83 protein-coding genes, 1 tRNA gene and 1 pseudogene are annotated in these 101,032 nt (G+C 53.5%); 31 read left to right on the forward strand and 54 right to left on the reverse strand.

Features of this window, described 5'->3' with window-relative positions:
- Positions 1-126: 126 nt before the first annotated feature.
- The 5 genes from QEH53_RS18575 to QEH53_RS18595 are packed head-to-tail and all read right to left on the reverse strand — an operon-like array spanning position 127 to position 4,461.
- Positions 127-1,770 carry a sensor histidine kinase gene (locus QEH53_RS18575; RefSeq protein ID WP_309024716.1) on the reverse strand — a complete coding sequence of 548 codons (1,644 nt, stop codon included), beginning with the start codon at positions 1,768-1,770 and terminating at the stop codon, positions 127-129.
- Complete coding sequence (locus tag QEH53_RS18580) at positions 1,760-2,824, reverse strand: ATP-binding protein (RefSeq protein WP_309024717.1); 1,065 nt, start codon at positions 2,822-2,824, stop codon at positions 1,760-1,762. Before QEH53_RS18580 ends, QEH53_RS18575 begins: the two co-directional genes overlap by 11 nt.
- Positions 2,821-3,231, reverse strand: coding sequence for an ATP-binding protein (locus QEH53_RS18585; RefSeq protein WP_309024718.1), 411 nt, complete (start codon positions 3,229-3,231; stop codon positions 2,821-2,823). Before QEH53_RS18585 ends, QEH53_RS18580 begins: the two co-directional genes overlap by 4 nt.
- Positions 3,224-3,598, reverse strand: a complete 375-nt coding sequence (locus QEH53_RS18590) for an STAS domain-containing protein (protein ID WP_309024719.1) — start codon at positions 3,596-3,598, stop codon at positions 3,224-3,226. Before QEH53_RS18590 ends, QEH53_RS18585 begins: the two co-directional genes overlap by 8 nt.
- Positions 3,599-3,624: 26 nt before the next feature.
- Positions 3,625-4,461 (reverse strand): STAS domain-containing protein, encoded by an 837-nt coding sequence (locus QEH53_RS18595; protein WP_309024720.1) that lies wholly within the window; start codon positions 4,459-4,461, stop codon positions 3,625-3,627.
- A gap of 267 nt (positions 4,462-4,728) precedes the next feature.
- On the opposite strand from QEH53_RS18595, the gene QEH53_RS18600 reads away from it, so the two are divergent.
- Both QEH53_RS18600 and QEH53_RS18605 read left to right on the forward strand, forming a co-directional pair.
- Positions 4,729-4,902, forward strand: a complete 174-nt coding sequence (locus QEH53_RS18600; RefSeq protein WP_309024721.1) for a DUF1328 domain-containing protein — start codon at positions 4,729-4,731, stop codon at positions 4,900-4,902.
- A 112-nt stretch (positions 4,903-5,014) separates the two neighbouring features.
- Positions 5,015-6,382 carry a sigma-54 dependent transcriptional regulator gene (locus QEH53_RS18605; RefSeq protein WP_309024722.1) on the forward strand — a complete coding sequence of 456 codons (1,368 nt, stop codon included), beginning with the start codon at positions 5,015-5,017 and terminating at the stop codon, positions 6,380-6,382.
- Positions 6,383-6,486: 104 nt separating this feature from the next.
- Here QEH53_RS18605 and QEH53_RS18610 read toward each other — a convergent pair whose 3' ends face one another.
- The 6 genes from QEH53_RS18610 to QEH53_RS18635 all read right to left on the reverse strand — a co-directional run bounded on the left by QEH53_RS18610 (position 6,487) and on the right by QEH53_RS18635 (position 10,253).
- Positions 6,487-7,101, reverse strand: coding sequence for a superoxide dismutase family protein (locus QEH53_RS18610; protein ID WP_309024723.1), 615 nt, complete (start codon positions 7,099-7,101; stop codon positions 6,487-6,489).
- Between the two features lie 71 nt (positions 7,102-7,172).
- Complete coding sequence (locus tag QEH53_RS18615; RefSeq protein ID WP_309024724.1) at positions 7,173-7,694, reverse strand: hypothetical protein; 522 nt, start codon at positions 7,692-7,694, stop codon at positions 7,173-7,175.
- Positions 7,695-7,856: 162 nt separating this feature from the next.
- Positions 7,857-8,459, reverse strand: a complete 603-nt coding sequence (locus tag QEH53_RS18620) for an exopolysaccharide biosynthesis protein (protein ID WP_309024725.1) — start codon at positions 8,457-8,459, stop codon at positions 7,857-7,859.
- A 269-nt stretch (positions 8,460-8,728) separates the two neighbouring features.
- On the reverse strand, positions 8,729-9,118 hold the full coding sequence (locus tag QEH53_RS18625; RefSeq protein ID WP_309024726.1) for a hypothetical protein: 390 nt from the start codon (positions 9,116-9,118) through the stop codon (positions 8,729-8,731).
- A 186-nt stretch (positions 9,119-9,304) separates the two neighbouring features.
- Positions 9,305-9,502 carry a hypothetical protein gene (locus tag QEH53_RS18630; protein WP_309024727.1) on the reverse strand — a complete coding sequence of 66 codons (198 nt, stop codon included), beginning with the start codon at positions 9,500-9,502 and terminating at the stop codon, positions 9,305-9,307.
- Between the two features lie 115 nt (positions 9,503-9,617).
- The gene (locus QEH53_RS18635) at positions 9,618-10,253 is read right to left on the reverse strand and encodes a response regulator transcription factor (protein WP_309024728.1); all 636 of its coding nucleotides are present in this window, start codon (positions 10,251-10,253) and stop codon (positions 9,618-9,620) included.
- 60 nt (positions 10,254-10,313) lie between these two features.
- Between QEH53_RS18635 and QEH53_RS18640 the strand changes: the two genes are divergently transcribed.
- The 3 genes from QEH53_RS18640 (at position 10,314) to QEH53_RS18650 (ending at position 12,707) form a co-directional block, all read left to right on the forward strand.
- Positions 10,314-11,657: a sensor histidine kinase gene (locus QEH53_RS18640; protein ID WP_309024729.1), complete on the forward strand. Its 1,344-nt coding sequence runs from the start codon at positions 10,314-10,316 to the stop codon at positions 11,655-11,657.
- 123 nt (positions 11,658-11,780) lie between these two features.
- The gene (locus QEH53_RS18645; protein WP_309024730.1) at positions 11,781-12,179 is read left to right on the forward strand and encodes a response regulator; all 399 of its coding nucleotides are present in this window, start codon (positions 11,781-11,783) and stop codon (positions 12,177-12,179) included.
- Positions 12,180-12,215: 36 nt separating this feature from the next.
- The gene (locus QEH53_RS18650) at positions 12,216-12,707 is read left to right on the forward strand and encodes a hypothetical protein (RefSeq protein ID WP_309024731.1); all 492 of its coding nucleotides are present in this window, start codon (positions 12,216-12,218) and stop codon (positions 12,705-12,707) included.
- A gap of 59 nt (positions 12,708-12,766) precedes the next feature.
- On the opposite strand, the gene QEH53_RS18655 is transcribed toward QEH53_RS18650, so the two are convergent.
- From QEH53_RS18655 to QEH53_RS18665, 3 genes are read right to left on the reverse strand one after another with little or no spacing between them, the layout of a single operon-like run.
- A complete protein-coding gene (locus QEH53_RS18655; RefSeq protein ID WP_309024732.1) occupies positions 12,767-13,864 on the reverse strand; it encodes an ATP-binding protein in 1,098 nt (365 codons plus the stop codon).
- The gene (locus tag QEH53_RS18660) at positions 13,861-14,301 is read right to left on the reverse strand and encodes a response regulator (RefSeq protein WP_309024733.1); all 441 of its coding nucleotides are present in this window, start codon (positions 14,299-14,301) and stop codon (positions 13,861-13,863) included. The genes QEH53_RS18655 and QEH53_RS18660 overlap by 4 nt, the downstream gene beginning before the upstream one ends.
- Positions 14,298-15,896, reverse strand: a complete 1,599-nt coding sequence (locus QEH53_RS18665; protein ID WP_309024734.1) for an ATP-binding protein — start codon at positions 15,894-15,896, stop codon at positions 14,298-14,300. The genes QEH53_RS18660 and QEH53_RS18665 overlap by 4 nt, the downstream gene beginning before the upstream one ends.
- 465 nt (positions 15,897-16,361) lie before the next feature.
- Between QEH53_RS18665 and QEH53_RS18670 the strand changes: the two genes are divergently transcribed.
- The gene (locus QEH53_RS18670; RefSeq protein ID WP_309024735.1) at positions 16,362-17,336 is read left to right on the forward strand and encodes a hypothetical protein; all 975 of its coding nucleotides are present in this window, start codon (positions 16,362-16,364) and stop codon (positions 17,334-17,336) included.
- Between the two features lie 164 nt (positions 17,337-17,500).
- On the forward strand, positions 17,501-17,959 hold the full coding sequence (locus tag QEH53_RS18675; RefSeq protein WP_309024736.1) for a DUF2383 domain-containing protein: 459 nt from the start codon (positions 17,501-17,503) through the stop codon (positions 17,957-17,959).
- 196 nt (positions 17,960-18,155) lie between these two features.
- On the opposite strand, the gene QEH53_RS18680 is transcribed toward QEH53_RS18675, so the two are convergent.
- From QEH53_RS18680 to QEH53_RS18690, 3 genes are all read right to left on the reverse strand, one after another.
- Positions 18,156-18,950, reverse strand: coding sequence for a YihY/virulence factor BrkB family protein (locus QEH53_RS18680; protein WP_309024737.1), 795 nt, complete (start codon positions 18,948-18,950; stop codon positions 18,156-18,158).
- Positions 18,951-19,043: 93 nt separating this feature from the next.
- Positions 19,044-19,724 (reverse strand): hypothetical protein, encoded by a 681-nt coding sequence (locus QEH53_RS18685; RefSeq protein ID WP_309024738.1) that lies wholly within the window; start codon positions 19,722-19,724, stop codon positions 19,044-19,046.
- A 153-nt stretch (positions 19,725-19,877) separates the two neighbouring features.
- Positions 19,878-20,771 carry a PRC-barrel domain-containing protein gene (locus QEH53_RS18690; protein WP_309024739.1) on the reverse strand — a complete coding sequence of 298 codons (894 nt, stop codon included), beginning with the start codon at positions 20,769-20,771 and terminating at the stop codon, positions 19,878-19,880.
- A 452-nt stretch (positions 20,772-21,223) separates the two neighbouring features.
- Between QEH53_RS18690 and QEH53_RS18695 the strand changes: the two genes are divergently transcribed.
- Together QEH53_RS18695 and QEH53_RS18700 are read left to right on the forward strand one after the other, a co-directional pair.
- Complete coding sequence (locus QEH53_RS18695) at positions 21,224-22,876, forward strand: PRC-barrel domain-containing protein (RefSeq protein ID WP_309024740.1); 1,653 nt, start codon at positions 21,224-21,226, stop codon at positions 22,874-22,876.
- Positions 22,877-23,039: 163 nt separating this feature from the next.
- Positions 23,040-23,198 carry a YqaE/Pmp3 family membrane protein gene (locus QEH53_RS18700; RefSeq protein WP_309024741.1) on the forward strand — a complete coding sequence of 53 codons (159 nt, stop codon included), beginning with the start codon at positions 23,040-23,042 and terminating at the stop codon, positions 23,196-23,198.
- A gap of 240 nt (positions 23,199-23,438) precedes the next feature.
- Here QEH53_RS18700 and QEH53_RS18705 read toward each other — a convergent pair whose 3' ends face one another.
- The 4 genes and pseudogenes from QEH53_RS18705 to sbnA all read right to left on the reverse strand — a co-directional run bounded on the left by QEH53_RS18705 (position 23,439) and on the right by sbnA (position 27,679).
- On the reverse strand, positions 23,439-24,803 hold the full coding sequence (locus tag QEH53_RS18705; protein WP_309024742.1) for a hypothetical protein: 1,365 nt from the start codon (positions 24,801-24,803) through the stop codon (positions 23,439-23,441).
- A 92-nt stretch (positions 24,804-24,895) separates the two neighbouring features.
- Positions 24,896-25,747, reverse strand: a complete 852-nt coding sequence (locus QEH53_RS18710) for a hypothetical protein (protein ID WP_309024743.1) — start codon at positions 25,745-25,747, stop codon at positions 24,896-24,898.
- 318 nt (positions 25,748-26,065) lie between these two features.
- Positions 26,066-26,590 (reverse strand): annotated as a pseudogene (locus QEH53_RS24475) (FAD/NAD(P)-binding protein); the annotation flags it as partial.
- Between the two features lie 6 nt (positions 26,591-26,596).
- The gene (gene sbnA, locus QEH53_RS18715; protein ID WP_309024744.1) at positions 26,597-27,679 is read right to left on the reverse strand and encodes a 2,3-diaminopropionate biosynthesis protein SbnA; all 1,083 of its coding nucleotides are present in this window, start codon (positions 27,677-27,679) and stop codon (positions 26,597-26,599) included.
- Positions 27,680-28,237: 558 nt separating this feature from the next.
- Here sbnA and QEH53_RS18720 point away from each other — a divergent pair.
- Positions 28,238-29,281 (forward strand): transporter substrate-binding domain-containing protein, encoded by a 1,044-nt coding sequence (locus tag QEH53_RS18720; protein WP_309024745.1) that lies wholly within the window; start codon positions 28,238-28,240, stop codon positions 29,279-29,281.
- 1,185 nt (positions 29,282-30,466) lie between these two features.
- On the opposite strand, the gene QEH53_RS18725 is transcribed toward QEH53_RS18720, so the two are convergent.
- Both QEH53_RS18725 and QEH53_RS18730 read right to left on the reverse strand, forming a co-directional pair.
- Entirely contained in the window at positions 30,467-30,607 is a 141-nt protein-coding gene (locus QEH53_RS18725) for an entericidin A/B family lipoprotein (protein ID WP_309024746.1), read from the reverse strand.
- A gap of 87 nt (positions 30,608-30,694) precedes the next feature.
- Positions 30,695-32,335, reverse strand: coding sequence for an AarF/UbiB family protein (locus QEH53_RS18730; RefSeq protein WP_309024747.1), 1,641 nt, complete (start codon positions 32,333-32,335; stop codon positions 30,695-30,697).
- 254 nt (positions 32,336-32,589) lie between these two features.
- On the opposite strand from QEH53_RS18730, the gene QEH53_RS18735 reads away from it, so the two are divergent.
- Positions 32,590-33,408 carry an SDR family oxidoreductase gene (locus QEH53_RS18735; protein WP_309024748.1) on the forward strand — a complete coding sequence of 273 codons (819 nt, stop codon included), beginning with the start codon at positions 32,590-32,592 and terminating at the stop codon, positions 33,406-33,408.
- Positions 33,409-33,437: 29 nt separating this feature from the next.
- Here QEH53_RS18735 and QEH53_RS18740 read toward each other — a convergent pair whose 3' ends face one another.
- Complete coding sequence (locus QEH53_RS18740; RefSeq protein ID WP_309024749.1) at positions 33,438-34,760, reverse strand: mechanosensitive ion channel family protein; 1,323 nt, start codon at positions 34,758-34,760, stop codon at positions 33,438-33,440.
- A gap of 120 nt (positions 34,761-34,880) precedes the next feature.
- On the opposite strand from QEH53_RS18740, the gene QEH53_RS18745 reads away from it, so the two are divergent.
- The 3 genes from QEH53_RS18745 (at position 34,881) to QEH53_RS18755 (ending at position 40,582) form a co-directional block, all read left to right on the forward strand.
- Complete coding sequence (locus tag QEH53_RS18745) at positions 34,881-35,063, forward strand: hypothetical protein (protein WP_309024750.1); 183 nt, start codon at positions 34,881-34,883, stop codon at positions 35,061-35,063.
- Positions 35,064-35,493: 430 nt separating this feature from the next.
- Positions 35,494-40,191, forward strand: a complete 4,698-nt coding sequence (locus QEH53_RS18750; RefSeq protein ID WP_309024751.1) for a chemotaxis protein CheB — start codon at positions 35,494-35,496, stop codon at positions 40,189-40,191.
- Positions 40,192-40,201: 10 nt separating this feature from the next.
- Positions 40,202-40,582 carry a response regulator gene (locus QEH53_RS18755; protein WP_309024752.1) on the forward strand — a complete coding sequence of 127 codons (381 nt, stop codon included), beginning with the start codon at positions 40,202-40,204 and terminating at the stop codon, positions 40,580-40,582.
- A 50-nt stretch (positions 40,583-40,632) separates the two neighbouring features.
- Here QEH53_RS18755 and QEH53_RS18760 read toward each other — a convergent pair whose 3' ends face one another.
- From QEH53_RS18760 to QEH53_RS18770, 3 genes are all read right to left on the reverse strand, one after another.
- Complete coding sequence (locus QEH53_RS18760; RefSeq protein ID WP_309024753.1) at positions 40,633-41,733, reverse strand: ATP-binding protein; 1,101 nt, start codon at positions 41,731-41,733, stop codon at positions 40,633-40,635.
- A gap of 525 nt (positions 41,734-42,258) precedes the next feature.
- On the reverse strand, positions 42,259-43,245 hold the full coding sequence (locus tag QEH53_RS18765; RefSeq protein WP_309024754.1) for a diacylglycerol kinase family protein: 987 nt from the start codon (positions 43,243-43,245) through the stop codon (positions 42,259-42,261).
- Positions 43,238-44,008 (reverse strand): phosphatase PAP2 family protein, encoded by a 771-nt coding sequence (locus tag QEH53_RS18770; RefSeq protein WP_309024755.1) that lies wholly within the window; start codon positions 44,006-44,008, stop codon positions 43,238-43,240. The genes QEH53_RS18765 and QEH53_RS18770 overlap by 8 nt, the downstream gene beginning before the upstream one ends.
- A 381-nt stretch (positions 44,009-44,389) precedes the next feature.
- Here QEH53_RS18770 and QEH53_RS18775 point away from each other — a divergent pair, with 381 nt between their 5' ends.
- Genes QEH53_RS18775 through rsfS form a run of 3 tightly spaced genes read left to right on the forward strand, consistent with a single transcriptional unit; the run spans position 44,390 to position 46,470 of the window.
- A complete protein-coding gene (locus QEH53_RS18775) occupies positions 44,390-45,454 on the forward strand; it encodes a sigma-70 family RNA polymerase sigma factor (RefSeq protein ID WP_309024756.1) in 1,065 nt (354 codons plus the stop codon).
- Positions 45,455-45,486: 32 nt separating this feature from the next.
- Positions 45,487-46,074, forward strand: a complete 588-nt coding sequence (gene nadD / locus QEH53_RS18780; protein ID WP_309024757.1) for a nicotinate-nucleotide adenylyltransferase — start codon at positions 45,487-45,489, stop codon at positions 46,072-46,074.
- A 12-nt stretch (positions 46,075-46,086) separates the two neighbouring features.
- Positions 46,087-46,470: a ribosome silencing factor gene (rsfS, locus tag QEH53_RS18785; RefSeq protein ID WP_309024758.1), complete on the forward strand. Its 384-nt coding sequence runs from the start codon at positions 46,087-46,089 to the stop codon at positions 46,468-46,470.
- 62 nt (positions 46,471-46,532) lie between these two features.
- On the opposite strand, the gene QEH53_RS18790 is transcribed toward rsfS, so the two are convergent.
- Positions 46,533-47,600 carry a DUF481 domain-containing protein gene (locus QEH53_RS18790; protein WP_309024759.1) on the reverse strand — a complete coding sequence of 356 codons (1,068 nt, stop codon included), beginning with the start codon at positions 47,598-47,600 and terminating at the stop codon, positions 46,533-46,535.
- Positions 47,601-47,807: 207 nt separating this feature from the next.
- On the opposite strand from QEH53_RS18790, the gene QEH53_RS18795 reads away from it, so the two are divergent.
- Together QEH53_RS18795 and QEH53_RS18800 are read left to right on the forward strand one after the other, a co-directional pair.
- Complete coding sequence (locus tag QEH53_RS18795; RefSeq protein ID WP_309024760.1) at positions 47,808-48,203, forward strand: type II secretion system protein; 396 nt, start codon at positions 47,808-47,810, stop codon at positions 48,201-48,203.
- A 122-nt stretch (positions 48,204-48,325) separates the two neighbouring features.
- Positions 48,326-50,185, forward strand: a complete 1,860-nt coding sequence (locus QEH53_RS18800; protein WP_309024761.1) for a glycosyltransferase family 39 protein — start codon at positions 48,326-48,328, stop codon at positions 50,183-50,185.
- A gap of 22 nt (positions 50,186-50,207) precedes the next feature.
- Here the strand turns inward: QEH53_RS18800 and QEH53_RS18805 are convergent, their stop codons facing one another.
- Together QEH53_RS18805 and QEH53_RS18810 are read right to left on the reverse strand one after the other, a co-directional pair.
- Complete coding sequence (locus QEH53_RS18805; RefSeq protein WP_309024762.1) at positions 50,208-50,975, reverse strand: class I SAM-dependent methyltransferase; 768 nt, start codon at positions 50,973-50,975, stop codon at positions 50,208-50,210.
- 187 nt (positions 50,976-51,162) lie between these two features.
- Positions 51,163-51,930, reverse strand: a complete 768-nt coding sequence (locus QEH53_RS18810) for a class I SAM-dependent methyltransferase (RefSeq protein WP_309024763.1) — start codon at positions 51,928-51,930, stop codon at positions 51,163-51,165.
- Between the two features lie 90 nt (positions 51,931-52,020).
- Here QEH53_RS18810 and QEH53_RS18815 point away from each other — a divergent pair, with 90 nt between their 5' ends.
- Complete coding sequence (locus QEH53_RS18815; RefSeq protein ID WP_309024764.1) at positions 52,021-54,129, forward strand: HDOD domain-containing protein; 2,109 nt, start codon at positions 52,021-52,023, stop codon at positions 54,127-54,129.
- Between the two features lie 99 nt (positions 54,130-54,228).
- Here QEH53_RS18815 and QEH53_RS18820 read toward each other — a convergent pair whose 3' ends face one another.
- A complete protein-coding gene (locus QEH53_RS18820) occupies positions 54,229-54,597 on the reverse strand; it encodes a thioredoxin family protein (protein WP_309024765.1) in 369 nt (122 codons plus the stop codon).
- A gap of 62 nt (positions 54,598-54,659) precedes the next feature.
- The gene (locus QEH53_RS18825; RefSeq protein ID WP_309024766.1) at positions 54,660-55,457 is read right to left on the reverse strand and encodes an RNA methyltransferase; all 798 of its coding nucleotides are present in this window, start codon (positions 55,455-55,457) and stop codon (positions 54,660-54,662) included.
- A gap of 98 nt (positions 55,458-55,555) precedes the next feature.
- On the opposite strand from QEH53_RS18825, the gene dinB reads away from it, so the two are divergent.
- From dinB to coaBC, 4 genes are all read left to right on the forward strand, one after another.
- Entirely contained in the window at positions 55,556-56,602 is a 1,047-nt protein-coding gene (gene dinB, locus QEH53_RS18830) for a DNA polymerase IV (RefSeq protein WP_309024798.1), read from the forward strand.
- Positions 56,603-56,722: 120 nt separating this feature from the next.
- Positions 56,723-58,786, forward strand: a complete 2,064-nt coding sequence (locus tag QEH53_RS18835; protein ID WP_309024767.1) for a hypothetical protein — start codon at positions 56,723-56,725, stop codon at positions 58,784-58,786.
- Complete coding sequence (locus tag QEH53_RS18840) at positions 58,783-60,576, forward strand: hypothetical protein (RefSeq protein ID WP_309024768.1); 1,794 nt, start codon at positions 58,783-58,785, stop codon at positions 60,574-60,576. The genes QEH53_RS18835 and QEH53_RS18840 overlap by 4 nt, the downstream gene beginning before the upstream one ends.
- Positions 60,577-60,622: 46 nt before the next feature.
- Positions 60,623-61,819, forward strand: a complete 1,197-nt coding sequence (gene coaBC / locus QEH53_RS18845; protein ID WP_309024769.1) for a bifunctional phosphopantothenoylcysteine decarboxylase/phosphopantothenate--cysteine ligase CoaBC — start codon at positions 60,623-60,625, stop codon at positions 61,817-61,819.
- A 58-nt stretch (positions 61,820-61,877) separates the two neighbouring features.
- Here the strand turns inward: coaBC and QEH53_RS18850 are convergent, their stop codons facing one another.
- Together QEH53_RS18850 and aroC are read right to left on the reverse strand one after the other, a co-directional pair.
- Positions 61,878-62,612, reverse strand: coding sequence for a hypothetical protein (locus QEH53_RS18850; RefSeq protein ID WP_309024770.1), 735 nt, complete (start codon positions 62,610-62,612; stop codon positions 61,878-61,880).
- A gap of 13 nt (positions 62,613-62,625) precedes the next feature.
- The gene (gene aroC / locus QEH53_RS18855; protein ID WP_309024771.1) at positions 62,626-63,720 is read right to left on the reverse strand and encodes a chorismate synthase; all 1,095 of its coding nucleotides are present in this window, start codon (positions 63,718-63,720) and stop codon (positions 62,626-62,628) included.
- A 407-nt stretch (positions 63,721-64,127) separates the two neighbouring features.
- On the opposite strand from aroC, the gene QEH53_RS18860 reads away from it, so the two are divergent.
- Together QEH53_RS18860 and QEH53_RS18865 are read left to right on the forward strand one after the other, a co-directional pair.
- Positions 64,128-65,036: a mechanosensitive ion channel family protein gene (locus QEH53_RS18860; protein ID WP_309024772.1), complete on the forward strand. Its 909-nt coding sequence runs from the start codon at positions 64,128-64,130 to the stop codon at positions 65,034-65,036.
- Positions 65,037-65,076: 40 nt separating this feature from the next.
- Complete coding sequence (locus QEH53_RS18865) at positions 65,077-65,280, forward strand: hypothetical protein (protein ID WP_309024773.1); 204 nt, start codon at positions 65,077-65,079, stop codon at positions 65,278-65,280.
- 129 nt (positions 65,281-65,409) lie between these two features.
- Here QEH53_RS18865 and cysE read toward each other — a convergent pair whose 3' ends face one another.
- Complete coding sequence (gene cysE / locus QEH53_RS18870; protein WP_309024774.1) at positions 65,410-66,234, reverse strand: serine O-acetyltransferase; 825 nt, start codon at positions 66,232-66,234, stop codon at positions 65,410-65,412.
- Between the two features lie 249 nt (positions 66,235-66,483).
- Between cysE and QEH53_RS18875 the strand changes: the two genes are divergently transcribed.
- Positions 66,484-67,512, forward strand: coding sequence for a DUF481 domain-containing protein (locus tag QEH53_RS18875; protein WP_309024775.1), 1,029 nt, complete (start codon positions 66,484-66,486; stop codon positions 67,510-67,512).
- Between the two features lie 120 nt (positions 67,513-67,632).
- Here QEH53_RS18875 and QEH53_RS18880 read toward each other — a convergent pair whose 3' ends face one another.
- The 3 genes from QEH53_RS18880 to QEH53_RS18890 form a co-directional block, all read right to left on the reverse strand.
- Positions 67,633-68,739, reverse strand: a complete 1,107-nt coding sequence (locus tag QEH53_RS18880) for a crosslink repair DNA glycosylase YcaQ family protein (protein ID WP_309024776.1) — start codon at positions 68,737-68,739, stop codon at positions 67,633-67,635.
- Positions 68,740-68,806: 67 nt separating this feature from the next.
- On the reverse strand, positions 68,807-71,029 hold the full coding sequence (gene feoB, locus QEH53_RS18885; protein ID WP_309024777.1) for a ferrous iron transport protein B: 2,223 nt from the start codon (positions 71,027-71,029) through the stop codon (positions 68,807-68,809).
- Positions 71,030-71,054: 25 nt separating this feature from the next.
- Positions 71,055-71,282, reverse strand: a complete 228-nt coding sequence (locus tag QEH53_RS18890) for a FeoA family protein (protein WP_309024778.1) — start codon at positions 71,280-71,282, stop codon at positions 71,055-71,057.
- 83 nt (positions 71,283-71,365) lie between these two features.
- Here QEH53_RS18890 and QEH53_RS18895 point away from each other — a divergent pair, with 83 nt between their 5' ends.
- Together QEH53_RS18895 and QEH53_RS18900 are read left to right on the forward strand one after the other, a co-directional pair.
- Positions 71,366-71,527: a FeoB-associated Cys-rich membrane protein gene (locus QEH53_RS18895; RefSeq protein WP_309024779.1), complete on the forward strand. Its 162-nt coding sequence runs from the start codon at positions 71,366-71,368 to the stop codon at positions 71,525-71,527.
- A gap of 177 nt (positions 71,528-71,704) precedes the next feature.
- Positions 71,705-71,789, forward strand: a tRNA-Leu gene (locus QEH53_RS18900).
- A 416-nt stretch (positions 71,790-72,205) separates the two neighbouring features.
- On the opposite strand, the gene QEH53_RS18905 is transcribed toward QEH53_RS18900, so the two are convergent.
- The 16 genes from QEH53_RS18905 to QEH53_RS18980 all read right to left on the reverse strand — a co-directional run bounded on the left by QEH53_RS18905 (position 72,206) and on the right by QEH53_RS18980 (position 96,951).
- On the reverse strand, positions 72,206-73,780 hold the full coding sequence (locus QEH53_RS18905; RefSeq protein ID WP_309024780.1) for a nucleoside hydrolase-like domain-containing protein: 1,575 nt from the start codon (positions 73,778-73,780) through the stop codon (positions 72,206-72,208).
- A gap of 48 nt (positions 73,781-73,828) precedes the next feature.
- Positions 73,829-76,492, reverse strand: a complete 2,664-nt coding sequence (locus QEH53_RS18910) for a nucleoside hydrolase-like domain-containing protein (RefSeq protein WP_309024781.1) — start codon at positions 76,490-76,492, stop codon at positions 73,829-73,831.
- A 22-nt stretch (positions 76,493-76,514) separates the two neighbouring features.
- Complete coding sequence (locus tag QEH53_RS18915) at positions 76,515-77,933, reverse strand: nucleoside hydrolase-like domain-containing protein (RefSeq protein WP_309024782.1); 1,419 nt, start codon at positions 77,931-77,933, stop codon at positions 76,515-76,517.
- A 90-nt stretch (positions 77,934-78,023) separates the two neighbouring features.
- Positions 78,024-79,409: a nucleoside hydrolase-like domain-containing protein gene (locus QEH53_RS18920; protein ID WP_345785742.1), complete on the reverse strand. Its 1,386-nt coding sequence runs from the start codon at positions 79,407-79,409 to the stop codon at positions 78,024-78,026.
- 68 nt (positions 79,410-79,477) lie between these two features.
- Positions 79,478-82,210 (reverse strand): pectate lyase, encoded by a 2,733-nt coding sequence (pelA, locus tag QEH53_RS18925; protein WP_309024784.1) that lies wholly within the window; start codon positions 82,208-82,210, stop codon positions 79,478-79,480.
- A 26-nt stretch (positions 82,211-82,236) separates the two neighbouring features.
- Positions 82,237-83,541: a DUF1593 domain-containing protein gene (locus QEH53_RS18930; protein ID WP_309024785.1), complete on the reverse strand. Its 1,305-nt coding sequence runs from the start codon at positions 83,539-83,541 to the stop codon at positions 82,237-82,239.
- A 130-nt stretch (positions 83,542-83,671) separates the two neighbouring features.
- Positions 83,672-85,111, reverse strand: coding sequence for a nucleoside hydrolase-like domain-containing protein (locus tag QEH53_RS18935; RefSeq protein WP_309024786.1), 1,440 nt, complete (start codon positions 85,109-85,111; stop codon positions 83,672-83,674).
- Between the two features lie 18 nt (positions 85,112-85,129).
- Positions 85,130-87,586, reverse strand: coding sequence for a family 78 glycoside hydrolase catalytic domain (locus QEH53_RS18940; RefSeq protein WP_309024787.1), 2,457 nt, complete (start codon positions 87,584-87,586; stop codon positions 85,130-85,132).
- Positions 87,587-87,818: 232 nt separating this feature from the next.
- Positions 87,819-88,799, reverse strand: coding sequence for a ribose ABC transporter permease (locus QEH53_RS18945; RefSeq protein WP_309024788.1), 981 nt, complete (start codon positions 88,797-88,799; stop codon positions 87,819-87,821).
- Positions 88,799-90,340, reverse strand: a complete 1,542-nt coding sequence (locus tag QEH53_RS18950; RefSeq protein ID WP_309024789.1) for a sugar ABC transporter ATP-binding protein — start codon at positions 90,338-90,340, stop codon at positions 88,799-88,801. Before QEH53_RS18950 ends, QEH53_RS18945 begins: the two co-directional genes overlap by 1 nt.
- A complete protein-coding gene (locus QEH53_RS18955) occupies positions 90,337-90,999 on the reverse strand; it encodes a DUF2291 family protein (protein WP_309024790.1) in 663 nt (220 codons plus the stop codon). The genes QEH53_RS18950 and QEH53_RS18955 overlap by 4 nt, the downstream gene beginning before the upstream one ends.
- A gap of 44 nt (positions 91,000-91,043) precedes the next feature.
- Positions 91,044-92,015 carry a D-ribose ABC transporter substrate-binding protein gene (locus tag QEH53_RS18960; RefSeq protein ID WP_309024791.1) on the reverse strand — a complete coding sequence of 324 codons (972 nt, stop codon included), beginning with the start codon at positions 92,013-92,015 and terminating at the stop codon, positions 91,044-91,046.
- Between the two features lie 52 nt (positions 92,016-92,067).
- Positions 92,068-93,594, reverse strand: a complete 1,527-nt coding sequence (locus QEH53_RS18965) for a glycerol kinase GlpK (RefSeq protein ID WP_309024792.1) — start codon at positions 93,592-93,594, stop codon at positions 92,068-92,070.
- Between the two features lie 26 nt (positions 93,595-93,620).
- Positions 93,621-94,625, reverse strand: a complete 1,005-nt coding sequence (locus tag QEH53_RS18970) for a transketolase C-terminal domain-containing protein (protein ID WP_345785743.1) — start codon at positions 94,623-94,625, stop codon at positions 93,621-93,623.
- 17 nt (positions 94,626-94,642) lie between these two features.
- On the reverse strand, positions 94,643-95,479 hold the full coding sequence (locus tag QEH53_RS18975; protein WP_309024794.1) for a transketolase: 837 nt from the start codon (positions 95,477-95,479) through the stop codon (positions 94,643-94,645).
- A gap of 47 nt (positions 95,480-95,526) precedes the next feature.
- Positions 95,527-96,951 carry an L-fucose/L-arabinose isomerase family protein gene (locus QEH53_RS18980; protein WP_309024795.1) on the reverse strand — a complete coding sequence of 475 codons (1,425 nt, stop codon included), beginning with the start codon at positions 96,949-96,951 and terminating at the stop codon, positions 95,527-95,529.
- Between the two features lie 135 nt (positions 96,952-97,086).
- On the opposite strand from QEH53_RS18980, the gene QEH53_RS18985 reads away from it, so the two are divergent.
- Positions 97,087-97,953 (forward strand): helix-turn-helix domain-containing protein, encoded by an 867-nt coding sequence (locus tag QEH53_RS18985; protein ID WP_309024796.1) that lies wholly within the window; start codon positions 97,087-97,089, stop codon positions 97,951-97,953.
- 332 nt (positions 97,954-98,285) lie between these two features.
- Positions 98,286-101,032, forward strand: a 2,747-nt coding sequence (locus QEH53_RS18990) for a glycosyl hydrolase 115 family protein (RefSeq protein ID WP_309024797.1), incomplete at its 3' end; no start/stop codon positions are given.

The following is a 101,032-nucleotide window of genomic DNA, read 5'->3' on the forward strand; positions in this document are numbered from 1 at the left end:
CGCCGACTCTGCGTTTGGAAATGATTACCATGCCGCCAATAAGATTCGGCCCTTCATTTGGCGCGTAACCTCTCCGTGACTTCCCTATCCCGAATCCATTTTAATAAGATGCTATGCGTTCTCGACCTAGTCCGTCAGGACCGGCTTCGATTCGATCGGTAGCTCGATATAAAAATGGCTGCCCACCCCTATTTCGCTTTCCAACCTCACATCGCCACCATGTGCTCTCACAAAATCTCGAGCAATGGTGAGACCCAAGCCGATCCCCGCCCTCCGATTACCAGGAGCCTTAGCGTATCGATTGAAGATTAACTGGTGATATCGCTTCGCGATCCCAACCCCTTCGTCTCTGACACCGATTCGAAGCAGTTTGCCAGCCGCATCCATTTCAGCGGTCAGGTCGACTGCTTGACCTGCGTCGGAGTGCTTTATCGCATTTGAAACTAAATTGTTCAGAGCATACAACGTACGCTCCAAGTCGACGTATAATTCAACCGAACTACAGGATCCAGTGAGGTCTATCAGCGAGATGTTTCGTTTCTCCGCTTCGCGCTGCATTTCGCTTATAGAACGGGCAACCAAATCTGAGACTGAGCAATACACGCGCTGCAGACTGTATCCATCTTTAGAATACTTTTGAATATCGAGCAAATTGTTAAGCAACCGTAGAAGTCGCTCAATCTCTGATTTCGCCGTCTCTGCGAGTTCTCGCTGGTCCGAATTCAACTCGCCCAAGGCCTTGTCAAGGAGGAGCATCACCGCCATTCTGACTGAGGTGACTGGTCCTTTAATTTCGTGGCTCAACGTCCCCAGCAAGTCGGTCTTGAGGTCTTCGATGAGTCTTAAATCCGTAACGTCCCTAAGCAGCAACAAGGCGCCGCGTGTCGTCTCTTGATCTCCCATCAAGTTGACGACTCGAGGTGAAAAATAGCGGTCTTCGCCGTTAACCTTCTTTTGCAAAAGGCTTCCGGGATCGTTCGAAAAGAAGTCCTTACCCGACTTGATCGCCTCTTCAAATACGGTATCCAGACCAAAAGGAACATTCGAATTTCCCAGTTCCGCCAGAGTCTTCGCAGGGCCATTACTGTACTCGAACTCGCAATTAGGTCCGTAGAGCACAATCGAATCGGGTAAATTCTCTAAAATGGCCTGCATCTTCTCTGCGGTGCGACGCTGGCGTTCTTCGCTCTCACGAAGCTCGTCATTGAAGCGGGCAAGCTTTTGTTTTTGCTCCTCGATGAGCTGCAGGGACGCGAGAAGCTCTTGGTTTTGGCGCTTTAGTTCTGCAACGGGATTGAGTTCGCCCGAGCTGAGAATCTCGTCACGTATACCGCTCGCATCCGCTAGGCTGAGCCGCCCCACAGAGCTCGGCAAGGTCAAGTACAGCTTCACAAGCGTACCTCCACCAGAAGAATCGACCTCTAAACGGGAAACAAGTCTGCGGCTACCGTTGAGCCCATCGTCCAGCCCTTTTCGCGTCCAAACGCGCGGCTCAGACTCTTCGTGGTCGATGCCATCGTCTTCTATGAAAACCGCGAGCTCCTGGGGATCGCTTATGATATCCAGCTGGAAGACTATCTTCCCTCCGCCGCAGCTCAATGCGTTACGCGTAACCTCCGATACAGCTGTTGAGAGGCGCGTTCTAGTCGAAGTGTCGAGTTTTAGCTTCTCCGTGATCAGCTTCGCCCAACGACGGCTCGCAGCGAGGTCCTCCTCGCTTTCAATCAACGAAGAAACGATAGTATATCGGCTAGCGGCTTTATGTGGCATTCCTACTGACAGTGCTACGACCACCTACCCCTTTCGAATTAGACTTGATGCAAACGATCGAACTATCGTCCGAAACTTTCCGATATCCTCGCAGGAGCGCGCCCGCGATGATCGAGCTCCGCGAATACGAGATTCCCGGAAACTTTCCCAGATCCCACCTACTTCCTACGCCATCTGAATGCAAAATTATCATACTGTCCTCAAACCACGGATACTCAAAGCTACGCGGATTCCTCATGTTGTAACCCACCGTTCCGCTAACCGATGTTAACTGGGACGTCTCCGTACCGTTAATAAGTCGGCCAAAGATGTTGCCCATGCCTGTAAAGCGAGTAGAACCCGCGACATTGTCTACTTCTGCCACCGCAGCTACTGCGCCACGCGTTCCCTTTAAGGCCTCATTCAGGGCAAGCATTATGGACTCACCCTCCAAGTCTCGTACCGTTGCGAAACAGTCTACAGCACGCGTTGCCGCCTGGTGTGCCTTGGGTCCATGACCTAAACCATCGACCAAGAGGACCTTCAATCCCCGATCCCAGCTCTCAATCGCCCAAGCATCTCCTGAAACACTTTGCCCCGGCTTCGCCAAGGAGGTCGCGAAAATGTCCCACAATGCATCTCTCGGCGGCTGTATGGACTTCAAATCGCCCCCTCCACTGAAACTCATCCCGACCACCAGCCCACCCGTTTGAGGCAGATATAGCTCGAAGACGTCGGACAAGCGTTTCATGGCGCCCAAGCCAATTCCTTGGCCGCCCGCAGTCGAATAACCGTCCTTCATGCACTGTCCGATGTGGGCGATGCCAGGGCCTTCATCCCAAACTACAACCGCGAGCTCGTCGCCCCCACTCTCGCTCAGCTTCATCGGTTGCATCAGAAAAAAGCCCCTTCCAGCATGTCTCACGACATTTGAAACAGCCTCTGTCACGGCGATGCTCACGCGCTCGCGGTCCACCTCGGAGTAGCCCATTTCCTTGGCAGCCACCTTAGCCCTCCGGCGGCACTGCGAGATGCGACTTTTGTCCTCTATTTCGATAAAAACCACTGCACTCATCGCCAGTAATCTAGGGTGACGGTGGTACCTGCACCCGCATTACTCTCCACCCTGAACGCACGGCAAAGCTTGCGAGCACCGTCCAAGCCCAATCCCAAGCCTCCTCTCGTGCTGTAACCACGCCCCATCGAAAGCTCCAAATTCTCAATACCTGGGCCCTGATCGACGATTTGAATCCTGAATCCCGGTGATCCATTGTTGTAAAGAGTACTGACATACATCGTGCCTCCACCGCCGTGGATCACGCAATTACGCGAGATCTCGCTGACAGCAGTCATCGCTCTGGTCCTCTCCACCACGCTGAAGCCCTGTTGGCTAGCCCATTGAGCCACCAATACACGTGCTCTGCTGACATCTCTGTCACTATGAAGAGAAATAGATTCCCTGAAGCTCCCGTCGTTACCCATTAACCTTTCGTCCCAAGCGCTGCGTTAGCAACTCCATCCCGCGCTCCAAGTTTAAAGCAGTTACCACGCCAGGAAGTGAGAGACCTAGCTCGACCAAGGTAATAGCAACAGCCGGACGCATGCCCACTACGACAGTCTCTGCATCCAGCACTTTCGCCATCGCCGCAGTGTCCGACAAAACACGACCCATGAAGGTGTCCACTACCTCCAAAGTCGAAATGTCGATCAACACGCCCTTGGAACCTCGCTTCGATATTTCGGCAGTTAAATCGTCTTGCAACTGCAATGCAGCCCTGTCGTGCACGTCCATTTGGATCGTCACCAGTAGATAATCGCCTAACTTTAAAATTGGAATGTTACTCTGCATCCGTTGTCGCGTTAACCCTATAACCTCTACAGGCTGATCTTCTGTATACTCAGGCCTAGCTGTCTCAGCGATTGCTGGAAAGCGCTCATTAAAGAACCCTTGGTCTGCATGCCCCCAAGGTCCAAGCCCAACTGAACGATCGTCTGAGCAATCTGAGGGCGCACGCCACTCACAAAGCACTCCGCTCCCATCAACTCTGCAGCGGTGACAGTCTTGAGTAGATGCTGAGCTGTCTGCGTATCCACCGCTGGAACGCCCGTAATATCGATGATGGCGATCTTAGCCTCGAACTGGACGATCGCCTCTAGCAAGCCCTCCATGACGACTTGGGCCCGAGCACTATCCAAGGTACCGATGACAGGTAACGCCAGGACTCCCTCCCACAATTCCACGACCGGAGTTGAGACCTCCAACAGCTCCTCCTGCTGGCGTTCGATGATGTCCTCACGCTTCTCGATGAATATACTCATCACATACAAGCCAAGGTTATCAACACACAGAGTGACGCTCCATAGATCCTTTAGGAGGCTCTCGCTCTTCTTGGTCTTCAGCAAGCGGCTGAAGAGCGCCTCCTTAAGAGACAGCACAAACTTGGCGGACTCCGCTGGCTTCAGACCGCGCTGAGCGCGGTAGAGAGCAACCTCACGAAGCATTGACAAGGTCTCGTCCCACGCCGGATCAGTTATGTCATTCTTTCCAGACTCAACCGCCTTAGCGAACAACTTCAGGAAGTCAGTCGATTGCGAGACGACCTCATCCTCTGAAATTGATAATGAATTTCCTTCATCATTACGTTGTAAAGAAATCCATTCCGCCAGTATTCCTGAAACGTCTTCCGATAGTATTTCCGATATTTTATTCATGTTCGTTAGTCCAAAACATCAACGGAATCCTACCCCCTTGTCCATCCGTCTTTACACTTAAAAGTGTAGCATTTTGCACTAAGATGGTGCAACTTGCACCTTTAATATTGCACCCAGCGGAGCCACTCCTCATTCGCAGGATGAAGCCGTACACCGAAAATCTCCACGCGCACCACCGCAGGAACGCTGAACACCTCCCGAATTAACGAGTTGGCACGGAAATGGCAAATACCCTCTCGAACCAAAAAAAATTCAACCCACTAAAATATGTTATCTTGGACACTTACATTCCTAGTCGTAGCGATCATCGCCGGCCTCCTTGGATTCACCGGAATCGCCGGGGCTGCCGCTGGCGTAGCGAAAATCCTATTCTTCGTTTTCCTCGTTCTGCTCATCGTATCATTCGTAGCGGGCGCCGTACGCGGAAAGAATCCTCGTTGATTCACCACCACGCTAAGCTCCATTTGAAAGAACAATGGACCCAGTTTATAGCGTGCCGCAGACGAGAGTCAGCGGTGCGCTTTAACTCATTATTCTCCCAATCTTCCCATACATGAAAGTTCTGATAGTCGACGACGAAGCCAATATCCACAAGACGACCTCCATCGCCCTCCGCGCCATGGGCCACGAGGCATTCTCTGCCTACAGCGGCAGCCAAGCCGTCAAGAAGCTCCAAGACAACAAGGTCGACGTCATCTTCCTCGACCTGCGACTCGGACCGGAGAATGGCTTGGAAGTATACGACAAGATTCGTTCCGAAGGCTTCGATACTCCGGTGATCATCTTCACCGCTTTTTCGTCAATTTCTACAGCGATCGAAGCGACTAAGAAAGGCGTATTCGACTATGTCCTTAAACCGTTCGTTCCCGAACAAATACGTCAGGCGCTCGACCGCGTTGGCAAAAGCCTATCTCTCGAGTCTAAGGTAGAAGAGCTGCAATCTGAGGTCTCAGAATCAGTGCCGCCGAGCGTCTTCGATTCGCAGGACAAGTCCATGCAATCGATTTACCGCCTCACCGAAAGGGCTGCCCCTTCCGACGCTACAGTCCTCATTCTAGGACCTAGCGGAACAGGTAAAACCGTCTTGGCCAAACGAATCCACAACCTCAGCAAGCGCGCCCACAAGCCCTTCGTCGTCGTGCACTGTCCCAGCCTTTCAAAAGAGCTATTGGAGAGTGAACTATTCGGGCACGTGAAGGGTGCTTTTACCGGAGCCGTTAAAGATACCTGGGGTAAAATCGAAGCTGCCGATGGTGGTACTCTTTTCCTCGATGAAATCGGCGACTTGCCTCTAGAAATCCAGGCGAAGCTCTTGCGTTTCCTACAAGAACGTCAGTATGAACGCGTCGGAGAAACAAAGACTCGAACCGGCAATGTACGCATCATCGCCGCGACCAACAAAGACTTGCAGCAGGAAGCGCAAGAAGGACTCTTTCGAGAGGATTTATATTATCGCCTAAACGTGATATCCATCGTGATGCCTGCCCTTAGCCAGCGACCTCAAGACATACATGACTTAGCGCAAATCTTCCTGCAGCACCACGCCAGACGACAAGGACGCAGCACCTGCACCTTTTCCGATAGCGCCATCAGCGCTATCCGTCGTTACTCTTGGCCGGGAAACATAAGAGAGCTGCACAATGTGATAGAGCGCAGCCTTATCCTTTGCGACGGAGGCGTCATCGAGCCAGAAGACCTGCCTGCAGAAGTCGGATCTCATTCGCCAGACAGCAGAACCAGCAGAACCCACATCGCCATCGGAGGTCGCTTTACATTGGAGGAGGTCGAAGAGGCCCACATTAACGGGGTGTTGAGCAGTGCTCATAGCTATCAGGACGCTGCAGAGATTTTGGGGATCAACAAGACTACCTTGTACCGCAAACGAAAGCGCAATCCTGAGCTAGAAACCGCGGATACATAATCCACCCGCAAATAAGCGAAAAAACCGCAGCTCTACGCTGCGGTTTTATTGTGGCCCCTTCTTTTCGATTCGAGGCGCCATGATACTATTAGGAATCTAAAATCCTACTTCGAAAAATTCTCGGTCCACTCGATCACACCGCAAGCGATACGCGCCCCGGCCGCACCTGAAGGTTGCGACTTGAAATCGTCCGCACTGTCGTGAACGACCACCGCCTTTCCGATGATAGAATTCAATCCGTCAAAAGATAGATGTTCATCGACTCGCACGTACATAGCGCTGCCGGCTTCCGTCGCCTCCAAATTGCCGAGATCCCCAACATGCCGCCGGCTGTCATCCGGCCCCGCGTGATCTTCTCCACTAGGATTGAAATGTCCTCCAGCTGAACTTGCGTCGGGAGCGGAACAGTCTCCGTTCTCATGGATGTGGAAACCGTGCCTGCCATTGATAGAAAGATTACGTATATCAGCAATCACTCGAATGCCTCCCACCTCTTCGATGAAGGTAACAACTCCTTCGGACTCATGCCCTTCAGTTGGTGATATATGGGCCTCTGCAATACGCCTAACTGAAGCCACGCCAGCATTTTTCTCTTTTATATTGTCGGGTTGCCCGTCGCTCTCCGGTGAACACCCAGTGATAAGAGCGGCACCAAGCGAGACAGCATAGACAATGAAATAAGATGAGAAGGAAGAGTTGCTGCGATTGAATATAGTCATAAACCTATTTGGGTACTTGGTTGAACGAAGGTGGAAACTTTGAGTAGGAAAACGCTGGAGCAGTCCTCTCCTCAATTTTGATACACTACCGTGTTATGCGATACTGGCTCTTCCTTCAATGTGAAGGCTTCGGCAAATAATACTTTTTCTAAAGAGCACTTAGTTTGCAAAGCATTACGAGTCTCCAAAGTTCTTACAAGGATATCGTTCGCCAAAAGACTTTGAAGCGCTTCATCGGACTCTACAAAACTACTCGCTGCGCGGTACGCTTCTACGATCTCGCGCTCCAAATTTGATAGGTGAGACGGTGGTGATTCACTACCATAAATCGTCGCGGCACAAAGAATCGCATTTCGCGGTCGATCCCAACCAACCGTCGCCAAGCCGGGCACTCCGGATCGCTTCTCGACCTGCTCTACAGGGATATTGGCATTCTCTCGATGGGCGTTTTGCAGGAATCCATAACAATTCTCCCCTAGATCATCATCCAAAAGTTTCGCTGCTAAACCGTAAACCTCGACAGCAGCCAATTCGCGACGCAGGAGATCGTTACAGACCGATACACCAGCCAATTTTCTTTCATTCTCATTCACGGATCAGTGCTATCGCAAATTCAGAGCCAAGGAAGTTCGAATGGTAGTTGGCGTGAAACCTCGAGGAGTAAATAGAGAACTAAAATAACACCGTATGCGCATTAGGAAAAGTAAACCACGCTATCCGCATAGACTGCTGAGCAAGAATCGGAAACCTCGCTATCAAAAAAGCCACTCACTGGCTGCTAAGTAGAAGACTCCTGAAGTAGCCGCGATCGCCAGCAAAGCGAGGACTCCATCGTGAGCAATCATCGCAAGGCCGAACGAGCTTAGGGCGGCACCCGCAGTGGTTGCCAAGAATGGTAATAGCTCCAACGGTGGCATGGTAGCCCCGACCAAGACGCACAATATAGCCATGAACCGAGCACCTAATCCATTCGTCAGAAACGTCAATCGCGGCTTCAATATACGATCTATAAATCGACCCACCGGTCGCAAAACGCCCAAACCCTTTTTTAATTTTTTCGAAGCGATTGACCTCTGCAGGAGTCGTTTCGGCACCCAAAAGCGCCTACGCCCTACCACCATCTGGCCCGCTACCAAAACAACCATTACACCTAGAATCGAAGGCAGTGTCGGAATGCCGCTCAAAGGTGACATCGCAATGAGCCCGATCATTAGGACAACTGGACCGAAGGAGCGGCGTCCAACGGATTCCATCATCGCCTCCATGGTAACAGATTCCTGTTCCTGTGATGCCGCAGACAAACCATCAAGCATTTCTCCGAGGCTACTGGGCGCTTGCCTGTTCTCACTAGCTGCCATCCTGAGATGAAACGCAGCAGCTGCACCAAATAGGAATTAACAACTCTATAAATGTGAAAATGTCGAACTGAGAGATTTATTGGTCGCTCAGATACTCGACAGGCCCCTAGTCAGTCTCAAATCGCTGCTTGATTCGGTGGCTTCACCGTATAATCTCGCTACTGCAGAGCGTATTTTCGGGCGGGTCAAATCCTGGTCCCCGCGAATGGTAATTTCGCTCCCAGTCTCACTTCTATAAGACAACATCGCCGACCCAGATTCTGCTCTCCTTACCAAAATTGTGTACTGAGAAGCTCGCTCTCTCGAACCGTTTCTGTCAGTCCGGTCGACTCCAACGAGAACGTAGTATATAACGCGATCCTGAGCCTCTTGACCTTCGAAAGCCTGAGTTTCATCGATTTCGCCACGACAGCAAAACCAAACTCATCGAGGTACTCTTCCACGGCTCCAACCACTTCACCGAAACCAAGCTCGCCTGATGCAGTACCGGTCGCACCCACCCCTTCGGACTGATTAGCCGAGAAACTAAAAAGCAGGGAATAAACGAAGAGCAGCAGATGCAGGAACAGCATAAACGCCCAATCGCAGAAAGCATGCCGCGACAACCCCATTCCTAGCCATGCAGCCCACATCGGTGACAAGGATGCTAGAAGCGCCATGCAGAGTGGCAAAAAGCACCCTCGGCATTTATATGTGGCAGCTTCGACCGCAAAACCTGTGTACCACTGGCTCCTACCAACCGCGCAAAGGCTGCGGCGTAATAAGCAAAAAGAACACCTCTTCGAGCGTGTGCTCGAAGAGGCGTCCTCGTTTCAAAGTTGCAGGCTCGATTCCGAGCGCAGCGATTAGTTTGTCGCGTCCTTAACTTCGTCCGCAGCATCTTCAACTGCGTCCCCAGTGTTGTCAGCAGCGTCTTCGATCGCGTCACCGGTACTTTCAGCCGCATCTTCGAGATCATTGTCGTCAGCACAACCTACGAAAAAGAGGGCAGAGCCAATAACGGCGAGAAGACTCAAAAGGAATGTATTAGATTTTTTAACCATACTTCAGCCCCTTCAAGATCCGCGCCAATCGTACTTCCGCAGGCAAATGGAAAAATATATACGATATTTAAATGCAAAGTGCACCGACTGCCACCCGTTTAATGCAATTCGCAACTCACAGTAACTCTTCCAGATAGAAGTGCCCTTCGGCGAGACCTACTCGCATCGCTTCAGTCCGGTTTGTCGCTCCCAGTTTTTTATATATGCTCTCTAAATGAGTCTTTACGGTTCCAACCTTCAGACCGAGCTCACGGGCCACCTCCGAATTGGACTTCCCTTTCGCGATCAATACCATCACTTCCCTCTCGCGAGAACTGATATCCAGATATAAGTTCGGTCTAGCGTATTCCGCGTAAGGACCGTAGAAGGCATTTCCCTTCTTAGAACAGATTTCCTTGAGGGCCGCTATCAAGCTCTCGCCGTCCTGATTCTTAGAGAAAAATCCGCGAGCGCCCAGCTCGTGAGCCGCCCGCACCAAACGAGCGGGAGCATAGGCCGAGAGCACTACGGCGGCCGTCTTGCCTCCCAACTCAGCGACTCGCTCCAAGACGCGAAGCCCGGTAGCCGCATCTCCCATTTTAATATCAACTACCACGATGTCCACCGGTGAGGACAAGAGTCTCTCAGCAGCCTCATCGTAGTCTAACGCTGCCCAAGCAGTAACGAGTCCACCGTCCAGGGCAAACATAGCTTCCAGACCACGAGCGACGAAAGGGTGATCGTCTACTATACCAACTTTATAAGCTTTCATCAGGTTCGCGCTAATATCGGGTTACTGGGGTTAGGCATGCATTCTGCAAATTCGACGACCATGCAGGAGAATACCATTCAGAAGAACTCAGAAAACCTATGCCATTTGGCGGACTACCTTCTCCAGAATCGCCGAGAAGTCCTATCCGACTGGAAAGAGCGAGCGCTCGGTGATGCTGAACTGGAGGTAATGACGAGCCTCTCCCGACGCGAATTTTTCGATCATGTTCCACAAGTTCTGGACCTCTTCGACGAAGAACTCCGTCGATATCGAGATGGCATGACCGACCCAGAACGACTCGCTCGATCCAATCCTTTCGAGAAACACGGGCTTAGCCGCTGGCAACAAGGATTCAGCATGACCGAGCTCGTCCGCGACTGGAATCACCTCCGCTGCGCCATCCTCCGATCAATAACAAAAGCAGTGTCGAGAGACCCAGAAATAATCGAACCCGCCTTCGCCAAGGCTGCCGACCTACTCGCAGATCTCATAGCCGAAGGCGTCAACCAAAGTGTCGCTAAATTCGAGGAGATACGGCAAGCGGAAGCGAGAAGCCACGCCATAGACCTTCGAAACACCGTACAGGACCTAAGGGAAATCTACAGCCGACAAACGGCCCTCTACCGCGACGCAGGACACGATCTCGTCGGCCACCTGGGTATTCTCTCTAGCATTACGCATGTCTTCCAGAATCGCTCGGAGGACGAATCGCTATCTCAGCTCTTCGGCCCCCTAACCCAAGGGCTCGGACAAGCGGTCGATATCTTGGAGGACGTAAAGCTTCAAGCTACCCTCGAAGCAGGCCAAGCAAAACTCCATTTCGAGACCTTGGATCTCGTCGATTTGATGCGCGACACCTTGGCGCCTTACCTAATCCTCGCTAGGGAGAAGTCCATCGACCTCGAAATGTCGGGATGCAAGAAGCTACGCATCGAAACCGACTCCGCGAAACTCACCCGCATTTTGCAAAATCTGCTGCATAACGCGTTGAAATTCACAACGAAAGGCTCGATCACCGTCCGCTGGGGATCCTGTTCAGACAAGGCACGCTTCTACGTGCGTATCGAAAACCACTCCAGCCCTACCCCCACGCCGGCATCCATGCCCTTGGGCATGCAAATGGTGAAAGCCTCCTTTGCCAACTCTACTCACGTCGGAACCAACGGGGATGCCTCTGAGCCACTGGAGATGAATCGCCCGCACCGCACAAGAACACTCGAACATCGGGCTGACCCGCTGGAGGCTTCGCGAGAAGGTCTCGGGCTTTCTATCGCCAAGCGCCTGGCGAACCTTCTCGGTGGACGACTCGATGTAGTAGGAGCGGACGGACACCACGGAGCACGCGTCACTCTCACTCTCCCTCTTGAGGGACTGGCACCCGTGTCCGCAACGAATTTCCATTAGGCCGATCAGCCGATAAGCGGCGAATTGCGTGCCGCACTTACCTCGACCATCTTCGCGAAATCCACGTTCTTGCGAACTACTTCAAGAACACTATTCCCGCAAATTGCAGCGCAAAAGTGCAGAATGCACCTTCCTTCCTTGACGAAAGAAACCACCGCAAAACGTTTGGTACTCATTGTCGATGCGGACTACTCGACGCTCTACACGTTTAGCCTTGCCCTCGTCTCACACGGGTATCGAACGCTTACAGAACAGTCCGCCACCGGAGTCTTCTCTAGCCTGAGAAACAACCCGGTAGATGCTATCGTTATTGACCCTGACCTCATCGAAATGGATAGCGATGCCCTAACTGAACAGATCCGCAGACACCACCCAAAGATTCCCTTGCTGATAGTCGCCTACGAGCCACCGAACAATTTTACTCCATCGCCCCTCACTCAATTTCTTCCCAAGCCACCCCTTCCGTCCACTATCCGAGATGCGATAGACTCGTTCTTCGAAGCCTCCCCCTACTCATCCTGAAGAGAGACTGGCATGCTAAATGCGTGGAGCCGCAGCATGAACACCGAACAGCTGGATCACCCAAGAACCGACTTGATCAACGACGCCCTAGCCTCCCTTCGGACAGGACAGGAGGCATTCGGAAAGGCTTACTATGAATTCAGGCACCTGCCAAAGGCGGGAGCTCTCGCCGAGATGCGACTCGTCTACACTGTGCTCGAGCGACACCTATTCCAAGAACTGGAACGGGAAGGACTGCACAAAACCGCTCGGAACCAAAGAGACACAGGACCCTTCGCTCAAGACCCGCGTTCTCGGGTTTTTGGCATAGGAGAAACACTCGTTTTTGGCTACCTTCATAAAAGTGACGCCAAATTGATGGCTGTGCTCGAGGGCTACAAAGGAGAGCTAAACCTGGACAATAGTCAGCTGAAAGCTTGGCGGGCTGCTAGCGCCGTGCTAGCTGAAGGGCTAGAGCTAGAGTTGGCCGCAAGCTCCGAACCTCAGAAAGACGAACGTCGCGAAGATTCCTACGCTCTGTGCGGCTAGCGAGGCGCTTCACGCGTCCAACAGGCCAGACGACTTTGAGGTCCGCCTCCGTGGCTCGCTCAAGTGGCGGAGGTGCCGGCCAAGCGAATAATGAACGTGGACCCTTCCCCTTCCACCCCGCTCGACTCCGCCCAAATACGACCGCCGTGACGCTCCACCACTTCTTTGCACACCGCTAAGCCGAGTCCCGTTCCCTTGTATTCCGATGCTCCGTGCAGTCGGTACATGGGACGGAAAACTGCCGATATTTTGGACGGAGCGATTCCGATACCGTTGTCGCTAAAACGCAATTCGCAGCCGGTAGAGCCGATCGTCGCGCTAATGCGCAATCGCGGCTCCTTGCTAGCATTATACTTCAAAGCGTTCTGTATCAGGTTTTGAAATACGTGCGTGAATAGTTTCGGATCCACTGAGACTTGCGGTAGCGAATCGCTGAAGACTCTGCCATCCGTAATAACATCAGCCATATTCAGATTGCTCAAAGCGCTCTCCAATATGCCCTCCAACGAACAGGCTTCTACACTCAGCTGACCGGCCTGCGACATGGAGAAGTCGTGCAATGCGGACAAAGTCGACATCAGGTTCTCACAGTCGCTGCACAATACATCCAAAAGCTCCTTCGAGTCTCCTTCCAAACTTGGCAACACCAGAGACAGGGTCTCTGCGGCGCTCTTGACGTTACCGACAGGCCCCATCAAATCATGGGCTACGAGACGTGAAAAGTTTCGCAACCTCACCTGTTGGTCTCGGTTCCGTATCGCGTACCTGATCGCTCTGTCAATCCCACCTGGAGACAGATCGCTCTTACTGAGGAAGAAATCAATCGCCATCCCGAACGCCGCTTCGTCAGCCCCGGACGCGTCCTTGCCCGTCAATACGATTATAGCCGTGCTCTCACTCTGAGCAGTCAGCTCCGCCACTAAATCTTCGGCCGTTTTCGTGCCGAGATAATAGTCTAGCAAAATCGCGTCATACTGTACCTCCCTCAATCGGTCCGATAACTCAGTCGATGAGGAAATCCAATCGATGGAATGCCGGTCGCCCGTAGACCGCCTAAGAATCCTCTCTATGAGGAACCTGTCCTCCTCGTCATCCTCGATGAGCAGGATTTTCAGCCCTCGCGTTACCAGCGAATCCAATTGTGCCTCCTCGATCATGATAAATGTCTCGGTAGTTGCGACAGCTGCAACCAGTAAGAATCGATTAGACGCGTCGCCTTGCTGTAGCCTTCCAGAGAATCTGGTTTCGACAAGAAGGAGTTCGCTCCTAGCTGATACAAAGCGTCGATGTCCCTCTGGCTTTTCGTTGAACTCAATATGATCACCGGGATCGACCTAAAACGATTATCGGACTTCACCGCGGCAAGAGTCTCCTCGCCCCCCATCACCGGCATCTGAAGGTCGAGTAAGATGAGGTCAGGCAGCCTTCCAGACAAGCCAGTAGCTCTCTTCTCAAGTTCATCCAAGAGATTCAACCCGTTGGACAAGTGAACGATGTCGTAGTTCGATGAAGCCCCCTTGAGGCCGCGCGAGAGGAGCTCAACATCCTCCGAATCGTCGTCTACAATTATAATGTTACTTCTCACTTCGCTCATGCTCGAGATTCAATACTATCGGCATGATCTATGACCGGTAGAATAACTCTGAATGTCGAACCTTTTCCCTCGACAGAATCTACCTTAAGGAGGCCATTGTGACGCTCTACAATGCGATTGCAAATGGCTAATCCCATACCAGAACCCTCATACTCGCTCCTGCCGTGCAAGCGCTTAAACGCTCCCAAGATGTGGTCCGCATGCTGCGGATCGAACCCGATCCCGTTATCAACGACAGAGATCACCGCCCAAGGCCCCTGCCCTCGAATGCTAACCTGGCAACGCTGGTTCAACTCATCCGAACTCAAGCGCTCGAAGTCGACTTGGATCTCAACGGGCCGCTCCGGCGACCGGTACTTAATCGCATTGCCAAGCAAATTCTGAAAAACGTGCTCAAGCTGCGATGCATCAGCATCCACAGTGCGTAACTCACCCAATCGAACGACCGCATTTGCTTCAGTCACCGCCATCTCTAAATCTTCCAGCACACGGCGCAGCAATGAATTAAGATCCAGTTTTTCAATACGCAAATCGACGCTGGAAACCTTCGAATACTCAAGCATCTCGTCCAAAAGCCCCGACATCCTATTCGCAGCGCTTTTCATAATCCCGATGTAGCGGACTGCTTCCTCTGGCAAATCCCCCGCAAAGTCCTCTTCCAGCAAATCGCCGTATGCCTGAACCTTGCGCAGTGGTTCGCGCAAATCGTGCGAAGCTACGTGGTTGAACTCCTCAAGCTGCTTATTCTTAGCCTCCAAACGTCTAGATGTACTTGCGAGGGCAACCTCCTGCTCCTTGATCGCGGACAGATCATAGATCGCTCCCAACCACTCATGGACCTCGCCGCTCTGATCACGAATCGGCATCCCTTTCGTGATGATCGGAACATAAGCGTTACGTTCCTCGCTCCAAAGGTGCGTTTCAAATTCATAAGGCTGTTCATCGCGCACACACTCTTTCCAATGCTCGGCTAGCGCTACACGGTCGGACGGCAAGATCGCGTCTAGCCAGCCCCACTCCTTGTACTCGGCGTGAGTCTGGCCCGTGAACGCTTCCCAACTAGGCATCTCTTGACTCACCTTGCCATTCGTATCCGTGACCCAAACCACAGAGTACACAAACTCCGTCAGCAGCTTCCAACGGCTGTTACTTCGCCAGAGCTGCTGCGTTTGCACTTCCATGCGCGCTCGCAAACGCCTCTCAGCCTCTACTCTACCCTCGGATTCGGTACCCAGTTCACTCGCCAATTTATTATACTCGTCCGGAAATGGTATGGAGAGAGCGACCGGTAAAGAACGAATCAAAAATAAAGCCGTAGTCAGAGAAACCGCAGCGGTGGCCGCTTTTACAGAGCCCGACAACCAGTACGCTCCATTCCACACATTATACACTGCAAACAGGTGCGTAAAACCGCACAGGCATATAAACAGTCCAAATAGAATTACCACACTGCGGATGAACGTCTTCCGCTTTTTCGCAATGAAGACCATCAACGTTACCGGGATAGAGAAATAGGCTAAAGCTATCACCGAGTCGGAGCCGACATGGAGCCAGACCAGACCTGGCTCCCAAAGGTAACAGTGCCCGTGAGACATAAATTCCGAATTCAGAATCGACTGACAGATGTCTCTTAACGTTCCCCCCGTACCCTCTCGCACGAAGAGAGCCGTAACACCCCCTAACACAGCTATTATAACCCCTACCAAACCTACCAATTTCCAGTGGCCAACTTTCATAAGCGGCACACTGCAGTCTCAAAGTGCAAGATACAACACTCTTCAAAAGCCTAACGTAAAATGGGCATATACACGGTAAATGCATCCTGCAGCCAGACCATGGCATTTTGAGAGAAACGAACGATATCGGTCTCTCATCTACGCTTTCAGCGATCTCTCTCGAGAGTCCCAACCCACACCTATGAGGCTTCCTTCTGCTTAATCTACAGTGACTTAAGGAATCGTCAATATCGGTGAGCATCGGGCAAAACGAGAATTGGCGCGACGTCTGCAAATACGCTCTGCGAACCAAACACTACTAACGAACTACTAACTATACCGTAAATGAAATCCAAATACATCGCTACACTTGCGGCCCTTGTCGCATCGCCCTTTTGCCTAGCTCAAACGAGTTCCTACTTTCTAGAGACGGACGTGGAATACACTACTCGGGATACCGACCTCGAAGACTCGCAACTCAACGAAGATAATATCGACTTCGGAGCTACCCTCTACTTTGCACCGATAGAGACTGCTAACAGCGGAGCAGCGCTTCGCGAGCTGCCTTTCACGCAAAGGTCTTCCTTAGTAGACCTCCAGCTAAACATCCGCGAACTCGACGACGACATCGATAATGTCGTAGACCTCGACGCTTACCGGATAAACGGCCTCTGGGTCAGTCCCAACTCGGGATGGTATGGAAAACTTGGCTATATCAACGCCGATACCGACGTTTCGGGAGATTTCACTTCCGGCATTTTCCGCTATCAACCTGACTTTGACGGATACTCCGCGGAAATCGGCAAATACGTAGCCGAAAACACCACGCTTGGACTCGCGTACTCGGAAGTCGACTACGAGAACCAAGTAGAAGCATCCCTCCTCGAATCAGGAAGCGATACCATCGGCGTAACCTTTCGTCATTATACCGCGTTAACCGACTCGAGTGGGTTCAGCCTCGAAGGCAACCTGTATTTTATCGACCTACAAGTCTCCCAATTCGACGAACTCGACGACCAGGGCCTTGAAAGCAGCGGGGAAGTCTACGGCTTTAAGGCTACTTACTATCCGAACAGAGAGCTCGGTTTCGGAATTTCCTACTCTGATGCGGACGACCTAGGCGGGCGTCCTTACCTCACAGCGCGAACTGCGATCCGCGACGGCGCGGGCATATTCGCGGAGTGGTTTGTCACCGAAAGATTCAGCGTCAAAGCGAGATACGCTAACAATGAGTATGACTTGAGCGACGCGGACAATTTCGAGGAGCCAGGCGAAGTCGACTCAGACAGCCTCACATTTGGTGCAGCCTACAGATTCTAGGCTCGGCTAATGTAGAGCTTGGTAAGCACCTGCTCAGCTAAAACCTTACAGTTAGACATCGAAGACCACACCCGTCTCGAACGGGTGTGGTCTTTCTGATCCAGAATTCATCACATGCATTTATGCAAATCAACTAAAGAACCATAACTCATAATACATAAAAAATGAACACAACTGACTTACATAAAAACCTAAGCTCACAACTAGAACAGCTAGCATCACACGTTAACGACTCACTTAAAGGTTTCGAAAAAGCTGCTGGCAGCGTCTCACCAGAGGCGGACACACAACGTTTCCTAGCAATGAAAACAACACGCGAACCCCTGCTCGACGCATTAAACGAAAGGCTTCAGTGTATTGGCGAAAATGCTGAGACCAGCGGATCTGTAAAGGGTGCTACCCACCGAGCCCTCATTTCAGTCAAAGATCTTTTCACCGACAGCAACTCTTCGGAAGCAATATATGAAGAGGCCGTTCGGGGTGAAACAAAACTGCTCGAGTACATTTACGAAGCTTTCTCGGATTTGGAAACTATCGACCATGCCACAAGAGAAGCGATCGTAGAATTAAAGGGAAATGTCCTTCGCAATATTTCTGAACTAAAGCAGCACTGCAGTGCGTAACTCATTCATCAGTTGAGCACCAATAGAGTGAATCCCATGTCATCATGGATTCACTCTATTTTTTGTCCCCAGTGAAGCATCAATTCAAGACGGTTCGAAAAGTACCAAATCAACCTAATCCTTCGCCATCGTCACACGCGGCGCCACAACGAAACGGGGCGTTAAAGATTCTTATCCAAAGAGTCACTTCGCCCATTCAATCTTCCGCGCGCGACTTTATCACTTTGCCCACTTCCGCTCCCACAAAAAATACTTGAGCAGAGAAGTAGACCCACAGAAGGACCACAATTAAAGAACCCGCCGCACCTTTGAGATCGTCTTGGCGAGACAGATAGATACTGAAAGCGTCCCGACCTAAGCCAAATAAACCCGCGGCTACTACAGCGCTCCAAAACGCAATACGCCAGGAGACCTCTACCGTGGGAAGCCACTTATAAAGTGCGGCGAAGAGTGCGGCCACTACTGCGAAAGAAGTTACGAATCCCACTATTAACCAAAGCCAATCTTCTCCCGGCAGATCAACCCGAACCGAGTCTACCACATACGCAAGAGCTGTATGTAGACCCAGCGATACGAGGAGCAGAAAAGCTACGACAAGGCACATCCCCAGCGCTATAATGCGTCGAGTGAGAGCAACCTTTATTGAATTCCCATCGCCCCTCGCGTTCCAAATCATATCAAGCGCTTCTTGGATCTCGTAAAATAAACGCGTCGCGCCCCACAGCAAGACCGCTCCGCTCAGCAACCCACCAAGTAAACCTGAACCCCAGCCTTCAGCGTTGCTAATGATCGATTGTATGAATTCCGCAGACTCTCGATCCGTTACATTGGCTATCTCGTTCGCGAGAAGTCCACGAGCCGCTTCATCGCCCAGTACAAAGCCTAGGATAGTGATCACTACTGTGAGCAGCGGAGCCAGAGACAGAGCCGTGTAAAAAGCTACCGCCGCGGAGAGACGCGGAGTGCCGTCCGCCATACAAGATTTGGCCACAGCCCAAATTACTTTAAACACTTTCTTAACCCTTTCCACTCTGCGAGCCCCCAACCGTAGTTACCTTCAACCTTTTCAACTTGTTCTGGACTCTTATCTAGCACGCCTCGCTTCACTCTCCCGCGATACGTAATCCTCCAACACCTCTAACCATTCGTCGAGGGCCTCCAACTCCTCTTCAGATAACGGATTATCCTTTAATCGAATTGGATGACTGAGACGGTTTCGGAGCTCGAGCAAGCGATCAACTCGAGAGGCGAAGCCACGCTTGCTTTCCTGCGGCGACGCCACCTGGTCCTTGACCTCGCCCCACTCCGAAAGGGCGACCTCTTTGAGATCACGTAAATAGAGGGCTGTCTCCTTCTCGATCTGACCCTCACTTTCTTCGTACAACTGAGAGGCTTTCACGCGAATCGATTCTGGGACTCCGCTGAACCACCAATTCTCACCATAACGACTTTTGAGATGACCGATTAACAATCGATAAAGGCTGACCTCGATTTCCTCAATCTTGCGTCGAGCCACGGCATTCGCACTTTCGTGCGTGCGACCCGGCGAAAATAGCTTAACTAACGAAACAATATCTCCCCGTGCTCCATAGTCCAAGGAGCCGAGACCAAAGTCATCCGGCAAAGATTCCTCGGATTCGGGCCTCAGCTGAGCGATGCGATATAAGGCTCCATTAGAGAGCTCTCCCAGTGGTTCATCGAGCCGCGAGCGGCGTAGCAGTTTTAAGGCTTCGAACAGCGTCGCCATCTCAGTCGTTTCAGTCATAATAACACGGGTCTATCAACCTATCTCGTCTGACCCTTTGCACAGCCCGCGCCATCCGGAGTCGAGGTCCTGCACGCGAAAAGGCGCCGACTCTAGAGCCGGCACCTTTGTTGTGAAATTCAGTTTCTTTCAGCTTTATGAGAATCTCACCCCCTAGCGGGCAGCATATTCATCAGTATCCTCTGAAATCACGATAATGTCATAACCATTGTGCAAGTACCACTGGTCCACATCGCCATCCTTGACAATCGGGGCGGACTCGAAATCTGGAGTGCCACCGGCAACCGACAGCTCAACAACTTCATCACTTACCATAAGGGATGGAACGCGAAGAGCAACCTTCTCAACATTAGGTTTAAAATCCCAGTCATCAGTCTCTAGATCTTCGACAATGGCGTAGGCATCTAGGGTATTCGGAATTTGTATGATGCTTTCGATTTCACCGATCTCATCACCACTCGAGCTCACGACATCGCGGCCTACGAGGTCAGAGCAGAACACTTGGTTCGCGCTGAGGCCCCTTTGATCAGATTTCTTCATATCGGTAGCCGGGTTTGATTCAATTAGGCTACTGTTTCCCTTGTCACTAGACTTTGAATACATAGGGCCAGCCTCGTATTCGGTAGCACTCCCAGACCACTGCAGTTCGCTCTCTCCAACGCCATGCCCTACCTCGGACACTGCTAGCAATCGAGATCCCGTAAACATACCTTGATTATCTAGGAGAATGTGGCTCACCTCACCCGTTTCCAAGTCTAGGACTGCATCTTGCACGCGACCGATGGCCTCGCCATCGCTCGATGAAACTCTCATCCCCTCCCAGTAAGAGACATCCATCAGCTTGTCAGCGCGCAAAGACTTAGCCATCCTTTTCTCAGCTTCCATGGGGTACTGGAGCTCCTCCGATCTACTCTCCTTGTAGTCCTCATCAGATGTTTTCGCGAGGCTGAACGGCGCAACGAGCGACAATGCAATTGCGATGGCTCCGACTTCAACAATTCCTCTATCGGTCGTGCTCTGATTGATGTCTTTATTTTCGTTCTTCATAATCGTCTTATCCCTTCGGTTTATTATGTTCATAACGAGTCCAGCCCCGCTTTATCTATGCCAACTTGAGTTTAATCGACCTCGATGTAAGTCATCGACACCTTGCGGACATCGAGTGCTGGCCGCTATTTATTTAGCAGCGGGCCTTGTTTGAATGGATTCTAATTTTTCCGATCCTTATTGCATATGGCACATTTCACCATGCGATCTGCAAAAGACTAAATCATGTTTTCCTACACCCGAATGCAGAAGTAGCACGTGAGTGGATCGTTGTGCAATTTGACCCCTTCTGAACGCCCATTAGATTTAGAAGGGACCAAACCAAAAGACACCTATCCGTTTGCCTACCTGACAGTTGCATACTCATCTAGAGTTAATACAATCGGATTGGCACGACACCTGCGGTTAGACACGTAAAGATAGACCTACGTAACAACCAACCGAGAAGGAAGATGAAAAATAAGAATTTACGAAACCGGACGAGTATCGTCGCAATTGCGGCCAGCCTGCTGCTCGCTCCCCTCACAATGTCCGCAGGATACGCCAAGAATACCGACCGTGATGCGACGCAGAATGACGCCGATCAGAGAATGGTCGAGATAAGTGGTTCTAAACTTAAAGTCGACGAAGTCAGCGGAGCCAATGTCGTAAATCGAGACGTGCAGAACTTGGGTGAAATCGAGGATGTAGTCTACAGCGAGATCGACGGAACGATAACACACGTCATCATCTCAACAGACGAGTGGTTCGACGGACGTACCGCCGTCATTCCCGTAGGTTCATTGGAACAAGCGGACGCTGAGCTTCGCGACAATTTTTTCGCAAAGCTGCGAGGTGGGATTTTCGTCCTCAACATGGAGGAAGATCAATTCGACCAAATCGCCACTTTCAAGCGAGGAACCGACCTCGAAGAATATTTAGAACAACAAGCCAGCGAACTCGCCTCAGTCCTCGAACTAGACGAAGCTGATGTCTTCGATAAAAACCTAAGCTACCACTCGGTCATCACTAATCGCTCAGCCGACGAGCACACTGACGGTCAGCTCGCAAACACCGATGATGCTCCGCAAGAGAGCTCGGGAGTGCGGCAGTACCGCTACAATGAGGACTCAGACGATTTGGAAAACCAAACTGTCGAGATTGACGGACAGGAGCTCCCCGGAACCGAACTGAAAGGGGTCGAAGTGGTCAATCACCTTGATGATAGGCTCGGTAAGGTTGTTGACATCATCGTGGACAGCAAGGGCAGCAAAGCCGACTATCTCGTCGTACGCACGGACAACTGGTTCGATGGCGACCACGCCGTCATCCCAGTCAAGTCTATCAAGTATCACGCAGATACAGACTCCCCCCATCCGGACGACGGCGCCAACTGGTGGATGGGGGATCATGTCGTACTCAGTATGACTGAGGACAAATTCGAGGATCTAGCAGACTACCGACGCGAAGAAGACCCAAACGTCTATATCAATCGAAACCGGGAGCGAATGAGCGACAGTTACAGTATTGCTGAAGCTTCCATGCCAGTGACAGGTACGTACTACGGTTTCGCATACACAGTCCCATACACAAGGGTCCCAACCGTACACGAAAGCCAACAAGCGGTACCGAGCGGCTACGGTCGCAGCGACAAGCCAAGCCAAGATCGAATTATAAGTCTTGGAGACAGCCGCGTGCGGATTAGCGAACTTAAGGACAAAAGCGTTAAGGACAAAAACGGTAAGAAAGTAGCCACCGTTTCCGACGCGATCGCTGACACAAGCTCGGGCAAAGTCGAGTTCCTCGTCCTCGAGAACGCCCGTAACGGAGGAAACACCATTGTACCCGTATCTTCGATCGAATCGTCAACTCAGGAAACGGAGCACGATCATAAAGGTGATGCTTGCGCGATCTGGAGCAACGAAGGACTTACACTAAGTTCCAAAGCCTCCGAATTCAAAGGTTGGGCGACCTTCGAGGCTCCAAGTGAGTTCAATTCATTTTTGGATGACAACGCCAGCTCACTCAGTGACGCATTCGGTATAGACGAAAGTGATTTCAAAGACTCTGACAAAGAATACGTCTTCATCTTCGAGTCTGGCGCTTACCAAACGGCTTCTCGCTAATCGGTAAACCCGAATCAAACCAATCTAGTTTAAACGTAAGTAAGCATTGCTTCTAGGGAGGCAGAACACGGTCTCCCTACTAGAGCGGCCATTTCACCACGGTTAAAGCTCGCATCAAAAAAATCTCAGATAAATCACATTAACTCCTAAAAATCCGCACACGATGGACCTCTTAAGAATAATACTATCAATAATACTTCCACCCGTTGGAGTATTCCTGCAAGTCGGTATCGGCTTTCATTTTTGGCTAAACATCCTGCTGACCATATTGGGATACATCCCTGGTGTCATTCACGCAGTATATATAATTGCTAAAAAATAGGCTTGCTCAAGTCACACGCACCTTTGGTCTTCGCCAGAGTGGTAGCATAAGCGCGCAATCCTAACTTACTAACATTCCAGTGGCGCGACTCGCTTTTGAAAAAGCGAGTCGCGTCCCATTGCATTCAGGTACAACCTACGCTCTATCAATCTCAAGGGATTGAAAACCCATCGAAGACCAAGTGCTGCACCTCAAACAATCCGATTCGGAAACGGACGCATCTCGGTCTTCGACTCGTAATTACCAGTCGATTTGGTCCAGTCTCACCTCTCTGGGTGTTACCACCAAATTTTTCGCTAAAGGGAATTGGTGCGACCGACTCTCCTTAAAGTGCATAAAGTATCCAGCCGTATTCGGGAAAACGACCAAGTCTCCCACTGCGATTCCTTCAGGGAATCGAAACTCCCGTAAGCTGAGAAACTCGGATTCCGTACAATAGGATCCTACCAAAAAGCCCGAATCGGTAGGCACTTCGCGTTGGTCGGGCATCGGGCGCGCGCAACGGTACAGAAGTGGGTCCGCAAAGAAGTCTACGCTACTCGTGCGGCACTGCGTATGATTCATCGCAAGGCCGACCAAAATTTGGCCGTTGCTGTGGCGCTTACGGTACGCAACTTCGGCGACCGTAACCCCACATCCGTCTAGGGCACTCCGACCTGGCTCCAACCGCAATTGCAGCCTTCGCCCAGCTAGGGAACCCCCTAACGTTTCTCCGCGTCGACTTGAGTTCACAATTTTAGCCAGCCACTCCTCCTGAACGAGCTCTTGATAAAACGGATATCGTTTCACGTTTCCGAAGAGACGTCCGTCGACAGAGACCCGCCCGTATCCGTCATTGTCAAATGTGACCGGATCGCCCGTGCCCAACAGAGCCGCATCGTGCCTCGACCAGAACCCTTGCCACTGCTCGGCACTCGCGAGATAAGAAATCGGAACACCTCCCCCGCAGTCAATAAACCCAAGTCGGACACCTTTCTTCTGTAATATCCAATCTGATACATCCAAACACTGCCAAAGGGCGGAGACGCGCTGTTGATAACAATATCCATCCAAATGGAAGTGCAGCCCAGCAAGCTCTAGATGCGCCAACACGTGGTCACTTAAAACACTTCCAATATCCCCTACCGGAAAACCAAAGCGGGATTCGAGCCTCAGGCCTGCATGCTCAAAGCCCGAAAGACGCAGTGCGACCTTCATCGTTTTTTGACTGTCCCGAGCGAGCGATACAGCAAGATCTATCTCGTCTGAGTTATCGAGAACCACACACACGTCTCTCTCCAGACATTTCGAAAGCAGCGAGCGGGACTTTACCGCGGCAGTACAAGCGATCTTTCCGGAGGCGACTCCACAACGCAGAGCCTGGTCTAGCTCGATTTCACTCGCAACGTCCACTCCGTATCCATTTTCTCTGCACGCATGTACGAAGGACAGGCACTTGTTCGCTTTGCGTGCGAAAAAAGTCGCTATGTCCAAATCGTGTGTACAACCCACCGTCTTCAACCTCTCGAGATTTCGAACAAACGGTTCGGTGTTGACGAGGTTGAAAGGAGAGCCGTGCAGATCGCGCCCTTTCTCTAAGATTTGACCGAACCTAGCATCCTTCATCCAAGGTTCGAGTCGAGCAGTTAACGGAGCAACTCCCTCCAACCTACTTCGCTCGAATCGGACCGCCGACTTTCTTCCACCATTCTGCATCGTCATCGCAGTGCGCGAACCTCAGGCTCAGACGCGTTCTCAACGCTAAGCTTAGCCCACTGGGAGATACCCTCTCTAGCGTTCCTTCCTAGGCTGTCATTTCCCAACAGCCACCCTTCCGTAGCCCGGCCAAAGTAATGCAAACGAGCGCTCGGCTGGCCGCTCTTACCTACCAATGCTCCACTTTTCGTTACCTCGACTCCACCGCTGGTGGGGTCACGACGCGCGATACCGAGCTCCACCAGACGCCCTATTAAAGAGCCCTTCGCGAAATCTTGAAACCCTGGTAAAACCGCATCCACATGAACATCCACCGATAAAGCGTAACGTTCGGTAATAAAGCGTTCCAAATCGTAATCGTATTGGTAATCTGGAGACTTTACAGCATTCAAGCGGACCACCCCTGCACCCATCAACGCCACAATCTTCTCCATGTTTTCTAAAGGCGGCCCGAATGCGATGCGTTCCATCTCGCGATGCATCTTCCAAAACGGCTCCCATTGGCCCTTTTCAAGACCTCCACGCTCTACTAATTGAGCAATGGCTGGATACAGCTGCCTCCAACTTTCGCCCAAAGCCCAGCCAGAATCCACAGCTCGACGACCTGCGGCAATACTGCAGGCTTTACTCATCTCATCGAAGATGTCCCACGGATCTGAACCTAGCTTCATCCACCCTTCCAACCACTCGGAAACATTGCCCCGGACACCACAGAGCCGCATTGCTCGCTCCGCGCTGTCTAATACGATCGGCCAAATGAGCCTCTGAAAAGAAACCGGTTCATCCGAAAGATGATCGGCCAACCAGCCACGCCCTTCGCTCCAAACAGTCCGTATGCTCGCGGGCAAGCTCATCCGGCTCGCTTCGGGTTTGCACCGCATCGGACGGCCCGTTCGGCAATAGGGGTATATAGAAGCTGGTTCGTAGCGACTTTTTATATATTTGTAACCGGTGCTCGTACGAAGAAAAGCTCCGCCTCTTCCTTGTGTCAAAGCGAGTGCGGCGTCGATAAAGCAAAGAGAAAACCCCCTCACAGCGACACGGCTGCCAGGAGGCACGCTAGCGGTCGATAACATCTTATCCACCGGAAACACATGAGGCACAGCTAAGCGGGTTTCTAAGGACATCGCTGATCCGCTCGACGGCGGCCTCCAGCCTTCATGCCCGGTAGCTACCACGACCTCATCAAACTCGTGCCACTTATCGAACGTTCGCAAAGACACCTCTTCTCTTCCCATTCCGATTTGATCAACTTTCTTGGGAACTATCGTAATCGAGCAGCCGAATTCCCCCAACTCCTCTACCACTTCTCTAAAACAATCCTGCAAGTAGTCACCTGCCACTGCTCTGGGAACATAAGACTCACCCTTCCAGACGGATTCTCCATTCGTAGCCAACCACTCTACCAACGATTGCGGACGTGGTCGTTCACGTAGGCTCCAGACGTCTATGTTCTCAGAAGCGTAGTTAATTCTCAAATACTCTGCTTGCCTCAAGTCGTACACGCAACCTGCACCGGGCCACGGGCATGGCTCGAAAATGGTAATGCTGTAGCGAGCAACCTTCCCTCCCGCGGCAATCTCATTCGCAAGTCGCTCCAAACAAAACAGACCGCGCGGGCCACAGCCCACTATACCTAGGCGCCTAGGCGTGCCCTCCCCTATCGAGGATCGATCGGTGAGATAAGGACCTATCATAGTGCTCTAATCCTTCGACTGCTCCAGGCATTCGACCCAATTGGCATCTACGAGTGATTGTAAGTCAGCTGGCTTCGCTCCGAGAGTGTCCTCCACCCACTGGTCTGAGTAAATCGTATCAAGATAGCGCATCCCTGAGTCGTGTAGGATAGCCACGCAACGTTTGCCGCTGAGCTGAGACTGCATAGATCGCACCGCTTCCAATACTCCTCCGGCAGAACCACCCACCAGCATCGCTTCACGCTCAGCTAGTCGCCTACAACCTACGACACAGCGCAGATCCGATACGCGGCAGTGAGTGTCGAAGGTCTGGCCCTCTGCCAGCTCCGGCATCACCCCTGCTCCCAGCCCCGGAATCTTCCTCCGTCCTTTCTCACCGCCAAATAGCACGCTGCCTTCTGCGTCAACCGCGACAACCTGCACCTTCGGTCGCCTCTCTATCAAAAAGTCGCGGCACCCTCTGGCTGTTCCGGTGCTGCTAGTGGCAACAAATACCACGTCGTATGAATCGCCTAACTTATCGTCGATTTCCTGTATCGTGCCCTCGAAGTGAGCTGCTGGATTCCGTTCGTTACCGTATTGATTAGTCCAATACGCGTCCGGATTGTCTCTGATGATTTGGCTAACTCGTAGAAGACGGGCAGAGAGAAAATCACCGTTAACCGGTTGCTCAACCCATTCAATCTCCGCTCCGAGAGCCTGCATAATCGCAACATTTTGGCGCTGTGCATTCGGATCGACCACGCAAATGAGCTTAAGCCCGTAGTAGCGACAAGCTTGAGCCAGACCGATTCCCATGTTGCCCGAGGTCGATTCCACCACAGTCTGACCCACCTCGAGCTCTCCGGATTCCAAGGCATCCTCGATCATCTTAAGGGCTGGTCTGTCTTTAGCACTTCCCCCAGGATTGCATGATTCCACCTTGGCGAACAACTCTACATCGGTTTGGTCGAGATACCGCGACAAGCGTACGAGGGGCGTGTCGCCCACCGCTCCGAGTATCCCTTCACATATTCCCTCATTTCGGAAACGTAACGTATCGAACCCGTAAGGATTCGAAGATGCAACAGAGTTAGGTATTTGGATCATCGATAAATTGGTTGAGTTCGTCTTTTGGTTGCTGGTCCATTTGCAAAGCTTGTGCCAAGCTGTTTCACCTATGATTTAAGAGGCCCTCAAACAACCGTCTCACAGGGCTACTTCTATAGCTGTTGGCTAAGCAATACCGCCAACTCTCACTTCCAACCAACGCAAGCTGAACAGAGCTCACAATGCACGAAGTTAAATGCAATCCGCCCCACGCAAATGCTCATGCGGGTAAGGGGATGCACGGTGAAACCATAGCATGTAAGCTGCAGGCCCATTCGCCTGATTAAGCCACCCGGACCCGACTTAGACCTTTCGATAAACGTTTGTGACTAGCCCGAGGCATGAACGTGCCGGCTGATGGGGATTTTCCCTTTTTGGATTAATCCAAGCGTAATCTAGGTTGTTGTAATCATCGTATCTAACAACCCTACAGACGCCCCATAGAAGTAGGCCTTCGATAGAGTTATATAATGTGGACTAAATCGATGTGCAATGAAACTCAATTAATTGCCGAGCTCCGAAATCTACTCCCCAATATAAACCATCGACAACCGCACTATGAAATTACTGACACTACTACTTTTCTTCCTAGGCCAAGCCGCTTTTTCCCAAGAGCTTATCGTAGCAACTAAGGAGACGCCCCCTTTCTCTATGAAAAATCAATCGGGGGCTTGGGAGGGATTGACCATCGACGTTTGGGAAAGGGTCGCTGCGGACGCCGGTATCGACTACCGGTACCAAGAAGCGACCCTCGAACGCATGCTTGAAGGCGTGTCCACTGCAGAATTTCAAGCAGCGGTTTCCGCGATCACCCTCACGAGCGAAAGGGAGAAGACACTCGATTTCTCGCATAGCTACTACAGCTCAGAACTCGGTGTGGCCGCCCACGCAGAGGCCGCAGGACTCAACTGGCTAGCCGTGATAAGTGCGTTTTTCTCATGGCAATTCTTCTCTGCTCTATTCGCACTGCTCCTTGTCCTCCTAAGCGCAGGGTTCGCAATCTGGCTATTCGAGCGACGGGCAAACCCAGAGCAGTTCGGCGGCGGTCGCCTGAATGGCATCGGAGACGGATTTTGGTGGTCGGCAGTGACGATGACCACAGTTGGATACGGTGACAAAGCTCCGGTAACCTTAGGGGGGCGACTGGTAGCCCTCGTGTGGATGTTCACCAGTATCATCGTGATATCCGGCTTCACTGCTTCGATCGCCACGTCCCTCACCGTGAATTCAATCGGTTCACCGATCGAAAGCGCCGATGATCTGGTTGGACGTAGAGTCGGGACTGTAGCTGGCTCTACAAGCGAATCCTACCTCGACGATCTCGGTGCAAAACCTGTATCGTATTCAAGTATTGAGGACGCAATCGATTCGCTCCAAAACAAGAGCATCAAAACCCTTGTTTACGACAAAGACCTGCTGACCTACTACTTTCCTGCCGACGACAGCCTGAACATCCTTCCGCTCAATCTACAATCTCAGGACTATGCTTTCGCTTTGAACGTCGCACCCGAGCAACGAGAGAGGATCAACCTGTCGTTGCTGGAGTTTCTTGAATCAGGCGGCCTCGCTGAGATAAAGGCAAAGTACCAGCTTGAGAACTGAGTGCGTCATCGTTCGCCAGAAGGTTCCAAGAACAAAGACGGTCCCACCAAAGCGGGACCGCCACTTGTGTCCTTCCTGTAGATGCTCCTCAGCACCTGTAGATGCTCCTCAGCACCTATATATCCCTTACGCCAATATCGCGCCAACTTGCTACCGTCAGAGGGAAATTAGTTGAATCGCCTTTCGACCCGCAGATTCGCCCCTGCAAAAGATGCAAACCGCATTCGAGCTAGTTGCACTTTGCTTACCCCGTTTGTTCCTTGCAGTGGCTCGAAGGAGTCTCCCATCCTCTTTGCCGCGAATTCATCGCCCCTTCCTCGACTCTGAAAAAAAAACTTTGGCTCAAACCGAGAGAGGGCACGGCATGTGCAAAATAGTAGTAGATAGAAAACGAGAAACGGAATCTAACTCTTAAACAACTGCAGCCCTGAAATTACTCATTCCACAGAATCCGTACCGACCTAGAGTTGAAAGTGTAGAGCTGAAAAGAGAGATACATGATGCTATCCTCCTTTGCCTATATATGAGATACCTCGCGGGCCTCCTTCCGAAGGCAGCCTCACAAAGTCCTCAGGATTGTGGAGCCCCCATCGGACATTATATCGACTCGGCCAATCGTAACCTGCGGGCGATTAGGTCATTCGCCAAGAAGTGCCACATCTACAGCTTTTTGGAACGCACGGGATTCTTAATTCGGTGGACTTCGGGGAGGAACACCACCCCTTTGGGCTTTTTCATGGAAAAGCCTCGATCCGTTTCCGATACACTAGAGGCACTTGAAACAGCAAGCATTATGCTGCGGGAGAGAACTCTCCGGAGAATAGAAAACAAAGCAGCAAGCACTTCATCACTCAAGCTAGCAGCGCAATCTATTCCCTTTATGGCAATCAGAGAAAAAATCGCGTTCGACAGCCTGCAGAGTACATATGTGCATAAAGAAACCCAATCCGCACGGGCGAGTTTCCCGATGAGGCGACCACTACGCGCAGCGCGAACGACTTAGCTATGATCGCATGGACTCCGATTGTTTATAGATAGACACTTACTACCAAGTTATACACATTTTAGATTACAGCGACCTCCGCTAAACAATTACAATTTAAGGGCTATATCCCTAAACGTAAATAAAATAAAGGGCCACTCATCAACGAATGGCCCTTTCATATTTTAGCTTTTTACTAGCGATTAATTTGAGGCGTCCTGGATCTCCTCACCGAGGTCTTCGACGTCCTCACCGACGCCACCAACTGTACCACATGCGACCAGCCCCAACATCGAGCTGATAAGTACGGACGCTAACATAATTCTGATGTATGATTTTTTCATTTATCTATATTTATTTGTTGTGACTAACTAAAAAACTTCTGCCAATCGATCGCCCCAGCTTACCCTGAAGCGCTGGGCAGACGCTACTTATTTGTCGTTGCTTAAGACAGTGTACGTGAAGCCAAGTGCCAGAATTCCCGAAACTATCATTATTGACATCGGGAACCCCGGATAACCGAAAATTGAGAACCCCGTTTCGATATCCATCATTAAGGAGGCGCCCACGATCATTGCTCCGATTATCGCGCCCATTGCGATCCTGTTTGCGATCTTTTGGAAACCGCGGATGAGCGCGACCTCGTCGACGGCATCAACATCGATGCGTAATCGATTCTCAGCCAGCAATCCCAAGATATCATTTACGCGCTGAGGCGAACGGGAAATAAGCTCCTTGAACTCCAACAACATTGAGAGAAGATCCCCCTGTTTGAGCGAGTTGAGAGAGCGTTCTCGCGCGATCGAGTTTAGGTTCCTTTGGATACTCGCGTTCGGGTTAAAAGTAGGAGCCAAGGCCATCCCAACCCGGTCCAGGTTTAGCAAGGTCTTGCCGAGGAGAGAAAGTTCGCGAGGAATCTCCAATCCTTGCTCCGCACAGATTCGCATTACATCCATCACAACGGAGCCAAACTTCAATTGCTGTACCTGGGCATCGTGGGCCCGTCCCAGCAAATCCGCGATTTCCCCCGTGAAAAGAGTGCGAGAAACTGCGTGAGCAGGAGAATCCGTCATCTTGAGAGCAACATCGCAAACGCGATCCGCGTCTTTCTCGCAGATACCCGTTAAAAGGGAAAAGAGCTTGTCTCTCATCGACTCACTCAAGCGACCCACCATGCCCAGATCTATCAAAGCAACACGGTGGTCACGGGTGACAAGTACATTCCCAGGATGCGGATCCGAATGATAAAATCCAACAACCAAGACCTGTCGCAAATAAGCTTTAAACATCTCCTCCGCGAGCGCCTCCCCGTCGAGTTCTGTCATCGCTACGCCCGACAGATCGGTGACCTTGACCCCGTCAATCATCTCCATCGTCAGGACCTTGGCGCTGCAATAACCATCAACCGGCTTCGGTACGATCAATCGGGGATAGTCTTTCACGATTTCCCTCATCGTATTCAAATTCTGGGCTTCCAACGTGTAATCAAGCTCGTCGGCGATACTCCTCTGAAATTGCTCGATGATACCTGAGAAACGGTAGCGCTGGCCGAGCTCCGAATGATTGTCCGCGTAATCGGCAATCGCCGACAGCGCCTCTAAATCTGTATTAATCCGCTCAGTCACATCCGGTCGTTGGACCTTCACGACAACCTCCGTTCCATCTCTCAATACGGCGCGGTGCACTTGTCCCAGCGATGCCGACGCGATTGGCGTGTCCTCGAAACTCTGGAACGCCTTGGAAATCCGAACGTTCAACTCGGTTTCCAGAGCCTCCCGAATTGTTTCAATCGGGAGCGGGTCTACATCGTCCTGCAAACGCTCCAGACTTTCGATATATCGCTTCGGCAAAAGATCGCCTCTGGTGGAAATGAGTTGTCCCAACTTTACGAAGGTCGGTCCCATCTCCTCCAACGAACTTGCGAATTTTTCGGGCGCTTCTTTGTCCTTACTCGTTTCCGCTTTCGCTTCAGCTCCGAAGTTCGCCTGCTCGACTATAGCAGGCTTGGCGTACTTGATGAAGAGCCAGGCTATCTTTTGGTAAAGCTGTAGATGCTTCGGAGAGAGGGTCATATGGAGGAATGAACCTCGCAGGAACAGCGCCACCCAAGCTTTCCAGACCTCTAACGAGGCCAATGCCCCGAGCGGCCCGTCGCCACTCCTCATTCTTGAAATGGCATTTTGCAATAAACCCACCCCAATAAGTGCACAATGCATCTACAGTCCAAATCCTTTACAACTCATTGTGCACTCCACCGAGAGCCTGTACTGAAACCTATCCGATCTAGAGCGACACACGGCGCGTATCGTGCAAGCCACTACAAGCTATGACCTCCAAAAATGAATACCAAGGTAAGGTGGCCCTCGTGACGGGAGCGACATCCGGAATCGGAAGAAAAGTAGCGCAATCAATCCTGACACTAGGAGCAAAGGTCGCGGTTAATTACCATTCGGAGGACGAAAAGAAGGAGGAAACCGAAAGGGACCTACAAACGATTCTCACAGTGGCTGGGCGGCCTCGCTCGGATTTGATGATGGTTAAAGCGAATATCGCTGAAGCTCCAGAGGTTGAGGATATGTTCACGGCGGTCGAGAAACAGCTCGGATCTCTAGATATACTGGTCAACAACGCAGGCGTGCAGAGCGATTGCCCGTCACACGAACTCGAAAACGACCGCATCCAGCTGGAAATTTCGGTGAATCTCATTGGACCCATACTTTGCTGCCGGGAGGCGCTCAAAGCGTTTCTAGCGAAGCCGAAGTCCAAGGGTTGTATCGTAAACATCAGCAGTGTTCACGAGAAGATACCTAAGCCTGGATTTCTCCCGTATTCCGTATCCAAGGGTGGACTACGAAACTTGACTCGCACGCTAGCGCTGGAGTACGCGGACCGAAACATTCGCGTCAACTCCGTCGGGCCAGGAGCCGTAGACACAAAGATGAACTCGAAGCTCTCCGACGACGCAGTACGCAAAGAGACGCTGGAAAACATTCCCGTGCGAAAAATCATCGATCCAGCCGAAATTGCCCGCTGCGTCGCGTACCTCGTAAGCGACGAATCCAAGAACCTGACCGGTCAATCAATAATTATCGACGGAGGGCTTAGCCTCTATCCCAGCTTCCAAGAGAACTGGTCCTCTAAGTAGGAAATTGAAATCGTTTTCAGCGGCCGAACTTACTCGCTCGGAACATCATCCAATAATAGGTTCCGGTCAGACAAGCGTTCGGTCTCCTCTCGAACCTGTTGGTCCAAGGAGTGGTCGGGCGACACATCTTCTGATTCAGAGCTAATGGCCCCTTCGCGATTAGGCTGCGAATCCTGAGGTGCTGGCACTGGTACGGCGACCTTTCGACGTTCGATTAGCACGCGATGTATTGGCTCTGGTAGATCCATGCCTGCCGCTTCCAAAGCAAGCTTCACGCGCCGTATTGCCTCACCTTTAACCTTCACAAAACTGTGCTCGGTTTGGTTTACCCACGCGAAAAAACTGATCGTCACGCTCGAGTCCGCTAGGCCGGCCACCACAGCCAGTGGAGCCGGTTCAGCGAGCACGCCTTCCATCGAGCTCAGTGTCCTCACCCCGATTCGACGAGCTTCAACCAAGTCCTCACCCGTGCCCACACCCACCGCAAAATCGAAGCGGCGCTCGGCATTTCGAGTGTAGTTGAGCATCACGCTTTTGAATACCATGGCGTTTGGCAGGCGGAGGTGGTTTCCATCCAAAGTCATGAGCGTGGTAGCTCTCGTATCCAAACTCACCACCTTGCCTTCATGCCCGTCAATCACCACATGATCGTGCGGTCGAAACGGGTGCCGAATACTGAGCAACATGCTCGCCACGTAGTTTTCGATCAAATCTCGGAAAGCAAAGCCAATTGCCAGACCGGCCACCCCCGCAGCCCCAAAGACTGCCCCCATCAAGGCGGTAGCATCGAGTACCTCCAAAGCGATCACCAGCCCTACCAGCATGATAGCCATACGCACCGCTTGAGCCACCACCTCTCTTAGGAATCTGTTCTTCTCAACGACGTGCCGCATCACTGCCGGACTGCCCACCCAACGACCTAAAACCACAAACGCTACTACGATCAGAACCGCTAATAGAAAAAGCGGCACATAGTTCACCAAGGTGACGACTTTCGCATAAGTACGCTCCATCGCCCCTTCCAAGCGGACCCCAATAGGTCCACCCAGCACCACCTCATTTCGTACTTCGATGACTCCCTCATGAGAACTGCTCACCTCCTCGGCAAGCCGTTGAAGGGCTCGATCTGACACCTCCCCCTCTAGAGTCACCACGCCGCCCTCTTCCGAAAGCTCGACCGATTCCAAGCCCTCTATGCGCGACAGCCGTTCCCTCAATTCAACCCCTAAATCGAGCCCTGAGCTAGAACCGGCAGCCCCTTCGGCCCCGCTCAGCTCGCCTCCAGTGTCATCCTGCCCGTCGGCGACAACGGAACCTAAAAACAAAATGACCCAAGCTAGTGTTGTATGCATGATTTATCACCGCAAAATGCATGCCACCGGTTACTACCCTTAGTGTCGAAGCCCGAGGGTCACAGAGGCAAATCATAGCCTTTTGCACGTTTTGGCGCGAAAAATGAAATGTCGCCCGCCATGAACACCATACTGACACTGTTGATGTATTTTGGCCTGGCCTCCCTGGCACTGTTCGTGATCGGCCTCATCATCCAAGCAACTCGGCGGCCTAAAAAGACCGAGCATAAGACTCCCACCAAATCCGAGCAACACGGCGGGACAGATCCGGACGCTCCTGCGGCAAACCAGCAAAGCAGTTGAGCTAGCCCTTCCCACAGTGGCACCGTCCGCTCCGACCCCAAAGCCAGAAGAAACCGCGGCATGAGCTGCGTTCACGCCGGAAACTAACGCAATATTTGATCTTCGGTCCTAGCTGTCGAACTGAGTCCTGATCCGCAACTCCTCCGCGAACCGAGTTAGCCTAAGAGTGAGGCGCCTGAGCTCCGCTAAACGGTGCACAATTCCAACCCATAGAGACCAATAATGCAGCTGCTTCAGATCGGCTCTCGTAGGAAAACCCTTGCGTTTTTCCAGACCTACTGCCGAGAAAACCATTTCCGAAGAAACCGAACCAGTGGGTCGAACGAACGAGGAAACGCGATTCAGCCAGATTGCATTTTGAAACCCACAATCACGAGATTTGCCCGGATTTCGCCTGATCTAAGTCGAAATTTTTAGCGATACAACCCACATGCGCGATACCACCTCCGACCACTTTCCCATCGTTGGCCTCGGTGCCTCAGCGGGAGGGCTCGAAGCCTTACAAGTTTTCTTTTCCAACGTTGATCCGCAATTTGAAGCAGCTTACGTCTTGGTTCAGCACTTGTCGCCTGACTTCAAATCGAAGATGGACGAACTCCTGGCCCGCAAAGTCGCCCTACCGATAACCGTGGCAACGGATGGGATGAAGGTCGAGGCGGGAAGAATCTACCTCATGCCCCCGCGAAGCGAGATGGTCATCAGCGACGGTGCCCTCCAACTCATAAAGGTCGACAATAACGACCACCTCAGCCTCCCCATCGATCATTTCCTCAAGTCGCTCGCCCGCGAGGCGGGCTCGCGGGCTATCGGGGTCATCTTGTCCGGCACTGGCACCGACGGCTCGCGCGGCCTCGCAGAGATTCACGATGCCGGCGGACTCGCCATCGTTCAAACTGCCGAAACTGCTAAATTCACCGGCATGATCGATGCCGCCACCGCCACCGGCAAATTCAACTTTCAGATCGATCCCGAAGCCATCCCCAGAGCCATCGCCAACCGTGCCCGCGATCTCGACCCGCGGACTGCTAGCATCGAGTACGATGCGACATACGACGAAGCGACCAAGGCCGTGCTGCTGCAACTTCGCAATCTCTACGGGGTCGACTTCACCCAGTACAATCCGACCATGATCCTGAGAAGGATCAACCGACGCATGGCACTCGTCGGCTCGAGCGACCCCCAAGACTATCTGCGGCGCCTCGCTGGCGACGAAAACCAGACTTCCCAACTTTTTCACGACCTCCTTATCGGCGTCTCCTCCTTCTTTCGGGACGACACCGCCATGCAGGCGTTGGATGAAAAAGCGATTCAACCCCTTGTACAGAAAGCTCAACCCAACGACGAAATTCGAGTGTGGGTGGAAGGATGCGCCACCGGGCAAGAGGCTTACACACTCGGGATTCTCTTCTTGGAAGCCATCCGCGAGTCGGGCAAGGACCTTCAGCTTAAGGTCTTCGCGACCGACGTGCACAAGGAATCGCTGGAAATAGCCGGACGAGGAATCTACGAGAAGGACGATCTCGAAACCGTAGAAGAAACACTCCGGGACCGATACTTCGAACAGAAAGGGCTTACTTACCGCCCCACCGAGGAACTTCGCTCGGTGGTTATTTTCGCCGTCCACAACGCTCTGGTTTCCCCACCGTTCACCCGCATGGACCTGATCTCATGCCGCAACATGCTCATCTACTTCAAGCCGAGCGCGAAAAAGAAGGTCCTCTCGCTCCTCAATTTCGGACTGAAACGAGATGGCTACCTATTCCTTGGCTCCAGCGAATCACCTTTCGGTCAAGAAACCGAATTCGAGACCGTCGACAAACGAGCGAAGATCTATCGGAAGATCGAGGCGACACGCACCAGCCCTGCCTCTCTCGTGAGCAGCACCTTTTCGACAATGCCTCAACTCAAGGCACTTCCTGCGTATTCACAGGGCTGGGACGAGAGATTTAGCCAAAGCCACCTCATTCGCACCTATGAAAGCCTCCTCGAGCAATTCATGCCTCGAAGTCTTCTCATCGATTCGGACTACACTGTTCTCCACACGTTCAACCAAGCCGAAGAGTTCATAAAACTGCCAGGGGGCCGAGCAAACGTGCGCATTCCGGATTGCCTCCCCGCGCCGTTACGAAATCCAGTATCCGCGCTTCTGAGACGGGTAAAGAACAGCAACGAAGCCTCCCGCTTGAGTGGCATCAAAATCGGCCAAGGGAAAGGGGACCCGCTGGAACTAGACCTCAGCGCCCGCCCGCTTTGGGATTCTCGAACTAAATCCTCCCGTTTCCTGCTGGCCATCGAAACCGCGGCGGAAGCGGTCGCGCTGGCCGATAGGAGTCCGCGCGAAAAGGAGGCCTTCGAAATGCCCGACAGCGATCACCTTAAATCGCTCGAGGACGAACTCAGCAGCACGCAAGAAAACCTTCACGCTGCCATCGAAGAACTTGAAGCAAGCAACGAAGAGCTACAAGCGACCAACGAGGAGCTGGTAGCTAGCAACGAGGAACTGCAAAGCACCAACGAGGAGCTCCAATCGGTCAACGAAGAGCTCCAAACCGTCAACGCCGAGCACCAGCAAAAGATCATCGAGCTCAGCGAGGTGACCAACGATCTTGAAAACCTCCTCGTCGCCTCTCAGGTCGGCGTTTTCTTCCTCGACGCGGATCTCAATATCAAGCGCTTCACACCGCTTGTCGCAAAGCTCTTCCACTTGAAGCCGGGTGACACCAATCGTCCGATAGAGGACTTCAAAAGCGACCTTGACTACCCCCAAATCTACGACGACCTGAAGAAGACATGCCAACAACAGTCACCCTTCGAAAAACAGGTGACCGACAAGCAAGGCACACCTTATCTGGTACGACTCTTTCCCTACCACGACGGTTCGGAATTCCGTGGAGCCGTATGCACGCTCGTCGACGTTTCCTCCATCAGCGAAACCGAGAAAAAGGCCCGCCTCCTATCGTCGATCGTATCAAGTTCTACAGACGCGATTTTCACTGTGTCGCTCGATGGGGAGCTGAGGTCATGGAACGAAGGAGCCGAAGCATTGTTTGGCTATCCAGCCAGCCAGGTATTGGGTAAAAACATAAGAGAGGTCTTTGGCTCTACAGAAAGGGCGAACACGGAAATCGACCGTTACCTCAGCGAAATACGGAGAGGGAGATCGGTCGAACCTTTCGAAACGGAGCGGCTCGCGCTATCGGGTAAGCTCAAACAAATTTCAGTTCAGGTATCCCCTCTGCTCGGCGTCCACGGAGAGCTCGTCGGAGCATCGATTATAGATCGAGATATCACCGAATTCGTCCGCAACAGAGACGTAATCAAGCGCCAAGAAGCTGAATCGCGCCTGATTCTTGAGAGCTTGGCGGAGGGCATCATCCGCTTGGACGCGCACGGAGTTTGCGTCGCGCTGAATACCTCCGCTGTCAAAATTTTGGGCTTCACGAAGAAGGAGGATGTGTTGGCTAAGCCGCTATACGAACTCTTCAATTCAAATCCTTCGCAGGAGTCTGTCTCCATCCCGAACCTCATCGAAAAAGGCCGTTCGCCTTCTCATCAGACAAACGCCCTAAAGTTCTCTTTCGAAGACGCCGCGGGGAAGCTCCGGCACATCGAGTTCAGCTGTAACTTGGTGAAGCACAGCGAGGGCGGGCACGTCGTCACCTTTCTCGATATTTCCGAACGGATCCAGTACGAGAAAGAGCGCGATTGGCTAACTACGGTCGTACATTCGTCATTGGACTTGATCAGTTCTACAGACTTGGAAGGCCGTCTCACTTTTATGAATACAGGCGGTCGGCAGCTTCTCGGAATCAATCGAAAAGACGACATTACGCGCTTCAACTTGTCGGACATCCATCCTCCAGAAATTCTTGAGCGCATCCAGAACGAGGGATTGCCTCAAGCCTTGAAGCACGGTCACTGGAGCGGAACAACCTCCCTTGTCGATCGGTCCGGAAGAATCATTCCGATTTCCCAAAGCATCTATTCTCATAAAAATGGCGATGGTGAAACCTATGCAATCTCCACCATTTGCCGCGACATGTCTGACTACAGCGCCTACGAAGACGCGCTGAAGCAAAGCGAGGCCGAAAGCCGACGCTACGCAACAACCCTTGCCAACGTTATAGACAACATTCCGGAATTTCTTCTAGTCGTGAATCGCGACTCGAAACTAGAATTCGCAAGCCAGAGTACTCGCTCGCTTTTGAATACTCTCGGTTTCGACGATGAGATCCCTTCAGCCGTCCGAACGCTCACAGAGCAAGTACTCGAAACAGGTAAGCCCTACGTCGCCTACGACTATACAGGTATCATTGAATTTAATTTTGGGGCACAAACCCGGTTCTTATTGCCGAGAATCCAACCGAACTTCGAAAAGGGCCGCAACGAAGGTGTCACCGGGGCAACTCTTCTGCTACAGGACGTAACCGAATTTAGGCTTCTAGACAAAATTAAGTCAGACCTGCTCAGCACGGTTAGCCATGAGCTAAAAACGCCAGTCACAAGCGTCAGGATGGCTCTCCTACTCATGCTCGATGAAAAAGAACGGCTAGACGAAACCCAGTCTGTTCTCATCGAAACAGCTGCGGAAGAAACTGAAAGGCTTCTGAGGACCCTCAACAGCCTGCTCGACCTAACACGCTTCGAGAGCGGTCGTAAACAGTTGGAGCTGAAAGCGATGCCCGCTGGAGATGTCGTGCGAGACATCATGCAATCTTTTGATACGCCGGCTAAACTCCAAGGGCTGAAAATTAATCTGGAGCTGGAGCCGGAGCTACCGGAGGTCATGGTCGACCTACACCACATTCGACACGCTTTGGGTAACCTGATCGGAAACGCGATTAAGCACAGCCCCACCCACGGTACCATCACAGTCAGATGCGAGGTGCTCGAAGAGCCGACCCGCGTGGAATTCTCAGTTTCCGATGAAGGCCCTGGCGTTCCAGATGAACTCCATGAACGCATCTTCGAACGCTTCTTTAAAGCGCCAACCAACACCAAACCAGGCTCGGGACTTGGCCTCAATATCGCCAAGGAATTCGTAACGGCCCAGCGAGGGGAAATCGGCGTTCGCAACAACAACAAAAACGGAGCTACGTTCTACATAGCCCTTCCTTATAAATCATAACTCACCACAGATGACTCAGCGCAAATATCACATACTGCTGGTTGACGACGAACCTTCTATACTCGTCACCTTCCGAATCGCTCTTACCCGATCCGGCTACGAGTTGACAGCAGAACCGATCTCCGAAAGGGGACTAGAGTTAGCCCAAAGCGAATCCTTCGACCTGATCATCGTAGACTATCGTATGCCTGGCCTCCATGGCGTCCAGTTTATCGAAGAAGTTAGAGAGTCAGGCAACAACACTCCTATCCTACTCATGAGCGCATCAGAATCTCCCCTCGATTCTGTAGCGCCTCAGTATCGAAATAATCTAAGCTTCGAAGCAAAACCCATGAGGCCCGAGAAGCTTCTCTCAGCTGTCGAAGACTTGCTAGCCGCTAGTAAAACATAATTCAGCGGAAGAGCTCTGTGAATCTGATTCTCACTACTCCTGGATCCCTCTCAATCAAGCGGGCCTTCTGGAAGTTTTAGCTTCGGTAGTCCAACCTTGAATACAGATCCACCCGCGGTGCCACCTGAGGACTCCAGAGAAAGAGATCCACCGTGCCTAGCTGCGATTTCCCTGCTAATCGTCAAACCTAGGCCCGTTCCTTCGAAGTCCGAGCGTCGCTGCAAACGGACCATGGGTTGAAAGATGTCAGCAGCCTTGTCAGCATCGATGCCGATACCGTTATCCTCTACCCGAATGATCACCGAACCCTGAGTCTCCTCTACCTTCAACTCGACCTTAGGATCATCGCTAATATTATATTTTAAGCCATTCTCAATCAGGTTTCCCAGCAATAAGGGGAACAAGCGTTCATCTACCACGACCTCCGGTAAGTCCTTTTCATATATGCATTGCCCTACGCCCCTCACGTCCTCTCGAAGTCCTCCAATCGCCATTTCAATAACATCGCTGAGGGACATTGACCGCAGCGCCATCTCTCCCCCTTGAGAGACGGAAAACTCACGCAGACCATGCAATATAGACAATATTCGCTCCAAATCGCTCTCAACTAGACCTAACAGTTCTTCGGGCTGTCTACCCAACTCGCCTAACTCTTCCTTGAACATTATCAGCGCATTACGGACGTTGCCCGCAGGGCCGAGCAGATCGTGGGACAATTGACTGGAAAACGTTCGAAGTCGCTCCTGCTGATCTCGGTTGCGAATTGCATAACGAACCGCACGCTCAAGGCTTTCTGAGCTCAATTCGATCCTTCGAAGTAAAAAATCGATGGAAGAACCCAAAGCTTTTTCGTCCTCCCACGTAACATTCGCACCCGCTAGCACCACGACTGCCAACGAGCCATGCTTACCTTCCAATTGCCGCAGTACCTTCTGGGCAGTCCCATTGCCCGAGAAGAAGTTCAGCAAAACGGCATCATAGCGGGCAGTATCGATTTTCTCATACAACTCTCGAGATGACATAGCCCAATCAAGGCTAAATTCCTCCCGCTCCCCAGCCAAAAGTTGCACAATTAAATCTCGATTATCTGCGTCCTCCTCAACGACCAAAAGTCTGACAATCTCGCTATTGGGTGGCTGAACAGACTTCACGCTCTAAGTGATGTTATATTGTTACGCAGTTCCCAACCGTTCGAAAGCAGACGGGCAGTGCACTTGAAACCGCATGAGATAGTGCAGCCTTCGTAAAGACCGAAAACAAATAATATAAAGTTCATACTTAAATCCCATCACGAGTTCATCGCAACATTCTAGCGTCTCCCATCTGTTTCGCTTTAAATATACGATTGAAACTCAATGACCCCGCTAAAAGGCATTGCAATTTCTTTGCCACTCCGCGCTCCGAACGTTAGAAATATCACGATACGCTTTAAGTGACAATAAATTCTCAACCACCGGTTAAATGACACATTAAAAGGTAACGTAATTCCGTCCGTCAAAGAAGAAACGACTCCTACCCAGCTTGAAAGCGGCGAGATCGCAGTATTCGGCTGGAATACGACAAGGCTCATAAACCACCGCTCCTTTGAACGGTCACGGGGACGAGTTTCGAAATGTGTCTCTGGAATTCCGATACGCAGAGATTCGAAATCTGCAATTTATTCGAAGTCTGATACACTAGGAATCTGACTTTTCGTGATACAACACCCGCAGAGCTTCCCGCTCCAAAGCAACGTCCACTGGTGTTCTAACATGTTTCAACTCTCCATCGATTGCCACCAATAGCTTCTTCCGGCCCCGTGCCTTGATTTCAAATTGGGATCCGTAAGCGATATCTAGATCAGGATCTTCCCGGGAACGCCCCATCAAGAAGTTGCATACCAAGCGAAATAAAGACCAACGCGATCGATGCTCAGAATATACGATGGAACACATACCTGCCTCTAAGCTATTCCTTTTCGGAATGATACCCAAATTATCTTCGTAGGTTCCTGGGATGAGAAACAACATCCTAGAGCTTAAGTTGCGAACAGTGCCGGAATCAACGTCTTGAACCGAGAGCTTCAAACTGCGCCCTCTGGTGAAAGCTTTGAAGAAAACGGCTGCAAGTCCCGTAAACTTACGCAACCAATTCCTTCCATGAAAAGATTCGCTGCGGCTGAGTAATTTCGGATAAAACCCGAACACCGCCATGCACAAACAGGCATGTCCTCCAATTTTCAATACGTCGATCTTCTTAACCGCATCGGGACGTAAAGACGCTGCTGCTTCCAAAGGGTCGAGCGGCGAGCCTAGGTCTCGCGGCGCTAAATTAAGAGTCCCGAATGGCAATATACCCAGCGGAGTGTCAGATCCGAGCATCATGCTCACAATGGAATTTGTCGTCCCATCTCCCCCCCCCGCGATGATCGCGCCCACTTTGGCCCGCTTAGCTTCCTTCACCGTCGATTCTATTTCCTGTCCTTGAACCTCGCAGATACGAGGTTCCCAGCCCCCTTCCTCGAGAACCTTTTGAAGATCGTTCTTAAAGTCGGCAGACCAAACATCTTTGACCGTGCCTGACTCGCGATTGACGATCACCGTGCAGGTTGTTTTCCCTGTCGATGGCTTCGTCTCGTCAGCGACGCTCTTAACGTCTGGTCGTTCTGGAGTGATACTAGACATGTGCAACCCTTTCGTTCGTGTAGAGACGGTCCGTCTCCCGACGAGGCAGGTAATAAAGAGCGAGTAACCACCACAGCAATGCCCACGTAGAGCCCGCGATCCAACCAGCAACCACATCCGTAGGCCAGTGCACTCCTAAATAAATCCGCGATAGACCAACTAGGATGGATGCGAAAACAGCTAGGGCCACAATGAATACCTTGAGCTTCACCATGGGCTGGCTGCTCGCTACTAACACTCCGGCGCTCAAGTAAATCAGTGCTGACAACATTGCATGCCCGCTCGGAAAACTCATCGTCAAGGTGTGCATTTCGTGGGGTACCAAGTCAGGTCGCGAACGATTATAGAACTCTTTAAGAAAACTGCTAACCGCGACTCCTGAAAGACTACTGGAAATTAGAAACGCGCTGGATCGGAGCTTGCCCGAAAGAAACAAAAAGATGGCACTCGAAGATACGAAGATGCCCAAGATGACGAAGCTCCCAAGGGCCGTTACATCACGAGCCAGCTCCTCCATCCACAGGGGACCAATCGGATCTCCAAGGTCGCTACTTTCCCGCAGAGACAACAGAATCGACTCGTCGAAGCGCCTAAGATCGTCCTCAGCTACCTCATCGGCGATCTCCAGAAAGCCCCAAGCGCCCAACGCGATCAAGAGACAGTAAAAAACCTGGCGAATGCTGTTCCGACGACGGTTTTTTCTTACGGCAACATTCCCTTGCTTCGGTTCCTCCTCTGACATGACCGCCATCACGCAATTCATGTGCCAGACACAAAAAGATATGAGCGAAGGCGGCACCTGCAACGCATACGGCAATTCACAGGTGCTAAATGCAACGCGAGAAAGGAGACGCAGCATTATGCACCCTACGATTTAAATACCAGCTCCGTAGCCTATTTTTCGATACACCGCTTTGATTAACATATAGACCCCTTACGCGAATAGCCCGATTGCAAGTGTCCCCATCTAATACGGGCCAAATCTATTCGGACGGTTGCAGTTTACGTTTAGATCATAGCTGGTCCAGTTTGCGCGTGACAAAGTCCCTCGATGGGAAGCTAACGAAACACTACGGTAAACTGCGAACTTGCTTCGAAAGACGGATCGCGCGAAGTTTGACGAAGCGCTGTTCCCTTCAAAAAGATGCCTACCATCGCCCATAGCCCAGCCAAAAAGGATCCGACGTCGACCGCCCCTCTGCAAGTCGCTCGGTTCCGTACTGCGTTAGATTGGATGATCGCTCACCCGAAATGGGAGGACCATTGGGTCTGCTCCGTGAACGAGCTGAGGTACAAAGGCCGTCGCCAAGGGATTAACCAACGCAACGCTTTGCGGAGCTTGCCCCTAGAACGAAAGCAGGAACTCATACGACACGCTCTCGGACAGGAGCTGCCCGCTCCCAGCTTTAGCGAAGCAAGACGACTTGCCCGACACTGGGGCGTCACCCAATACCGAGCCCGCAGCGACTTCGGCCGGCCCAGCCTCAAGGAATGGCAAGCCCTGCAGCAAAAGGTTCTCCTCCGAATCTCGGCTCGCTATGAGCAGTACAAAGAATCCCAAAGTGAACTGTTCAAAACCTTTCAGCACCTGCCAATCGAAGGCGCGCTCGCCAGTTGCAATCGAACGTCGCAACGAGAGGACGCATGCCAAGAGGCTCGGCTGGCCCTACTGGAAGCGATCGACCGAATCGAACCGAGCGAAAACTTTGAAGCGTACGCACGCCAATGGATTAAGCGGCGCGTGCTAAACTTCATCATGCAGGAGCGCGTTCCCGTAAAGGCTCCCATCAATATGATTTCGAAGAGCATACGAGGCGATAAGGGAGCGAACCCCAATCTAGCTAAGGCCATACGCGAAGGAACCGTTCAGCTCGACCATCCGGATTCCCCCCAGAGCTCAGGAGATCCCAGTCTCGTGTCCGAGCAGGAAGATTCGCCTCATCGCACCGCGATGAAATCTGACGAGTTTCATCAGCTGAGCCTCGCCCTCGCGCAACTTACGAAAAAACAGCGCGAAGTCGTGGATCGCCGCTTTGGACTCGGCAATCACAGCAGTGGGCAGTCCCTAGCCCAAATCGCTATTCAAACCGGGATCTCGCGCCAGCAAGTTTACCAACGAGAGAAGCGTGCCCTGCACGCCTTAAAAACGAATCTCCTAGAACTCGCAGAAGAACTGAGTATCGAGGGCGCTCGGTCGTGCGACTATTGACACAGGCTTCGATTCCGCGAGAGCTTCGCCCAGTGACTGAGCGCATAGGCATAATAGGAGGTAGCTTCGATCCCATCCACAACGGTCATCTGATCATCGCATTGGACGCCAGCGAACAATTCGAATTGGATTTGGTCCTCTTCGTGCCCGCCTTCCAAGCCCCATTGAAAAGCAAAGCTCCCGAATCCACTCCCCCACAACGGATGAGGATGGTGGAACTCGCTACCGAGGAGGAGCCGAGATTCGCCTGCTCAGATGTCGATTATCGTTGCGAATCGACTAGCTACTCGGTCCGAACCGCCCAAATCCTAAGCCAAGAGCATCCAGCTGCTAGTTTGTTTTGGATTCTCGGAGCCGATCAAATCGCGCAGCTGCATCTCTGGAGAAACATCGAAGAACTCGCCAAGCTCGTCAGCTTCATCGCCTTCGAACGGCCAGGATCCGCTTACCATTTCGCAGACGAACTTCCAACACACACCCGCATTCTGCGAGGTCAGAGCAGGCAGCTAGAAATCAGCTCCACCGAAATCCGCGACCGATTTAAATCGGGTCGCTCTGCCAAGTACTTCTTGCCAGCGAATGTCTTTGATTACATCAAGGCCGAAAATCTCTATTCTTAGAGGCGAAAAAACATGAGCACCAAATCAAACGTAGAACTAAAAGGCGAAGAGCTGTTAGCCCTTTGCTGTAAGACCTTGGCCGACGCCAAGGCGGAGAACATCGTAGCCCTCGACGTACGGGAAACGTCCTCCATCACAAACTACCTGGTGCTCGCTTCCGGCTTGGCCGAAACTCACTTACGGGCACTGAGACGCGACCTAGACAAGGCCCTAAAGAGCCACAAGGTCAAAATCCTCGGTGTGGACGAAGGCGACTTCAGCGGCTGGGCCGTTGTCGACGCCTTTGACATCATGATACACCTCTTTTCAGAAGAGACGCGTGAGACGTACAAGCTCGAAGCATTGTGGAAGGACGCTGTTCCAGTAGACGTAGAGCGGCTCCTCGAGGCGAAGTAAGCGCGACGATAGCCCGGCTGACGCTCGGAAAGAGCTGAAAGAAGGAGCGAAGATCCCCAGCCCTAGAACGCGTACCCCAAGGAACTGATGAAGCGGCGATCTTCCCGCAACTCCTCCGCGAGAGAATTGTCGACGCCAAGCTCGTAACGGATCGAGAACTTTACGGACTTCGACAAAGCTGAAGTGACAGCGGTGGAAAAATTTATTTCATAGCCTTCGGTGTCTTCCAAAGGCATCGCGATGTTGAAGTCTTGCTTCAAACGAATCCTCTCGGACATCCGGTAATCCCAGTCTTGAAAGACGCTCACAAGGTATTCGACTTCCGATTCGGTTTCGGGGATCGACCGCCAACGTCCGCTCGCTCCGAGACCGGCCGACAGAGTCGAGTACTCCTTGTCGAAAAAGCGCGTTCCCAGACCAAATTTCTGTTCGAGGCTAGCGTCGATCAATTTGATTTGGTCGTTAAAATAATCTGACTCCGATTCGTAGAAAACGCCGGGCCCGATGTCTTTTCGCCAACGATAGCTTGAACTCAAGCGGTCCCGTGTCACCGAACCGTTTGCCTCCCCATAAGCGTACTCCGCTTCGATGTTTATCCGGCTCGACTCGAATTCCCGATCCATGTCCAGGCGATAATTCTGGGTGGATTGGTCTTTGCGCCCCGAACTCGAGTTCAAGCCGAACTGTAAACTCTTGTCCCACTCGGGCAAAATGTCGATTTCGTCATCTAAGTCGCCTATCGCCGCGAAGATGCGGTAAATGAAACTCCGCTTCCGAGCAGGACTCGTATCCTCTTCCTCAGAGCCTTCGATCACGTTATCAGGGGCAGGAACGTCTTTCACCACCCGCGATTTCTCCGGAGTAGAAGCGATATTCGTTTCAGCGATCGCCTTTGCAGGGGACTGGAGAGCCTCCGCTTCGACGCTAGATATCCTCACAACTTCAGCTACTCGATCTTGGGGGAGCGATATTTCGCCGAGATAGTCGACCGAGATTCTTATCTCGTATTCATCTTCGCTCAAGAGAGAGCCAGAGAGGCTGTCTCCATTGTCTAAAATAACCTGAACGTCCTGCGAGTGCGAGGACGCGACAAAGATCGTCAATAAAGCTGATAGGAAAAACTTACTCATGGTTATTAGGTGGCCAGCTCTATTCGGAGCGTGAGAAACGCGAAAACACAAACGGTTAATTCGAAAAAAAATGTAAACGGAAGGCAGGTTACTGATTTTCCCTACAAAGCCGCCCAAACGGTTAAAGACGCCTTTCCGACCTGTCGTATTTCAAAGGGTTCGTATCCAAATTCATCAACCGAACAATTAACTTAGGAAAATATCATTATGCATAAGAATACATCCAAAAAAGGTTTCACACTCGTAGAAATTATGATCGTCGTAGTCATCATCGGCCTCTTAGCTGCGATGGCTATCCCAGCCTTCCAGAAGGTTCGTCAGGACTCACGCGAATCCGCTGTATCCAACGATGCACGCCAGCTCGCATCCGCCGCTCAGCAGTACATGCTCGAGAACAACACCACTACAGTAACTGTAGGCTACAGTGCCGACGACGGAACAGTAGGTGCCGATCTGACTCCATACGTTCGCCGTATCGGAACTGGCTACGCTCTCTCTGCTACCTTGGGCATCGACAGTGACTTCACAATCGGTCACCCTCAGATCAAGACTGATACGAACACGACCATCCTCACTTTCACAGCTGAAGGTCAGCAGAAGTAAAGCCTGATCGAGCTAATTTAAGATCTCTTCGGGAGGCGCGCTGCTTGCAGTGCGCCTTTTTCGTTTGCGGACGCGAAAACCACACTCCAAAAGAGGCACGTTCTATCCGATCATCTTGGGCAATGAAAACAATCAACCGCGACCCTCTCACTTCAGACACGCGCAAACTGAGGCTTATTCTTTTCGTGTTCAGCGCCGCCCTATCAATTGGATTGGCGTTTTTCATACCTGACCCTGAGCTGGCCGAAAATCTCTTCATCTATTCCGGCTACCCGATGATGTTCCTATTGGTCGCAGTCTGGGGAGTATGCCTTTCCCAAGCTAAATCCATCAGACTGCCAAACCTACAAGCGTTTCTGTCTTGGAGGACCCTCGGACCCTTAGCTGCCGTCGTATTCCTAACCGTCTTCCTATACACTCGCGAAGGAGGCGGCTTCAAGATCCCGTTCGACGAGCAACTGCTCACAAACGTATCCATGAATATGGACGCCCGTCATCTTCCAGTTGTAAGCGAGACTGCGCTGGAGAACCTTTCCCGCCTTGAGATGATAGATAAGCGACCGCTGCTCTATCCGTTTATCTTATCCCTCGTTCACGGAGTTTTTGGATACAGTTCGAGTAACGCTTTCTACCTGAACTTTGTTCTAACCGGCGTCTTCTTACTGCTATTGTTCAAGATAGTAGAGAGAATCGCGAATCGCCAGTCCGCGTATTTCTCAATAATTCTCGCGGCACTGATGCCGATTATCAGCCAAAACTCCAGCGGCGGCGGGTTTGAGATGCTGAACCTATGCTGTATTCTCGCAGTTTCGCTGGTGTCTATGGACTTTTGGTCCAATCCAGACCAGAGAAATCTGTCCACACTCCTTCTCACCGTCGCTGCAGCCTCGAACGTTAGATATGAATCGGCATTAATAGTCGTTCCAGTAGCCGCTCTCGTATTCACAAACTGGATAAGACAAAGAAAGGTGGACCTCCCATGGATTACTCTTCTGATCCCCTTCTTCTTCCTTCCGCTGGTCTGGCAACTTAGAGCAATCGCGGTAAACCCACAACGCTTCCAGTACCAAGTGGATGGAGAAGGCTCATTCAGCTTATCCTATATTTGGTCTAACCTCGAGAGCGCCTACCGTTTCTTCTTTCTACCGAACGACATCTACGCGAGCTCTCCATTTGTCAGCTTCATCGGAATTGCTGGTATTTTTTTGATTGGTTCCCTGTGCCTAACTCGGACCAAAAAAATATTCCACAACAACCCAAACCGGGTAGCCTTCCTCGCTACAGCTGGGTATTGCTTAATCCAACTCGCTTTCATTCTCACCTTTTTCTACGGGAAGCTTGATATCACGATCACTGCGAGGCTTGGCCTTCCCTTCATGCTGCTCATTTTCATTTGTGGGTCGATCATCCTATCCTTGGCGTTCAATGCCAAAAGCTGGAGTCCGTTAGTGGTGGCTTTGTTTTTGGCCGTTAGTGCTTCGTATTCATTTAAACAATACTCCAAAGCAAGGTACACATCTTTCAATACCACCAATGCGAGAATCGAGTGGCTATTGGATTTCGCAAGAACTCGACCCGCAGAGAACAGTCTCTTCGTCAGCGGCTACCCTAGGATTTACGAGATCGAGGGGATGAATAATATAAGCATCTCTCGTTTCAAACTCGAACCACAAAAAACTCTATTCAGCTTGGAGCATAAAATCTATGACCATATCTACGTCATTCAGGGCGGAAAGATTACAGCGTCCGAAAAGGGGGTGGAGAAGACTGTGCTCCCCATCCATGAACTGAGTCCAGCTTTCGAACTCGAAACGATTAGAGAGTCCTCGTTCACAACCCACAATTTTATCAGGATTAGCAAATTGGTGCACGTGGACCCATCACTGCATACTGAACCGATAGCGATGCCTGACGCAGTTCCTAGCCAGTACTATAGCCCCAGCAAAGAGGAAATCATCCAGTACCAAGAAAGCTTTCTGTAGCCTTTCTGTCCGCAGGACGCGCTTAATTCAACTTCGCCTTACGTCCTACTAGCACCAAGTTTTTTCCGACAGGGACAGGGACCACTCGTTCGAGCATTCGCGTAACCGGTACTCCGATACGATCGTAAAGACCTACGCTGCCTTTGGTAAGTCTTCGGCCCATGAGCTTCATCATGACAAACCAAGGCAAAACACCCAAAACATCCGCATATTTAATACGCTCGACCGTGAAGCCCGTGCTCAGCAGGAGCTCACTGCCACTCGACTTGTCGTAGCGCCTGAAGTGTCCGAGGCTACGGTCGAAGTCGCTGTAGAGCCACTGCAAAGCGGGTACGTAAATCAGCACACAACCACCAGGCTTGAGCATACGATAAACAGCCTCTAGTTCGGCAGCGTCGTTTTCGACATGCTCCATCACATTGTTGTAAACCACCGCATCGAATCGTTCACTGTAGCGGTCGGCGACATCTGTCACATAAGCGTTTACAGTCTCGAGCCTATCTTCTTCTCGGAAACGATTCTCGAGTAGTGAGTGCATTTTCGATGACGGCTCGAACGCGTGGATGGAGCTAAGTTCAGCCTGAAGCAGGTACCGTGAAAAATTTCCGCAGCCCGCTCCTACATCCGCGACATCGCCTTTCAGGTAAGGAGCAAACTCCTCCACAATCCACTTAGGGTAGTTTTCAGCTACCTCCATGGCTTCTAAGTCCGTGCCATCATATTCGAAAGCTTCCGCCGATGAATCGACGGTTAACGGCACCTGGAGTTCAGTCAGATTGGTCGGGTTCATGAATTCAGAGCTTTAAAGTCAGAGTGCTGTACAAGAAACTCCATCGACTCCTACTGGCTCGCCTTGAGACCGATCCCCAACAATCGGAACTTTTCACCTATCTCTGCGATGCACTCGACACGCCTGAAGATGGCTATAGGTCCACGGGAAGAAGCGCGTCTAGAGCCTCCCGCGGCCGCCGTAAGCGCTAGATTCGAGCCAGGTATACCAACGACTCGCTATCGGGCTCGGGAGGCTCGAAGTCAAAATCCCCATACACCGAAACATCGGAAAACCCGGCTTCTCCGAGCCGCACCATCATTTCGTGCGGCAAATGCCAACGAATCGTCATCTCCTTGGTTTCAGAACTTACCAAATCTCCCGCTGCATCCCATCTCTCAAACCTATTTTTAAGAACCAGCCGCTGCTTATGGGTGTCGATCTGCCAAGCCTGAAAGGCAACTAATTGCTCCCCAATCTCCGGGAGATCGACTCGCTTGCGCTCTTCCATCGGACAGCTCTCGCGCCCATCCCAAATCATTTCCCAAGGCATGTGCGTGGACACGATAAGCTGTCCGTCTTCCCTCAAGTGCTTGCGGCAGCAATCGAAACACGCCTCCAACTCCACGTCCTCGAGCAGCATTTGGACACTGAACCCAGGAACCAAAATCGATCCAAACCGCCGGTCCCCAAGGTCAAAGTCTCGCATATCGCCGCGCACCAACTCCGCAGTCGCTCCCGCTGACTCCAAGCGGCTAGCGCATAAGTCCAGCATCGTCTGAGATCCATCCAAGCCTACCACCTCTTTCCCGTCCTCGGCGAACGGAAGCAAAATGCGGCCCGTGCCGCAGCCTAAGTCCAGGATCGGACCATCCACCAAGTCTACAAACCATTGATAGAAAGAGAGGTCCTCGAAATCGCTCAATTCATCCAACTGGTCGTAGAGCTCCGCCTCCATTCCCTCGTAATCGTACATTTGCGACATCCAGCAAACCCTGCCTGTACCGCAGAAGTACGCCAACCCTAATCCTACTAGGCGAAACCCGCTCATTCTCAATGCCCCGGAATGAGTACATCCCTTCAGCTGCAGCCTTATAGAGACCCCTTTCTCAAGCTATTTGCCTCCCAACCGTTTTTCCTGCAAAGCCGACTAGGCAAATCCTCTTCCCCTTTCGACACCAACGGCACTAAAATGACCACGCGGATCCTCATTATCGACGAAGACTTAAACTCTCTGCGAACCTATCGGGACACCCTCTCTCCCAAGTCGAAACAATGGTCCGTCGATTATGCAGAAAACGTCGAACAGGGTCTGGAATCAGCGGCGGCGAACAAGCCTGACATCGTGATCGTCGACCTGTCCGTTAACGATGGACACGGCAACGACATCCTGACCCGATTCGAAAAGTCCGCTCCAGAAGCCCAGCTCTTCATCACAGCCAGCGAGACCGACAAACCCAAACTCGAATCCACCCTCGGAGCCTCCTTCCAGTTTTTGCCAAGCCCATGCCCAGCCCAAAGACTGGTGTCCGAAATCCAACGCTGCGTCGCCATCGACAACTGGCTTGGAAACGACCGCGTCAAGGAGATCGTAGCCAAGATGGGCAAGTTTCCCAGCCTGCCGCCCATCTATCTGAAGGTCGTCAACGCCCTTAACTCGAAACACGCCGACACTGACTCCATATCCCAAGCCATCGCCGGCGACCTCGCAATTTCAGCGAAAGTCCTTCAAACCGTAAACTCCTCCTTCTACGGCTTCGACGAAAAGATCTCAAATATCGCCGATGCGATCAGCATCCTCGGTACTGAGTGCGTAAAGAATCTCGTCCTCGCAATCCAGGTTTTCAACAACATCGGCCGCTCGGCTGACCAGAAGTCAATCACCGACGAACTCTGGCACCACAGCATGTCAGTGGCAGTTGCCGCCCGTCGCGTGGCCTCTTACGAATCGAAAAACGAAAAGGCAGGCGAAGAGGCCTACACCGCTGGACTGATGCACGACATCGGGAAGCTCATTCTACTCGACGCCGTCCCCCAAGAGTTCGCCGAAGCCCGTAAGCTAGCCAACGAAACCTCGATTTCCCAAGCAGAAGCTGAGACCCAAATCATTGGCTGCAACCACGCCGAAATCGGAGCTTACGTACTTGCCCGTTGGGGAATGCCTACCTCGCTCACCGAAGCCGTAGCCCTTCATCACGAGCCAATCAATTCCTTCGGCAGGTCCTTCTCAGCTCTCGCGGCCGTGCACGTCGCCAATGCCATCGTGCACCACCGCCAAAAGCCCGGCCACCCCAGCGCTGCCATTAGTGAGGCCTACCTCGTGGAAATCGGAAAGTCCGACTCTTGGGACGACTGGCTCGCTGTATCATCAGGCAATAAACCTGCGCCCAAGGAAAAATCCGGACTTTCGCTCAAGAAGCAACCGAACACCTCACCTTCCTCTGCCCAACAGCAAACGCAGGCTGCGGCCTCAAAGGCTAACGAGCCAGAAACCGCGACAGAAACCTCCGGTTCCGACACTGCCGCACTGCAACCGGAGCAGGAAGCGTCTCGGAAAAGCAAGACTCCCCTTCTCGCCTTGGCTGCATGCGTCGCGCTCGCAGCTATCGGTATCTACCTATTGAATACCGTTGATAACTCCGACCCGTTCGAGGATTTCGCTTTTGAAGACGAACCCATAGAAAAGCTCCCCCATCTCACCGAGACCGAGCAACGTTCGGACCAAACAGCTAACCTCGACGAGAGCGAACCCGCGATCAAAGAGGAGAAAGCTGTTGAATCGACGGGGCTCGCCTCCAAAATCAAGGCAGCTCGAGATCTTTCCGAACTCTCAGGGACCGAAGACGCCCTACAAGAAATTTTCGACTCCCAAGAGGAAACAGCGCCTCTATCGACAAGCGAGGTGGCGGTGACAGCTCCTGAGCCCCGAGAGGTTAGCACGATCTCCGAGACCAAGAACGAGCTGCCTCAACCTCAGCTTCCAAAGGTCGAAGACCTATTTCCAAATATCGAGCTCGCCGGAATTTTCTACAACTCGGAACGCCCCCTAGCTAGCGTCAACGGCAGAATCCGCCGCGTCGGCGACACCGTGAGCGGCGCCCAGATCGTCCGCATCGACCAGCACCAAATCATCGTCAAGTACGAGGAAACGCTCCGCTCCTTCAAGCTCAACTAAACGTGGGATCCGGGCCAGCAGGCCAGCCTAAATCACCTTCACAAAAGAGCCTGAACCTCCACAGAGGTGCGGGCTTTCAAATTTGAGTTCTCAGCTGGCTTAGAAAGCGCTGGAATCCACGCTCTCGATCCACTGAACGTAGCTCGCGGCGTCGCCGTCATCGATGAACTCCGTCGTCCCCTCCACGTCGCCTTCCGCCGAGTAGAACATTAGGAAGGGAATGCCGGTAATCCCGAAACGTTCGCGAATCCCTTCCTCATCTTCCGACTTGCGCGGGATCAAAATCTTGGCGCCCAAGATGTCCTCGCTCTCCAAATACTTGTCCAAGGCATCGCTCTCCTTGAGAACTCCATCCAAGGCGTTGCACCATTTGCACCAGTCGCCGTTGCCCTTGAAAATCACCAAGAGACGCTTCTCTTCATCAGCACGTTTCGCCAAAGCCTTTTCGATATCGGAGATCCATTTCATAGGCCGCCCATCCAAAGGCCCCCGAAAAAACAATCAATCCCCGATTCCCTAATTCACTCCTCCTAAACCCGCCACTTCGCCAAAAAGACCGAAGCCGCCGCAGCTGCGTTCAAAGAGTCCCCTTTTCCGAATCGTGGAGCGAAAATCCTGCCCGTCGCCGCGGCCGAAACCTCGTCTGAAACCCCTCGAGCCTCGTTCCCAAGCACGATCGCGCATCGCTCAGGAAACGCGAAGTCCGACAACGAAACCGCCGACTCGTCCAGCTCAGTCGTGAAAACGTGGATACCAGCTTCTCGCAATCTTGAAACCGCATCCACTAGGTCGACACCCACTGCGACGGGAAGGTGAAACAGGCCACCCATCGTCGACCGCGCCGTCTTACCATTCTCCAGTTCAGCGCAACCCTTGCCAAAGATAACGCCGTGCATCCCAAACCAATCGCAGCTTCGCACGATTGCTCCACAATTTCCGGGATCGCCCAGCTCATCGAGCAACACCAACCTGACCGGCCCGACCTCAGGCAGCGTCTCCATTAGCTTTTCTAAATCGCAGCCCACCCGGTCCACCAAAGCCATTACCCCTTGAGAAGCTTTCGTATCCGAAAGTTGGCCCAACTGACTGGCCGTCCCTTCGTAAGCTTCTCCCGCTCGCCCGAGCGCCTCGTCCAAGATCGTCTCCTCTCCGGTCTCCCGACGAGCCGATGGATCAAAAACCAATGCATGCAGTCGACAATCCGCCTTCATCGCTTCGTCTAAAAGATGCCAACCCTCTACAAAGAAACGGTCTTGCTCCTCTCTCGTTTTCTTCTGCAGGAATTTTCGAAAGATTGTAAGTTTGGTCTTGGATAAAGCCGTTGGCATTCGAGCAGTAAGAGCAACAATCCGAAATTTCAGAAGCAGAAACTTTCCACCAAACCACTCAGCACCCTAACCCAAAACCCATCAACAAAAAGAGACAGATCATCCACATCGATATGGACTGCTTCTACGCTGCCATCGAAGTGCGCGACCACCCGGAACTTCGGGGCGAGCCCGTCGCAGTCGGGGGAAACAGCAGCCGACGCGGCGTTCTCACCACCTGTAACTACAAAGCTCGGACCTTCGGCTGCCACTCTGCCATGCCCACCTTCCAGGCCATGCAACGTTGCCCACACCTAATCGTCATGCCCGTGCGCTTCGATGTCTACCGCCGCGAAAGCCGACGCATCCGACGCATTTTCCAAGACTATACCGAGCTCATCGAGCCCCTCTCACTCGACGAGGCCTACCTCGACGTGTCCCATCACCAGAGTTCGGGAGCGACCCTAGCCAAGGAAATCCGGCGACGCATCCGCCAAACGACCGGTCTGACTGCGTCCGCCGGCATTGCTCCTAACAAGATGCTCGCCAAAATCGCCAGCGACTGGCGAAAGCCAAACGGCCAGTACGAGGTCAAGCCCAACGGTATCGAATCCTTCATGCACGACCTCCCAGTATCCAAAATCTGGGGAGTCGGAAAAAAGGCCGCCGCCCGGCTCGCTTCCCACAACCTCAGGACCTGCGGCGACTTGCAGCAAAAAAGCCGTCTTGAGCTTCAGCAACTTTTCGGAAAATTTGGCTCAGAGCTGTACGAGCTCTGCCGCGGTATCGACCATCGCGACGTAGTTTCAAATCGCATACGTAAATCCATGAGCTGCGAACGAACCTACTCCAAGGATCTTGAATCCATCGAAGACCGCCAGCAGCACGCCGCCGATATTTTCCAAGAGCTCTCCCACGACCTCGCTCGCTTCAAGAGCGACCGTCCCATCGCCAAACTCTTCGTCAAGTGCAAGTACTCCGATTTCACTCGCACGTCCATCGAGCGCAGCGGCCTCCCCTTCCAGCTCTCCAGTTTCCAAGATCTCCTCGACGAATCCTACGAACGGCGCTCCGACCCGATACGCCTCCTCGGCCTCGGCGTGCGATTCGTCGATCCCGAAGCGCAAAGCCGCTCCACTCGACAGCTCGAGTTTGACTGGGGGTAGGCACGAACTTGGTCGCTAACCCATAAGCAGCCTCCTTAGACTAAAATCAATTTGCCCTCTCCTCTCCCACCCCTATCCTAGAGTTTCGTTACTCTACTTTAGAAACCCTAGCCAATCGCAATGGCAGCCACGGCCATCTTTAACCTCTCGCTGAGACTCACCCTAGTCTCGCTCGTGATAGTAGGCGCCTACCTCTTGGGAGATGCTATTTCTCCTGCAGTCACGCTTGCATCCCGTACAGCCTCCGAACCTGCTCCAAACGAGTTCGACCTCCTTCCAAGTGCAAGTACCTCCGACGCACTCAGGCTACTCGAGGAGGCATTGGAGTCGGGCAACGAATTCCTTGTCCACTACACAGCAGCCTACCTTGCCAAACGGCTCGATGTCCCCGAACTCTCAATACTTCTCGATACAAGTTCCAAATTCCAACACCCGCACAACTCGGTCGCTCGCGTCATCCTCGGCATCGAACTCGCCTATCGCTCGCCGGAAACCCTCGCGTCCCTGTTGAAAGAGGGCAGCTCTCAGCTACAAGACCGATTGGACACGAGTACTCTCTTCCGCTACTTCTCCAAGTCCCATCCCGAGTCCGCATTCGATCTCGCTCGTTCCTTGGAAGAGCCGCATCGCGGTAGAGCTTTTCAAGGCATACGCACCTCGGAAAATCGAAGGGCCGAAGACCTGCTTTCGTCCTACCAACATTCCCAAAACGAGCAACGTCGCCAAGAGTCATATCAAATCCGACGCGACTCCATCGTCGCCGCCATAAAGGACGGCAGCTACCTCCAGGACCCCGAAATCTTCCACCAGGAATTCGTGAACGCTCTGTATCGGCACGGTGAAGAGGCCTTCGAAATCGCCCAGAAAATAGACAGTCCTGAAGTTCGCTTCAAACTGCTCCGCACTCTATTGAACCAGCCATGGGAGCCTTCGTCTCTCAAACGACAGCTCGACACCATAGCCAACTACCAAATCGGTGAATCAGCCTTCTCACCCAGCGCCCGCAATAGCCTATATTCGAACTTGCTTAAAAACTCCGAACCGGAGCTTCGCCCCGCTATCCTCGATTGGCTGGAAACCAATTTGACTCGAGACCAGCAGAACTCGTTTCTTCCCAATTCCTTCAACATTGCTACGGACTCTCCTCTCGAATTCCTCAATTCCCCTATTCTTCAAGAGGCTCCACCCTCGGTTCTCAAAAATCGACTCATGCGGAGCGCCCTAGCGCACCTAGCCAGCGAAGATCTTGATACTGCACTCGACTTCCTCACCCAGTACTCAGACACCGATCAGGCCGAGAACCTCCTGGCTTCCCTCGTCGTTCCCGCGTTCCAGAACACTTCTCTGGAGGTAGCGACCACCCTCTATCGTGAACTAAAGACACAAACCGCTCGTCAACAGGCAATCGACGGTCTCGCCAATACACTAGGAAGAGCCAACCCCGTCGAATTTGTTCAGTGGGCCTCCCAAAACACAAATCCCCAAATTTTTGATACAGCTATCTATAACGTCGCGTATCATTGGGCGAATCAGAACCCCGAGGAGGCGGCAGCGTTTGCGGAAAACCTTCCCGCAAGCGACGCCAAACGAAACCTGCAGATCAACGTAGGTAGAAAGTTGTCTCAGTACTCGCCCCTCGCCGCTATCGAGTACGGACTCACCCTTGAAGATTCGCACACCCACTATGCAATCTTAAACAACGCAGCGTTCGAGTGGGCCAAAGTAGACCCAAAGGAGAGTGCACAATTTTTCGTCGAAACCCTCGAGACCCCGCCCAGTCCCAACCCCAACCTCCCGGTTGAATACTACCAAATCGAAAGCCAAATCGCTTCGATCTTTCTGAACACTGCAGAAGCCTGGTCTACTTTCTCCCCAGAAGATGCTACCCGCTTCTTCGCCCTAACGACTAACCAAATGGCCGTCTCCTCGGGCTTTCCTACCAGCTTCGACAAATGGGTAGCGGAGGACGAATCCGCAGCTCTCGACTTCATAACGAAACTCGACACTTCCCGCTACTCGGATGGAGCCCTCTCAAGCATCGCGAGCTCCATTTCCCTCATCACTCAGTACCCAGAAATCGCATACAAATTGGCAGCGGAAGTATCAGAACCCGAACACGCCGAAGCGACACGGATCACCATTCAAAACGCGGTACGAATTCACCAAGAAAGGCAGCAACAGTGAAAACGCTTTACGCTGTCGCCCTTTCGATTGCAGCCCCCTTGGCACTGTGGCTCGGCTATCGGCGGTCTCTACCTGAAGCTTCACCCCCTCCCCTCGGCGTGGAGAACGCTCCTCTTTCCGATTCCCAAAACTCGCCTAAGGATCTATCGGATGAGCTTATATCTCGCTCCCGACTCAGCGCTGAAGATGGTATCCAAAAAATTCACTCTTGGATGGAGAGCAGTGACGCCCTCGCCAATCAATTCCCGCTCTACGACGCTATCGCTCGGCTCGAATACGGGTCGTTCCCATCGATTGCCGCCCAACTGAGTGCCCTAGATTCTGAACCTGCCAGAGAAGCGCTCGCTGTACTCTACCTGCGTTGGCGAAATACAGACCCCTTTGCTCTCGCCCGCTACCGCGAGCAACAACAACCCTCGGGAAAGAACGAACCGATGACGCTTCAAGCCTTGATTGAAACCCAAAGCTACTTAAATGAAGCCAGCACCTTCAAACAGTTTCTGGTGGCCGCTTTAAATGTATCGCCAAAAGGCGCCTACAAGCAGCTCGACCAAATCACCGATTACGAGGCAGCGCAAACGATCCGTCTAGAGGCTATCGCCCACATCTCCCGCTCAGATCCGCACTTAAGCCTAGATCTCCTTCGCGACCTGTTTCCAGATTACAAATACAAACAAGCTGCGGGCAGCTATCAGGCCTTGTCCCAAATAGGACATAACCTGATTGGTAAAAGCCCGTCAGATCTAACCTCTTGGTACGAAAGTCAAAATCGAGACAGGCTCTCCACCGAGATAATAAGGAAGCTGCTCGAATCCTCTGGAACTAACAGCATCGCAACGCTCGACCTCGCTGCACTACTTCCTCCTTCACAAGACCGTGTTGCATTGCTCAATCGCCAGCTTCCAAATCTAGCTAGAGAAGATTGGGATGGGGCGATCGCGTGGCTTGAGCAAAACTTGGACAGTAATTCGAAGCAAGCTGCCCTCAGCGCTCTTGCTGGCTCAGGCGACAGCAAGTCGCGCAATAAACGCGTCAAGTTGCTCGAGCAAATTACATCCCCACAGCTTCGAAACCAAGCCACACGCCAACTCGTCGCCAACTGGGCCAGAGACGATCTTCAGGCTGCTATCGATTGGTCTCGCGGCCTCAGTTCAAATTCTCAAAAGCAAATTGCCCTCAATTCGATAGCTCCAATCTGGATCCAGCAAGATCTCGACGGGTTCGACCGCTTTATCGAGGACCTACCAAATTCAAAATCGAATTCAGATCTCCGAGATACTTTGCGGGGCCACCTCCATAGTTTTCGGCTCTATTCGCCCTCAGTACCCACACTCGAAACCTCGGGCAAATCTCAACAAACCAAAACGCACCTAATCGCCCAACATACCACGGAGCTTCTCTACGACGACCCGCAGAAAGCGCTCGATATCCTCGTCGAACTTTACGCCACTGACCCCGATTCTAGCGCGCAAGCCACCGCTAGCATCGCACGCCGATGGGTGGAATTTGACCCGGTATCGGCTGGGCAAGCTATCCTCCCTCTCGGCGGCAAACGAACAGCAGACTCGCTTTCTGTCATATTTAATAACGTAGCCAGGAGCTCCCCTGAGGATATTATTCCGCTACTAGAGCTCGTCGCCGACAATCGGCAGCGCGAGACAGCAATTCAGCACCTCACCTTCCACGCCGATCTCGTAGCCACCCGTCCAGATTTGTTCGACCAGATGCTACAACTCTTGGATGCTGCCCCCAGGGAAGAGCAAAGGCAGGCCGTCCATTCGGCTCCCTAAAAAATCACTTCCAATTCACCCCCCACTCCTCACCATCGGCTTTCCCATGTCATCCCTCACTGGAAAAAGAATCACACTCATCATCACAGGCAGTATCGCCGCTTACAAAGCGATCGAGCTCATTCGCCTGCTCACAAAGGCGGGCGCTGAAGTGGAAGGTGTACTCACCAAAGGCGGTGCCGCTTTCATCACCCCGCTCTCCGTCGAAGCTCTCACCGGCAAGAGAGTCCACACAGAAATGTGGGACGAACATTCCTATGAGATGAACCACATCGAGCTCTCCCGTCGAGCCGACCTTATCGCCATCGCCCCCGCCACCGCTGGCATTATCGCAAAGATCGCCAATGGCATCGGCGACGACCTCGCTTCCTCGGTCTTGCTCGCCAGGAACAAGCCCATCCTGCTCGCTCCCAGCATGAATACGGAGATGTGGGAAAACGCCGCATTCCGTCGTAACCTTGCTCAAGCGCAAGCCGACGGCGCTATACTGGTCGCCCCGCAGACCGACACCCTCGCCTGTGGCGAGACCGGAATCGGAAAAATGGCGGAGCCTACGAGCATTTTTGACGCGATCGAGACCCACTTTCGATCCGCCGAAACCTTGAGCGGCAAAACCGCCATCGTCACCTCCGGAGGCACTATCGAACGCATCGATTCGGTCCGCTACATCAGTAATTTTTCATCCGGCAAACAAGGCAATGCTATCGCCCTCTCGCTCGCCCAATCAGGGGCCAAAGTCTCTCTTGTAGTTGGCAACACCAAAGAACACGCTCCCAAACACCCAAACATTGAAATCATTCCTGTCGAATCCGCCGAGGACATGAAGGTTGCCGTCGATGCGAAGCTACCTGCCGACATCTTTGTCGGCTGCGCCGCTGTCTGTGACTTTCGCGTATCCAACAAATCGGACAAGAAGCTAAAGAAAGAAGCCGGTCTCGACCTCCAATTCGAAGAAAATCCCGACATCGCAAAAAGCGTTGGCACCTTAAGAAAAGAAGAACGGCCCCATCTGGTCATAGGTTTCGCTGCTGAAACCGACGAACTTATCCACCACGCGCAGAAGAAGCTAGTGAGCAAAGGCTGCGATCTCGTGGTCGCCAACGACGTGAGCCAAGGAGCAATCTTCGGCCAAGATCAAAACACCGTCCATTTTGTCACAAGAGAGTCGATACAAACGCTCGACACCTTGCTTAAATCGAAAGTCGCAGACGCAATAGTCGACTGGATACGGGAGCGGCTTTAAAAGCTGAGTTGCTTCTGCGGAGAAAACCCGCAAGACAAAGTCCGATCTACTCTAATATCTACAAGAACGCTCCAATATCCGGGAGCTCTTTCGCCCTTTTGCCGCCAGATGCGGTTTTCAGATATGGGTCCTTCGTAATATCGCCAGCGATATCATCTTCCCACGCTTCTTCTTCGTCATCATCGTCGAAGACTTCAGGCTCGTCGAAAATGCGACTAATGCGACGCGACTGTGTATCCAAAACGAGCGATGGATTTCCAACTCTCCCTTTCTTCACGTATTCCCAAAGGCAGGGAAAGCACTCTTCCTCGTAGCGGTCGAGGAAGACCTTGATTTCCTTGTTCCCAACCTTCTCGCGTCGAGAAAGTAAAACGACATCCGAAAAATGGATACAGCATGCAAACCAAGGAGACGCTTCTTCGTTTCCAATCGCCAAGTCGCTATGCAGTACAGTGATCACGCGACCTAGCTCGCAGCCGCCTTCGGGGAGCCAGCCGTGAAAAGCTTCGACGAAATCCGAAGGATCGCCCCGTCCGTCAGCCACCACAAATACGAGATCCGTGGCTTCATCGACTTCCAGCGCGAGCTTGCCCGCTTCAAACGAGTAGGCAGCCTGCGTCACCTCGCGGTGCTTCACTTCGAAATCGGATGCCACTTCTCCAGCGTCATCCGAGCTGTGAAACAGAGCTGACTTTTCTTCATCCGACGTGCCAAACTCAATCAAGTCTGCGATCACGCGAAACTGGTCGGAGCCCTTACAGCCGAGTATGAGATAAACGATTGGCTTGGCCATCTTCAGTCTTCAATTAAGCTTCGAACGTGAAGAGGCGGTTCTGCGCATGCTGGCGCATCATGTGATCGACAATCACCAGATTCGCCATCGCTTCCACTATCGGTATTGCGCGCGGCACTACACAAGGGTCATGGCGACCACGGCCCATCAAAGTCGTCTCCTGACCTTCGAGATCGACCGTGGCCTGCTCCTGCAGGATCGTCGCCGTCGGCTTGAAGGCGACTCGGAATACCACCTCTTCTCCATTGGTGATCCCCCCTTGCACGCCTCCCGATAAATTCGTCTTGGTTCGCACCTTGCCGTCTCGGTTTTCAAACAAGTCGTTGTGTTCCGATCCCTTCAAGAGAGTTCCCTCAAAGCCACTACCGACTTCGAACCCCTTGGTTGCGGGGAGCGAAAGCATCGCTTTCCCGAGATCCGCTTCGAAACGATCAAAAACGGGTTCGCCCAATCCCACGGGGAGATTGCGTATCCGGCATTCGACGACGCCACCAACGGAGTCTCCTTTGGATCGAGCTTCCTTGATGCGATCAATCATCGTTTCCGCAGTCGCCGCGTCTGGACAACGAACGATGTTGGCTTCAATGGAAGCTTCGGAAATCTCCACGCCCTCCGGCATAGAAATGTCATGGATGCGAGAAACGTACGCGAGCGTTTCTACCTGAGAGGTGAGCTTGAGAATCTTCTTGGCGATCGCGCCCGCGGCCACCCGGCCGATCGTCTCGCGAGCTGAGGAACGTCCTCCGCCTTCTGGATTCCGGTGGCCGTACTTAGTCTGGTAAGTGAAGTCGGCGTGCGAAGGGCGAAACTTCTCCTTCATCTCGGAGTAAGCGCCGGGGCGAGCATCCTTGTTGAACACAAGCATGGAAATCGGTGTTCCCGTAGTCTTGCCTTCGTAGACACCAGAAAGGATCTGTACCTGATCCGCTTCCTTGCGAGGAGTCGTGATTTCGCTCTGCCCAGGGCGTCGGCGATCGAGCTCGGGCTGGATGTCAGCTTCGCTGAGCGGAAGATTCGGGGGGCAACCATCGATCACAACGCCGACGCCGCCTCCGTGGCTTTCGCCCCAGGTACTGATTGTGAATAGCTTGCCGAAAGTATTAGGCATGGGCGGGACTGTACGAAGGAGCACCCACGAATCAAGCCACGATACGTAGCATTTCTGTCGGACGGATCACTCCAATCCAGCATCGAGTCCTGCCTGCCGAGCCCGGCTTGGCACGGCATTTGCGGGAGAATTCGTCAAGAATACTGAATGGCCATCCTCTCCTGAACCTTTTCCCGTTAAAGCGGGTTCCAAACCAACTTCCTCATTGCAAAATGCATGACCACGCGAGCGAGCGCTTCCGCAGCCTGCACGAAGCAAGACTCTCTCTCAGACCTCACCCGACAAATGGAGCTGAACTCCTTCTGTCCTGCTGCATATGCTCCTCTCAAACAGAGTCATAGAGTGGCTCCTGAACTAGCTAGCAAAGATCCCCGATCGAGTCCTCCGACCTCAAAGTTTAGTAGACGATGAACGACACTGCCGCATCATTTGAAGACGCCTATAACATACTGTCAGAAAAGCTGACGCGCTGGTACGAACTCCTCGTCAGCCACCTTCCGAACGCCGTCGCTGCCCTCGTTATCTTCGCTATCTTCTTCGTACTGGCCTCCGTCAGCCGTCGCATCGGTCAACGACTCTTCGCCCGCGCCTTTGACACTGGGGCGATCGCCCAATTGATATCGACTATCCTGAGAGTCGCCGTGCTGCTGGTGGGCCTCTTCATAGGTCTCGGTGTTCTCGGGCTACAAAAGACGGTCCTAAGTCTGCTCGCTGGCGCAGGTATCGTAGGTATTGCCCTCGGCTTCGCATTCCAAGATCTCGCAGAAAACCTGATCGCAGGCATTACCATGGGCATCCGAAAGCCCTTCAAGACTGGCGACCTCATCGAGACGCACGGCGAGCTCGGGCATGTAGCGAGCCTAAACCTTCGCAACTCGATTCTCATTAACTTCAGCGGCCAGCGGATTATCATTCCCAACAAGCACGTTTTCCAAAGTAAGCTCGTTAACTATTCGCAGACCGGCGAGCGCCGCATCGAGATCGATGTCGGCGTCTCCTTCGATACTGACATCGGAAATGCGGCCGAGATCGCCCAGGATGCGATACGATCTCACTGCGGCGACTGGCTTCACCCCCAAAAGGACGTGGAAGCTTTCGCACTCAGATTTGATTCGTCTAGCATCTCGCTATCCGTCCGCTACTGGATAAAGTATCCAGGTGAACAATCTTACTTCGCCGCAATTCACGAAGGCGTCAAAACCATCTCAGAAGCTTTCCGGGATAACGACATAGAAATCCCGTTCCCTATTCGCACACTCAAAACCAGCGAAGATCTCTCGCTAAATATCGAGCAACGCGAACATGCTAATGCCTAACAGACAACCAACTCACACTAACGTTTAACCACAGAAAACTATGAAAACCGAAATCAAGACACTACTCACCAGCCTCTTTGCATCCGCATTCATTTTCGCCCTAGCAGGCTGCAGCGATAACGATGTTGGAGACGACCTCGAAGATGCCGCTGACGAAGCAAAGGATGCCACCGAAGAGTTGGCCGACGAAGCGAAAGAAGCCGGAGAAGATATCGCCGACGGCGTCAAAGACGCTACGAACTAGCTAACGCTCGCCTAGCCGATCGCAGAGAGTCGACTTCGGCAGACCGACAATTACAAAAAAACAAGGGCAGCGACCTAAGTCGCTGCCCTTTTGTATCCTAATTATAGATACTCTTATTCCGAGTACTTACTACACTTGGTAGTCCAGAGGCTGCTCGTCGAGCGAATCCTCACTATCGATTTGCTGGTTCATACCGAGCGCGGGAGAGGTTTCGCCGCATGTGCCGATCGACCTAGCTGGCACACCCACCACCGTGCAATGCGGCTTGACCGAACGAAGCACCACGCTGCCGGCGCCGATCTTGGCGCCCTCGCCGATCGTGATGTTGCCCAAAACCTTCGCGCCCGCGGCGATAAGGACTCCGTTGCCCACCTTCGGATGGCGGTCGCCACGCTCCTTGCCGGTACCGCCCAAGGTCACGTTGTGCAGCAGCGAAACGTTGTCTCCTACTACAGCGGTCTCACCGATCACCACCCCTGTGGCGTGATCGATCAATATCCCCTTTCCGATAGTAGCCGCCGGGTGTATGTCCACACCAAAGGTCCTCGAAATTAGGGACTGAAGATAGAGGGCCAAGGGACGGCGCTCGTCGCACCAGAGATGATTAGCAAACCGATAAGCGGACAACGCGCTAAACCCCTTGAAAAACAAAAAAGGCGAGAGGTATCCATTCGCAGCGGGATCACGATCGCGAACCGCTTGAAGGTCGATACGGATCGCCTCGCGCAACTTCTCGTCCTCCCCAAAAATTTCGAGAAAGAGATCTCGCAGGGTGATGCTTGGCAGAATCTCGTCCTTCAATTTAGAGGCCAAGGTGTAGCTCAAGGCCGCCTCGAGCGATTTTTGCCCGAGAATGGTTTCCTGCAGGTAGGCCACCAACAAACGCTCCGAGTCCGCGGCTGCTTCCGCTTCCTCGCGAAGTGCTTTCCAAATTGCTTCCAGTTGTTCTGTCATATCGGCCTTTCCCAGTTGGAACGCGGACAGTAGGAGCCGTACTGCGCCGCGCCAATTGAAATTTCCAGAAGCATCGGGCACTGAACCACTTCAAAGAGGGCATTCCAGAGGCTCTTCATAAAAGTGTAAATGTTTGCGGCACAATAGACAACGAGCTCTCCCGACCGAGCCGGAAATGGCAATCTAACACTGGACTTTTGCGAATTTGCCCTTTGTTTGAGGCCTCGAAATTCAAACCAACTATAAAAAATGAAGCTATTCCCTGTTCTAAGCGTAGTTGCTGCCCTTCTCGCTAGCACTGCAACTGCAGACACTATCGTCACTACAGGCGGTTCTACAATCAACGGAAAGATCCTCGGCATTGACGGAGGTAAGATTTCAGTGAAGACAGACTTCGCGGGCAAGATCATCATCGATCAGAAGCGAGTTGAATCGATCACGACCGACGACGAGGTCTCTCTTTCTCTAGAAGATGGCACCGTTGTCCAAGGTCCAGTTAGCGGCCAAGACGGAACAATCCTGGTCCAGGGAGCAAACGGAAATATAACCAGCACCATATCCGCCATCGACGAAACTTGGATGCCTGGTCAGAAGAGCCCCACCGAGATTGCCGCTGAGCGCAAGTGGGCCTACGAAGCAGCATTCGACCTGACAGGAAAGAACGGAAATCGCAGCTCTACCGGTCTCGGCAGCCGATTCCGCGCTACCCTCGATGGTGAGCAAGACACACTCGCCTTCTTCGCTCGCGTCAACTACCAAGAGGTCGACGACGAAAAGAGCGCGGACGAAGCCCGCGGTGGCGTCGACTACTCCAACAAGTTCGGGAAGCACTACAACTGGTACGTGCGCACAGAATTCGGCTATGATGCCATTAAGGAAATCGACCAGTTCTTCACGGTCTCCGCCGGCTTTGGATATGTATTCACCGACACGGACACTCGCAAGCTTAGCATCCGCGCTGGTCTCGGTTACCTCTCCGAAAACTACGGTGAAGACACCACCCTCATGGACGTGGGCGCCGCCAGCTTCGACTTGGGTTTGAGCCACAAGGAAACCTTCGAATTCGGGACTTGGACCAACCGCGCCACCTACACCCCTACCCTCGAAGATTTCGGAAACTTCCGCCTCATCTACGACACAAGCTTCGATTTCCCTCTCAAGTCCGATGCGTGGAGCGTGCGAACAGGGGTGAACTTCGACTACAACAGCGAAGTCGAAATCGGCGACGAGGAGCTCGATACCACCTACTATATACGCATGGTATTGAAGTGGCTCTAAGCTAACTCCGATCACATCACTCACTCAACAAAGCCGCGTCCCTCCAAGGTCGCGGCTTTTTCGTGCGAGCTCATCCGGTCCTAAGAACTATGATCTTCTTTAAAGAGGACGAACTGATCACTATCCGTCAGTGTGCGAAATTTCCCAAGATCCGCTCTCCAAACCTAGAAAAACGGCCATCGCCTCCACTTCCTTCTCTGCAGCCACTCGGTACGCCTTACCTTTCGGACGCTTTCCCGCATATCCAAACTCCGTATCCAAACGTCCAGAATCTACCTTGGCATTCGCCCAACCTATCACCTGACCTTTCCACAAAACGGGCATTGCATAGTAGCCACGCTCACGTTTCGACGCCGGTACATAGGCTTCGAACCGGTAGGTCCATCCCCACAGCTGCTCGAAGCGATTCCGATTACGTACCAACGGATCAAAGGGAGCCAAGATTCGAACCCGATCCGGATGGTCAGTCACCAGCCAGTCTTCTCGTATCCATAAATAGGCCACACCCTCTACCACAACCTCCTGCAGAGAACCGTCCTCGATCAGACTTTTCACCGCGGCGAGTCTGTCTTTTCGGTCCGGTAACAACCATCTGTGATATCCCAACTCAGTGAGCAAAAACCGTGTCGATGTCGGCCCGAAGACATGGGCCGTCGCAATTGCTAGATTCTTATACCGCTCGACGTTTAGTAGTTCCTTCTCGTCATCTAGAAACGGTACTTGATAGACGCGCACGCCATTCTCCCGGCGGCTTACTCTCAGCAATCCGCTGTCATGCAGCGAATCCAGAACGCGCTTCGTCTCCTTCGATTTGCCTCCCCAATAGTTCCTGACCGATTTCCTCCCAAAGCGCTCATCGAGATCACGAGGATGGACTTCGCCCAGTTCTCTCACCGCATTCAACACAGCTGTTTCCAATTTGCTCAATTTAGCGAGGGATCGCCCTCGCAGATTCCTCCACAATTCAGGCACCATAAAGCCATAAGCAAAAAGATACCCTTCCTCCGCGGCCATATCGGGAAACAGGCGTTCAAGGTCCCCAGCACGGTAATCCTGTACCCTTTGCCTTAGAATCAAATCCTGAGCCCGAGCTGGACAACGTATCGGATCCGCCTGCACGAACTGCATCCCACGCAAAGCCGTATTCAAATCCGAATACAAAGAAAAACTTCCCGCAACAACTCGCTTCCTGAAAGCCTGCAGGCTCAACTTTTCGACACCAACCATATGGACGCAAACCTGCGAAAGGAGGCGCAAAGCTGCGATTCAAATCGACCCTACAATAGATCTATCGTCACAACAAACTTCCAACTTGGTAAACGACCGTCGCGGCTATCCACGCCAGAGTCGTCATAAAAACGAAAGAGAACACACCGTACTTCCAACTCGTTTCCTGGGAAATCACGGCTACCGTCGCCCCACACTGTTGACACAGGGCGAAAAATACCATAATCGCCGACACAACTGGAATCGTGAAGATCGGCTGCCCAGCCTTCTCGCCTTCTTGCCACTTTTGGGCCGCCATCACATCGCGCAAATCGCTGCTCTCCTCATCCACATCTCCACCGAGGCTGTAGATGATTCCCAGGGTCGAAATAATAACCTCTCGTGCTGGAAAACTAGCGATCACGCCTACCGTAATTTTCCAGTCGAAGCCAGCCCAAGCAAAGACAGGCTGTACCGTTTTTCCAATACGTCCCAAATAGCTTTGCTCCACATAAGCTGAAGCGATTCTTCGATCCAACTGATCCGCCATTTCTTCGTCCGCCTCAAGCATAGCCAACGCGTCAGCTTGCGTAGTCCCCAAGGCATCCGCTTGGGCGGACGCAAATGCTGTCGTTGCGCTTTCCGCGACTTCCTCGCTCCGCGGGAAATAGAGCAAAGCCCAGATCACGATCGTGATGGCAAAAATCACCGTACCCGCGTTTCTCACGAACTCTTTGCCCTGGTTGTACATGCGCATGAGCACATCACGCACTTTCGGCACTTGGTACGATGGCATCTCCAGCACGAAAGTCTGTGGTGGAATTTTCAGCACGTATTTGTTCGCCACATACACAAAGGGCATAGCCACCAAAAGGCCGACGAAATGCATCGTAAACAGGCAAATACCCGCCACCGCCGCTCCATAGGTCGGTTCGATGAATGCCCCGATAAGGAGTACATATACCGGCAAACGCGCCGAACAGCTCATGAATGGAGCCAAAAGGATCGTGATCATTCGCGCCTTCGGATCCTGAATAGTCCGAGTAGCCATCACTCCCGGAATCGCGCAAGCATAGCTAGAGAGAAGGGGGACAAAACTCTTGCCAGACAAACCACACCAGCTGAAGAGCTTATCCATTAGGAAAGCAGCCCGCGCCATGTATCCAGTATCCTCCAGTAGGGTGATGAAAAAGAACAGGATCAGAATCTGTGGCAGAAAAATGAATACTGCTCCCACACCCTCAACGATTCCGTCAGTCGCCAAGCTCTGCAGCATCGGCCATTGTACAAGCCAGCTACCAATTTGATCCTGGATCATACCCTTGCCCGCATCGATAAGGTCCATGAAAGGTCCTGCCCAACTGTAGACCGATTGGAAGACTACATACATCAAACCCAAGAAAGCGAACAAACCCCACACCTTGTGCGTCAAGATGGAATCGATCGACTCACTTCCGCTACCGGTTCGGGTAGTGTCGATTTCGATACAACTTGCCACCTTCTCCTTGATGTGACGATAGAGAAGCACCGTCTCTGCATTGCTAGGATTGAGCCCCCCTTTGAACAGCATTTGCCGCCCCGCGTCGATAGCGGCTCCTGCCTGTTCATCGGTAGCTCCGAGTCGCTTGAAGAAGCTGCGATCCTCGTCGAAGACGCTGCGGTGCAGTACCGCATTCGTCGCTGCCGGACGGACAGACTCTGGCAGCGCGTCGCGAGCTGCGTTTAGCGCTTTCATCACGGACTCAGGCCACTTTGCCTCCGTCACGTGCGGCTTGGAGACCAAGGCCGCAGCCATCACTTCCTTTAGTTCTGTGATCCCTTCCGCTCTAGCCGCTGAAATTGGAACCACGGGAACCCCTAGAGCTTGTCCCAGACCCTCGATATCGATCTTGATATTCTTCTTTCGGGCTGAATCCCAGTGATTGACAGCCAACACCATCGGAATCCCCAGCTGAGCTGTCTGGTAAGCCAGAAACAAGTTCCGCTGCAGATTTGTGGCATCTACGATAAAAAGGACGAGATCAGGGCACTCGAGCGACTCGACCTCACCCATCAAAGCATCGACCACCACACGCTCATCCGGCGAATCCGCAGCCAAGCTGTAAGTTCCAGGCAAGTCGATGATTTCGGCCACATTCTTGCCGTAGATCATCCGGCCCACCTTACGCTGAACCGTAACCCCCGGGTAATTGCCTACCTTTTGACGTAGCCCCGTGAGGCAATTGAAGAGCGTGCTCTTGCCCGTATTTGGGTTTCCGAGAAGAGCGATTCGCGCGACGCCGCCCTCGGTCGGGATAATTCCGTTTGCCACAATCTAAATACGTCGAGGCTCTAAACTAAAGGGCCTGAACCGTGATTTGAGCAGCGTCCACACGACGAAGGCTAAGATGACGGCCATCCACCTCCAAAGCGATCGGGTCGCCCAGCGGCGCCGCCTTCACAAAACGCACCATCGTCCCAGGCATCAGCCCTAGCTCCATCAAGCGCCTCGCAGCGGAGAAACGAGGCAAGTAGCAGCTGATACGGGCAGTCTGGCCCTGAGTGAGATCGTTAAGCGTTTTCAATTTTATGCTCCCAATAAGATTTGATGCTTGTTGAGATCGAGTTTCAGTATAGATTAGCGGAAGTCAACTTGCATTTTAGCCAAATGAATAGCCCAACCGAAACTGCAGTCGTAATCGTCATCGTTCTCCTCGCCGGAGCCTACCTGACGCGACGCTACCTGCTCAAGCAGCGCCAGTCTAAAGACTCGTCCTGCGGCGGCAGTTGCGGCTGCTCAGTCAGCAAGCCTAAGATCGCCCAAAAGTAAGCCAAATGACGGCGAGCCACTGCCTCGACGACCCGAGCAGGAAGCTCTGCAATTCGCAGGCGATAACTGGATTCAGAGCCGAACTGATTCCGTGCGGTCGGAGCAAAGACGACTCCCAGCAATAACGGCTTGCGCAGGGCCAATAATTCATTTTTCGTCTGGCCCTTCTCAACACTGGCCCTGGTGGTGGAATTGGTAGACACGCATGACTCAGAATCATGTGCCGCGAGGCGTGGGGGTTCGACTCCCCCCCTGGGCACCAGTGCTTGTAGTTGCGTAGCTACGGGTTGGAGCGCACGACTTTCAATTTAGGGATAGTGTTGTACGGCGGTCGTGCAATAGCTCCCCTACGCAACAGATTAGAAGACGAAGAAACCGGGGGCAAGCAGCCCGCCCGCGAGACGTAGAACCAAGTCTTCTCCCAAACTTCCACTTCAATCCATCCAAACCCCTACAATCCAACGCCTCCCTCCAGGCTTGGAACCAGATAGCATCCCCGGTTGTTGTCCTTTTATGGGCTCAGACTCGCCTTTGCAGCTACGACGCTCCGACCGAAGCCCCCTTTTCCGAACGAATGTCCTTCAACTCCCAATCGGTTCACATTTCGAACAATACCGTCATGCTACTACTCTCCCATCGCTTCTCCGAGGCTCATCCCTTCGGAAGGTCCCAACGAATCTACTCCGTCACCTTTACGATTGCCCGGCGGTAAGCATACAATTCAGGCGAGCCGCTGTCGTAGACCTTCAGGACAATATGAATACTACTTCCGGCTGCATCCTCCGGAATCTCAACGGAAGCGAGGCGTGAAAAGCTATCCCGAATCACTACGGGACCGTCGAACGAACTCGGCTCCCTGTAGAAAACCCATTCATAGCTCAGCGCATCGCCGTCAGGGTCACTTGAACCCTCAGCGCTGAGTTCCAGAATCTCGCCTACCGCCGCTTCTATTTCCAAGACCTGCCGCGTCATGTCTTCATTTAAGACCGCAACGGGGAAGTGGTTCGCATCCTCGAAGTTCGGCGTAATGCTCCAGTCCATACGAGCTGCCAAGCTGTTATGGATAGCCTCTAGCCAGCGTTTGATCGACTCGATGCCCTCCTCCGTGTCCGTCAGCATCTCATAAGGATCGTAGAGCGTTTCGTCCACCCCGCTCCGGATTACGATATCCATCGTACGGATACCAGCCTTCTTGTCCCAAGAAAAGCGACCGCCCCAGCCCCCTTGATCGATCTCGTTCGGATCGTTCAGACCGCGGGCCATCAAGTGCATAAACGCAGGAGAATCCCCTTCAGTCGCCCAGCGGCGGTCACGGTACTTGGGTCCGAGCGGACCGTGGCTTTGCACGTGCTCCGCTACCCACTCGTCGCTTGGGGCCCAACCGTAGATCGACTTGGTGCGGATATAGGTCAGCTCCGGAAAGGTCTTCGCCATCCAAGCGCCCGTATCGCATTGGCCCAGTATATCGTAGATGCGGATCTTGTGGATGAATCGCGCGAATTCCTCAGGCGAGCGCGTGTGGTGAACCTTCCAGATCGCTTGAGCGATTGTGTTGGTGCCGCCCCACGCATTGATCCAAACCGGACGCGGATCGTCCTTGTCTACTACCGAAATAATCAGCTCGGACCCTTCCGAATCCTTGCCTTCCCCGACCCCTTTAAGCAACGCCTCCTTCTGTCCCGTCGCGAGGATCGACCGCAGGTAGTCCGCGCTTGGATACCCGTCAGCGTGAGTCCTCAGATTCGGGAGGCATTCCTCGTAGGCCTCGACGATGGAAAGCGAAAGGTCCTTCGGACGAAAGTAATCGTCCAGCCAAGCGTATCCGATCACAAAGCCCTCAAGCTCAAACTCGTTGGACGCCACCAACAGATGCACCATCGACTGCTCGTCGTCGGGATCCTCGCCGCCGATATCGGTTGTCACTACCAAGCGCTGCTTTTGCGCCTGTAGTTCGATCTCCATGCCTTCCGTATTCGCCAGAGAGATACGTTTCTCCTTCCTCCAGTAGCGATCCTCTTCGAACTGCAGCGTCACAAAATCGTCCTCCGGCCGATCCGCTGGTACTGAAAGAACAAATTGGCCCTCCGCATTCGATCGGGTCAACCGATCGGCCCCGGTGGCGCGGACTTCCACGCCGACAATCGGCAGGGCGGTCGCGCTATCTCGCACCACACCGCGGATCTCTCCGGCGTTCATTTCAGAGAAAGGCGCGACCAGCACCAAGGCAGTTAGCAGGATAAAGATTCGGTTCATAAGCGTGGTTCGGTTAAGTTAAAAAGCTCTCCGGGGGGTTCCATCAATCTACTCAGACACCTTCACGATTGCTCGGCGATAAGCGTACAAATTGGGCGCGCCGTCGTCGTAGACTTTCAGGATGATGTGTAGGTCATCTCCGACCGCGTCTTGCGGGATCCGCACCGTTGCGACGCGCGAAGAACCATTGCGGATATCGACCGGGCCATCAAACGAACTCGGCTCCTCGTAGTAGGACCATTCGTAGCTCAGCCCGTCCCCATCCGGATCGCTCGATCCCTCGGCCGAGAGCGAAAGCTCCGAGCCAGCCCGAGCGGATAGTTCAATGATCCGCTTGGAGCGGTCGCCATTCAAAATAGCGACCGGATGATGATTCGCGTCCTCGTAATCGCTTGTAATGCTCCAGTCCATACGCGCTGCGAAGTCGTTGTTGTACTCGGTCTCCCAGCGCTTGATCGACTGCCCACCTTTCGGCGTATTTCCGTACATGTAGTAAGGATCGTAAGACGGCTCGGCATCGGAATCGATTTTGGCGACCTCCGACATACTGCGGATGCCGGCCTTCTTTTCGGTTTCGAAGCGACCGCCCCAGCCGCCTTGGCCAACGGCTTCGGGGTCGTTCAAGCCATTTGGATACACATGCATAAAGGCAGGCGTATCGCCTTCGGTCGCATACTTGCGCTCGGGGTAAACCGCCCCGAGCGGACCGTGACTCTGAATATGCTCCGCTAGATGCTCGTCCGACGGAGCCCAGCCGTATACGCCAGTGGCTCGAATGTAGAAAACCTCCGGAAAATTCTTGGCAATCCATGCTCCCGCGTCGTCCTGCCCAAGGATATCGAAAAGACGGAGCTTGCTCAAAAACTCCTGAAACTCGGTCGGCGTTCGCGTCTCGCGCGCTTTCCAAATCGCTTGCGCGGCGATGTTCATGCCACCCCAGCCCATCACCCAAACGGGGCGCTGGTCGTCCTTGTCGACCGCTGCGATGATCATGTCGGAGCCCGGACTATCCTTGCCCTCGCCAACATCGCCCATGCCATAGCCTAGCTGCCCCATCACGGAAATCGATCTCAGGTATTCCGGCGCAGGGAATCCGTCGGCATGTACGTCCAAATTTGGATACGCTTCTCCGTAGGCATCGACGATCTCGTCGAGCATGTCCGTATTCCTTTGGTTCTTTCTCCAACAGCCGGTAGATACGACGAGTCCCTCGATATCGAACGCGTTCGCCATCACCAACTGCCGCACGAGAGATTGCTTATCATCCGGATCGGCGCCGAGATCGGTCGTATTGACGACGCGCGGCTTGTATCCGGGATCCGCCAGTAGCGATTCCCGCCCTTCCCAAGCCGCTTGCATGTCCGCGAGAAATTGGCTGCCGTCCCCGTCGAATTGCACCACAGTACGTTTGGCGACTTCAAAAGCGCCGACCGTATCCGCGTCGTAGGCCGGCACTTCATACCCGATCCCGTCGAAGTAACGAATATCCGCCGCGCTCTCCCAATCCTTCCTCGGCACGCTGCTCGAAATGAAAAGGTGCTTGTCTTCGTACAAGCCGACGACCCCTTTCATCGTATAACGATCCTGGGGCAGGAAAGCCCAATTCACCACCAGGTCCTGCTCAGGAATCGCTGCCTGAAACCAGTCTCGATTGTCCTTTACCTCCACATCTGGATACGTCGCCGCAATATAGTCCCGCAGCCAGATGTTGAACCAGAGCTCCCTTTCGGCGTGAGCCGCCTGATTCGGCGGACCGACCGGACTGAAAGGTTCCACCAAACGCTGCTCGATGAAGCGGCTGATTTCCTTGTGCCCTTCCTTGTCATGAAACCCAAAAACCGCTACCGGATCCGTCCCCGTGAGGGAGCGATTGTCGTTGGGCCAAGTGCCGACCCGACCGTAGCTTACGACTACCATGTTATCCTTCTGCACGTAGGACTCGCCTCCGATGCCTTCCGGCAAGTTTGTCGCCCCGATATAGAGGACCTGGGTATCCTTGGGGTCCGTATCCAAAAAATAGATAAACGGCGAAAAACACTCTGTAAGGCTGCACAATTGCCCATTTTCCGTTCCGTCCTTGAAGACCCATTTGTCCACCTCCGGCCCTTCCATCTCGCCTCCGATCGGCCCCTCGAACAGAAACGCGTAGGCATCGTCGGCCCTCAGCACCTTGATAGCGATATGACTGGGAAAGAAATGATACTCGAGTTCATAGGTCTCGTTGGCGGATCTCATGCGCAGGTGCTCCCCCTTCAGCATACCCTGGGCATCGAACGCGAGATCCTCCCCGTTCTCGTCAACCCACCGCGTCGAAGAGCCGCTCGGTCGCTGAGGATGGTCGAAATTGCCATTCCCGAAGTTCGGCCAGCCGCGATACTCGTGCTTGCCCGTGCCGCGCGGCGAAAGGTTGTAGCCCTTGTCCGCGTCGTTGCCGATCCAATCGTTGCCTGCGTGATCGAAAGCGCTGCTGAATCCGGTCTTGCCATCCGTTTCGCCGGTCTCGAAGTACCAGGTCCCATTCCCGGCCGCGATCTTCCAACACCAGTTTTCGAAATGCATCACCCGAGTCACCACCACCTTGTCAGGGAACAGCGAATACGGAGTGCCGGCAATGGCTTCATTCTTCGCAGATGACAGTGCGCCCGTTCCTAGGGCAACGATTGCCAACAGCAGCGATAGCCTGCTTGTGCTCTTGTGTCGTTTGTTGTTCATAAAACGTATTGCTTGAAGGATCTCACTCCACTACATCGATGATGACTCGTTGGTACCGCGTAAGACGCGGCGAACCGTGGTCGGTGACGGCGAGGATGATATGCATGGTGCCGGTGCCCGGCGGCATGACGCGGCTGGTTTTGACCTCGAGCCAGGCTTCGGGTCCGTCGAAACCGTGAATGTCGTGCTTGTCGCCCGTGCGGGCGTTTGACATGCGACGCGTGCCGGGCTCTTCGTAACAGAACCATCGATACGACAGAGCGTCACCGTCAGGGTCGTAGGAGGAAACCGCGCTCAGATCGATCCGTTCGCCTTGCTTGGCCTTGATATAGTTCGGAATGTCGAGCTGCACAATCGGTGGATGGTTCGCTTCTTCATAAGGTTTAATTGTCCAGTCCATGCGAGCGGCGAAATCGTTTTGATAGGCTTCGCGCCAACGCCAGATCGTCGCGTGATTGGTGGTGTGCCACTCGCCGTCGTTGCCGAGCACCTCGTCCTGAACGTTGGTCCAGATGGGACGAGTCTCAGGTTCGAGAAACCACTTTTCCGTCTTCGGCGTGTAAAGCTCGTAGCGGCCACCCCAACCTCCCCAGTCCGGACGCTCGGGCACGCTCAGACCGTTGTTGATTAGGTTAAAAAAGGAGGGAGTATCGCCTTCCATCATGAACTTCCATTCTGGATACACTTCTCCAAGAGGACCATGGCTGCGCACGTGTCGATCGAGCCACTCGTTGCTGACCAGGTCGAAATCTGCGCCGCCAAACCGGCCGTGGAAGCGGTCGCCCCCGATAGCGATCCAGGTGGCGTGGTGAAAGCCGCCCCCCGCGTTCACGCCAGGAGTGACGATATAGAAGAGTTCCGGAAATTCCTTTCGGATCCAAGGACCGGAATTGTCCTGATCGGAGATCGCGTATACCCGCAGTTTGGATACGAACGCCGCCAATTCCTCCGAACTTCGAGTCTCCCGGACTTTCCACAGGGCTTGAGCCAATACGTTGGGACCACCCCAAACCGCTACCCACAATGGGCGCGGATCGTCGCGATCGACCGCGTCGATTAGCAGCTCCGATCCCTCGGAATCCTTCCCCTCGCCCACCGCCTCCATGTCCCCCAGCGGCAAGCCGCTAGCGATGCGTTCCTTCAAATACGCTTCACTTGGAAAGCCAGGCTCATGCAGTTCAAGGTTGTCGCGAACTTTGCCATACGCTCCGACTTTCGAGTGAAGGTATTGCGGATTCACCGGACGCGTCGCCCCTCCCGGAGGCGTCGCCACCAAGCCCTCGATGTCGATATGGTTCGCGTAAGTCAGAAGGCGTACCAGCGACATCTGATCGTCAGGATCGCCACCGATATCGGTTAACACTAAGAGGCGCTGCCTCTCCGACGCGGTCAAACAGCTTAGGAACACAAGAGTCAGAACAAGCGTAAAAAGTTTTTTCATGGTAAATAAAAGTAGCGCGGAGCTTTAGCCCGCGTTTTCGAATAATTGATCCCGCAAAGCGGTCGCGGGCTGAAGCTCCGCGCTACGAAATTACGGAGTCACCTCCACAATCACGCGCTGATAACGCGTCAGCGCAGGGCTGCCCTTGTCGGTCACCGCTAAAATAATATGCAGGTCCCCGGGACGGGCGTTGTTCTTGGCAGGCACTTGCAAAACAGCTTCCGCCTTGTCATGACCTTCGATTACGACAGGGTAACCTGTACGAGCCCGCTCAGTGGCGTAGGAGCCTGCTTCGTTGTAAGCGAACCAATGATACGTGAGTTCGTCTCCATCGGGGTCGTAGCTTCCGACCGCACTCAGCGGAACCTTGTCGCCGATTCGAGCCTTGAGCCGATTGGAGTGAGCTAGCACGGCGACCGGTGGGTGGTTCGCCTCTTCGGGGGACTTGATCGTCCAATCCATACGAGCCACGAAATCGTTTTGGTAGGCCTCCCGCCAACGCCAGATCGTCTCGTGGTTGCCCGTATGCCACTTGCCGTCTATTCCGAGAACCTCGTCATCCGCATCCGCCCAAAACGGACGGGTCTCTTCTTGCAAGAAGTACTTCTTCCAGCGTGGCGTGTAATATTCGTAGCGACCACCCCAACCGCCCCAGTCGGGTCGCTCTGGATTGCCGAGTCCATTGTCCATGAGATGCAAAAAGGTCGGAGTGTCCCCTTCCATTAGGTATTTAACTTGCGGATACTGTTCACCCAATGGTCCCTTGCTGCGAATGTGTTCGTCGAGCCAAGGATTGTCCACGATCTCGAAATTAGCCCCGTCGCAGCGGGCATGGAACTCGTCTCCACCGATTCCGCTCCATGTCGCGAAGTGATAGCCGCCCCACGCATGAAAGCCGGGACTGGCAATGTAGAACAGGTCGGGAAACTGCTCCCGCATCCACGGACCGCTATCGTCCTGATCGGAAATAGTATATACTCGCAGCTTGGATATGAAGGCTTTCAACTGAGAAGGCGTACGCGTTTCGCGTACCTTCCAAAGGGGCTGAGCCAGAACGTTTGGACCACCCCAAACAGTCACCCATACAGGGCGAGGGTCATCGCGATCGACCACTTCGATCAGCCAATCGGAACCGGTGGAGTCCATTCCCTCGCCCACTGCATTCATCCCATAATCAGTGCGTCCTTCCTTGGTCACAGAGTGCAAATACTCCTCACTTGGAAAGCCGGGCTCGTGCAACTCGAGATTGTCGCGTACCTTTCCATAGGCTTCGACGATTTCCTTGATTCGCCACGTTGCGATCTCGTGCTGCTGGTGAACGGAAGTCGTGGCGACTAAGGCCTCCACGTCCCATTGGTTTGAATACACGAGAAACCGCACCAGCGACATGGCATCGTCCGGCTCGTTCTCGATGTCAGTTAATACGAATACGCGGGGTTTTTCTCGAGCTTGCATAGAAAAGGCGAGTACGGACATGGCGAGGGCTAACAGGGGTAAAATGAGTTTATTTTTCATATTAGAGTAGGTGGCATCTCTTTAGGGCTTCAAAATTTCGCTTTCCATTTCGGGTATTCTTCCTTCAACAGTTTCGCTGGCCAATCACCGTGATAGCCATAACCACTGCGGCGTTCGTAGCCGATCTCTGAAAAGTCATAACGAAACACTGAATCTCGATCGAGATAGAGAGGTCGATTCGTCTCCAGTTCATAAAAGCGAGCCCACAGTCCTTCTCCTTCAGGATCTTCGACCAACCAACGCTCAGTTCGTCCATCGCCACGGCGAGCCGACTCAAGGCGGACGCCTTTCATCTCGACTGCCTTTAGCCAAGCAACTGCACCTTCGATCGCCTCCACGACTTCCGCCGACGGATCTTCGATTGACATCAAGTACCGAACAACGCCAACCGACTCCTCGCCTGAAAGCGATGGCGGCTCATAGGCCCGAGCCCAAGCCGGTTCCAAAGTCATCTCGTGATGCTGAGCGCACCAGCCGGTAAGCTTCCCATTTTGTCTAATTTGGGATTTCAAAATACATTCAAGCCCAAGCTCCAAGGCTGCGCGGGCGCGATCCTTTCGCGACGCGTCAACAAAGCCGTATGTGTCATCTCCAGAAACAACGTACTTAAGCAGCTCCATCACGCGCATCATCGCTCCATCGTTATAAGTGATACGCGAGTAATACTTGTCGCCACGAAGCGGCCAAAACTGCGGCCACCCTCCTGTCTCATATTGAGCCGCAAACAAATAGTCCAAACCACGATTGAAAGAATCGATGTAAGCCTCTTCGCCCGTTGCATCTGCCACCTTAGCGATAAACTCCATCGGCACCGTCGTCGCATCGTTATCAAAGCTATTCGCTCGGCCGCTACCCGGTTGAGGAATATCGCCGATAGTAAGCGGAGGCCGTGCGAGGTCCGTGCTCTTGGGCCAACCGCCTTGGGGCGATTGATACTGTATTACTGAATCAGCAATCGCTCGCGCCTCTGCTGAAGTAAACCAGCTGTCATCGTTTTTCAGCAGACGATTACTCCACAGCCTTCGGTCCTTAATCCCCGGGGTAAACGCCTTCTCAAGGTACGCCTCGATCAAAGCTGTCATTTCATTGTGGTTACGAAATGCAGGAGCGAAGCCGATCACGCAAACATGCTCGTTACCGCTCATGCCGAAGGTCTTGTATCCACGATCTCGGCCCGTACGACCAAAACTGTACAAATCCATATTGTGCATTCCATTCGGGCGGATTTGGCGATGGTTTTCGTTGGGAGCATCGTCCTCTGGAGTCTTCGCTAGAAACAAGAAGTTCTTCGCCTTGGGATCTCCGAGATAGAGCCACTCGGGCGTGATGTCGTCGAACTCCCCGCTCGGGATGCGCTTCTTCCCATCGGCGGTTACGAAGTAGTCCTCTTCATCTGCCTGCCCACCAACAACAGACTCAAGCAGGAAGCAATAATCCCCCTCAGACTTCAGTACCTTCACCGCTATTCTGTCTGCAAGAAAGTGATACTGAAACGTGAACGTTTCGTTACTCGATTCCAGAATAACGACTTCGCCCTCCGTCACGCCGTCAACGATCGTTGTGGTCGAACCACTATCGCGACCCGCATGTCCAAAGTTTTCAACACTATTTGGGAAGCCTCGAAAGTCTCCATTCGGTCCGGGAGGCATATAGGAAGCGATCCAGTCGTTTCCTTCGTTGTCGATCAAACTTTTGAGGCCGGACACGCCATTGTCCTTTTCGAAATAGGCAGTCCCCATTTCCATCTCGATCTTGTAGCAGCCAACGCCGGCCCACTGAACTTCGCTGAGCCGAACGCGAGCGTTGGACTCAGACACAGGGATCAACTTCAAATGATCAAGATTGGCCAAGCCCTCAGGCCCCGTGGCTGAAAGTCTAATCACATTCTCTCCAGCTGCCAAAGAAACAGATTGATACATCTCCTTGTAAGTCCAATGGGTCCAATGTTCGGTCGGAGTAAACTTCAGAGAGGGATCGACCACTTCTCCATTTACCGAAACCTCGGCCGGTCGCGTATCCGGTTTACCATGCACGTATCGAGCATGGAGCCTGTACTCACCTGCATCCGCGACATTGAATCTCACCTCTACATGACTGCCCACATGGTTATCCGTATCCACATATCCCTCACCAGTGAATCCAGTATGCGGCCCCTCGTGTTCTGCGATAAAGTTCCAACAGCTGTGATGGTCAATCTTCCCTTCGTGCAAGCCATCCTCCGCTTCAAGCACCTGAATGCGCGGCAATTCCCCTTCGCCGACCTCACGCAATTCAGCCACCTTAATATAGTCTGTATTGCCAAGCCCCCCTTCGTTCAGCGCCACCAAACGTATCAGATTTCTCCCCTGCTCCAGATCGACCACCGTAGAATCCCGATTAAACGCGGGCAAGGCCTTGTTCTGTGGCAATTCCAACACAGGCCCCTCTACTCCGTTTATCCAGAGCTGCCCCGGTCGTGGATCTGGCTTTATATGGGTGTACCGAACCGTAACCTTATGCGGTCCCGTCCACAATGCGTCGTAGGCGACTTCAATAAAACTCCCGACCTCGTTGGGTGTATCGACAAATCCACTACCGGAGAAAGTAGAATGCGGCTCGTCCGTCAGCATTACATTGTGCCAGCAACTATGCTTGTCCACCCAGCCGGTAAAATCGCCGGACTCGGCTTCCACAATGATGGGTTCAGCTGCAAACGAGTCGACGAACATAGCACAGGGCAATGCGACCGCTGCAACTATGTGGTTTCTGAGATGAATTTGCATGAATTTTGGGGCACTAAAGTTAAACACTACTTCGTTTTGGCGTTTCGACATCGTTCAAGGCGTGTTGCGAAATCGAGCATGAAGCTCTCGCGCCATTGACTCACGGTTCTCGCTCCGTGATGAGCTCCCTCCGCCACCGGCGGCGAGGGGTCGTCTGTCCACCAATTCGGCCAATGCTCATCAGGTTCGAGAGCTACATCAGGTGACGGCAAGACCGCAGTCACCTGCCCTTTCTTGCCGTCGAGCGAAGGATCGTTGCCCACGATTTCGTACGAGTAGGTTTTTGGAGTCTTGGGGCAAAAACGAAAACGCACCGTGCCATCTCCAGGCAAATGCCCAACCAGCATCTGATTCTCCACCTTCATGTGCAGTGATGGCGTCTTCGGCGCATCCGAACCGAGCGGCAGCGCCAGCTCCATGATCGCGCAAAACTCGATCTCGTCCGCCTCCGTCGTCATGCGCTCGAAACGTGAATACGGTCGCGTCCAGGCACGAACGAATCGGCCGCCCCAGCCGCCTTGATACGGCTTGTCCGGATCGCCCTGCAACAACCACGCCACCGTAGGCGTGTCGCCCATCTTCACTTCCTTGCGCACTTGGTCGTGAAAGGAGATACCGCCAGCGAAAAAGTCTCCCAAAGCCCCATGCCCAGCCGCATGCGCTTCCGCAAACTGGTGGGTGCTCAAGTCACCCTTCTGTGCGCCACCGACAAACCAGCCACGATAAGTGGAGTTCGACTCGATCATGAAAAGCTCCGGGTGTTCGCTCGCAATGTAGTGATAAGCGTCAGGGCTCCATTTCTTGTTCGGGCCACCTATGTAGTGGACTTTCAACTTCGGCAATATTTCGGGTGCGTCGTGTAGGGCTTGGGCCACATCCTCGAGCCCGCCCCAGACCAACACGTGTAAGGGGCGTGAGTCTAAAAAACGAGCGCGTTCGACAATCCAGCTCGACCCTTCCGTCGAACGACGAACGCCCGCATACGGCGCCCTCTCGGTCTCGCCCTGCTTGGTGATCGAACGCAGGAATTCAGGACTCGGATAGTGCTCGGACCACGTACGGAGTTTCGGATAATCCGTCTCGTAGTGGTCGATCACTGACAGAATATCTTCCTTCCTCCCTGGCCCATAGGGAGAAGATATAAGCCCCTCGATCTCCAGCTCATCCGCATAGAGCAAAAGGTGAACCATCGACTGAAAATCGTCGAAGTCCGTGCCACCGATATCAGTGGATACGATGACACGATGACGGGGTTCAGAGTCGGCAGCAAAGGTCGGAGGAGATGAAAGGAGTATTGCGAACAGGATCGCCCCGTAGCGGTGAGCTTTCATAGTCGCGTCCGTAGCCTTGGCGAAGGCGGAATCCAGCGACGGCGTTGCAGGCTCATACTCCAGCAGACGCGGTCTAAAGCACCGCGCTACGTGCCTTGCTAGTCTTCGTACGACTCCCTTCATCACTTCCCTACGGTTCCACCGTCACCACCACTCGGGCGTATCGAGAAAGTGGAGGCGTTCCCTTATCGCTCAGTTTGAGTATAATGTGCATCGTTTCCTTTTTCTCCACTTCTGGAGCGGTGTAGTTTACGCGGTCAAAGTTCTCCGCTCCATTGTGGGGCACAAACGTCTTATACGTCCCCGCTTCCGGATAGTGAAACCAGAGATAGCTGATGCTGTCGCCATCGGGATCATAGCTGCCATAGGCGTCCAAAGAGAACCCTTGCCCCGACTTGACCGTAATCTCATTGGGATGATTCAGCTTAACCACCGGCGGGTGGTTGGCTTCTTCATAACTCATCGTACTCCAATCCATGCGCGCCGCGAAGTCGTTCTGAAAATCTTCGCGCCAGCGCCAGAGGGTAACGGCATTTCCACTGTAGCTCTTATCGCTCTTTTCCACAGCACGCTTAAATTCGCTTTTCTGATACGGAGTGTACGTGTCTGATGTATCCGTCCAGATGGGACGGGTCTCGGGTTCGGGCACCACGACAGAGCCACCATCTTCGAAATCATTCACGTCGGGAATGCTCAACTCATAACGTCCACCCCAGCTGCCCCAGTTGGGTTTCTCCAAATTATTCAATCCGTTCGGAATCAACCCAAGGAAGGCCGGCGTGTCGCCTTCGAAGCCCCAAGAAGTGTCCGGGTAACGAGCTCCGAGCGGACCGTGCCCTTGCTGGATGTTTTCCTCTAGCCATGGGTTGCTAACGTATGAGTTGTCGGCGCCTTCGTGATTGTTGTTGATCGCGATCCACGTCGCCTTTCCATAGTCATCGGTGGGCGTGACGATATAGAACAGATTAGGAAACTCTTTGCGCATCCACATGGCGCTGTCGTCTTGATCCGAAATCGTATAGACGCGCAGTTTGGAGATGAGTTTGTCGGCCTCCTTCTTCGATTTTGTTTTGTCGATCTTATAGAGGGCTTGGGCGAGCACATTCGGGCCACCCCATACGGAAATCCAAAGCGGACGCTCATCGTCGCGCTCTAACACTTCGATGATCCAGTCCGACCCTTCCGTATCCATTCCTTCACCAACACCTTCCATGCCGTACTTCGGAATTCCCTCCTTTACCGTCTTACGGAGTGCATTCGCAGTCGGGTATCCATTTTCATGTTTCAACAAATTCGGCCGCACCTTCTCGTAAGCGGCGAGAATACCCTCAATAAAATCCGGACGAATACGATCGCGATGCCAGCACGAGGTCGTAGCCACGATGCCCTCGATATCGATCTGGTTCGCGTAAAGCAATAGCCGCACCAGCGATTGCTCGTCATCCGGATCCGCTCCCATATCGGTGAGCACGATCATCCGGTGCTTTTCAAGACTGGAGGCGATCAGAGAAATCGGAATTCCAATCGACAAAATTAAAATGCGAAGAGTAGTTCTTAGGGGATAGTTCATGGTGCCTCTAAATTGTGGTTAACGTATCGAGAAGTCAAAATTGTGAGTGCCGCTTTCTAATTCGATGCCTTCAATACCCGATTCAACAAGGTCGCCATTCAACATGACCGACTCCCAATCATCCGTCGGTAATATAATCTCAGCGATGGAATTCGCCGGCACCGTCACGGATAGTTTCATCCGTTCGTCTTCAATTCGCCAGTTCGACGCAGCCGTCCCGTAAGGCGTCTCCAAAGAAGCCGAGGCATGGCTAAGTCCGCCACCAGGCTTAGGTGCGACACGAAACCGTTTCCACCCCGGAGCTTCGGGCAATGGTTGCAGACCCGCGATATCGCTGTAGAACCAACCCACCACCGAGCCGTAGGCGTAGTGGTTGAAGGAGTTCATATTATGGGGGTGAAAACCATCCTCGGGCGTCCAGCTATCCCAGCGCTCCCAAATCGTCGTTGCTCCGTTCTTTACGGTGTAAAGCCACCCTGGATACGAGGTTTGCTTAAGTATCGTGTAGGCGAGATCCGTTCGCCCCATCTCGGTAAGCACCGGCATGATCAGTGGCGTCCCCAGGAATCCGGTTGCTAAGTGATTGTCCTTTTCGGCAATAACACGCAGCAGGTTATCCTCGACCGAGCCTTTCTGAGTGTCCGATGCGAGGTCAAAACCAAGCGTCAGGAAATACGATGTTTGCACATCGTCAGCCACCACCCCATTGCCTTCGATGTAGGCTTTCTGGTACGCACCCTTAGCCTGATCCCGTAAGGCCCGATTGCTGGCGGCTAGCTCGGGGCGTCCCAGTTCATCCGCGATTCTGGCCGCAATGTCGGCCGCTCTCGCGTAGTAGGCTGTGCCAATCAAGTCCTGCCTTGGTGGCGATTTATAGCGAGGATATCCAGGCGAAAGCCAATCGCCCCAGGTTGCTGGACTGATACGCAGTCCATCGGGAGATTGCGCTGCCATTATCTCGAGGGCGTGTTGTATCGTCGGCAAGCTCTCCTCCAGCACTCGCTTGTCGCCAGTATGCAAATACACGGTCCACGGCACAATGAATCCCGCCTCCGACCAACCTGCGCTACCAAATCCGAACCCCGTCAATGGTGCCACATCCGGGAAACCGCCATTCGGACTATCCCTCAACCCATCGCGCAGCGAATAAAGCCACTGGCGATAAAAGGCTCCCGCTTCCATATTGTACAACGCCGTCGGGGCAAAGACCTGGGCATCTCCAGTCCAGCCGGTGCGTTCGTCCCGCTGCGGGCAATCGGTCGGCAATTCCAAAAAGTTCCCTTTCTGACTCCAGAGCGTGTTGCTGTAGAGCTGGTTTAGCATCGGGTCCGAACACTCGAAGTGCCCACGCCTTGGCAGGTCCGAGTGAATCACCACGCCTTCGATAGCATCCTCTAACGGTTCCTCCACGCCTGAAAGTTCCACGTATCTAAAACCGAAATACGTAAATCGCGGTTCCCATACTTCAACCCCTTCTCCTTTGGCTACATAAGTCGCGGTCGACTTCGCTTTACGGAGGTTTTCTGTGTGCAAGCTACCATCGGCATTGAGCATCTCTGTGAAACGCAAACGAATCTGCTGCCCTTTCTTCGCCTTAACCTTCAGGCGAACCCAACCGACCATATTCTGGCCAAGATCGTAGATATGCACCCCTGGCTCGCGCTCCTCGACAGCTTTTGGCTGAAGCGTTTCGATACGACGCACTGGAGGCGACAATCGAGCTGTAAAAGCCTGAGGAGTATGGCGTCCCGATCTAGTCGTAACCGGTTTCCAACTACCATCTGCAGCTCCTGGCGCACACCAATCGACCAACTCCATCCGCGCGTCATAGGTCTCGCCATGATAGATCGAATTCATGCGAATCGGCCCTTCATCGGTCCAACGCCATTCCTCGCCAGAATTGATCGTAGCCACGTTTCCATCCGCATCCATCAAATCCAGAAACGCCGCAAAGCGTGGCTCGCGGCCGAACTGGTGACGTGGAATCATGGTACCACTGTACCATCCGTCGCCGAGCACCATTCCAAGCGTATTGTCTCCTTCCTGCAGCAATTCGGTCACGTCGTAGCTGACATAAAACAAACGTCGACGATAGTCCGGCCACCCGGGAACAAAAAGATCATTCGTCACTGCCTTGCCGTTGATCCATGGCTCCACCAAACCTTTGGCGCTCACATATAGTCGAGCTCGTACAGGAGGCGTATCGATTATCAGGTTACGTCTAAAATATCTAGCTGGGGCCGTTTCGAATAGCTCAACAGCTCCCCCATCGCCAACCCAATCTGCTCGCCAGCGATCTCCCAACAATCCCGTACCAAAACGTTGCGGTTCGCTCCATCCGCTGTCTTGACCATGATTATCCCAAACCCGAACCTTCCACAGGTAAGCGCTGCGCGGCTTGAGCTCCATTCCCGGCGGCGACACCCAAGCCGATTGCTCCGTTTCGATGCGTTCAGTTTCGGAAGGCTCACCCATTGGTCGCATATAACCGTCCACTTCGATCAATCGAAATTGGTACGCTACCTGGCGCGTATTCTCCCGATCGGTTTCCAGAACCCATGAAAAACGAGGACTTGGCGTATCCACTTGATTGGGACGCCTAACACCCTCGCATCTCAGATTCCCTACGCTCAACGCCGCGACCAATGGACTCACAAACAACGAAACGAGGCCAAAGAAAAACAAACAACGCATAAGCACACCCGTTCTATTCATCCTCGCCCTTTGTGTTCATTTTATCGATCGCAACCGCCAACAAAATGACGCCTCCCTTGATCACCTGCTGCCAAAACGGGGATACGTTCAGCAGAAAAAGCCCATTGTTCAACACGCCGATGATCAAGCAACCAAGCACCGTTCCCATCACAGTACCGCGACCGCCGGAAAGCGAAGTCCCTCCGATCACCACTGCTGCAATTGAATCAAGCTCATAGCCGAGCCCCGCATTGGGTTGCGCGGAATCGAGTCGCGACGTCACGATAAGACCAGCCACTCCCGCCAAAGCTCCCGCCAGCGTGTAAACCGCGACCTTGATGCGATTCACGCGCAGCCCGGTCAGCCGCGCCGCTCGCTCATTGCCGCCCACCGCATAAAGGTGACGCCCGAATCGGGCCTTCTTGGTCACCACCACAAAGATCCCCGCCAGCACGAGCATGATCCATACCGGCATCGGCACTCCGATAAAGGCTCCAGTTCCCAGCTTCCCGAAACTCTCCCCCAGTCCCGTGACGGGAAACCCTCCCGTCCACAACATCGTCAACCCGCGCGCGATCGAGAGCATGCCGAGCGTAGCCACAAAGGGCGGTATTCGAAAACGCGTGATCACGAAGCCGTTGATCCAACCAGCCGCTCCACCCACTAAAACCGCTGCCAAGATCGCTCCCGTCGTTGTAAACACCAACGCAACCCCCAAGGGCGGCAAAACCAAACCATTCTTCAAAAGTCCCGCTGCCACCGCGCCTGCCAAGCCGAGAATCGCCCCCACCGACAAGTCAATCCCACCGCTGACAATGACCAGAGTCATGCCGATCGACAGACAAAGGTTCACCGAAATCTGGCGAAGAATATTGAAGCCGTTTTCCGGCGTCAGGAACTGCTCCGACAAAAAGCTTAAGGCAATGACCATCAGGCCCAGCGCCAACAGCGATCGGAATCGATTCAAGTTTTCAGATAAGGTTGCTGAGTTCATCAGGATTCTAAAACGTTCGCCTCGTCTGGCAAAGCGGCGTGCAAGACACGTTCAGGAGTGGCCTCTGCTCTCGTAAATTCCGCCGTCTTCCTTCCTTCGCACATCACCATAACGCGGTCAGAAAGGGCCAACACTTCCGGTAGTTCCGAAGACACCACAACCAATCCGAGGCCCGCTTTCGCAAGCTCATCGATAAAGCTGTAGATCTCACGCTTGGCGTTCACATCGATTCCGCGCGTCGGTTCGTCCAGCAATAGGATCCGAGGCTCCGTCGCCAGCCACTTGGCTAAGATCACCTTCTGCTGATTCCCTCCGCTTAGGTTCACCACAGCCTGCCTCAGACTGGGCGTCTTCACTCGAAACCGGTCGACATAAGGACGAATAAAGTCTGACTCGCGCGCCGTATCGACTAAACCAACGCGCGTTGATTTCTCCAGTGTTGGCAAACTCGCGTTCTCCAGCACGCTCATCGGGAGGACGAGACCATCGCGTTTGCGATCCTCGGGGGCGAAAGCCAGGCGAGCCTCGATCGCGTCCGCCGGCGAGCGAAAGAAAGCCCGCTCCCCGTCGATGAAAACCTCTCCACTCGCGGCACCTGCATGTACCCCGAAAAGACACTCAAGCAACTCCGTGCGCCCCGCCCCTACCAGACCAAAAATCCCCAACACTTCACCTCGCTTCAGTGACAGCGAAACCTTGTCCACCAGAAACGGACGCCCCACTCCATGAGCAGGAAGTGATATGCCTTCCGCCCGTAAAACTTCCTTCCCAACCTCCGTATCCGTTTTCTGAAACAGCTCCTTGGACTTCCGCCCGGCCATCAGCTGCACGATACGCTCCCGGCTCATTTCGCCCAATGGTCCAGAGCCGACGCGTTCCCCATCCCGCATCACAACCACTTCATCGCAAATCGGAGCCAACTCCTCGAACTTGTGTGTGATGTACACAAGCCCCACGCCTTCAGCCTTCAACTCCCGCACCACGGCGAACAGAGCGTCGACCTCGTGCGATGACAAAGACGATGTCGGTTCATCCAAAATCAGAACACGAGCGTCCGCTGCCAAGGCCTTCGCAATCTCCACCAATTGTTGCTGCCCCACGCGTAGATCGGAAATCAGCTCACTCGGCTTCACCCGCAGGTCGACTCGCTTAAGAATTTGCGACGTCTCCTCCTCCATCCTCCGAAAGTCCACTAGGCCGGACCAAGTGCGAGGCTCGCGACCGAGAAAAACGTTCTCGGCCACCGAAAGATAGGGAATCAGATTCAACTCCTGATGCACAATCCCGATACCTCGCTCCTGGGCCTCTCTCGTATCCGTAAACTGGACGCACTCTCCTCTCACGCGAATCGTTCCTGAATCCGGAGGAAATACTCCGGACAACACGTTCATTAAGGTGGATTTGCCAGCTCCATTCTCCCCCAACAGCGCCACCAATCGCCCAGCATGTACCTGCAAGCCAGCTCCTGAAAGGGCCTTCACACCGGGGAAAGTCTTCACGATTCCTTCTGCCTCGAGCAGGCACGGAGTCACATCACTCATCGACTCACCTCCACCTGCAACGGCACGAACTCCAACAAAGCGCCCTCTCCAAGAGTTTCGGGCGCTTTTGCGCAACCGACGAAGGAAACGGTCGCGCCTACCTTCACACTTTCCTGAAGCGAAGGCATCACCTCCGTTTCCACCTTCGTATTCAGAACCGCGGATACCGCATTGAATGCCTCGAGTCCGGAGAAATCATTCACACTCAATAGCCCCGTGCCATCGCGTACCGTATTTCCAAAAACGGGAGAAGCAATCAACAGCGAAATGATTCTCCCCTCTACTTCAAGCATCGCCTTCCGTCCTTTGATTTCCACGACATCACCGCTTCCTTGCGCAAAATAATAACGCGAATCATATAGCCCGTAGCGCTTTCTCGCCTCCAACGGGTCGACAACCAGAGCAGCCAAAAGCTCCTCTACCTTCATCGCTTCACCAAGATTCGGCTCAAGCCTATCCTCCCAAAAGCGATCGACAAACCCAGCCGGATCGAAGACCTCACTCTCGTCACCTTTCGCAGGCGCCTTGCCCGACTCATCGAGTGACACGATCCGAAAAGGAGGAAAGACGATCCAAAAAACAACTACCAGCAAAGCAACGCCACCCCAGCGAATGGCTGGCGACGAAAAAAGGGCAGAAGAATGTGCACTCGATGTCATTTTTGGGCAAAGGGGGTACGATTGCAAAGGCACAGCCTGAGAGGCTACTTGCGACCGGAATCGCCGTAGTTCGACACATTCTCCTCAGTCACGAGCTCTACCGGCACCAGGATCCGTTGTTCGAAACCACGTTTCCCGTTTAGGTACTCGTGCGCGCTCTCAGCGGCCTTCTGAGCCATCCGTTTCGGAAACTGCATCCCAGTAGCAGTGATCTTCCCATCCGCGATCGACTTCACCACGTCATCCGCTCCATCGAAGCCAAAGACTTTAACCTCATCGGCCTTTCCCGCAGCCAGCAGCGCCTGGTAAGCCCCCATCGCCATCGCGTCATTACCGCAGAAGACCGCGTCGATGTTGGGATTCGCCTGCAGGATCGACTCCATCACTTCGAGCGCCTTCGCCCGATCGAAATTAGCTGACTGTTGGGCTACCATCTTTAAGTCCGGAAAACGATCCACCACGCTGTGGAAGCCTTTCGAACGATTCCACGTGTTCGTATCCGCGATGATCCCAAGAATCTCAGCGTACTCGCCTTCCTCACCCACCGTCTCCACGAAGTACTCGCCAAGCGCCACGCAGCCAGAGTAGTTGTCGGAGAGAATCTGCGACACCGCCACGTCATTCGCCGTAATTTCCCGATCCATACAAAAAACCGGCACCCCCGCATCCTTCGCACGACGCACATTGGCGATTGAGCCTTCCGCATCCGTGCAGTTGAAGAGCACTGCGTCATAACCAGAGGCGATCAGATTGTCGAAGTGCACCGACTCCTTCGCCGGGTCGTTCTGCGAATCGAAAATCGTCGCCTCGTACCCCAGCTCGACCGCCTTGTCCCGAGCCGTTTCCGCGAGCACGACAAACCAGGGATTATTCAAAGTGGATACCACCACCGCAACACGACCCGAGCCCGAAGAGGCCGAGTCGCTTGAGCCATCGCCGCTGCAGCCGCTCAACAGCAACGTGCAGACTGCAAACAAAGAGGTGATAAGGGTAGGGATAGACGCCAGACGTTTCATGGGGCAGTAGGTTTTGAGATTAAGTCATTAAGTATCAGAAGTTCCAAGGCACTCAAACTTCTTGAGGCACCTTGCGGTCAATTCGCGCGTTTTCGTTCTGAAAAAGGGTTTGCTCGACCGCCCGATTCCAGCCGGAAAGAAGCTGCTCCCGGCGACTCGGCTCCATTACGGACAGATACCGCTGGCTCGACGCAGCGACCGCCTGAAAATCTTCGGGCCTCTCTAGCATCCTCATTCCGAGCATTCCCGCCAACGTCGCTCCTAGAGCAGAGCATTCCTCGACGCTCGAAACGGAAATCTCCAGCGAACACAAGTCGGCGACAAGCTGCATGAGAAACGCGTTCGAGGTCGAACCACCATCCGCTTTGAGACTGGAAAACGATATCCGCGACGCGTCCTTCATCGCCGCAACTGCATCGTGCACTTGATAGGCGATCGATTCCACGCCCGCTCGCATCACCTGCTGACGTCCGCTGTGTGAACTCAATCTAACGATCGACGCCCGCGCCTCCGCGCGCCAATAAGGGAATCCCAGCCCGGTAAACGCCGGGACGAGATATACGCCACCGTTGTCTTCGAGCGCGTCCCCAACCTCCTCGAGCTCCGCATTATCCTCGAAAAGGCCGAGCTTGTTCTTCAACCACGCGAGCGTCGCGCCCGTGCTAATCAATATTCCTTCCAGCGCATAGGTCGGCTTGCCCCCTCTCGTCCAAGCCAAAGTCGTCACCAGTCCTCCATCCGCCATTTGCATCTCGGAGCCAATGTTCAACAAGATCGAAGAGCCGGTGCCGAAGGTCACTTTTCCCGAACCTTTCTCGTAACATCCCTGCGCGAACATAGCTGCCTGCGAATCCCCCATCACTCCACAGATCGCCAGAGGCCGCCAAAGCTTGCCGCCTAGATTCGTCTCGCCAAATTGCGCCTCGCTATCACGCGCCTCTGGCAGGGCGCCCAAGGGCACGCCCCAAAGCTCGCACAGATCCTCATCCCAACGCATTTTTCCGATATCAAAAAGCAGCGTTCGGCTCGCATTCGTCGTATCCGTCGCGTAAACACGTCCCTCGGTTAGACGATAGATTAAGTAAGTGTCAATCGTTCCAAACAAGGCCTCACCCCGTTCTACCTGCGCAGCGATTTCGGGCTCGTTGTCCATGAGCCATTTCATCTTCGAAGCGGAAAAATAGGGATCGATCGTCAGTCCCGTTTTGCGTTCCACCTCAGAGCCATACCCTTCAGCTACCGCCTCGCTGCAAAGAGCGCCGCCACGCCGACACTGCCAAACCAATGCATTGTACAACGGTCGCCCCGTTGCCTTGTCAAAAACGACGACCGTCTCACGTTGGTTCGTGATGCTCAAAAACGGTATCTCTCGGGCAAGCTCGCCATTGCGCTCCAATATCTCCCCCAATACATCCAAGCAATTCCGCCAAATTTCCTCGGCATTGTGCTCTACCCATCCCGGTTTCGGATAAACCTGCGCGTGCTCCTTGGATACGCGATCGACCACATCCCCTTTTTCTGAGAAAAGAAGAGCCTTGCTTGCGGATGTGCTTTGGTCGAGGGCTAGAAAATGAGGCATCTGGAGTATTCTTGCTTATGATAACACTAGGACACGGGAACGTTATTCTCCGCGAGCGATAGCGCCGTTTGCGCCAAACCTTCCATCGAAATTCCGTAGTGTCTAAAAATGTCGGCTTGGCTTCCTGTCACCGTGTATTCGTCCGGAATGGCGACTCTCCGAAAACGGCAACCCGCGTGACCCGATTCCAAAATCGCCGCCGCGCAGGCTTCGCCAAGCCCCCCGTTCACGAGATGCTCTTCCACAGTAATCACCGCCCTGCAGCCTTTTGCCGCCGCAACAACTGTTTCCGTATCGAAAGGTTTGATACTATGTACATCCAGCACTCGCGCGTTCAGAGCGTGATTTCGCTTCAGCCACTCCGCCGCCAGCAACGCATGGATCACTGCCTCGCCTGTAGCCACGAAGGCGACGTCGCCCCCGTTTCTCAACAGACGCGCTTTGCCTATGCGAAACGGCTGTTCGGCTTCGAATCCGAGATCGTAAAGCGGCGCCTTGCCAAACCTGAGAAAAACAGGCTTCTTCAAGGCCGCTGCGGCTTTCACTGCTTCTCGCGCCTCGTAGTTGTCCGCTGGAGCCACGACATTCATATTGTTGATCGCCCGCAAGACAGCGAAGTCATGCAAGGAATGGTGCGTCGTCCCCAGAGCTCCATAGCTCACCCCCGCGCTGATTCCTACCAAGGTGACTGGATTATCTGAATACGCTACGTCGTTTTTGATTTGCTCCAAGGAGCGAGCGCTCAGGAAACAAGCGGGGGAAACGGCGAACACCGTCTTGCCCGCCGAAGCCAGGCCTGCGGACACGCCCACCAAATTCTGCTCCGCGATTCCCAGCTCGATCAACTGTTCGGGATAGCGCTCGCTAAACGGACCGAGCTTGCCCGATCCACGCGAATCGCTCACCACCGCTAGCACGTTGCGGTCCTTGGAAGCCAGCTCCTCAACTGTCGCTGCGAAGACTTCCAAGTTCGCCTTTCCCTTCTTAAGACCTAGCTCGGAGGCCATGCTCGCGGCGGCCTCGCTGTACATGGATGCTGCAGGGGTGCTCATGATAAAACTCCTTCCCGTTTCGCTAGCTGGGTATCAAATGCGGCCATTGCGCGGCCATACTCTTCGTCGTTGGGAACGCCATGGTGCCACTTTCCGACACCTTCCATAAAATCAACGCCCTTCCCCTTGATCGTATCCGCGATCACCATACTGGGCTTTCCTCGTTTGAGCGGACCAGACAACGCTTCGGTGAGCTGTCCGTAGTCATGCCCATCGATTCGAGATACCGACCAGCCAAACGCCGACCATTTCGCGCCGAGCGGCTCGCTATTCATCACCTCCCGCGTCCGTCCGGCTATTTGCAGGGAATTGCAATCAATGATCGCCGTCAGGTTATCCAGTCCATAATGAGCCGCTGCCATCGCGGCCTCCCAATTCGATCCCTCCGCCAACTCTCCATCACCTAAAAGCGTGAACGTCCGGTATTCCTTCTTATCCAATTTCGCAGCCAATGCCGTCCCCACGCTTATCGGAAGCCCATGTCCAAGGCCTCCTGTATTCTGCTCCACGCCGGGAACCTTGCGAGTCGGATGTCCGATGAAGTGGGACTGGTAGCAACATAGTGTCTCCAGCTCTGATTCAGGGAAAAAACCCCGATCCGCCAACACCACGAAAAGAGCCTCTACCGAATGCCCCTTGCTCTGGATATAACGATCCCGATCAGGAGAAAAGAAAGTCTCCGGCGACACGTTCAGTATCCGGTTATACAGTACATTCAAAATATCGATGCACGACAAGCTGCCGCCCGTATGGCCAGCGCCCGCGTGCTTGATACTCTTCAAAAGACTCCGCCTGAGCTTCACGGACTTATACTCTAGTTGTTCATCGGTCATCGCGTATATCCCTTTCTACCTTGGTGTTTCGAAGGAGCTATCGCCCCTTATTCTCCGGGCTCCTCGTGGTAGTAGGTTTCCCAACCCAGATAGGTTTCGAACGCTTCCTTGAGCACAGTAGCAGTGTGCGAGGCATTCATCACCACATGATGCTCAAAGCCTTCGCGACATACGTGACGCATCAGCTTCTGCAGCTTGGGTACTTCCGCCACTGCGCGGTTTCCAAAGGTGTTGAGCTTATCGTCGGTCAAACGTCCTTCGCCGACATAGGCCCTCATCCGTCCGTTCGTATCATCCGTCGTGATACGTCCATAAGTCAAAGCGCTCGCGGGCGAGCGTCCGTCGAGGGCGCCGTAGGTATTCTCCTCGCCCACGACCGTTCCGAGTATCGGCGCCGTGGCGATCTTCGCTTCCTTGAGAAACGACTTTGCCCAGTTGCCGCAGTGGAACAACACGCACTTGTCGTCCTCGCTACCGTAGTTGTTATTCCAATCCACCAAAGCGCTCGGAGAACCGGAGGCTAGCTGCATGGCGTACATCGTGAGCGTACCGGTCACATCCACTTCGCAAGCGCTGGGCAACAGCTCCTCGCTCATCATGCTCATGCTGGTGCACACATTGCAACCGTGGTTCGCCTGCACCGATGTCCAGCACTGGATCGCGGTCGCGTCGAGTCCGTTCTCTTCTACAAAATCATCGAGCACCACGCCCAAGCGCGCCATCTGCGTAAGCTTGTCAGCCGGCACCAGACTCGCATTGGCATACGCCTTGATTTCCTCTGTCTTCGCCACCACGCGTCTGTCGTCCGCCGCTAGCTTTTCTGCAGATCCAAGGATCTCAGACAAATCCACCGTCGTCACCGAAATTCCATTACGCTCCAGAATCTTCTCGCTGTAGCGCACTGTATTGAAGGCTCCAGGACGCGCCCCCACTGCGCCGATGCGACACCCGCGGATGCCCCGCACCACGCGACACACCGCCACGAACTTTTCCAAATCCGCGATGAAACTTGGGTCGTCAGGCCGCACCACATGTTTCTCAGTCAGCGAATAGGCGATACCCGCTTGACGAAGATTGTTGCACACCGAAATCTTACCGCAAAACGCGTCGCGACGCCGAATCACGTCGAGTCTGTCCAAATCGTCCGGATACCCTTGCACCAAAACAGGCACATTCAACCCGGCCAGCTTCAAGGTGTCCGCCACCCCCTTCTCGTCGCCGAAATTCGGCAGGCAAACGTACACCCCGCTTATCTCGTCACGATGCGCCTTGAACAACTCAGCACACTTCCGAGCGTCGGCATGAGTCTCTACCCCGCCAAGTTTAGTGTCGTCCTCGGACAACATGATCGCCTTCAAGCCAAGAGACTCGAATAGCTTAGCGACATCGGCACGGGCCTCCGTCACAAGCTTGTCAGGAAAAAAATCGCGGTTGCCAAAGATGACACCGATTGCAGATGCGTTTTCGTTCACGTCGGGGGTGGGGTTGGAATACAATATTAGCGAGGGAGGCAGTATAGCCTAACATTATCCTCGCTTCTTCCTATCTTGACGCTTTTTATGACTGTATCCTAAGCTCTTAGCCAACAAACCGCCCCTGTACCTTTTTTGGACTTCTTCGACCCCAACAGACCCGATTTCAAGCCCTACGGACTCACCTGCGTCAGCTGGAAGCCAACGCCCATGGGCAGACCCGACCACCACAACGAGATCGAGCTGAACCTCATGTCCAAAGGCTGGGTCTCCTACTTGCTTGGCGGGTCAAAAGTCACCTTGTCTGCCGGTCAACTGGGGGCCTTCTGGGCGTCCATCCCGCACCAAGTTATCGACTACGCCGATGATACCGAATACTTCGTCGTCACCATTCCTTTCTCCTGGTTCCTCCAATTCAATTTGCCAGAGCCCTTCACCCAAACCTTGCTCAAGGGCGTTTTGGTGAACCAACGACTGCGCGGCAGAGTCGAAACGGAAGCCGAACGATTCGCCCAGTGGGAGTTCGACCTCACAGACGCGCCAGGCGAGATGCAAGACGTCGTGCTCCTAGAACTACAGGCCCGGCTCAAGCGCATGGCCCACTATGCGCAACAGGAGCATCTACTCGACAAAGGCTCTCAAGACTCAAAAACCGCCCTCCAGGACGGCAGCCTCAACAAAGTGGAGCAAATCGCCTGCCTCATCGCCCAACGCTACCTCGAGCCGCTCACCTCCGAGTCCATCGCCAAATCCGTCGGCCTCCACCCCAACTACGCCATGAACCTTTTCAAAAAAACCTTCGGCACTACGCTCGTCGACTACATCACCCATCACCGCATCTCCCACGCCCAGCGCCTCCTCATCACCACCAACGACAAGATCCTAGACATTGCCATGGCCTCGGGATTCAACACCCTATCCCGCTTCAACGAAGCCTTCCGCCGCAGCTGCAACTGCACCCCTCGCCAATACAGAGCGAGCCAGCACGCCATGCGAACCTAAGCCGCCGCCTCCTTGGAAAAAAGATCGCAGCCCTTCACGGTCGCCTGAGCCCTCCTACTAGCCCCCACTCTCAACAGCGCTTCAAGCTTTGCCCTCGTTGCCAAGGAGGGAATCGCCCCGAATCTCCCAACCGTGATCGCCACTTTTACCTGCAAACGCCACACACCCCAGGTTGATTACACGTCAAACTCTACCATGATTGCTCGACCGCATTTCACGAACCCTAAATCTAACGCAGCACGTGCTCTCGAAGCCCCTGCTCTATCCAATTCCCAAACCACCTTCTACCGATACGTCTACACTCTGAACAAAGAATCCTAACGCCCCTCACAATGCGCAACCCCACTTTTTTCCTCCGCACCTTCACCGTATCCATCGCCCTGCTGGGCAGCCTCGTTGCTTCCCAAACGGCTACGGCGGCGAACGCCCCCGAAACGGCCCAGCAAAAATACCTCGCCGCTCCCTTCCTTAGCCTAGCTGAAACGGCAGCCTCTGGCACCTTCCCCCTGGCCCGCAACGGAAAAACCGCCCCCATCCACTACGACGACGCAGACGCCACCGTCGTGCGCATCGCCGCCGAAGCCCTCGCCGCCGACATCGAAAGCGTCACCGGAATCGCTCCTCCCGTTTCATCCGAAGCGCCTGCCAAACGCTCCCGCCCCATCCTCGTCGGCACCCTCGGCCAAAGCCCGCTCATCGACTCCCTCGTCGACGCCGGAAAGCTCGACGCCAGCGCCGTCACCGGCCAATGGGAATCCTACCTCGCCACTGTAGTCAAAAACCCACTACCCGGCATCAAGCAAGCGCTCGTCATCGCCGGTAGCGATCGACGCGGCACCGCCTTCGGCATCTTCGGCCTATCGGAAGCCATGGGCGTCTCCCCGTGGCATTGGTGGGGCGACGTACCGACTCCGCAGAAAAGCGAACTTTACCTCTCCGCCGGCACCCACGTCCAGCCCACGCCAGGCGTCAAGTACCGCGGCATCTTCCTCAACGACGAGGACTGGGGCCTGCAACCATGGGCCGCCAACACCCTCGAACCGGAAACCGGCAACATCGGCCCCCGCACCTACGCTAAAGTATTCGAGCTTCTACTACGCCTCCACTCCAATATCATTTGGCCCGCCATGCACGAATTCCCAGTGCAGACCACCCCCTTCTACGTCGACCCGCGCAACCCCGTCGTAGCCGACGACTACGCCATCGTCATCAGCACCTCCCACCACGAGCCCATGCTGCGCAACAGCCACGAATACGACGAAAGCGTGCAAGGCCCCTACAACTACTGGACCCACCGCGACACCATCTACGACTTCTGGGAAGAGCGCGTCAAAGAAACCGCCGGCTACGAAAACATGTACACCATGGGCCTTCGCGGCCGTTCCGATATCGGCATGCTCGCCCCCGAAGGAACCACCATCGCCGAGAAGGCAGCCATGATCCAAAACCAGATCATCCCCGACCAGCGCCAGATGCTCGCCGATCACGTCAACTCCGACCCATCCCAAGTCCCCCAGATCTTCATCCCCTACAAGGAAACGCTCGTGCAATACCAAGCCGGCCTCGAGCTGCCCGACGACGTCACCATCCTCTGGCCTGACGACAACCACGGCTACATCCGCCAACTCTCCACCCCCGAGGAACGCAAACGCTCCGGAGGCTCCGGCGTCTACTACCACCTCTCCTACTGGGGCGTCCCCCGCAGCTACCTCTGGCTCTGCACCACTCCGCCGGGCATGACCCGCGTCGAAATGCTCAAAGCCTGGGACTTCGACGCCAAACGCATGTGGCTGGTCAACGTCGGCGACCTCAAGCCCCACGAGATCGGCACCGAGTTCTTCCTCCGACTCGCCCGCGACCCCGAGTCCTTCCGCGACTTCGACCAGCACGCCTACCTCGCCGAATGGGCCGCCCGCGACTTCGGACCGGAAAACGCCAACGCCATCGCCGACCTCCTAGAGGAATACTATCGCCTCAACATCGTCACCCGCCCCGAGCAGCTAAACCGCGAGCAAACCGGCTTCGACTTCGTCGGTGCCAAGGGCCACGGCGACCAAGCTCAAGCCCGCCTCGACGCCTTCGCCGCCCTCACCACCCAAGCCAACACCCTCTACGAAACGCTCCCCGCCGCCCAGCAAGCCGCCTTCTACCAGCTCATCCTCTTCCCCATCCGCGCCGCCGACCTCACCAATCAAAAGGTCCTGCTCGCCGAACGCAGCCGCCTCTGGGCCGAGCAAGGCCGCGCCGCCACCAATCAAATCGCCGCCCGAGCCCAAGCCGCAGACGAGGCCATCCGCGCCGAAATCGCCTTCTACAACACCGAGAACGCCGACGGCAAATGGAACTACATGTTCAACCCCATGGATACGGAGCTGCTCCCCCGCTGGGCCCACGACACCCAGTCCATCTTCTTGCCCGCTAAAACCGCCAACTACGACGCTCTTGGCACCGCCGGACTCGGCGTCGCCCTCGAAGGTTCCGCGACAACTTTAGACACTTCCAGTCCCGGCACACTCCCCACCTTCCGCCGCGCCAGCAACCGCAGCCGCTTCATCGACATCTTCAATACCGGCACCGCCCCCTTCAACTGGACCGTCACCGTAAGCGAGCCATGGATACGCCTCAGCCAAAACTCCGGCTCCACCGACGTACGCCTAACGGTCAGCATTGACTGGAACACCGTACCTAAAAAACTGATACAAAAAGCCACCATCACCATCGAAGCCGCCGGAGCCACCCGCACCATCCAAGTCGCGGCCGCCCCGCAACCAGAAATCGAACTCGCTGACCTACCAGGCGCCCTGCTCGACTACGGCCAACTCCACATCGAAGCCGAGTCCTACGCCGAGCGCCGCGACAGCGCCGACGCCACCGGCTGGCGCCGCGTCTCGCAATCAAACGCCAGCGGCGACGGCATGCAGCTCCAGCCCGTCACCGCCCCCAGCCTCGATCCCACGGCCTTGCCGGACGACGCGCCCGCACTTACCTACACCTTCCACGCCTTCGAGCCCGGCCCCGTTTCGATCGAAGTCCGCTGCCTGCCCACCCACCGCATCACCTCCGACCACCCCGGTCTCCG

The sequence above is a fragment of the Pelagicoccus sp. SDUM812002 genome, from assembly GCF_031127835.1.
Classification (GTDB): Bacteria; Verrucomicrobiota; Verrucomicrobiia; order Opitutales; family Opitutaceae; genus Pelagicoccus.

Coding starts and splice junctions, on each gene's coding strand:
- QEH53_RS18575 (WP_309024716.1), bottom strand. CDS start 1,770: ATGCCACATAAAGCCGCTAGCCGATATACTATCGTTTCTTCGTTGATT.
- QEH53_RS18580 (WP_309024717.1), bottom strand. CDS start 2,824: ATGAGTGCAGTGGTTTTTATCGAAATAGAGGACAAAAGTCGCATCTCG.
- QEH53_RS18585 (WP_309024718.1), bottom strand. CDS start 3,231: ATGGGTAACGACGGGAGCTTCAGGGAATCTATTTCTCTTCATAGTGAC.
- QEH53_RS18590 (WP_309024719.1), bottom strand. CDS start 3,598: ATGCAGAGTAACATTCCAATTTTAAAGTTAGGCGATTATCTACTGGTG.
- QEH53_RS18595 (WP_309024720.1), bottom strand. CDS start 4,461: ATGAATAAAATATCGGAAATACTATCGGAAGACGTTTCAGGAATACTG.
- QEH53_RS18600 (WP_309024721.1), top strand. CDS start 4,729: ATGTTATCTTGGACACTTACATTCCTAGTCGTAGCGATCATCGCCGGC.
- QEH53_RS18605 (WP_309024722.1), top strand. CDS start 5,015: ATGAAAGTTCTGATAGTCGACGACGAAGCCAATATCCACAAGACGACC.
- QEH53_RS18610 (WP_309024723.1), bottom strand. CDS start 7,101: ATGACTATATTCAATCGCAGCAACTCTTCCTTCTCATCTTATTTCATT.
- QEH53_RS18620 (WP_309024725.1), bottom strand. CDS start 8,459: ATGGCAGCTAGTGAGAACAGGCAAGCGCCCAGTAGCCTCGGAGAAATG.
- QEH53_RS18625 (WP_309024726.1), bottom strand. CDS start 9,118: ATGGCGCTTCTAGCATCCTTGTCACCGATGTGGGCTGCATGGCTAGGA.
- QEH53_RS18630 (WP_309024727.1), bottom strand. CDS start 9,502: ATGGTTAAAAAATCTAATACATTCCTTTTGAGTCTTCTCGCCGTTATT.
- QEH53_RS18635 (WP_309024728.1), bottom strand. CDS start 10,253: ATGAAAGCTTATAAAGTTGGTATAGTAGACGATCACCCTTTCGTCGCT.
- QEH53_RS18640 (WP_309024729.1), top strand. CDS start 10,314: ATGCAGGAGAATACCATTCAGAAGAACTCAGAAAACCTATGCCATTTG.
- QEH53_RS18645 (WP_309024730.1), top strand. CDS start 11,781: ATGCACCTTCCTTCCTTGACGAAAGAAACCACCGCAAAACGTTTGGTA.
- QEH53_RS18650 (WP_309024731.1), top strand. CDS start 12,216: ATGAACACCGAACAGCTGGATCACCCAAGAACCGACTTGATCAACGAC.
- QEH53_RS18655 (WP_309024732.1), bottom strand. CDS start 13,864: ATGATCGAGGAGGCACAATTGGATTCGCTGGTAACGCGAGGGCTGAAA.
- QEH53_RS18660 (WP_309024733.1), bottom strand. CDS start 14,301: ATGAGCGAAGTGAGAAGTAACATTATAATTGTAGACGACGATTCGGAG.
- QEH53_RS18665 (WP_309024734.1), bottom strand. CDS start 15,896: ATGTCTCACGGGCACTGTTACCTTTGGGAGCCAGGTCTGGTCTGGCTC.
- QEH53_RS18670 (WP_309024735.1), top strand. CDS start 16,362: ATGAAATCCAAATACATCGCTACACTTGCGGCCCTTGTCGCATCGCCC.
- QEH53_RS18675 (WP_309024736.1), top strand. CDS start 17,501: ATGAACACAACTGACTTACATAAAAACCTAAGCTCACAACTAGAACAG.
- QEH53_RS18685 (WP_309024738.1), bottom strand. CDS start 19,724: ATGACTGAAACGACTGAGATGGCGACGCTGTTCGAAGCCTTAAAACTG.
- QEH53_RS18690 (WP_309024739.1), bottom strand. CDS start 20,771: ATGAAGAACGAAAATAAAGACATCAATCAGAGCACGACCGATAGAGGA.
- QEH53_RS18695 (WP_309024740.1), top strand. CDS start 21,224: ATGAAAAATAAGAATTTACGAAACCGGACGAGTATCGTCGCAATTGCG.
- QEH53_RS18700 (WP_309024741.1), top strand. CDS start 23,040: ATGGACCTCTTAAGAATAATACTATCAATAATACTTCCACCCGTTGGA.
- QEH53_RS18705 (WP_309024742.1), bottom strand. CDS start 24,803: ATGAAGGATGCTAGGTTCGGTCAAATCTTAGAGAAAGGGCGCGATCTG.
- QEH53_RS18710 (WP_309024743.1), bottom strand. CDS start 25,747: ATGAGCTTGCCCGCGAGCATACGGACTGTTTGGAGCGAAGGGCGTGGC.
- sbnA (WP_309024744.1), bottom strand. CDS start 27,679: ATGATCCAAATACCTAACTCTGTTGCATCTTCGAATCCTTACGGGTTC.
- QEH53_RS18720 (WP_309024745.1), top strand. CDS start 28,238: ATGAAATTACTGACACTACTACTTTTCTTCCTAGGCCAAGCCGCTTTT.
- QEH53_RS18725 (WP_309024746.1), bottom strand. CDS start 30,607: ATGAAAAAATCATACATCAGAATTATGTTAGCGTCCGTACTTATCAGC.
- QEH53_RS18730 (WP_309024747.1), bottom strand. CDS start 32,335: ATGACCCTCTCTCCGAAGCATCTACAGCTTTACCAAAAGATAGCCTGG.
- QEH53_RS18735 (WP_309024748.1), top strand. CDS start 32,590: ATGACCTCCAAAAATGAATACCAAGGTAAGGTGGCCCTCGTGACGGGA.
- QEH53_RS18740 (WP_309024749.1), bottom strand. CDS start 34,760: ATGCATACAACACTAGCTTGGGTCATTTTGTTTTTAGGTTCCGTTGTC.
- QEH53_RS18745 (WP_309024750.1), top strand. CDS start 34,881: ATGAACACCATACTGACACTGTTGATGTATTTTGGCCTGGCCTCCCTG.
- QEH53_RS18750 (WP_309024751.1), top strand. CDS start 35,494: ATGCGCGATACCACCTCCGACCACTTTCCCATCGTTGGCCTCGGTGCC.
- QEH53_RS18755 (WP_309024752.1), top strand. CDS start 40,202: ATGACTCAGCGCAAATATCACATACTGCTGGTTGACGACGAACCTTCT.
- QEH53_RS18765 (WP_309024754.1), bottom strand. CDS start 43,245: ATGTCTAGTATCACTCCAGAACGACCAGACGTTAAGAGCGTCGCTGAC.
- QEH53_RS18770 (WP_309024755.1), bottom strand. CDS start 44,008: ATGAATTGCGTGATGGCGGTCATGTCAGAGGAGGAACCGAAGCAAGGG.
- QEH53_RS18775 (WP_309024756.1), top strand. CDS start 44,390: ATGCCTACCATCGCCCATAGCCCAGCCAAAAAGGATCCGACGTCGACC.
- rsfS (WP_309024758.1), top strand. CDS start 46,087: ATGAGCACCAAATCAAACGTAGAACTAAAAGGCGAAGAGCTGTTAGCC.
- QEH53_RS18790 (WP_309024759.1), bottom strand. CDS start 47,600: ATGAGTAAGTTTTTCCTATCAGCTTTATTGACGATCTTTGTCGCGTCC.
- QEH53_RS18795 (WP_309024760.1), top strand. CDS start 47,808: ATGCATAAGAATACATCCAAAAAAGGTTTCACACTCGTAGAAATTATG.
- QEH53_RS18800 (WP_309024761.1), top strand. CDS start 48,326: ATGAAAACAATCAACCGCGACCCTCTCACTTCAGACACGCGCAAACTG.
- QEH53_RS18805 (WP_309024762.1), bottom strand. CDS start 50,975: ATGAACCCGACCAATCTGACTGAACTCCAGGTGCCGTTAACCGTCGAT.
- QEH53_RS18810 (WP_309024763.1), bottom strand. CDS start 51,930: ATGTACGATTACGAGGGAATGGAGGCGGAGCTCTACGACCAGTTGGAT.
- QEH53_RS18815 (WP_309024764.1), top strand. CDS start 52,021: ATGAGTACATCCCTTCAGCTGCAGCCTTATAGAGACCCCTTTCTCAAG.
- QEH53_RS18820 (WP_309024765.1), bottom strand. CDS start 54,597: ATGAAATGGATCTCCGATATCGAAAAGGCTTTGGCGAAACGTGCTGAT.
- QEH53_RS18825 (WP_309024766.1), bottom strand. CDS start 55,457: ATGCCAACGGCTTTATCCAAGACCAAACTTACAATCTTTCGAAAATTC.
- QEH53_RS18835 (WP_309024767.1), top strand. CDS start 56,723: ATGGCAGCCACGGCCATCTTTAACCTCTCGCTGAGACTCACCCTAGTC.
- coaBC (WP_309024769.1), top strand. CDS start 60,623: ATGTCATCCCTCACTGGAAAAAGAATCACACTCATCATCACAGGCAGT.
- QEH53_RS18850 (WP_309024770.1), bottom strand. CDS start 62,612: ATGGCCAAGCCAATCGTTTATCTCATACTCGGCTGTAAGGGCTCCGAC.
- aroC (WP_309024771.1), bottom strand. CDS start 63,720: ATGCCTAATACTTTCGGCAAGCTATTCACAATCAGTACCTGGGGCGAA.
- QEH53_RS18860 (WP_309024772.1), top strand. CDS start 64,128: ATGAACGACACTGCCGCATCATTTGAAGACGCCTATAACATACTGTCA.
- QEH53_RS18865 (WP_309024773.1), top strand. CDS start 65,077: ATGAAAACCGAAATCAAGACACTACTCACCAGCCTCTTTGCATCCGCA.
- cysE (WP_309024774.1), bottom strand. CDS start 66,234: ATGACAGAACAACTGGAAGCAATTTGGAAAGCACTTCGCGAGGAAGCG.
- QEH53_RS18875 (WP_309024775.1), top strand. CDS start 66,484: ATGAAGCTATTCCCTGTTCTAAGCGTAGTTGCTGCCCTTCTCGCTAGC.
- QEH53_RS18880 (WP_309024776.1), bottom strand. CDS start 68,739: ATGGTTGGTGTCGAAAAGTTGAGCCTGCAGGCTTTCAGGAAGCGAGTT.
- QEH53_RS18895 (WP_309024779.1), top strand. CDS start 71,366: ATGAATAGCCCAACCGAAACTGCAGTCGTAATCGTCATCGTTCTCCTC.
- QEH53_RS18905 (WP_309024780.1), bottom strand. CDS start 73,780: ATGAACCGAATCTTTATCCTGCTAACTGCCTTGGTGCTGGTCGCGCCT.
- QEH53_RS18910 (WP_309024781.1), bottom strand. CDS start 76,492: ATGAACAACAAACGACACAAGAGCACAAGCAGGCTATCGCTGCTGTTG.
- QEH53_RS18915 (WP_309024782.1), bottom strand. CDS start 77,933: ATGAAAAAACTTTTTACGCTTGTTCTGACTCTTGTGTTCCTAAGCTGT.
- QEH53_RS18920 (WP_345785742.1), bottom strand. CDS start 79,409: ATGTCCGTACTCGCCTTTTCTATGCAAGCTCGAGAAAAACCCCGCGTA.
- pelA (WP_309024784.1), bottom strand. CDS start 82,210: ATGCAAATTCATCTCAGAAACCACATAGTTGCAGCGGTCGCATTGCCC.
- QEH53_RS18930 (WP_309024785.1), bottom strand. CDS start 83,541: ATGAAAGCTCACCGCTACGGGGCGATCCTGTTCGCAATACTCCTTTCA.
- QEH53_RS18935 (WP_309024786.1), bottom strand. CDS start 85,111: ATGAACTATCCCCTAAGAACTACTCTTCGCATTTTAATTTTGTCGATT.
- QEH53_RS18940 (WP_309024787.1), bottom strand. CDS start 87,586: ATGGGTGAGCCTTCCGAAACTGAACGCATCGAAACGGAGCAATCGGCT.
- QEH53_RS18945 (WP_309024788.1), bottom strand. CDS start 88,799: ATGAACTCAGCAACCTTATCTGAAAACTTGAATCGATTCCGATCGCTG.
- QEH53_RS18950 (WP_309024789.1), bottom strand. CDS start 90,340: ATGAGTGATGTGACTCCGTGCCTGCTCGAGGCAGAAGGAATCGTGAAG.
- QEH53_RS18955 (WP_309024790.1), bottom strand. CDS start 90,999: ATGACATCGAGTGCACATTCTTCTGCCCTTTTTTCGTCGCCAGCCATT.
- QEH53_RS18960 (WP_309024791.1), bottom strand. CDS start 92,015: ATGAAACGTCTGGCGTCTATCCCTACCCTTATCACCTCTTTGTTTGCA.
- QEH53_RS18965 (WP_309024792.1), bottom strand. CDS start 93,594: ATGCCTCATTTTCTAGCCCTCGACCAAAGCACATCCGCAAGCAAGGCT.
- QEH53_RS18970 (WP_345785743.1), bottom strand. CDS start 94,625: ATGTACAGCGAGGCCGCCGCGAGCATGGCCTCCGAGCTAGGTCTTAAG.
- QEH53_RS18975 (WP_309024794.1), bottom strand. CDS start 95,479: ATGACCGATGAACAACTAGAGTATAAGTCCGTGAAGCTCAGGCGGAGT.